The 115,343-nt window shown below is 50.8% G+C and carries 97 protein-coding genes, 2 tRNA genes and 1 other RNA gene (2 of these 100 cut by a window edge); 54 read left to right on the top strand and 46 right to left on the bottom strand.

Features of this window, described 5'->3' with window-relative positions; genetic code table 11:
* A protein-coding gene (locus tag WG68_RS09375; RefSeq protein WP_046557432.1) for an SDR family NAD(P)-dependent oxidoreductase crosses the window boundary here: on the top strand, window positions 1-419 show its 3' portion. It extends 319 nt beyond the left edge of the window; only the last 419 of its 738 coding nucleotides appear in the window; its start codon lies off the left edge, out of view; its stop codon occupies window positions 417-419.
* Between the two features lie 49 nt (window positions 420-468).
* Here WG68_RS09375 and WG68_RS09380 read toward each other — a convergent pair whose 3' ends face one another.
* Together WG68_RS09380 and WG68_RS09385 are read right to left on the bottom strand one after the other, a co-directional pair.
* On the bottom strand, window positions 469-3,594 hold the full coding sequence (locus WG68_RS09380; RefSeq protein WP_046557433.1) for an efflux RND transporter permease subunit: 3,126 nt from the start codon (window positions 3,592-3,594) through the stop codon (window positions 469-471).
* A 2-nt stretch (window positions 3,595-3,596) separates the two neighbouring features.
* Window positions 3,597-4,652: an efflux RND transporter periplasmic adaptor subunit gene (locus tag WG68_RS09385; protein ID WP_046557434.1), complete on the bottom strand. Its 1,056-nt coding sequence runs from the start codon at window positions 4,650-4,652 to the stop codon at window positions 3,597-3,599.
* 198 nt (window positions 4,653-4,850) lie between these two features.
* On the opposite strand from WG68_RS09385, the gene WG68_RS09390 reads away from it, so the two are divergent.
* The 4 genes from WG68_RS09390 (at window position 4,851) to WG68_RS09405 (ending at window position 8,536) form a co-directional block, all read left to right on the top strand.
* Window positions 4,851-5,516, top strand: a complete 666-nt coding sequence (locus WG68_RS09390; RefSeq protein WP_046557435.1) for a DUF2982 domain-containing protein — start codon at window positions 4,851-4,853, stop codon at window positions 5,514-5,516.
* 57 nt (window positions 5,517-5,573) lie between these two features.
* Window positions 5,574-5,909, top strand: coding sequence for a hypothetical protein (locus tag WG68_RS09395; RefSeq protein ID WP_046557436.1), 336 nt, complete (start codon window positions 5,574-5,576; stop codon window positions 5,907-5,909).
* 107 nt (window positions 5,910-6,016) lie between these two features.
* Window positions 6,017-7,675: a DUF342 domain-containing protein gene (locus WG68_RS09400; protein ID WP_046557437.1), complete on the top strand. Its 1,659-nt coding sequence runs from the start codon at window positions 6,017-6,019 to the stop codon at window positions 7,673-7,675.
* 165 nt (window positions 7,676-7,840) lie between these two features.
* Window positions 7,841-8,536 (top strand): DUF2884 family protein, encoded by a 696-nt coding sequence (locus tag WG68_RS09405; RefSeq protein ID WP_235357710.1) that lies wholly within the window; start codon window positions 7,841-7,843, stop codon window positions 8,534-8,536.
* Between the two features lie 30 nt (window positions 8,537-8,566).
* Here the strand turns inward: WG68_RS09405 and WG68_RS09410 are convergent, their stop codons facing one another.
* The 4 genes from WG68_RS09410 to WG68_RS09425 are packed head-to-tail and all read right to left on the bottom strand — an operon-like array spanning window position 8,567 to window position 12,875.
* Window positions 8,567-9,616, bottom strand: a complete 1,050-nt coding sequence (locus WG68_RS09410) for a succinylglutamate desuccinylase/aspartoacylase family protein (protein WP_046557438.1) — start codon at window positions 9,614-9,616, stop codon at window positions 8,567-8,569.
* A complete protein-coding gene (rimK, locus tag WG68_RS09415) occupies window positions 9,616-10,533 on the bottom strand; it encodes a 30S ribosomal protein S6--L-glutamate ligase (RefSeq protein ID WP_046557439.1) in 918 nt (305 codons plus the stop codon). The genes WG68_RS09410 and rimK overlap by 1 nt, the downstream gene beginning before the upstream one ends.
* 17 nt (window positions 10,534-10,550) lie before the next feature.
* Window positions 10,551-11,900, bottom strand: coding sequence for a magnesium transporter (gene mgtE, locus WG68_RS09420; protein ID WP_046557440.1), 1,350 nt, complete (start codon window positions 11,898-11,900; stop codon window positions 10,551-10,553).
* Window positions 11,901-11,912: 12 nt separating this feature from the next.
* Window positions 11,913-12,875 (bottom strand): magnesium transporter CorA family protein, encoded by a 963-nt coding sequence (locus WG68_RS09425; RefSeq protein ID WP_046557441.1) that lies wholly within the window; start codon window positions 12,873-12,875, stop codon window positions 11,913-11,915.
* A gap of 235 nt (window positions 12,876-13,110) precedes the next feature.
* Here WG68_RS09425 and WG68_RS09430 point away from each other — a divergent pair, with 235 nt between their 5' ends.
* The 3 genes from WG68_RS09430 (at window position 13,111) to WG68_RS09440 (ending at window position 17,546) form a co-directional block, all read left to right on the top strand.
* On the top strand, window positions 13,111-13,416 hold the full coding sequence (locus WG68_RS09430) for a DUF6172 family protein (RefSeq protein WP_046557442.1): 306 nt from the start codon (window positions 13,111-13,113) through the stop codon (window positions 13,414-13,416).
* Between the two features lie 45 nt (window positions 13,417-13,461).
* Entirely contained in the window at window positions 13,462-14,724 is a 1,263-nt protein-coding gene (locus tag WG68_RS09435; RefSeq protein ID WP_046557443.1) for a DEAD/DEAH box helicase, read from the top strand.
* Window positions 14,725-14,813: 89 nt separating this feature from the next.
* On the top strand, window positions 14,814-17,546 hold the full coding sequence (locus WG68_RS09440) for a cation-translocating P-type ATPase (protein WP_046557444.1): 2,733 nt from the start codon (window positions 14,814-14,816) through the stop codon (window positions 17,544-17,546).
* 88 nt (window positions 17,547-17,634) lie between these two features.
* Here WG68_RS09440 and WG68_RS09445 read toward each other — a convergent pair whose 3' ends face one another.
* The 7 genes from WG68_RS09445 to WG68_RS09475 form a co-directional block, all read right to left on the bottom strand.
* A complete protein-coding gene (locus tag WG68_RS09445) occupies window positions 17,635-19,485 on the bottom strand; it encodes a DUF885 domain-containing protein (protein ID WP_046557445.1) in 1,851 nt (616 codons plus the stop codon).
* 64 nt (window positions 19,486-19,549) lie between these two features.
* Window positions 19,550-20,695: a radical SAM family heme chaperone HemW gene (gene hemW, locus WG68_RS09450; protein WP_046557446.1), complete on the bottom strand. Its 1,146-nt coding sequence runs from the start codon at window positions 20,693-20,695 to the stop codon at window positions 19,550-19,552.
* Window positions 20,696-21,295, bottom strand: coding sequence for an RdgB/HAM1 family non-canonical purine NTP pyrophosphatase (gene rdgB / locus WG68_RS09455; protein ID WP_046557540.1), 600 nt, complete (start codon window positions 21,293-21,295; stop codon window positions 20,696-20,698). It abuts the gene before it with no gap.
* Between the two features lie 32 nt (window positions 21,296-21,327).
* Complete coding sequence (locus tag WG68_RS09460; protein ID WP_046557447.1) at window positions 21,328-21,762, bottom strand: DUF4426 domain-containing protein; 435 nt, start codon at window positions 21,760-21,762, stop codon at window positions 21,328-21,330.
* A gap of 48 nt (window positions 21,763-21,810) precedes the next feature.
* On the bottom strand, window positions 21,811-22,350 hold the full coding sequence (locus WG68_RS09465; RefSeq protein WP_046557448.1) for a YggT family protein: 540 nt from the start codon (window positions 22,348-22,350) through the stop codon (window positions 21,811-21,813).
* 17 nt (window positions 22,351-22,367) lie between these two features.
* On the bottom strand, window positions 22,368-23,183 hold the full coding sequence (gene proC / locus WG68_RS09470; RefSeq protein WP_046557449.1) for a pyrroline-5-carboxylate reductase: 816 nt from the start codon (window positions 23,181-23,183) through the stop codon (window positions 22,368-22,370).
* Window positions 23,176-23,865, bottom strand: a complete 690-nt coding sequence (locus WG68_RS09475) for a YggS family pyridoxal phosphate-dependent enzyme (protein WP_046557450.1) — start codon at window positions 23,863-23,865, stop codon at window positions 23,176-23,178. The genes proC and WG68_RS09475 overlap by 8 nt, the downstream gene beginning before the upstream one ends.
* A gap of 30 nt (window positions 23,866-23,895) precedes the next feature.
* On the opposite strand from WG68_RS09475, the gene WG68_RS09480 reads away from it, so the two are divergent.
* Both WG68_RS09480 and WG68_RS09485 read left to right on the top strand, forming a co-directional pair.
* The gene (locus WG68_RS09480; protein WP_046557451.1) at window positions 23,896-24,948 is read left to right on the top strand and encodes a type IV pilus twitching motility protein PilT; all 1,053 of its coding nucleotides are present in this window, start codon (window positions 23,896-23,898) and stop codon (window positions 24,946-24,948) included.
* 23 nt (window positions 24,949-24,971) lie between these two features.
* Window positions 24,972-26,096 carry a PilT/PilU family type 4a pilus ATPase gene (locus WG68_RS09485; RefSeq protein WP_046557452.1) on the top strand — a complete coding sequence of 375 codons (1,125 nt, stop codon included), beginning with the start codon at window positions 24,972-24,974 and terminating at the stop codon, window positions 26,094-26,096.
* 37 nt (window positions 26,097-26,133) lie between these two features.
* Here WG68_RS09485 and WG68_RS09490 read toward each other — a convergent pair whose 3' ends face one another.
* A complete protein-coding gene (locus WG68_RS09490) occupies window positions 26,134-26,847 on the bottom strand; it encodes a lytic transglycosylase domain-containing protein (protein ID WP_235357711.1) in 714 nt (237 codons plus the stop codon).
* Window positions 26,848-26,914: 67 nt separating this feature from the next.
* The gene (locus tag WG68_RS09495; protein WP_046557453.1) at window positions 26,915-28,198 is read right to left on the bottom strand and encodes a DUF3422 family protein; all 1,284 of its coding nucleotides are present in this window, start codon (window positions 28,196-28,198) and stop codon (window positions 26,915-26,917) included.
* Window positions 28,199-28,466: 268 nt separating this feature from the next.
* On the opposite strand from WG68_RS09495, the gene WG68_RS09500 reads away from it, so the two are divergent.
* Window positions 28,467-29,351 carry an EamA family transporter gene (locus WG68_RS09500; protein WP_046557454.1) on the top strand — a complete coding sequence of 295 codons (885 nt, stop codon included), beginning with the start codon at window positions 28,467-28,469 and terminating at the stop codon, window positions 29,349-29,351.
* A gap of 6 nt (window positions 29,352-29,357) precedes the next feature.
* On the opposite strand, the gene WG68_RS09505 is transcribed toward WG68_RS09500, so the two are convergent.
* The 3 genes from WG68_RS09505 to WG68_RS09515 form a co-directional block, all read right to left on the bottom strand.
* On the bottom strand, window positions 29,358-32,453 hold the full coding sequence (locus tag WG68_RS09505) for an efflux RND transporter permease subunit (RefSeq protein WP_046557455.1): 3,096 nt from the start codon (window positions 32,451-32,453) through the stop codon (window positions 29,358-29,360).
* Window positions 32,454-32,464: 11 nt separating this feature from the next.
* Window positions 32,465-33,583, bottom strand: coding sequence for an efflux RND transporter periplasmic adaptor subunit (locus tag WG68_RS09510; RefSeq protein ID WP_046557456.1), 1,119 nt, complete (start codon window positions 33,581-33,583; stop codon window positions 32,465-32,467).
* A gap of 64 nt (window positions 33,584-33,647) precedes the next feature.
* Window positions 33,648-34,358 carry a TetR/AcrR family transcriptional regulator gene (locus WG68_RS09515; protein ID WP_046557457.1) on the bottom strand — a complete coding sequence of 237 codons (711 nt, stop codon included), beginning with the start codon at window positions 34,356-34,358 and terminating at the stop codon, window positions 33,648-33,650.
* A gap of 210 nt (window positions 34,359-34,568) precedes the next feature.
* On the opposite strand from WG68_RS09515, the gene WG68_RS09520 reads away from it, so the two are divergent.
* Entirely contained in the window at window positions 34,569-35,000 is a 432-nt protein-coding gene (locus tag WG68_RS09520; protein ID WP_046557458.1) for a CBS domain-containing protein, read from the top strand.
* Here the strand turns inward: WG68_RS09520 and WG68_RS09525 are convergent.
* Window positions 34,997-36,700: a diguanylate cyclase domain-containing protein gene (locus WG68_RS09525; RefSeq protein ID WP_046557459.1), complete on the bottom strand. Its 1,704-nt coding sequence runs from the start codon at window positions 36,698-36,700 to the stop codon at window positions 34,997-34,999. The genes WG68_RS09520 and WG68_RS09525 overlap by 4 nt on opposite strands.
* 115 nt (window positions 36,701-36,815) lie before the next feature.
* Complete coding sequence (locus WG68_RS09530; RefSeq protein WP_046557460.1) at window positions 36,816-38,972, bottom strand: S46 family peptidase; 2,157 nt, start codon at window positions 38,970-38,972, stop codon at window positions 36,816-36,818.
* A 361-nt stretch (window positions 38,973-39,333) separates the two neighbouring features.
* Here WG68_RS09530 and WG68_RS09535 point away from each other — a divergent pair, with 361 nt between their 5' ends.
* Genes WG68_RS09535 through WG68_RS09550 form a run of 4 tightly spaced genes read left to right on the top strand, consistent with a single transcriptional unit; the run spans window position 39,334 to window position 43,511 of the window.
* On the top strand, window positions 39,334-40,488 hold the full coding sequence (locus WG68_RS09535; protein ID WP_046557461.1) for a porin: 1,155 nt from the start codon (window positions 39,334-39,336) through the stop codon (window positions 40,486-40,488).
* 9 nt (window positions 40,489-40,497) lie between these two features.
* Window positions 40,498-40,905 carry a type 2 periplasmic-binding domain-containing protein gene (locus WG68_RS09540; protein ID WP_052749038.1) on the top strand — a complete coding sequence of 136 codons (408 nt, stop codon included), beginning with the start codon at window positions 40,498-40,500 and terminating at the stop codon, window positions 40,903-40,905.
* A 35-nt stretch (window positions 40,906-40,940) separates the two neighbouring features.
* Complete coding sequence (locus tag WG68_RS09545; protein ID WP_046557462.1) at window positions 40,941-42,551, top strand: methyl-accepting chemotaxis protein; 1,611 nt, start codon at window positions 40,941-40,943, stop codon at window positions 42,549-42,551.
* A 33-nt stretch (window positions 42,552-42,584) separates the two neighbouring features.
* Window positions 42,585-43,511 carry a chemotaxis protein gene (locus WG68_RS09550; protein ID WP_046557463.1) on the top strand — a complete coding sequence of 309 codons (927 nt, stop codon included), beginning with the start codon at window positions 42,585-42,587 and terminating at the stop codon, window positions 43,509-43,511.
* Between the two features lie 61 nt (window positions 43,512-43,572).
* On the opposite strand, the gene hisIE is transcribed toward WG68_RS09550, so the two are convergent.
* Genes hisIE through hisG form a run of 8 tightly spaced genes read right to left on the bottom strand, consistent with a single transcriptional unit; the run spans window position 43,573 to window position 50,724 of the window.
* A complete protein-coding gene (gene hisIE, locus WG68_RS09555; protein WP_046557464.1) occupies window positions 43,573-44,187 on the bottom strand; it encodes a bifunctional phosphoribosyl-AMP cyclohydrolase/phosphoribosyl-ATP diphosphatase HisIE in 615 nt (204 codons plus the stop codon).
* Between the two features lie 9 nt (window positions 44,188-44,196).
* Window positions 44,197-44,970 (bottom strand): imidazole glycerol phosphate synthase subunit HisF, encoded by a 774-nt coding sequence (hisF, locus tag WG68_RS09560; RefSeq protein ID WP_046557465.1) that lies wholly within the window; start codon window positions 44,968-44,970, stop codon window positions 44,197-44,199.
* Entirely contained in the window at window positions 44,952-45,698 is a 747-nt protein-coding gene (hisA, locus tag WG68_RS09565; RefSeq protein WP_235357712.1) for a 1-(5-phosphoribosyl)-5-[(5-phosphoribosylamino)methylideneamino]imidazole-4-carboxamide isomerase, read from the bottom strand. The genes hisF and hisA overlap by 19 nt, the downstream gene beginning before the upstream one ends.
* Window positions 45,686-46,279 (bottom strand): imidazole glycerol phosphate synthase subunit HisH, encoded by a 594-nt coding sequence (hisH, locus tag WG68_RS09570; protein ID WP_046557467.1) that lies wholly within the window; start codon window positions 46,277-46,279, stop codon window positions 45,686-45,688. The genes hisA and hisH overlap by 13 nt, the downstream gene beginning before the upstream one ends.
* Window positions 46,279-47,349 carry a bifunctional histidinol-phosphatase/imidazoleglycerol-phosphate dehydratase HisB gene (hisB, locus tag WG68_RS09575; RefSeq protein WP_046557468.1) on the bottom strand — a complete coding sequence of 357 codons (1,071 nt, stop codon included), beginning with the start codon at window positions 47,347-47,349 and terminating at the stop codon, window positions 46,279-46,281. The genes hisH and hisB overlap by 1 nt, the downstream gene beginning before the upstream one ends.
* Window positions 47,346-48,446 (bottom strand): histidinol-phosphate transaminase, encoded by a 1,101-nt coding sequence (gene hisC, locus WG68_RS09580; RefSeq protein ID WP_046557469.1) that lies wholly within the window; start codon window positions 48,444-48,446, stop codon window positions 47,346-47,348. Before hisC ends, hisB begins: the two co-directional genes overlap by 4 nt.
* Window positions 48,443-49,813, bottom strand: coding sequence for a histidinol dehydrogenase (gene hisD / locus WG68_RS09585; protein ID WP_046557470.1), 1,371 nt, complete (start codon window positions 49,811-49,813; stop codon window positions 48,443-48,445). Before hisD ends, hisC begins: the two co-directional genes overlap by 4 nt.
* A gap of 2 nt (window positions 49,814-49,815) precedes the next feature.
* Window positions 49,816-50,724 (bottom strand): ATP phosphoribosyltransferase, encoded by a 909-nt coding sequence (gene hisG, locus WG68_RS09590; RefSeq protein ID WP_046557471.1) that lies wholly within the window; start codon window positions 50,722-50,724, stop codon window positions 49,816-49,818.
* A gap of 488 nt (window positions 50,725-51,212) precedes the next feature.
* Between hisG and WG68_RS09595 the strand changes: the two genes are divergently transcribed.
* The gene (locus WG68_RS09595) at window positions 51,213-53,504 is read left to right on the top strand and encodes a S9 family peptidase (RefSeq protein ID WP_046557472.1); all 2,292 of its coding nucleotides are present in this window, start codon (window positions 51,213-51,215) and stop codon (window positions 53,502-53,504) included.
* On the opposite strand, the gene WG68_RS09600 is transcribed toward WG68_RS09595, so the two are convergent.
* The gene (locus WG68_RS09600; protein WP_046557473.1) at window positions 53,461-54,570 is read right to left on the bottom strand and encodes a M24 family metallopeptidase; all 1,110 of its coding nucleotides are present in this window, start codon (window positions 54,568-54,570) and stop codon (window positions 53,461-53,463) included. The two genes, WG68_RS09595 and WG68_RS09600, sit on opposite strands and share 44 nt — an antisense overlap.
* Window positions 54,571-54,714: 144 nt before the next feature.
* On the opposite strand from WG68_RS09600, the gene WG68_RS09605 reads away from it, so the two are divergent.
* Window positions 54,715-55,377 carry a GntR family transcriptional regulator gene (locus WG68_RS09605; RefSeq protein ID WP_046557474.1) on the top strand — a complete coding sequence of 221 codons (663 nt, stop codon included), beginning with the start codon at window positions 54,715-54,717 and terminating at the stop codon, window positions 55,375-55,377.
* A 66-nt stretch (window positions 55,378-55,443) separates the two neighbouring features.
* Here WG68_RS09605 and WG68_RS09610 read toward each other — a convergent pair whose 3' ends face one another.
* The 5 genes from WG68_RS09610 to WG68_RS09630 all read right to left on the bottom strand — a co-directional run bounded on the left by WG68_RS09610 (window position 55,444) and on the right by WG68_RS09630 (window position 65,869).
* Window positions 55,444-58,236, bottom strand: coding sequence for a M9 family metallopeptidase (locus WG68_RS09610; RefSeq protein ID WP_046557475.1), 2,793 nt, complete (start codon window positions 58,234-58,236; stop codon window positions 55,444-55,446).
* Window positions 58,237-58,464: 228 nt separating this feature from the next.
* On the bottom strand, window positions 58,465-59,964 hold the full coding sequence (locus WG68_RS09615; RefSeq protein WP_046557476.1) for a peptide MFS transporter: 1,500 nt from the start codon (window positions 59,962-59,964) through the stop codon (window positions 58,465-58,467).
* Window positions 59,961-61,712, bottom strand: coding sequence for a collagenase (locus WG68_RS19095; RefSeq protein WP_052749039.1), 1,752 nt, complete (start codon window positions 61,710-61,712; stop codon window positions 59,961-59,963). Before WG68_RS19095 ends, WG68_RS09615 begins: the two co-directional genes overlap by 4 nt.
* Before the next feature lie 87 nt (window positions 61,713-61,799).
* Window positions 61,800-64,511 (bottom strand): TonB-dependent receptor domain-containing protein, encoded by a 2,712-nt coding sequence (locus WG68_RS09625; protein ID WP_046557477.1) that lies wholly within the window; start codon window positions 64,509-64,511, stop codon window positions 61,800-61,802.
* 128 nt (window positions 64,512-64,639) lie between these two features.
* Complete coding sequence (locus WG68_RS09630; RefSeq protein ID WP_046557478.1) at window positions 64,640-65,869, bottom strand: NAD(P)/FAD-dependent oxidoreductase; 1,230 nt, start codon at window positions 65,867-65,869, stop codon at window positions 64,640-64,642.
* A gap of 95 nt (window positions 65,870-65,964) precedes the next feature.
* On the opposite strand from WG68_RS09630, the gene dapA reads away from it, so the two are divergent.
* The 11 genes from dapA (at window position 65,965) to WG68_RS09685 (ending at window position 75,908) form a co-directional block, all read left to right on the top strand.
* Complete coding sequence (gene dapA, locus WG68_RS09635; protein ID WP_235357713.1) at window positions 65,965-66,891, top strand: 4-hydroxy-tetrahydrodipicolinate synthase; 927 nt, start codon at window positions 65,965-65,967, stop codon at window positions 66,889-66,891.
* A 17-nt stretch (window positions 66,892-66,908) separates the two neighbouring features.
* Window positions 66,909-67,910 (top strand): 4-hydroxyproline epimerase, encoded by a 1,002-nt coding sequence (locus tag WG68_RS09640; RefSeq protein WP_046557545.1) that lies wholly within the window; start codon window positions 66,909-66,911, stop codon window positions 67,908-67,910.
* 2 nt (window positions 67,911-67,912) lie between these two features.
* Window positions 67,913-69,430 (top strand): aldehyde dehydrogenase (NADP(+)), encoded by a 1,518-nt coding sequence (locus tag WG68_RS09645; RefSeq protein ID WP_046557479.1) that lies wholly within the window; start codon window positions 67,913-67,915, stop codon window positions 69,428-69,430.
* Window positions 69,415-70,611, top strand: a complete 1,197-nt coding sequence (locus tag WG68_RS09650; protein WP_046557480.1) for a M24 family metallopeptidase — start codon at window positions 69,415-69,417, stop codon at window positions 70,609-70,611. The genes WG68_RS09645 and WG68_RS09650 overlap by 16 nt, the downstream gene beginning before the upstream one ends.
* A 111-nt stretch (window positions 70,612-70,722) precedes the next feature.
* Window positions 70,723-70,974: a hypothetical protein gene (locus WG68_RS09655; RefSeq protein ID WP_046557481.1), complete on the top strand. Its 252-nt coding sequence runs from the start codon at window positions 70,723-70,725 to the stop codon at window positions 70,972-70,974.
* A 92-nt stretch (window positions 70,975-71,066) separates the two neighbouring features.
* Window positions 71,067-73,004 (top strand): ATP-dependent DNA helicase, encoded by a 1,938-nt coding sequence (locus WG68_RS09660; RefSeq protein WP_046557482.1) that lies wholly within the window; start codon window positions 71,067-71,069, stop codon window positions 73,002-73,004.
* A 1-nt stretch (window position 73,005) separates the two neighbouring features.
* Window positions 73,006-73,692, top strand: a complete 687-nt coding sequence (gene tsaB / locus WG68_RS09665) for a tRNA (adenosine(37)-N6)-threonylcarbamoyltransferase complex dimerization subunit type 1 TsaB (RefSeq protein WP_083981851.1) — start codon at window positions 73,006-73,008, stop codon at window positions 73,690-73,692.
* Between the two features lie 63 nt (window positions 73,693-73,755).
* Entirely contained in the window at window positions 73,756-74,061 is a 306-nt protein-coding gene (locus tag WG68_RS09670; protein WP_046557484.1) for a hypothetical protein, read from the top strand.
* Window positions 74,062-74,147: 86 nt separating this feature from the next.
* Entirely contained in the window at window positions 74,148-74,888 is a 741-nt protein-coding gene (locus tag WG68_RS09675) for an SDR family NAD(P)-dependent oxidoreductase (protein WP_046557485.1), read from the top strand.
* Window positions 74,885-75,427, top strand: a complete 543-nt coding sequence (locus tag WG68_RS09680) for a DUF2878 family protein (RefSeq protein ID WP_046557486.1) — start codon at window positions 74,885-74,887, stop codon at window positions 75,425-75,427. Before WG68_RS09675 ends, WG68_RS09680 begins: the two co-directional genes overlap by 4 nt.
* Window positions 75,408-75,908 (top strand): chalcone isomerase family protein, encoded by a 501-nt coding sequence (locus WG68_RS09685; protein WP_046557487.1) that lies wholly within the window; start codon window positions 75,408-75,410, stop codon window positions 75,906-75,908. The genes WG68_RS09680 and WG68_RS09685 overlap by 20 nt, the downstream gene beginning before the upstream one ends.
* Window positions 75,909-76,018: 110 nt before the next feature.
* Here the strand turns inward: WG68_RS09685 and WG68_RS09690 are convergent, their stop codons facing one another.
* Complete coding sequence (locus WG68_RS09690) at window positions 76,019-77,323, bottom strand: alkaline phosphatase (protein WP_046557488.1); 1,305 nt, start codon at window positions 77,321-77,323, stop codon at window positions 76,019-76,021.
* A 207-nt stretch (window positions 77,324-77,530) separates the two neighbouring features.
* On the opposite strand from WG68_RS09690, the gene WG68_RS09695 reads away from it, so the two are divergent.
* The 4 genes from WG68_RS09695 (at window position 77,531) to WG68_RS09710 (ending at window position 82,938) form a co-directional block, all read left to right on the top strand.
* Entirely contained in the window at window positions 77,531-78,373 is an 843-nt protein-coding gene (locus WG68_RS09695) for a class I SAM-dependent methyltransferase (protein WP_046557489.1), read from the top strand.
* A 178-nt stretch (window positions 78,374-78,551) separates the two neighbouring features.
* A complete protein-coding gene (fadD, locus tag WG68_RS09700) occupies window positions 78,552-80,207 on the top strand; it encodes a long-chain-fatty-acid--CoA ligase FadD (RefSeq protein WP_046557490.1) in 1,656 nt (551 codons plus the stop codon).
* Window positions 80,208-80,251: 44 nt separating this feature from the next.
* Window positions 80,252-81,406, top strand: a complete 1,155-nt coding sequence (rnd, locus tag WG68_RS09705; protein WP_046557491.1) for a ribonuclease D — start codon at window positions 80,252-80,254, stop codon at window positions 81,404-81,406.
* 134 nt (window positions 81,407-81,540) lie between these two features.
* Entirely contained in the window at window positions 81,541-82,938 is a 1,398-nt protein-coding gene (locus WG68_RS09710; protein ID WP_046557492.1) for a DUF4397 domain-containing protein, read from the top strand.
* 80 nt (window positions 82,939-83,018) lie between these two features.
* Here the strand turns inward: WG68_RS09710 and acuI are convergent, their stop codons facing one another.
* The 4 genes from acuI to minC all read right to left on the bottom strand — a co-directional run bounded on the left by acuI (window position 83,019) and on the right by minC (window position 86,003).
* Window positions 83,019-84,002, bottom strand: coding sequence for an acrylyl-CoA reductase (NADPH) (gene acuI, locus WG68_RS09715; RefSeq protein ID WP_046557493.1), 984 nt, complete (start codon window positions 84,000-84,002; stop codon window positions 83,019-83,021).
* A gap of 178 nt (window positions 84,003-84,180) precedes the next feature.
* Window positions 84,181-84,441 (bottom strand): cell division topological specificity factor MinE, encoded by a 261-nt coding sequence (gene minE, locus WG68_RS09720; protein WP_019675453.1) that lies wholly within the window; start codon window positions 84,439-84,441, stop codon window positions 84,181-84,183.
* A gap of 3 nt (window positions 84,442-84,444) precedes the next feature.
* Entirely contained in the window at window positions 84,445-85,254 is an 810-nt protein-coding gene (gene minD, locus WG68_RS09725) for a septum site-determining protein MinD (RefSeq protein ID WP_046557494.1), read from the bottom strand.
* An 11-nt stretch (window positions 85,255-85,265) separates the two neighbouring features.
* Entirely contained in the window at window positions 85,266-86,003 is a 738-nt protein-coding gene (gene minC / locus WG68_RS09730) for a septum site-determining protein MinC (protein WP_046557495.1), read from the bottom strand.
* A 143-nt stretch (window positions 86,004-86,146) separates the two neighbouring features.
* On the opposite strand from minC, the gene WG68_RS09735 reads away from it, so the two are divergent.
* From WG68_RS09735 to WG68_RS09775, 9 genes are all read left to right on the top strand, one after another.
* On the top strand, window positions 86,147-86,428 hold the full coding sequence (locus WG68_RS09735) for a YcgL domain-containing protein (RefSeq protein ID WP_046557496.1): 282 nt from the start codon (window positions 86,147-86,149) through the stop codon (window positions 86,426-86,428).
* Between the two features lies 1 nt (window position 86,429).
* The gene (locus WG68_RS09740; protein WP_046557497.1) at window positions 86,430-87,479 is read left to right on the top strand and encodes a lytic murein transglycosylase; all 1,050 of its coding nucleotides are present in this window, start codon (window positions 86,430-86,432) and stop codon (window positions 87,477-87,479) included.
* Between the two features lie 3 nt (window positions 87,480-87,482).
* Complete coding sequence (locus WG68_RS09745) at window positions 87,483-88,145, top strand: fumarylacetoacetate hydrolase family protein (RefSeq protein ID WP_046557498.1); 663 nt, start codon at window positions 87,483-87,485, stop codon at window positions 88,143-88,145.
* Between the two features lie 2 nt (window positions 88,146-88,147).
* On the top strand, window positions 88,148-88,648 hold the full coding sequence (locus WG68_RS09750) for a YcgN family cysteine cluster protein (RefSeq protein WP_046557499.1): 501 nt from the start codon (window positions 88,148-88,150) through the stop codon (window positions 88,646-88,648).
* 50 nt (window positions 88,649-88,698) lie between these two features.
* Window positions 88,699-92,112: an AAA family ATPase gene (locus tag WG68_RS09755; RefSeq protein WP_046557500.1), complete on the top strand. Its 3,414-nt coding sequence runs from the start codon at window positions 88,699-88,701 to the stop codon at window positions 92,110-92,112.
* A 20-nt stretch (window positions 92,113-92,132) separates the two neighbouring features.
* The gene (zipA, locus tag WG68_RS09760) at window positions 92,133-93,047 is read left to right on the top strand and encodes a cell division protein ZipA (RefSeq protein ID WP_046557501.1); all 915 of its coding nucleotides are present in this window, start codon (window positions 92,133-92,135) and stop codon (window positions 93,045-93,047) included.
* A 91-nt stretch (window positions 93,048-93,138) separates the two neighbouring features.
* Window positions 93,139-95,181: an NAD-dependent DNA ligase LigA gene (gene ligA / locus WG68_RS09765; protein WP_046557502.1), complete on the top strand. Its 2,043-nt coding sequence runs from the start codon at window positions 93,139-93,141 to the stop codon at window positions 95,179-95,181.
* A complete protein-coding gene (locus WG68_RS09770; protein ID WP_046557503.1) occupies window positions 95,181-95,516 on the top strand; it encodes a DUF3392 domain-containing protein in 336 nt (111 codons plus the stop codon). Before ligA ends, WG68_RS09770 begins: the two co-directional genes overlap by 1 nt.
* Window positions 95,517-95,537: 21 nt before the next feature.
* The gene (locus WG68_RS09775) at window positions 95,538-96,026 is read left to right on the top strand and encodes a DUF2919 family protein (protein WP_046557504.1); all 489 of its coding nucleotides are present in this window, start codon (window positions 95,538-95,540) and stop codon (window positions 96,024-96,026) included.
* Here WG68_RS09775 and WG68_RS09780 read toward each other — a convergent pair.
* Complete coding sequence (locus WG68_RS09780) at window positions 96,023-97,654, bottom strand: response regulator (RefSeq protein WP_046557505.1); 1,632 nt, start codon at window positions 97,652-97,654, stop codon at window positions 96,023-96,025. The two genes, WG68_RS09775 and WG68_RS09780, sit on opposite strands and share 4 nt — an antisense overlap.
* A 223-nt stretch (window positions 97,655-97,877) precedes the next feature.
* Between WG68_RS09780 and WG68_RS09785 the strand changes: the two genes are divergently transcribed.
* Window positions 97,878-98,549: a type 1 glutamine amidotransferase domain-containing protein gene (locus WG68_RS09785; protein ID WP_046557506.1), complete on the top strand. Its 672-nt coding sequence runs from the start codon at window positions 97,878-97,880 to the stop codon at window positions 98,547-98,549.
* Window positions 98,550-98,702: 153 nt separating this feature from the next.
* Window positions 98,703-99,143 carry a CBS domain-containing protein gene (locus WG68_RS09790; protein ID WP_046557507.1) on the top strand — a complete coding sequence of 147 codons (441 nt, stop codon included), beginning with the start codon at window positions 98,703-98,705 and terminating at the stop codon, window positions 99,141-99,143.
* Between the two features lie 78 nt (window positions 99,144-99,221).
* On the opposite strand, the gene WG68_RS09795 is transcribed toward WG68_RS09790, so the two are convergent.
* Window positions 99,222-99,297, bottom strand: a tRNA-Val gene (locus WG68_RS09795).
* A 118-nt stretch (window positions 99,298-99,415) separates the two neighbouring features.
* Window positions 99,416-99,491, bottom strand: a tRNA-Val gene (locus WG68_RS09800).
* Between the two features lie 204 nt (window positions 99,492-99,695).
* Between WG68_RS09800 and gltX the strand changes: the two genes are divergently transcribed.
* Together gltX and WG68_RS09815 are read left to right on the top strand one after the other, a co-directional pair.
* Window positions 99,696-101,108, top strand: a complete 1,413-nt coding sequence (gene gltX, locus WG68_RS09810) for a glutamate--tRNA ligase (protein WP_046557509.1) — start codon at window positions 99,696-99,698, stop codon at window positions 101,106-101,108.
* 16 nt (window positions 101,109-101,124) lie between these two features.
* A complete protein-coding gene (locus tag WG68_RS09815) occupies window positions 101,125-101,925 on the top strand; it encodes a DUF481 domain-containing protein (protein ID WP_235357714.1) in 801 nt (266 codons plus the stop codon).
* 57 nt (window positions 101,926-101,982) lie between these two features.
* On the opposite strand, the gene serA is transcribed toward WG68_RS09815, so the two are convergent.
* From serA to ssrS, 4 genes are all read right to left on the bottom strand, one after another.
* Window positions 101,983-103,209, bottom strand: coding sequence for a phosphoglycerate dehydrogenase (gene serA, locus WG68_RS09820; protein ID WP_046557510.1), 1,227 nt, complete (start codon window positions 103,207-103,209; stop codon window positions 101,983-101,985).
* A 75-nt stretch (window positions 103,210-103,284) separates the two neighbouring features.
* Window positions 103,285-103,941 (bottom strand): ribose-5-phosphate isomerase RpiA, encoded by a 657-nt coding sequence (rpiA, locus tag WG68_RS09825; RefSeq protein WP_046557511.1) that lies wholly within the window; start codon window positions 103,939-103,941, stop codon window positions 103,285-103,287.
* Window positions 103,942-104,051: 110 nt separating this feature from the next.
* Window positions 104,052-104,669 carry a 5-formyltetrahydrofolate cyclo-ligase gene (locus WG68_RS09830; protein ID WP_046557512.1) on the bottom strand — a complete coding sequence of 206 codons (618 nt, stop codon included), beginning with the start codon at window positions 104,667-104,669 and terminating at the stop codon, window positions 104,052-104,054.
* A 45-nt stretch (window positions 104,670-104,714) separates the two neighbouring features.
* Window positions 104,715-104,898, bottom strand: a non-coding RNA gene (gene ssrS, locus WG68_RS19395) — 6S RNA.
* Between the two features lie 161 nt (window positions 104,899-105,059).
* Between ssrS and WG68_RS09835 the strand changes: the two genes are divergently transcribed.
* The 8 genes from WG68_RS09835 to WG68_RS09870 all read left to right on the top strand — a co-directional run.
* Entirely contained in the window at window positions 105,060-105,641 is a 582-nt protein-coding gene (locus WG68_RS09835; protein WP_046557513.1) for a UPF0149 family protein, read from the top strand.
* Window positions 105,642-105,680: 39 nt separating this feature from the next.
* Complete coding sequence (gene pepP / locus WG68_RS09840; RefSeq protein ID WP_046557514.1) at window positions 105,681-107,012, top strand: Xaa-Pro aminopeptidase; 1,332 nt, start codon at window positions 105,681-105,683, stop codon at window positions 107,010-107,012.
* A gap of 2 nt (window positions 107,013-107,014) precedes the next feature.
* Window positions 107,015-108,259: a 2-octaprenyl-6-methoxyphenyl hydroxylase gene (gene ubiH / locus WG68_RS09845; RefSeq protein ID WP_046557515.1), complete on the top strand. Its 1,245-nt coding sequence runs from the start codon at window positions 107,015-107,017 to the stop codon at window positions 108,257-108,259.
* Window positions 108,246-109,472, top strand: coding sequence for an FAD-dependent oxidoreductase (locus WG68_RS09850; RefSeq protein WP_046557516.1), 1,227 nt, complete (start codon window positions 108,246-108,248; stop codon window positions 109,470-109,472). Before ubiH ends, WG68_RS09850 begins: the two co-directional genes overlap by 14 nt.
* 196 nt (window positions 109,473-109,668) lie before the next feature.
* A complete protein-coding gene (gene gcvT / locus WG68_RS09855; protein WP_046557517.1) occupies window positions 109,669-110,748 on the top strand; it encodes a glycine cleavage system aminomethyltransferase GcvT in 1,080 nt (359 codons plus the stop codon).
* Window positions 110,749-110,826: 78 nt separating this feature from the next.
* Window positions 110,827-111,216: a glycine cleavage system protein GcvH gene (gene gcvH / locus WG68_RS09860; protein WP_046557518.1), complete on the top strand. Its 390-nt coding sequence runs from the start codon at window positions 110,827-110,829 to the stop codon at window positions 111,214-111,216.
* 98 nt (window positions 111,217-111,314) lie between these two features.
* Window positions 111,315-114,206 (top strand): aminomethyl-transferring glycine dehydrogenase, encoded by a 2,892-nt coding sequence (gene gcvP, locus WG68_RS09865; RefSeq protein ID WP_046557519.1) that lies wholly within the window; start codon window positions 111,315-111,317, stop codon window positions 114,204-114,206.
* 354 nt (window positions 114,207-114,560) lie between these two features.
* Window positions 114,561-115,343, top strand: partial view of an AIPR family protein gene (locus WG68_RS09870; protein WP_046557520.1) — the start only. The gene runs 957 nt beyond the window's last position; the window shows 783 of its 1,740 coding nt (coding positions 1-783); the start codon lies at window positions 114,561-114,563; its stop codon lies beyond the right edge, outside the window.

Here is a 115,343-nt window from a genome sequence, read left to right on the forward strand (position 1 = left end):
TGCAAAAAAGCTTTGCCATTAATGTGCTGCAACCGGCGTTATATTTAAAAGCGTTGTTTGGTTATTTAACCAAGCAACCACAGGTGAAAGTGCTGGTGCTAAGCGCCAAAGTTGGCAGTATTACCGACAACCAGTTAGGGGGCTGGTACAGCTACCGGCTCAGTAAAGCCGCAGTGAACATGCTGGTAAAAACCAGCAGTATTGAGTTGCAGCGCTATAATAAAACCGCGGCCCTGGTTAGTTTGCACCCCGGTACCACTGATACCCCGTTATCTGCGCCGTTTCAGGCCAATGTGCCTTCAGGGCAGTTACAAACCGGCGCCGCTACCGCACAGCGGCTGGCGCGGGTAGCTGCGAATTTAAGCCCGGAGCAAAGTGGTAAACTATTAAACTGGGACGGTACCGTACTGCCTTTTTAAATGAATTAAGCGGGCAGTACTTACCTATTACGCACAGATTACTGACACATTATTTAGGCACCACCTCATCGGCGGCATGCTCATCGGGTGCCAGCTGCTGCAGGCGATCCAGTTCACGGCTGAGCGCCTTGGGCGAGCCGGTACCGCGGGCAATCGCAATATAAGTTACCGGCACTACGTACAGGGTCAGTAAGGTGGCTAGCGCCACACCACAGAAAATAACCATACCTATTACCATGCGGCTTTCTGACCCCGGGCCGCTGGCCAGGATTAATGGCAAGCTGCTCATAATGGTGGTAAAACAGGTCATGGTGATGGGCCGTAAGCGCTGAATAGCGGCCCGGCGCACGGCATCTTCAAAGGCCACACCGGCATCTCGTAACTGATTAGCAAATTCGACAATCAGAATACCGTTTTTCGCCACCAATCCTATCAGCATAACTAAGCCAATCTGGCTGTAGATATTTAATGACATATTAAAGAAATACAAGCCCGATAAGGCGCCTACCAACCCTAATGGCACAGTGATCATAATCACCAGGGGGTGAATAAAGCTTTCAAACTGTGCTGCCAACACCAGGTAGGTGATAACCAATGCCAGAATAAATACCAGCAAGGTAGAACGGCCACTTTCCTGAAACAGCTGCGACTCGCCTTTGTAATCAATACCGACAGTGTCCTGAATTTCAGTTCGTACTATGCTTTCCAGGTATTCCAGCGCTTCGCCCAGGCTGTAGCCGGGTACCAGGCTGGCTGAGATGGTTATGGCCCGCATCCGGTTGTAGCGGTTCAGTGCTGCCGAGGTGGCCTCTTCGCGCAGCGTCACCAGGTTATCTAATGGGATAAGCTGGCCGGTGCTGTCAGAGCGGATAAACACATCTTTGATGGTGCCCGGCGCCTGGAAATCATCATCCCAGCCTTCCAGAATCACGTCATACTCGCGGCCACGGTCTAAAAAGGTGGTTACGCGTCTACCGCCGAGCATCGCTTCTAAGGAACGACCAATGGCGCCAACGGAGATGCCAAGATCGCCAGCGCGTTCCGTGTCAATTTCTACCAATACTTGCGGCACCGTTTCTTTATAGTCATGGTCCAGCATCAGCAGGTTAGGGTTTTCACTGGCTTTGGCAATCACCGTATCGCGCCAGCGAGCCAGTTCTTCGTAGGTATTACCCTGCAATACGAATTGTACCGGCCGGCTACCACCACCACCGCCACCTAAACCGCTGCGCATAAAGGTAAAGGCTCGGACATCGGGTAAGGCATTAATTTTAGCGGCAACTTCGGGCATTAGTTCAGCTGTGCGTCTTTTGCCATTACTCCAGTTTTCAGCGCCGACAATAGCGATACCGCCACTGCCGCCCCAACCGGGTACCCGAATCAGTAAACGGTTAAACTCGCCGTCTTCATAGTAGGGCATCAGAATATCTTCAACCAGCCGCATATTGCGACTGTTGCTCTGATAACTGGCACCTTCAGCCGGGCTCATTGAAATAAAGAAGGTACCCCGATCTTCAGTTGGCGCCAGTTCGGATGGCAGCATTTTTACCAGTTGATAACTGGCAGCAAAACATAACACCACCACCACTAACACCGGCCAGCGGGTTTGCGTGACCACATTAAGTTGTTTGCGATAGCCATTTTCCAACTTGGCAAAACCACTATGCAGCGCCTGGCCAAATTTTGACTCACGTTTACGATGTGTTAGCAGCTTGCTGCATAACATTGGTGACAGTGTAAGGGCGGTAACACTGGAGAAGGCCACTGCTGCTGCAATGGCTAAGGCAAACTCAGTAAACAGCTTACCTAATTGACCTTGCATAAAAACCAGCGGTACAAACACCGAAATCAGCACCAGCGTCGTGGCGATAACGGCAAAACCCACTTCACGGGCACCACGGTAGGCGGCCAGCAGCGGCGCTTCACCGGTTTCAATGCGCCGGTAAATGTTTTCCAGTACCACGATAGAGTCATCAACCACTAGGCCGATAGCCAGTACCATCGCCAGCAAGGTGAGTAAGTTGATTGAAAAATCCAGCGCAAACAATACAGTTACTGCGGCAACCAGCGCGACCGGTACGGTAATGGCCGGAATGAAGGTTGCTCTGATATTACCCAGGAATAAAAAGATCACCAGCACCACCATGCACATGGCGATGGCCAGGGTGTTATAGACTTCTTTTATTGATTCAGCGATAAATAGCGAGGAGTCATAGCCCGGTTCAATGGTGGTACCTTGTGGCAACTGCGCTTTAATGCGCTCCATTTCGGCCCTGGCACCTTTTACCACTTCCAGGGTGTTGGCTTTAGATTGCTTAATAATGCCAATACCCAGCAGGTTTTTGCCATCTCCGCGAAACTCACTTTCTTCATTCTCTGAGGTAAGCAGCACATCTGCGATTTCTCCCAGCCGCACCAGGTAGTTGTCAGCACCGCGTTTAATCACCAGCCGCCGAAAGTCCTGCTCGGTTTTATAAGTGCGGATAACCCTGACGGTGAAGTCCCGATCAATAGATTTGATATTACCAGCGGGCAATTCCACGTTTTCACTGCGCAGAACGCTTTCAATATCCTGCACCGTAACACCACGGGCGGCCATGGCATCTTTATCCAGCCAAACGCGCATCGCGTAATCACGGGAGCCACCGAGTTGAATACGAGCCACGCCATCCACCACAGAAAACCGTTCTACAATGTAGCGGTTGGCATAGTCTGTTAGTTCCAGGGTGGTCATGTTTTCGCTGTTTAACACAAACCAGGCGATGGTATCTTCATCGGCATTGGCTTTGGATACCTCAGGTGGATCGGCCTGATCAGGCAGGTTATTTAAGGCGCGGGATACCCGGTCGCGCACATCATTGGCGGCAGAGTCGATATCACGTTCGACATTAAATTCGATAGTAATATTGGAGCGACCGTTGCGGCTGTTAGAGTTAATACTTTTAATACCTTCTACGCCACTTATCCGGTCTTCCAGCAGTTGGGTGATTTTTGTCTCAACAATTTCAGCTGAAGCTCCGGGGTAGTTGGTACTGATACTGACGATTGGCGAGTCGATGTCGGGATATTCGCGCAGCGGTAGCATGCTGAAACAAACGATACCGAATACTACTAATAAAATATTGACGACCGTGGCAAATACCGGGCGTTTCACTGACAAATCAGATAACAGCATTATTACGCTCCAACCTTATTGATCAGCACACCCGGCCGGATCTTTTGGATGCCCTCAACCACGATTTCCTCGCCTTCCTCCAGACCGGACACTACTTCTACCCAGCCCGGAATACGCTGGCCTAACTCTACTTCACGCATGCTGACTCTGTTTTCACTATTAACCACAAACACATATTGTCTGTTTTGCTGCGGGATCAGTGCGCGCTCTGAAATTTGCAATGCCGGCACATTAGCCAATTCCACTTTTACATTCAGTAACATTCCCGGGCGCAAGCGTAAGTCGCTGTTGTCTAAAGTCGCGTGTACCCTGATAGAGCGGGTTACCCGGTCAAGCCGGGTGTCAATGGCACTGACTTCGCCTGCAAAAACCAAATTGCCGTATGCGACATTGGTGACCTGCACGGGCATACCGCGTTTAATTTCAGCCAGGTGATGCTCAGCAACGCTGAATTCCACTTTCAGGGTATTTAAGTCATCCAGGGTAGTTAACACCGTACCAGCATTAACATAAGCGCCCTGGCTTATCAGGCGTAAGCCCAGATAGCCATCGAAGGGCGCCCTTATAGTAAGTTCGTTTAATTGTGCCCTGGCAATATCCAGTTGCGCCAGGGTGGTATTGACCCGGGTTTGCTGTTCATCAATCATCGACTGCGCAGTAGCCTGAGTGGTGGCCAGGTTTTGCAAACGAGCCAACTGCCGGTTCTGATCGGTCAGCACTGCAGACAGTTCGGCGACTCTGGCCTGCTGCTGCACGTTATTTAAGCGCGCTATGATATCGCCGGCAGCAACCGCTTTACCTTCCTGAATATTCAGTTCAGTCAGAAAATCACTGGCTGGCACCACTATTTGCACTGAGTTATTGGCAACACCACTGCCTAACGAAGTGATTTGCCGTACCAGCGGTTTTACGGTGACTTTTGCTGTGCTAACTGCTATTGGGCCGCCCGGGCCACGGCCGCTGTTTGGCGCTTGCTGTTGTTGCCAAAACAAGTAGCCAAGGAATACTGCTAATACAATCAATATTAACCATATAAGACGAGAGTGGGCTTTTGTCACAATAACTCCGGATACCGCGTGAAAATAGATGTAGTGTATTGTATGGTTTAAAATGCAAAACAGATGTTCTGTTATCGCAGTCAAGCAGGCGTTGGTCGTATTCCGCATACAACCACGGTGATCCAGTATAACAGCTGGGTAAGTAATGCAGATGAAACCGGATAATAAAACGGCCTGAAGCAGGCCACTGGAGTACAGATGGAACCCATTTTTGTCAGCCAAACCAGCCATCAGGGAGGCGCGCGCTTGCTGCTTGGCGGCCTGGCTGCCCTGGCAGGCTTGTTACTGTTTACAGTGCTGTTTGCCGAGCAATTCAGCCTGCTGCTGGCACTTTGTTACATTGCCGCCGCTATGGCCGTTTTCCTCGGCATGGCAAAGCTGGCTGAACCCCGCTACTTTTTAAAATGTGATGAGCAAGGCGTACATTATTTTCATCGCTATGGCAGTTGGTTGTTACCCTGGCAAAGCTTTATGTATTGCGCCGTGCCGCAGCTGGAACAGCAGAATTTATCTTTTATTGGCTTTAAAGTGACCGATTATGACGCGGTGCTGCAGCCGCTGCGGCTGCGGCTGGCGGTGCGTTTGATGACAGAGCAGCGACCGTTATTTATGTCGGCGATTAAGCAAAGCTGTGCCAACGGCCAGTGCGCCAGTGAATTACTAATGGAGAAAGACAGTTTTAGCACCGCTACCCAGCGCTACAATGGGATAAAAGCAGTATTTGCCCAGCGGATGCAGCGACTTGCAGGTGCCAGTGGCTTTGATCTATTCGTCACCTGTTCGTTAACGGAAGCGCAAACCAGAGCCCTTTGTCAGCAAATTAATCAGGCACGCTTACAAATGATCCAAAATACAGCGACCTAGACACACCGCCGTCAGTGTATCATAATAAGCCAAACCACTTTTTTGGCAGGATGGTGCATGAACAGTTACGACAAAGCATTTCTGGTCAGCGGGCGTAATACCCTGATCCATAAAAATAAAAAATTAGATTTAATCGTTGTGAATGACGATAATGACCCGCCGCTAATTATAACCCGTCATGGCGTGAAAATGTTTGAAGAGGTCGTGCCAGCCAATAAGGTTGAAGCCAAAGAGCGTTACATGGAAATTGTCGATATTTCCAGTACAGAAGTGTTTGGAGAGACCAAAACTCTGTTGTTTGTGCAGGCACTGAACAACAAAGAGTATAAAGTAGATTACAGTAAGAAAGGGACAGATTTGTTTATTCGCATTCACCAGGACAATTATATTTAGTTTTTTTCGCTTCCAGGGCCCTGAAATGCAGTAAGGGCTTGCCTTTCTGCCTTATATTTGCTTCATTAAGCATAATACTTTCGTCTTAGTTTTAAGTTGAAAACTGTATGCAATTTACTGAGCACAATAACACTATAAAAATAACGGTGCCTGTTTCATCAACAGCAATCAGTGCTGTCGACATTCAGCAGCAACTTGTTGCGCATGGCTTTGAGCGCTGTCTGGTGTTGCAAGATCAGCTGACTAATTTGCTGGTAGAGTATCAGCAGATCCAGCAAAAAATAAAAGAAAACCTGGTTGCTGAAAATGCCAAGGAGTTAAGTTACCGCATCGCCGAAAAGCGCGATGCCGAACTGACGTTTGATATCAGTGAAGACAAAATGACGGCGACGGCAATTATTACCGCGGCCTGGGGCGGGGCTCCGGTATCTGCCAATGATTTGGTTAAAAGCGCGCAGGCCAATGGTATTGTGTTTGGCTTTAGCAAAGAGCAGATAATCAAGCTGGTGTCATACGCAGCAAAAGCCGAGCCAGGCAGCAAAATGAAGTTATTGATTGCCCGTGGTCGGCTGATGAAACCCGGGGTTAACTCCCGTTTTGAACCCTTATTAGCCGAGATGGAAAGCCGGCGCAACCGCCCGGTGGTGACAACCGATGAAAAAGCCGATTTACGTGACTTTGGTGCTATACCTGCGATAAAAGCCGGTGAAGCTATTATGCGTCGCCATCCGCCTACGGCCGGCGTGGTGGGCATGCTGGTCAATGGTGACATGATTCCCGCCACCCCAGGCCTGCACATTGAGTGGCAACTGGGTGAGGGGGTAGAGTTAGCCCCTGACAACCCGGATTTACTACTGGCCGCCCGTGATGGTTTACCCCGGATTATCGAAGCAGGGGCGACCGTTGATGAAGTGTTTACGGTAAAAAATGTCGATTTAGCCACAGGCCATATTATTTTTCGGGGCTCAGTAGTGGTTACCGGCAATGTTGACGAGGGCATGAAAGTGATTGCCGGCGGCAATGTGTTTGTCAAAGGTATGGTTGAGGGCCAGCTAATTGAAGCGGGCGGCGATATTACTATTAGTGGTTCCGTTATTGGCCATCAGCTGGCTCAGGCTGACCAGCAAAGCGAATACAGCACTGAGCTTAAAGCCTTGGGTGACATTCAGTGTAATCTGGCGCAATACAGCCGGATCAACTGTGGTGGCAATCTTTATGTCAGTAAACAGCTGATGCACTGCGCGGTTGAGGCGGCCATTGTCTATGCTGGGCCGGAAGACAACCCCAATGGTAAATTAGTTGGCGGCTTTTTTTATCTGGATAAAGGTATTTATTGCGGTAATCTGGGTGCCCCTTCCAGCAGCGCGGTGCTGGTTAAATTGAACCGGCAGTTGGATCCTATCGTTGAAAAGCAGGAGGTTCTGCGGGCCAGTGTAGCGGCAGAGCGAGCCGAAATGGAAGAGTTGCGCCAGCAGCTGGAGAAGCTGAAAAAAATTGAAGGCAACGCGCAAATGGAAATGCGTCGCTACGAATTGGTCGCCAACTTTGATGAGCGCAAAGAATTAGCAATATCATTAATCAATGATATTAAAATTCTGGAAGCTCAGCGCCAGGAGAAGCTGGCAGAGCTGCTGATTGTGGTAAGGCAGCAGTTATTTTCTGCAGTTGAAGTTCATTTTGGTAAAGAGCAGGTTAAAAGCCGGCGAGAATATGGCCCGTCAAAAATCATCCTGGTCGATGGCAAGCCCTGTATCGAGCCACTGTAGTTTGAAGAACACGACAGGTGGCAGGGCAGTTGCGGCATAAGGTAGTGCTAACCGCTACACTTTCTATTAGGCTATCGTAGTGTGTGTAAAGAGATTACTGCTGTGAAAGCCCTGCTGGTTTTGTTGCTCTGTTGCTTCCCTGTAACTGTATTTGCTGATTGCAATATGGCGTTTCGCTATGGCTTACTGATCGGTCCCGATCATATTCGGTTTATGCAAAATACCCGTACCTATGTCCAGATTAACCACGATACCCAGTTGTTTGTGGTTGGGGAATGGGTGCAGCTCGATGCTGAAGACACAGAATTACTGCAACAATATAGTCAGGGCTTACGTAAGTTTGTGCCAGAAATTGTCAGTCTGGCGGTAGATGGTGTTGAGTTGGGTCTGTCCAGCATTGAATCAATGTTGTCCGGGCTGGGCAGTAAATCTCAACAGGCAGAATGGCAGGCGTTAATTCGGGAAACCACTTTTCAATTTATGTCGAGGTTTGTTCGTACCGGCGAGTATTTTTATCTGGCGCCGCAAAGCCTGAATGAGCTGGACCATTTTTTAAACCGGGAATTAAAGCCAAGGCTCAGCAATCTGGCCCGCCATACGGTAGGTGCTGTTTGGGGGGCGTTGCGTGATGCGTTGCGCCAGTCAGACAGTAATTTTGAGCGCACTGATAACCAGGACTGGCAATCGGTAGAGCAACTGGTTGATAAGATCAGCTTCGGCCTTGACGAAAAAATGGTTGAACTGGAAGCTAAATCTGCGCTGTTCTGCCAGCGCATGCGCGAACTTGATGAGATAGAAACCGCCCTGCAACAGCGGATCCCTTTGTTAAGCCAATATGACGTAGTAACTGAAAAGAATTAAATCCACGCAAAAATACATCCGTTTTACAGCCTAAACTACACCATATTCATCTCTTAGCGCTGCAGGCATAGCGTTGTCCACTTCGTCACTGATCGCATCCAGGGTTTTTTCGGCTTCATCCAGCGAACTGACCTCGGCAACATGAAACAGCGCTTCGCCTTCATTCACCAGTGGTAAGTTGTTGCGGCCGATCACCACGCCATCAAAGGTTGCCGGAATTGCGACTTCAAAATCGGAGTAGGGCGAATAAATATGCGCCATAATATCGCCTGTTTTTACGGTCTGGCCCAGTGTTACATAATAGCGGGCGATACCATCATGTTCTGCCCGCACCCAGCTGCTTTTCTTTGAGAACACCGAGCGGTTTTTAGGTGCTTTGGTTTTGCCACTAAGCATGCCTAAATCCTGCATGACATTAACAATACCGCGCACGCCAATTTTAATCGACTGCTCGTCAAAGCGCAGCGCTTCGCCTGCTTCATACAACAGCAATGGAATACCCAGATTATTGGCGGTGCCACGCATGGTGCCATCGCGGCTGGCCGCTTTAATAATTACCGGCGCATTAAACACCTCGGCCATCCGCAGTGCCGTTTTATCTTTGGCACTGGCTCTTACCTGTGGCAGGTTAGCCCGATGAATAGCACCGGTATGCAAATCGATGGCATGGGTGCAGCATTTGAGAATTTTATCGGTAAACTGATACGCCATGCGGCTGCCGAGCGAGCCTTTCTCACTGCCGGGAAAGCTACGGTTTAAATCGCGTCGATCGGGCAGGTAGCGCGACTGCTGCACAAAACCATAGGTATTAACGATGGGCACCACAATTAGCGTACCTTTGATCCGGTTCAGGCGCGGTAGCTTTAACAAGCGCCGGCAGATTTCCACGCCGTTAATTTCATCACCGTGTAAGGCAGCGGTAATCAGCAATACCGGGCCATCCTGGCGGCCATGAATAACATGGGCGCCAATGTTTAATTCTGTATGGGTGTAGAGCTTGCCAAACGGAATATCGACCACAGCGCGGCTACCGGCCGCAATTTTGTCGGGTCCCAGGGTAAACGCAGTGCGGCTGTTCATTAGCCTGTTCCTTTGGTTTTGGCTTTACGCCGGGTTTTATGGCTGGCCACTTTTTTCTCTAAAAAGCTGATAATCAAACCGGCAACGTCTTTGCTGGTGGCCATTTCAATGCCTTCCAGCCCAGGCGAGCTATTCACTTCCATCACCACCGGGCCGTGGTTAGAGCGCAGTAAATCTACCCCGGCCACATTTAAGCCCATAGTTTTGGCCGCATGCACTGCAGTGCTGCGCTCCTCCGGCGTTAAGCGCACCACTGTCGCTGAACCGCCACGGTGCAAATTAGAGCGAAACTCACCGTCTTTCGCCTGACGTTTCATTGCCGCCACAATTTTATCGCCTACCACAAAACAGCGAATATCGGCGCCATTAGCTTCTTTAATATATTCCTGTACCAGAATATTGGCATTAAGGCCCATAAAAGCCTCAATCACACTCTCAGCGGCAGTGCGGGTTTCAGCCAGCACCACGCCGATGCCCTGGGTGCCTTCCAGCAGTTTAATTACCAGCGGCGCACCACCGACCATCTCGATAAGATCTGGAATATCGCCGGGTTTATCGGCAAAGCCGGTAATGGGTAAGCCAATACCCTGGCGGGCCAGTAATTGCATTGAGCGCAGCTTGTCGCGGGCGCGGCCGATGGCGACCGATTCATTTAACGAGTAAACGCCCATCATTTCAAACTGGCGCAGCACCGCTGTACCATAAAAAGTGATTGAAGCACCAATGCGCGGGATCACGGCATCAAAGCCATCCAGCACCTCACCTTTATAATGAATAGAGGAGTTGGTGCGGTTAATATTCATATAGCAGGTTAGCGGGTCGATGACCTGAACCTGATGGCCGGCAGCTTCTGCTGCAGCAACCAACCGTTTGGTCGAATACAGCTCGGCATTTCGCGACAATATCGCAATTTTCATTAAGTCTCCGCGGCGCTTTACGCCAGTAAAAATAAGGTGCCCAGGCCAAGAAAGGCAAAAAAGCCAATAACATCAGTGACCGTGGTCAGGATAACTGAACCTGACAAGGCGGGATCAATGTTGAGCTTCTCCAGCCAGATTGGAATAAACACGCCTGATATCGCTGCCACCACGATGTTAATGACAATAGCCAGACCGATAATGCCACCGATAATCCAGTCACCAAACCATAAGTAAGTAATGGCGGCGATGACCAGTGCCCATAACACGCCGTTAATTGCACCGACGCCCAACTCTTTTCGAAACAGCATTAGGTAGGTTTTCGGGGTTATCTGTTCTAGCGCCAGGCCACGGATCATCAGCGTCAGGGTTTGACTACCGGCAATGCCGCCCATGCTGGCTACTATCGGCATTAATACCGCCAGTGCCACCACTTGTTGCAGGGTAGCTTCAAACAAACCAATGGTATAGGCTGCTAAAAAAGCGGTTAACAGGTTAATGCCCAGCCATAGTGCGCGGCGTTTGGCGCTATCAAACACCGGGGCAAATAAGTCTTCTTCTTCATCTAAACCAGCCGTGTGCATAAACTGGCTTTCTAAGCTGCGCCGAACGTTCTCCAATGCTTCGCCTATTGATAACCGGCCTAACAGCTTGCCTTCAGCATCTGTTACGGCCAACGCCGTATAACCCGAACGCGACACAATATCTGAGCCTTGGTCTAGCTCCAGAGTGCCGTCTACTATGGGCGCATCAGTATCGATAAAGTTTTCTAGCGGTAAGTGGCTGGCTAACCCCAGTATTTGTGTGGCGTGCACCAGACCGGCATAGCGGCCGGTGCGGTCAATCACAAACAGTGCATCCTGATACTCAGCATCGTCGGCTAACTTTCGAAACAGTCTTACCGCATCCCGCACTTTGGCATTTTTATTAATGATCAATAAATCGTGGTCAGCATAACGACCACATTGGTCATCGTCATAGGTTAACGCCGTTTCCAGCCAGCTGCGTTGGCTGGCATCGAGCCGCGAGCAGGCATAGTTGTAGATACGCTGCGGCAGTTCGTCCAGTAACTCGATTAAATCATCCACTTCCATACCCTCAACCAGGGTACGCAGTTGTTGCTCGTCAAGTTGCTTAAATATGTTGTCCCGGGCGTCAACCCGCATATGGGTCAGTGCGCCAATCTGGTCATCCGGATGTAAGCCCAGCCAGGCACTAACCCGCTGCTCTACCGGCATTGCCTCCAGTGCAATAGCAATTTCTTCAGGTTCCAGCTGGCTGAGTTTGTCTGTCAGCTGCTCAGCTTCATTTTCATCAAAGCTGTCGCGGACAATATCTTCAATATCCAGTGGTTGGTTATCAGCCATTAAAACTCCTTATTACCACCAACCTTTATGCTTAAACCAGAACAGTGCCGCAACGCCACCGCCCGCCATTAACGCCAGCACACTAAAGTAAGCTGCCGGCCATGTCAGCTCTGGCATATACTCAAAGTTCATGCCGTAGATCCCGGCAACGAATGTCAACGGAATAAAAATACTGCTAATCATGGTCAGTACTTTCATCCGGTCATTAATCTGATGCGAGCTGGTAGACATGTAACCGCTAACCAGATCACTAAGCTGATCATAATACATATCGGTCATACTGTGCAGACGCTCAAACTTTTCGTAAAAATCACGAACGACGGGTCTGCCAAATTGCTGCAGTAATGGGCTATTCTCTTCGTATAACGCATCTGCAAAAATGTCTTTCTGGTACGCCAGATTGCGGTTGATTTTTCGAAGCACTGAGCGGTAACGCATCATCAATGCCATTTGCTCATCGTTACCGCGGTGCAGCATATTGTCTTCCAGCTCACTTAACTCATCTTCAAAAGCAATCAGCTTCTCCAGGTAACTAGCAGCCACATTTAAAGTTAGCTGTTTTACCCAATCGGCAACCGTATTGCGGTGGCCAGCAATTAACTGTGGGGTAAGCTGCTGTAGCAGATGTGGATTATGGCATTTTATCATGCTGATAAGCACGTTGTGAGAGTATAACAAGTTAACCTGAGCGCTGCTGGCGTATTCGCTAAAATCTGCGTCGGCATAGCCACGTAAAATTAGTAGACTGTAATCAGCTTGAGTTTCCAGTTTTGGGGGGTGGCGCTGACGGCTGAAATCTTCGGCCATCGTGGGCGTGATCGCAAAATGCTGCAATACCTGTTGCAGTTCGTCTGCATTGGCGTCATTCAGGTTAATCCAGACTCTGGCATCGGCGCTGAGCTGCTGTGGCAATGTGCTAAAATCAATTTGCTGCCAGTTTTGCGTTTCTGGTTCGAAATACTGAAGTAAAATCATATTGTTTTTAACCGTGTCGCTGTTCTAATCTGGCTTACAGCATACTCATAAAAGCCGCTGCTGGGCAACTTGCCGCTACGCAGCCACGCTTAGCGCCAAAGCAACAGGGATTTCGCGACTCAATTATCCAGCAAAAAACGCAAAATTGGCGGTTATCTTCCGCTTATCCATGTAGAATACGCTTTTAACAGCGTGTTTCGCTGCTACGCTTAAATGTACACCTGTAAGGATCTTGATGAAAAAAACCATCGCGTTAACTCACCCAAAGCTGCAACCTGCTCGTTGGGTCGATGCCGTTAAGTATGATATTAAAAAGTACCTGAACAGAGAGCGCCGCAAGCCGCTGCCGGAAGGTAAGGACTACTGGTCGTTCGATTGTCGCTTTGGTGCTGCGCCAGAGGTTGCTGAAACAATTTTTACCTCTGACATTAATAAGCATATTGATGCAGCTGTGACGCAGGAACTGCCGGCGTTTTATATCGAGATCCTGGCCAGAGCTTGCAACCATCAGCCGCGCCCCAGTGCAGAAATTAGTGACTAATTTCCCTTTTATTTTAGACTGTAGCTATTCTACAGAGGAACTCTTATGCAATTTTCATCTTTAGATTTAGCTGCAGATTTACAACGCGCGCTGCTTGAATGTGGCTACAGTACTATGACACCGGTCCAGGTTCAGGCCATCGTGCCGGCGCGTCGTGGCAAGGATTTACAAGTGACCGCGCAAACCGGTACCGGTAAAACTGCCGCCTTTGCGCTGCCGATATTGCAACGCATGCTGGATAAACCCAAAGCCACGGTAGAGCGCCGGCCGCGGGCGTTGATTCTGACCCCGACCCGCGAATTAGCCGAGCAATTGGCTAATGCGATCAGCAGCTATGCGCAGTTTTTGTCAATCAGCGTTACCGCCTTATACGGCGGCGTTAAAATGGGCGGCCAGGCCAATAAATTAACCGCAGGCGTTGATATTGTGATCAGTACCCCCGGCCGCTTGCTCGAGCATATGGCGCTGGGTAACGTTATTTTAAGTGACGTTGAGTTTGTGGTGCTGGATGAAGCTGACCGGATGTTAGATATGGGGTTTAGTGCTGATGTGCTGAAGTTATTGCAAATGACCGCAAGTTCGCGCCAAACCATGTTGTTTTCGGCGACAACGTCACCGGCGGTAAATGAGTTATCTCATAAAATTCTGCGTAATCATCAGCAAATCCGGGTGGCGAAAGTCAATAGTACCGCTGATACCGTCAATCACGTGGTGTACCCGGTAGAGGAAAGCCGTAAAATCGAATTGTTTGAGCAGCTATTGGCGGAAAATAACTGGTTCCAGGTGTTGGTGTTTACCAGCACCAAAGAGCAGGCAGATCGGCTGTTAGCCGATTTACAAAAGACTAAGGTGAATGCTGCAGTTTGTCACGGTGATAAAAGCCAGGGTTCACGCCGCCGCGCTATTGCTGATTTTAAATCGGCTAAGTTGCAGGTGCTGATTGCCACTGAGGTGGCTGCCCGGGGCCTGGATATTCAGGGCCTGGATTATGTGGTGAACTTTAATTTACCGTATTTACCTGAAGATTACGTGCACCGGATTGGCCGAACCGGCCGGGCTGGCGCGGCAGGTAATGCTATTTCATTTGTCAGTCGTGAAGAAGAGCAAACCTTAGAGCGCATTCAAAAGCTGATTGGCGACGATATCAAACGTATCGTCAAGCCTGGCTTTGAAGTGAGTAACCGTGGCTCACTGTTAAAAAACATTTCCCGCAAAGTATTGTCAGGACGTTCTAACAAAGTCAGCGAAACGGTTATCGATCTGGAAAAAGCAACTAAACCTAAAGCTAAACCACGTAGCGCCGGGTAAATGATTCAAAACAGATAAATTGATCTGCCACAGCACATTACGTCGCTGCAGTTGCTAAGCTAACCCTAGCTGGCAATTCTGGAGCGACTATGTCAAAGCTCAACGCGCCTGTTTCTGCGCAAACAACACCCCCATCGAATACTACTGTGTGGCATCAACAGACAGCTTCGCAGTTGTATCAGCAATATAGTGTGCAGCCTGAACAGGGCTTAAACCTATTGCAAGTAGCTCAAGCGCGCGAGCGTTATGGCGCTAACCTGTTGCCGGCGAAGCAGCCGGTGCCTGCCTGGCGGCGTTTGTTGCGCCAGTTTAATAATTTGCTGATTTATGTACTGCTGGTAGCTGCCTTGCTGGCGGCGGTATTGGCTGAATACCTGGATATGGCTGTGATCCTGGCGGTGGTGCTGGTTAATGGCATTATCGGCTTTATTCAGGAAGGGCAGGCCGAAAAAGCGTTGCAGTCGATAGGCGCTTTATTATCAAGCCGGGCGCGGGTGCTGCGTGAGGGACAGACAGAGCAATTGAATGCTGCTGAGCTGGTGCCGGGCGATATTGTCATACTGGAAGCCGGCGATAAAGTGCCGGCCGATATGCGTCTGCTGAAGGTGTATAACCTGCAGGTGCAGGAGGCATCGCTGACCGGCGAGTCGGTGGCGGTAGAAAAACACAGTGAGCCCCTGGCGGCAGAGGTCGTGCTGGCTGACAGGCGCAATATGGCATATAGCGGTACCCTGGTAACCCAGGGCCGGGCCGTGGCGCTGGTGGTGGCTACCGGCAGCGCCACTGAGCTTGGCAGAATTAACCGCATGCTCAGTGAAGTGGTGATGCTCAGTACGCCCTTGCTACAGCAAATGGCGCAGTTTGCCCGTTACCTGACCATGGCGGTGCTCGGTTTTGCGCTGCTGGTATTTGTGCTGGGTTATCTGCGCGATTACTCGCTTAATTACCTGTTTATGGCGGTAGTAAGTTTAGTGGTTGCCGCCATCCCGGAAGGGCTGCCGACCATTTTAACCGTAGCACTGGCGATTGGCGTAACAAGGATGGCCAAACGCAAGGCCATTATCCGCCGTTTGCCGGCAGTGGAAACCCTGGGCGCGGTTTCGGTGATTTGCTCTGATAAAACTGGCACCCTGACTTTAAATGAAATGATGGTAAGCCAGCTTGCCTTGCCCGGGCAGCAGCTGACGGTAAGCGGCAGCGGTTACAGTCCGGTCGGGGCGATCACCGCTGCCGCTGGCAACGACGTGGCAGATGCTGAGCTGCTGAGCTGGCTATGCCGCGCGGCGCTGCTGTGTAATGATGCCCAACTAATTGATGCTGAAGCAGGCCGGCAAATTCAGGGCGATCCGATGGAGGCGGCCTTGCTGGTATTAGCCGAAAAGGCTGAGCTTAACCGTCAGCAGCAAGTGGCAGAGTATCCGCGACATGATGAAATTCCGTTTGATTCCGCCCACAAATATATGGCGACTCTGCACAGCGACCATCAGGGCCGCGGCTATATTTTTATTAAAGGCGCACCGGAAGCCATACTGGCACAGTGTCACAGTGTTTTTCTACCTGCAGGCAGCGAGCCGGCAAGTACTGCATTGGACACGGCCTACTGGCAGCAGCAGATAGAGCAAATTGCTGCGGGCGGCCAGCGGGTACTGGCACTGGCGGTGAAATGGCTCGACAGCCAGCAGACGGTGCTGAATCAGCAGGACTTAAGCGGTGATATTCAATTACTGGGGCTGGTTGGGCTGATTGACCCGCCACGGCCGGAGGCAATAGCAGCGATTGCCGCCTGTCAGCAGGCTGGGATCAAAGTCAAGATGATTACCGGCGATCATGCCGCGACAGCGTCAGCGATAGCGGTGCAACTGGGCCTTGCTGATGCGCAGCGGGTACTGACCGGCCGTGAGCTGGACGAGCTGAGTGAGGCGCAACTGGCCGACAGCATAGTGCATACTGCTGTGTTTGCCCGCACGACACCGGCGCATAAGCTGCGCCTGGTGACCGCCTTGCAAGCGCAGGGCGACGTGGTGGCGATGACCGGCGATGGCGTTAATGATGCGCCGGCGTTAAAGCGGGCTGATGTCGGCATTGCCATGGGCCGCGGCGGCACAGAGGCGGCGCGCGAAGCCAGTGAAATGGTGCTGCTGGACGATAACTTTGCCACCATAGCGCAGGCGGTGGCGGCTGGGCGCAATGTGTACGACAATCTGAAGAAGGCTATTGCCTTTTTATTACCGGTAAACGGCGGTGAGTCGCTGGCGATAGTGCTGGCGCTATTATTTGCATTAACCCTGCCGATAATGCCATTGCAAATTTTGTGGGTGAATATGGTCAGCTCTATTGGCCTGGCGTTGGCGTTGGCATTTGAACCGCCAGAGCCCAAACTGATGCAACGCCGGCCGCGCAAAGTCACTGAGCCGTTGATTTCCGGCTTTGTGCTGTGGCGCATCTTACTGGTATCGGGCTTATTTACCTTAGGTATCTTTGCGGTATTTAACTGGGCTATCGCCCAGCAATTAAGCATTGATTATGCACGGACCATGGCAGTCAATACGCTGGTAGCGATGGAAGTCTGGTATTTGTTCAGTGTGCGCTATATGCAGGGGCCGTCATTGTCATGGCAGGGCATTAGAGGTACCCAGCCGGTGCTGATAGCGGTGGCCATAGTGTTTGGCCTGCAACTGCTGTTTACCTATCTGCCGCTGTTACAGCAGCTGTTTAGTACCGAAGCACTGCGTTTTAGCCATGGCCTGATTTGCGTAGGTATAGGTGTAGTGGTGTTTATTGTACTGGAGCTGGAAAAGTGGTTAAGCCGGCGGCGCAGCTAAGGTGCTAAATCGCCTAATTGTAGCCTTAGTAAAAAACAGCCGGGCAGCTAACCCGGCTGTTGCTTTTACAGATTACTGTCGTGCGGGTTTATTCGCTTTTGGCAGCTGCGATATAGTCGTTTACCAGTTGCTCCAGCACGTTCAGTGGTACCGCGCCGTTGCGTAACACCACATCATGAAAGTCACGAATATCGTAGTGTTCACCCAGCTCGGCCTGGGCCTTGTCGCGCAGTTCCAGTATTTTCAGCATGCCAATAGTGTAAGCCGTGGCCTGGCCAGGCATCACGATGTAACGCTCGATAGCTTTGGTGGCATCGGTGGTTGAATTTGGCGTATTATCTACCAGATACTGAATGGCTTGCTCGCGGGTCCACTGTTTGGCGTGAATACCGGTATCCACCACCAGACGACAAGCACGCCAAAGCTCCATTGCTAAGCGTCCAAAGTCAGAGTAGGGGTCCTGATACAAGCCAATGTCCTTGGGCAGGACCTCACTGTACAGGCCCCAGCCTTCAATATAGGCAGTGTAACCACCAAAGCGACGGAACTTCGGCATATCGTCCAGCTCCTGGGCAATAGCCAGCTGCATATGGTGGCCCGGAATGCCCTCGTGGTAGGCCAGCGCCTCTAGCTGATAGGTTGGCATATCCTGCATTTGATACAGGTTAGCGTAGTACACGCCAGGCCGGCTGCCGTCCATTGACGGCCGCTGATAAAACGCCTTACCGGCACTTCTTTCCCGAAAAGGCTCCACCGCCTGTACTATCATATCGGCCTGTGGCTTCACCCGGAACAGCTGGTCCAGCCGGCCTTTCATATCGTCAATCACCCTGGTGGCTTCGGCCAGGTAGGCGGCCCGGCCCTCGTCGGTATCGGGGTAGTAAAACTGCGGATCTTCACGCATAAAGACGAAAAACTCGGCTAAGCTGCCGTCAAATTTAACCTGTTGCATAATAGCGCGCATTTCATCATGAATACGGGCAACTTGGTCCAAGCCAAGCTGATGAATTTGGCTGGCGGTTAAGTCGGTGGTGGTAATGCGCGCCAGCCGGTTCTGGTAAAAGGCCGCGCCATCTTCAAAACGCCAGACGCCATCATCGGTAGTGGCTTGCTGCTGCAGGTTCTGCAGGAAGCTGATAAGGCTTTGATAGGCGATACCTACACTGGTAAGCAAGGCAACATTGGCTTCGTCTAACAGCAACTTTTCTTCAACCTCATCCAGCCCTAACGCTTGTACTTTCTTTTTGAAGTCGGCCAGTAAGGTGCTGTCCTCTCCCTGGCTGAATGGCGCGCCGGTAATGACATTCTGGCTGCCGCTAATCACATGTTCAAATACAAACTCTGGGATAATAATGTTTTGTCCGGCACGCTTGGTCAACTGTTGCTGTAACTGGTTAAATAACAGCGGCACATTATTTAAGCGGCCAATGTAGGCTTTGGCGTCGCTGACATCTTCAATTTTATGTTGGTTAATTAACAGCGATGGCACCAGTGAATGAATACCAGACATCTGGTTTACCGGGTAGCTGTAAAAGCGCCATTTGCTGTCTTCCAGGCTGTTTTGTAAGTCTTGCTGCAACAGCTGATAACTTAACGCAGTATTGGGCTCCAGTTGGCTGGGATCGATGGCATTGAGCAGTTCCAGGTGGGTGCGAATCATCGCTTGCTCAATGTCATAGGCGGCGTCACTTAAATCCTGCCACTGATCATAATCATCTTTAATGCCTAGCCGGGTTTGTAACACCGGGTTACGGCGCACTTGTTCCATGAAGATTTGCTCAAACAGTTGATTGGCCCGCTCGTTCACGTCAAACTGGGCTGCTGCCGTTTGCTCGCCGGTTAAACCCGGTTGGGTTGTTTTCGGGCCGCAACCGCCGAGTAATGCCAGACTAACTGCCAGCGGAATTAAAGCGAAGGTGCGAAAAGCTGTCTTTTTCATAATAGTACCTGTGTTGTGGTCATTTTATTGCGCCGTTAGCCGTGTGCCTTCGCACAACAGGGGTTTAATCAATAAATAATGTCAGTAAATCATTCAGATAACGGGCACCCTTGTCGGTAACTTGCCAGTGTTGCGGCTTATTGTGCAGCAAACCTTGCTGTACCGCGCTGGCAATAGCCAGCTCAATGCTGGCGAGTGGCAGACCGGTGTAGGCGCTGAAATCACTGTGCGGGCAGGGCTCCAGCAAGCGAAAGCGGTTCATAAAGAATTCAAATGGCCTGTCCTCTGCCAGTACTTGTTCCTGACTATCCAGATAACCGCGGCTGATCTCCATATAGCCCTTCGGGTGTTTAATTTTCACGGTGCGTAAAATAGTATTGCGACCGGGCAAGGTTATTTTGCCATGGGCGCCACAGCCAATACCCAGATAGTCGCCGTAACGCCAGTAATTCAGGTTATGCTGGCATTGATGGCCGGCCTGAGCATAAGCCGAAATTTCATATTGCTGGTAGCCATGCTGTTGTAACAGTGCCAGACCTTGTTGCTGAATTTCCCACAAGGTATCGTCGGCCGGCAGCACTGGCGGGCGCGAGGCAAAGGCTGTATTAGGCTCTATGGTCAGCTGATACCAGGATAAATGTGGTGGTGCTAAGTCAATGGCTTGCTGTAAATCGGCCAGGGCGCCTTGCACATTTTGCTGTGGCAGGCCATGCATTAAATCCAGGTTAAAGCTGTTAAGGGGCAGGCTACTGGCCAGCTGCGCGGCCCGGATTGCTTCGTCACAATCGTGTATTCGCCCCAGCGCTTTTAACTGTGCGGTTTGAAAGCTTTGTACGCCAATAGAGAAGCGGGTTACGCCGGCTGCAACATAGCCGGCAAAGCGCTCTGCTTCTACAGTGCCAGGGTTTGCTTCCATGGTCACTTCCATGTCGCTGCTGCAGGACAGACGTTGCTGAACCCCATGCAGGATCTGGCTAATCCCTTCTGCTGAAAACACACTGGGCGTGCCGCCGCCGATAAAAATACTGGAGACCGTGCGCCCGCTGACTAACTTCAGGTCCTGGTCCAAATCAGCCAGCAAATGGGCAATGTATTCCTGTTCGGGAATACCTTGTTTAACCGCATGCGAGTTAAAGTCGCAGTAGGGGCACTTCTGAATACACCAGGGAATATGGATATATAACGACAGCGGTGGCAGTTGCAGGCTCACTTAGCCTTCCTGTGCTTGCAATAGGTTAACTAATTGACGCAGTGCCTGACCGCGATGGCTCAGCGCTGCTTTTTGTGTTTTGCTCAGTTCTGCGGCGCTAATCGTGTGGCCGTCGGGAATAAACAGCGGATCATAACCAAAACCACCGTCGCCCTGTGTTGCTGTGCTGATACTGCCAGGCCAGACACCATGACATACCAGCGGAGTGGGGTCACTGGCGTGGCGCAGGTATACCAGCACACAATGAAACTGGGCCGTACGCTCTGCTGCCGGCACCTGTTGTAATGCCTGTAACAGCTTAGCGATGTTTTCGCTATCGGTGGCGGCTGCACCACTGTAGCGCGCTGAGTAGATACCGGGTTGGCCACCGAGCGCATCCACCGCCAGGCCCGAGTCATCGGCAATGGCTGGTAAACCTGTTGTCAACGCGGCATGCCGGGCTTTTAAGATGGCGTTTTCGATAAAGGTCAGGCCGGTTTCATCGGCGTCACTTACCCCAAGTTGTTGCTGCGGGATGATTTGATACCGATAAGGCGCTAACAGCGCACTGAGTTCAGCCACTTTGCCTTGGTTGGAACTTGCGAGCACGAGTTTCTGCATTTTAGGCCAATTTGGAATAAAGGTTAAGGTCATTAATCGACAAAAAAAGTATGGCTGAATTTCAGCTTCTGTTGCTGGTTGCCATGGCGAATGTCAATAGTAAAGTTATACAGCTGCTCGTTCTGATAGGGTATAGTCACCAGATAATATACCGCATCGCCTTCTGTTACCTGCTTAAAGTCCAGTTTGCGCTGACGGCCAACCAGATCTTTAGCTACGCCACTAAGGGCGACTTGCTGAGCTTGCTGGCTGGTCGTGTCGAGCACGGAGATATTGACAACACCGTTAAACTTACTGCGTTGAATGCCATTTTTTAAGGCCACTTCCGGCGTTAAAAATGTGGCAGGAAAGGCAATGTAATGCACATCCCAGCTACCCAGCTTTTTCATTTGTTCGGCGCTTATTTGCCAGCTGCATAACATGGCAAAAAGACTGATAGTCAATGCGAAATAACCTGATGCTTTCATAAGTTGGCTCCTGTTGTTAACGCAAAGTGACGATGCGCTTTCGCGGGCTTATAAACCGCGAAAGGTGCTGCTAAGTAAAATGGTAATAAACTGAATCGCGATAATCAGTACTAATACCGACAAATCCAGGCCGCCTAATGGCGGTAATACCCGGCGGATTGGCCGCAGCAGTGGCTCGGTTAACTGATGCATCACCAGCTCTATCGGGTTACGGCCCTGGCTGAACCAACTTAACAAGGCCCGGATGATTAAAATCCAGAATAACAGATTAAGGGTTTCTTTTAGCAGTACCAACAGGCCACTGAACAAGGTCGCCGGTATCTGAATGGCGCCAATCAGTAACAGTTGCAATACCACCAGTTTGGCTACGGCCACCAGATAGGCTAGCACCACTGTGGCGGTGTCCAGCTTGCCAATGCTCGGTATCAGCCGGCGCAGCGGCAGTACCGCAGGGTTGGTTACTTTTACAATAAACTGACTGAACGGATTGTAAAAGTCGGCGCGGGCTAGTTGCAGCCATACCCTTAGGATCACCACCATCAACAGCAAATTAAAGGCGGTATTAATTAAAAACAACATGGCCTGCATTTTGACTCTCCGGCAAACTAGATTTGTTGCGCCATTTCTTCGGCACGTTTAATAGCGGCATACATGGCGTCGGCAACCATTTTTTCCAAGCCCTGGTCAGCAAAGGTGGTAACGGCTTCATGGGTAGTGCCGCCTTTAGACGTTACATTAGCGCGTAACAGGGCAAAGCTTTCATCGCTTTGCAGTGCCATGGTTGCGGCGCCTAACGCTGTTTTAGCCACCATAGCTTTGGCTTGCTCCGGGGCAAAACCCAACTTTTCAGCTACCTGTTGCATCGACTGCATAAAATAGAAAAAGTAAGCTGGTGAGCTGCCGGTAACCGCAATAATGTGGTTAATTTGCGCTTCTTGCTCCAGCCAGACATTCATACCGGTGCCGCTGAACATATGATCAACAAAGGCCCGTTCATAATTAGAGCAACGGCTTGGGAATAAGCCGGTGACCCCCTGGCCAACGAGTGACGGCGTATTGGGCATTGCCCGCACCAGCCTTACCTGGCCCAGCCACTGTTCATAGCGTTTCACTTCAATACCGGCCGCCAGGGTAACAAACAGCTTTTCCTGAATTTCAGGAGCACTTTGCAACAGTTTTTCACATAAGCCCTGCATCATTTGCGGCTTTACCGCCAGCACGATGATATCTGCTTTGCTAACAGCTTCGATATTGTCAAGGGTGGTACTGATACCATAATCAGCAGCCAGTGCGGTTAGCTTGGGCTGGCTGCGGTTGGCAGCGATAATGTTAGCCGGCGGGTAACCGGCATTCACCATGGCGGCAATCACGCAACGTGCCATATTGCCTGCGCCAATAAAGGCAACGGTGTTGTCATTCATTTCTTGCATAAGTCCTTGCGCCAAAAATTGCGGTGCCTAATCTTATCATAGTTGCACCATATTTCAGAGCTAAGGGCCAGTCATCTGACATGCCCATCGACAGTTCTATTGCGCCAGGGTATTTTTGCTGCAGGTTTGCTGATAGCTGCTGCATTGCGGCAAACGCCCGTTCACTGTCACCCGGGGCGGGTATCGCCATCAAACCCTTCAGCTCTAACTGTGGCAGTGTACTTACCGCCAATGCCAGCTCGTCCAGCTCAGCAGCACTAATACCAGCTTTACTGGCTTCATTACTGATATTAACTTGTAATAATATTTTTAGTTTGCCCAGTTCTGGCGGGCGCTGTGCCGCCAAACGCTCGGCAATTTTCAGCCGATCAATGCTGTGCACCCAGCTGGCATGCCCGGCAACCAGCCGGGTTTTATTGGACTGCAGTGGCCCGATAAAATGCCACTGCAAATCTTGCAGTGTGGCCAATTCATCGGCTTTACTTTGCAGTTCTTGCGGGTAATTTTCGCCAAACTGGCGCTGCCCGGCCTGATAGGCTTCTGCAATGGCTGCTGCCGGTTTAGTCTTGCTAACCGCAATTAAGCAAATGCTGGTCAGATCCCTGCCTAACTCCAGGCAATTTTCTGTCAGGTTCTGATAGGCGGCGTTCAGTTGATCTGCTATGTTATTCATATTTGTTGGCAAGCCGGAGTAGAAATTGTCATGGATATTACCGAATTATTAGCCTTTAGTGTTGAACATAAAGCGTCAGATTTACACCTTTCTGCTGGCGTACCGCCGCTTATCCGGGTTGATGGTGATGTGCGTAAACTGAATATACCACCATTAACACATAAAGAGGTGCATGCGCTGGTATACGAAATTATGACTGACAAGCAGCGTAAAGAATACGAAGAACATCTTGAATCAGACTTCTCGTTTGAAGTACCAAATTTAGCCCGGTTCCGGGTTAATGCTTTTGTGCAGAACCGCGGTGCCTCAGCGGTATTTCGAACCATCCCCAGCGAAGTGCTTACCTTAGATGATTTGGGCGCACCGGATATTTTCAAGACTATTTCAGAAAACCCGCGTGGTCTGGTACTGGTAACCGGGCCAACCGGCTCTGGTAAAAGTACCACCCTGGCGGCCATGGTCGATTACATTAACACCATGCGGCACGATCATATTCTCACCATTGAAGATCCGATAGAATTTGTGCATAACAACAAATCTTGTCTGATCAATCAGCGTGAAGTGCATCGTGATACACACAGTTTCAGCAATGCGTTACGCTCAGCATTGCGGGAAGATCCTGACGTTATTTTGGTTGGTGAATTACGGGATTTAGAAACTATCCGGTTGGCAATGACGGCTGCTGAAACCGGTCACCTGGTGTTTGGTACCCTGCACACCACCTCAGCACCTAAAACCATTGACCGGATCATCGACGTTTTCCCCGGGGAAGAAAAAGATATGGTGCGTTCAATGCTGTCTGAGTCTTTACGGGCGGTTATCTCGCAAACACTACTGAAAAAAATAGGCGGGGGCCGGATCGCCGCACACGAGATCATGGTCGGTGTGCCTGCCATTCGTAACCTTATACGCGAAGATAAAATTGCCCAAATGTATTCGGTGATTCAAACCGGCGCTTCGCATGGTATGCAAACCATGGATCAGTGCCTGGTTAATCTGGTAAATCGCGGTTTAATTTCGCAAAAAGACGCGCAAAGTAAAGCGCAGGATAAAAACACTTTTGGCGCTATGGGCCGGATTTAAAGCCGCATTTAGGAATTGACTGAATGGAACTGACAGATTTTCTAAGCAAAATGGTCAAAATGGGTGCATCAGATATGTTTGTTACTGCCGGCTTGCCGGTGGCAGCAAAAATAAATGGTGAGTTGACCATGATCGACGATACACCATTAACTGATGCTGCGTCGCTGGAGCTGGTGCTCGAAGCGATGAATGAAAAACAGCAGCACGAGTTTAATCATAGCAAGGAATGTAACTTTGCTATTTCTAATGATGCCGGTCGCTTCCGGGTATCGGCATTCTGGCAGCGTGATCAGGCGGGTATGGTGGTGCGGCGCATTGTTACCACTATCCCCAGTGCCGACGAACTTGGCCTGCCGCCTATTATGAAAGACATTATTATGTCGAAACGCGGCCTGGTACTGTTTGTCGGTGGCACCGGTACCGGTAAGTCGACCTCACTGGCGGCGCTACTGGGCTATCGCAATAAAAACTCGAAAGGCCATATTCTGACTATCGAAGACCCGATAGAATTTGTACACGAACACCAGAAAAGCCTGGTAACGCAGCGTGAAGTAGGGATTGATACCGAATCATTTGAAGCTGCGCTGAAAAGCTCATTACGCCAGGCGCCAGATGTTATTCTGATAGGTGAAATCCGTAGTCAGGATACCATGGAGTATGCACTGTCGTTCGCTGAAACCGGCCACCTGTGTATTGCCACCTTACACGCCAATAATGCTAACCAGGCCATTGATCGGATCATGCATTTAGTCCCCAAAGAAATGCATGACAAATTGCGCTTTGACTTATCATTAAACCTGCGGGCGATAGTAGCCCAGCAATTAATTCCCACCGCCGATGGCCAGGGCCGGGTGGCGGCTATTGAAGTGTTGCTAAACTCGCCGCTGGTAGCAGATTTAATTGCCCGGGGTGAAGTAGGTGAAATTAAAGCAGTAATGAGTAAATCGCGTGAGCTGGGGATGCAAACCTTTGATCAGGCATTGTATGACATGTATCAACGTGGAGACATAAGCTATGCGGATGCCATTCACCATGCGGATTCACCGAATGATTTACGCCTGATGATTAAATTACGCAATAATGAAACCAAGGGCGCCGGTTTCTTATCAGGGGTAACGCTGGAAGGCTTTGAGAAAGACGAAAAGTAAGCCGTTAATTCCGAATTAATTCAGCAGGTTGTCTGGTTCAGGCAGCCTGCTGATAGCGTTTATGCAGAATAAGTACCCGCTTAATATAGGCCTGTGTTTCGGCAAAAGGTGGTACGCCCTGATGGCGCCTGACATTACCCGGCCCGGCGTTATAGGCTGCCAGGGTTAAGTTTAAATCACCGTTATACTGCTTTAACAACCTTGCCAGATAAACACTACCACCCTGAATATTCTGCTCTGCTGATAACGGGTCGCTAACCCCCAGCATGGTTGCGGTATCGGGCATCAGCTGCATTAAGCCAATAGCACCGCGTTTGGATAAGGCCGCCACCTGAAAAGCCGATTCAGCATGAATGACAGCTCTGATCAACGCCGGATCCAATTGTTGCTCCTGGGCTATCCGGTCAATAATCCGGTTATAGGGCCGGACAAATAATGGCGTGTTGTGCCAATTGATACTGGAGTTTGGGTCGCAGGCAAAACAATCAAAATGCAGTTGCTGATAGGGCCGGTTAACCGGTCGTCTGTCTGAAAATAATACCGTGCCATCCGCCTGGTTTGACTTAAACACCGCAATACTATTGGCAGGCGCAGGCTTAGCCACTGGTTGCGCCTGGGGTTGCTGGCCTGGTTGCAGTTTCAGCTGACGTTTCGGTTCGCTATTAACCTCTACCGAAGCTGGCGTAGCGCCAGTCAACGGCGAGCTAAGCATTAGCAGACAGCTGCAAATAATCGTAACAGGACGTTGCACTTCAATGATCCATCAGATGTAAGATCGCCAGTAAAGCACTAAGTTGGCTAAATCTCAAGTTACCGCTTCAGCTGACTTTGTCCTTTTGCAATTGCCGGCTTAAGTAAAGCAATAACAAGCCGACGGCCAGCAATACCAACGGCAAGCTCAGGCTGCGCCATAAATTGACATTCAGTTTTGGTAACCAGAAGGCAGCTGCCAGCACTGCTTTATCGGCTAATTGCGCGGCGTAGTAGCTAATAGCCACGAACGACAAGCCTTCTACCACTTGCTGGAGTTTGAGCTGCAGGCGGGCTTTCTTGTCCATGGATACCAGCAACTGCTGGTTCTGTTGCTCCAGCTTCAGATTGATCCGGGTGCGCAGTAACTCGGTAGAACGCCCCAGCCTGGCACTTAATGATGTCTGGCGGGCCTGAACCGATTCACTGGTCCGAAAAGCGGGGGTTAACCTGCGCTCGGTAAAATCCTGCAACGACATTAAATCACTGATTGGCGTCTCATTCAGTGCTTTTAAGCGGTCCTGGGTTAACTGGTAATAGGCTGCGGTGGCGGCTAACCGCGAACTGGTTTCTGCAATCAGATGCTCAGTTTGTGCTGCCAGCTGACTTATTTGATTCAGCAGCCGCTCGTCGTTATCCCGCTCTTGCTCAAGCCGCTGGGTCAGCATTGACAACTGCTGCTCCAGATTATTCAGTTTATGCAATGCCTGGCGGGCGACCGGCCACCCCAGCAATGCCAGCTTACGGTAGTTGCCTAAATCAAACAATTGTTGTACCAGCCGGCCCAGCCGGGCAGGGCTTAACCCATAGTCGACCAGCAGCAAGCGGCCCGCGCCTTCAGCATGCTTTTGAAAATCAGTCCAAATCCGGGCTTTTTCATCGGCCAGCATGCTGCTGATACAGGTTTCATCATTAAAATAGCGACTGATTTCACCTTTGGCGGGTAAGGCTTTGGCCGGAATAACCGTTAGCTGAACTACCCGAAACACCTGACCGGGTATTTCATCAAACCAATCGCGGCTGGGTAAAAAGCTCAGGGGATCGTCAAACAACGCCGGTGCGGATCCGGGCAAAATAAAGGTATAACTGGAAAACTCGCCATGGCGCTCCCAGCGCAAGCTACCGGCAAATAGCGAGATATTCAGATCCTGATCGGTTTCGGTTAAATGGGTGCCTTGTTGCTCGGCCTGACGTTGCATCAGGCTGAACTCCAGCTGGCGTGAGGCACTGGCCACGGTAAAGGTAAAATGACACAGTCGGCAGGGCGCGCAGAGGGTAGGGAAGGTGCGCTGGCGTAGTTCCTTATCTAATACATCGCGTAGCGGGTGATTACGTAAGGTGAGCTTGCTCATATTCAACTCCTCAATCACAGAAAACCGGAAAGACAACAAGTCGGTTAGGCTATAACAAGCAGATCCTGTGCCAGTTGCAGTAAGGCGCTGCATTGCGGTTTAGTCTGCAGCTAAGCCATTACAATAGTTTGAATTATCCGTGACGGTTTCTTTGTAACGGTAACAATTGCCGCCATTAGTCTGTACTAAAACAAAGCAAGCTGCTGCAAGATGGGGCAGCTTGGGTTAAAATAATGACCTCGCCCGCTACTAATTCCGGAAGCTCAACATGGCCCGCAGCGCTAATCACACTCTGTTCCTGGCTATCTGCTGCGTGTTGTTGGCAATGGTAACCATTCAGACGGGGGCCTCCATTGCCAAACAATTATTTCCGCTGATCGGACCGGATGGCACCACCGCGCTGCGCCTGGGATTTTCAGCCATTGTACTGTGGCTGGTGTTTCGACCCTGGCGGGCGTTGCCAAGGGGGCGCGACTGGCAGGCCATTATTGTTTATGGCTTGTGTTTAGGCGGCATGAACATTTTGTTTTATCTGGCGATTGCCCGTATTCCGCTGGGGATTGGCGTGGCGCTGGAATTTACCGGGCCCTTAACAGTTGCGCTACTGGCATCGCGCCGGAAACGGGATTTATTCTGGGTAGGTTGCGCTATTGCCGGTATTTTGATGCTGTTGCCGGACATGCGCGGTGCTGATGCATTGGATCCCATCGGCGTGCTGCAGGCGCTGGCAGCGGGGGCCTGTTGGGCTGGTTATATCTTATTTGGCAAAAAGACCGGGTCGCAGGCTTCTGGCGGTATTACTGTGGCACTGGGCATGACAGTAGCCGCCATGGTGTTGGTGCCGCTTGGCGCTGTGAGCCAGGGAATGGCACTGTTAAGCTGGCAGGTATTACCGCTGGGTTTATTGGTGGGTATTTTATCCAGTGCTATTCCGTATTCGCTGGAAATGGTGGCACTGCGCCATATGACCTCACAAAATTTTAGTGTGTTTATGAGTATGGAGCCGGCTATTGCGGCGCTGGCGGGTTTTATTATTCTGGCTGAGTTGCTGACATTGTGGCAGTGGTTGGCGATTGCGCTGGTGATTATCGCGTCGCTTGGCAGCTCGTTAACGGCCGGCAAGGCTAAGGCTGCCTCGCCGGCGTTAAATTAACTTCAGTTACATTGTTGTGCTGTTGATGCTCTCCGCTGCATGAGCAGACTCTGGCTGTAACTGATAGTCACGCGCCAGTAGCAGATACATGGCCGGTACCACATACAGCGTAAATAGGGTGCCTATCGTCATGCCGCTGGCAATCACCAGCCCCATCGCATAGCGTGAACCCGCGCCCGCACCGGTGGCAATCAGCAACGGGATCATGGCCAGCACGGTGGCGGCTGTGGTCATCAGAATAGGTCGCAGCCGTAAACTGGTGGCTTCTTCAATTGCATCGCGCTTGCTTTTGCCTTCAAGTTGTAACTGGTTAGCAAATTCTACGATCAGAATACCGTGCTTGGCGATTAAGCCGACCAGGGTCAGCAAGCCCACCTGCGTATAAATATTAATGCTGGTAAAGCCTAAGCTGGTGAAAATCAGCGCGCCGCAGACGCTCATCGGCACGGTAACCATGATGATGATAGCGTTTTTAAATGACTCAAACTGCGCCGCCAAAATCAGGAAGATCACTATCAATGCAAAGAAAAAGGTCACTACCAGTTGCTGGCCTTCGGCTTTAAATTGCCGTGACTGCCCGGCATAGTCGACGCTAAAACCGGCAGGAAGCAGCTCGGCTGCGATATCATCCAGTACCGCCAGCGCTTCACCTAAGGGTACACCTGGACGCGGCACACCTGATATTTTTACCGCATTAAGCTGCTGAAAACCACGCAGTGCCTGCGGTTGCACCGATTCGGTCAGGGTGACTAATGCCGACAAGGGCACTAACTCCCCGGCGCTGTTGCGGGTGTAATATTGTTTCAACTGATCCGGGTTTAAGCGCTCAGCCCGTTCTACTTGCGGGATCACCCGGTAAGAGCGGTTATCCAGCGCAAAACGTCCGGCATCGGCGCCGGATAACAAGCTACCTAAATCAGCGGCAATTTGCTGCATAGACACCCCCATTAACGCCGCTTTGTCACGATCTACCTGGACGGTTTGCCGCGGTCGGTTAATTTTTAAATCACTATCGACAAAGATAAAGCGGCCTGATGCCATTGCCCTGCCTAGTATTTGCTGCACCACCTCTTGTAAGGCATCAAATGACTGTGTTGAGCCGACGATAAACTCTACCGGCGTACCACCTCCTGGCGAAGGCAAAGAGGGCGGCACTAATGCAAAGCTGTTAAGGCCAGGTAAGTCTGCCATAAAGGGTTGAATATTTTGCTCCAGTACCTGGGCGGTAGTGCGGCTGCGCTGATCCCAGGGTGCTAGTACAAAGCCGGCAATAGCGTTGTTAGTGCTACCGGTACCATTGATGATAAAGATATTTTTAATCTCAGGCGCTTCAGCACTTAAGCGGTTTAGCTCTTTGGTATTGCGTTCCAGATAATCGAGGGTAGCGTAGCTGTCGGCTTCCAGTATAGAGAACACAAAGCCCTGATCTTCTGCCGGTTCCAGCTCCGAGGGGCTGGTGATGAACAGGAAATAACAGGATAGCAGTACTATGGCACCAAAAGTCAGTACCACCGGCATGGCATTCAAGGCACCATGTAACTGGCGCTGATAACCATGGCGCAAGCGTTCAAACTGTTTATCCAGCCAGGCTTCTAACGATTTTTCGTGCTGATCGCCTGCCTGATGCGGCTTTAAAATATAGGCACACATCATCGGCGATAATGTCAGCGCCACTACCCCGGATAACACCACCGAGGCGGCCAGGGTAAAGGCAAATTCAACAAAGAGTACGCCGGTTAAGCCGCCGACAAAACCTATCGGTAAAAACACTGCCACCAAAGTAGTCGACATGGTAATAATAGGCCAAGCCAGCTGCCGGGCACCTAAAATAGCCGCTTCGGTACGCGACTTACCTTCCTCAATAAAGCGGTGAATGTTCTCCAGCATAATGATGGCATCATCCACCACGATACCGATGGCCAGCACCATGGCGAGTAAGGTCAGCAGGTTGATGGAAAAACCCATTAACCACATTAAAAAGAAGGTGCCAATTAACGATACCGGTATGGCTACTGCCGGGATAATCACACTGCGCAGCGAGCCTAAAAAGGCATAGATTACCAGCACGACAATCACCAGTGCCAGTACGATAGAGATCACCACCTCATCGATAGCGTTTTCAATGTATTCGGTGGAGTCGTAAGGGATATCAGCATCCAGCCCTTCAGGCAACTGCGGGATAATATCGCGTTCCCAAATCTTTCTGACTTCTGCTATCACATCCAGCGCATTGGCATCAGGCGAGATTTCAATGCCTATAAAGGTCGCAGCCAGGCCGTTAAAACTGACTGAGCTTTCGTAGCTTTCGGCGCCCAGTTCCACAGTGGCGATGTCGCTTAAGCGCACCACACTCTGGCTGTCGCTGCTTATTACTAACTGCTGAAATTGCTCGACACTGTGTAAATCGGTAGCCGCATTCAGATCGACCGCGACCATTTGTCCCTTGGTGCGCCCCAGCGCTGCTAACACGTTGTTGCTGCGAAGGGCGCCGCTAACGTCAGAGCCGGTAATACCAAAAGCCGCCATTTTTACCGGGTCCAGCCAAATACGCATGGCAAAGGTACGTGCGCCAAGAATTTCAGCCCGCTGCACGCCGGGTATGGTAGCCAATTGCGGCTCTATTACCCGTACCAGATAATCGGTGATCTGGTTGTTGCCCAGCACCTCAGAGTAAAACGACAGATACATCGCCGCCACATCCTGGCCGACCTTTAGCGAAATCACCGGATCGCGGGCATTTTGCGGTAACTCAGAGCGAATTTTGTTTACCTGCGCCGCGATCTGGGTTAGCGCCTGGTTAGGTTCGTAATCCAGCCGCAAATAAGCTTCGATGGTACTGACCCCTGCCACTGAGGTCGATACCAGGTAATCAATGCCTTCAGCAGCGGCAATTTCCCGCTCCAGCGGCGTGGTTATAAAGCCCTGAATCAAATCGGCATCGGCACCGACATAGACAGTGCTGACCGTGACCACCGCATTCTGAATTTCTGGAAACTGCCGCACATTCATATCCATAATGGCGCGCAGGCCCATTAGCAGGATAAACAGGCTGACCACAACCGACAGAATCGGCTTTTTGATAAAGACATCAGTAAAGCGCATACAGGAGTTCCTTACTGGTTATCAGGAGTTGGGTTAAGCTCAGCGCTGGGCTGTGCCCGGCCATTTTCGCTGATTTTCACCGCGGCGCCATTGCGTAACTTTAACAAACCTGAGGTGGCAACTTGCTCACCCAGCTCGAGGCCTTGTTCAATAGCAATTAAATCGCCGCGGGTCTGGCCGGTGCGCACAAAGCGTTGATGGGCAGTTAAGCTGCCATCCTGCTCACGGATCACAAACACCGAATTACCATAAGGGTTAAACTGAATGGCCGTTTGTGGTACCAGCAACACATTTTGCTGCTCGCCGGTGTCCATTTGTACCCGGGCAAACATGCCGGGGCGCAGTTGCTGGTGCGGATTAGCAAAGGTGGCTTGTACTTCAATGCTGCGACTGGATTCCCTGACACCTGGCGCAATGGCGGTAATTTCGCCGCTAAAGGCTTTGTCGGCATAAGCATCGACGGACACAGTCAGGCGTTGGCCCTGGGTGATATTGGCCAGTTGCTGCTCGGGCAGGGTGAAATTCAAATAGATAGGATCTAAAGATTGCAGCGAGACCACTGGGGTGCCGCCGGATAGTAACTGCCCCAAGCTGACCTGACGCAAGCCGGCTACACCATCAAAGGGGGCAATAATGGTTTTTTGGGCAATGCGGGCACGTTGTGAGGCCACAGCGGCACTGGCCTGAGCGGCTTCGCTCTGGCGGCGCAACAACTCCAGCTCAGAGATACTTTTATCGCGGAACAGCACTTCAAAGCGCTGCTGTTCCAGCTTTGCCTGTTGCTCAGCGGCAAGCAGCCGTTGTAAATCGGCTTGATCAACACTGTCATCCAGCTTCAACATCAGCTGGCCGCGCTTGATAATGGCACCATTGTCAAACAGAATGCTGCTGATAATGCCGCTGGCTTCAGTGGTCAGCTCAGTGCTGTTAACCGCGGCAAAACTGCCGATGGCGCTGACAAAAGGCTGCCACTCGTCGGCGCTGACCTTAGCGGCGGTAATACTGGCGGCTGGCATCGGCATAGTGTCAAAAAACTGATTCATAAAATGGTTGCCTACCGCCTTGTAGCCAAAAATGGCGCCAAAAAACAGGGTGGCGGCAATAAGCATTACCAGCATGCGTTTGTACATGGTGTCTCCTTGATGGGGCTGTTGTCCCGCTTAAAAATTAAAAAATTAGTGCCGACATTTAATGTCAAATATTCAACAGAACGCTCAGTGCCGCGACCCTGGTTTTAATCTGTGCCATATCGCTGACATCGACCAGCGGTTGCCAGCCCATACCATTGAGTAACATATGCATATGACGGTACTGCTGCATGTCGTGCCGCGGCACGGCGAAGGCTTCGAGCAAGCCACTGGTTTGCTCCAGCGTATGGCTGCCCTGACACAAAGCCCAGGGCGCAATCGCCAGCTCCATCGCACTGCAGCCGTTGGCGACTAAGCTGCCGTCATCTATTGCTTGCTGCACTATGCCACAGACCAACGCCGCTATCGGCTGGCCGCATTGCAATACCTGCTCACGCCGACAGGCGGAAGCATTTTCCCAAACTGCTTCGGTAAAAATATATTGGCTAAGCTTAGCGTGAGTAGGATTGTGTTTACGAAAGTCGCGCTCGGCCACGCTAATGGCAAACATTTTGTCACGGCTTGATACCGGTAAGGCGATGATTTGCTGAAACATCTGCAAATGTTGCGCACTATGCCGGGCCGCCAGCGCCACTAACAAATCTTCACGAGACGTAAAATGCTGGTACAGGGTGCCGGTGGCATAATCACAAGCCTTGGCCAGCTTGGCCATTTGCAGCTGAATAATGCCGTCCGATGCAATCATTTGCTCAGCAGTATCTAAAAACAGCTGTTCACGCTCGTCGCGTTCACGCTGTTTGCGCTCTGAGGTTCCCATACGTTATGCTCAATTTTTGACAGGTTTGCGAATTATGAATCAGATTCAAAAAATGAGCAAGCGTCAATGCTTGGCAAATTGTGGCAAAATGTTATTGGCGCGGCTAACAGCAGGCAATTTGATCCAGCGCTAAGCAGGGCAGGCAATTTTTAACTAAGATTAATACTTAATAGTGACAGTAATGTTGGACACTAATATTAAGGAGTCAGTATGACGATAACCTGTGTTGCCCAGTTAATGACCGCGGACCCCTTGTGTGTAACCCGGCAATCAACACTGAAAGACGCGCATGATTTAATGCGCGAGAAAAATATCCGGCACATTCCGGTGATTGACGAAAACGGTGAGCTGGTTGGCATGCTGACGCAAAAAATCATGATTGCCAAGGTGATGGGATTGATGGCGCAGTTTGGCGCTACGGCACTGGAACGCAAAGAGAAGCAGCTATTGGTCAGTGAGTTAATGGCAACCGATTTTGCTGCAGTTAACGCTGAACAATCGTTAGCGGAGGTTGCCGATTTTTTTGTATCTAACCGCCATGGTTGTTTACCGGTGGTAAATGCCGACAATAAAATAGTGGGTATTTTAACCTCGTCCGATTTTGTCAGGCTGGCTGCGCGTTTATTAAAAACTAAAGCCTAATGCTGATACCAGCGAAGTTGGTTTTTACCCTGACTTTTCGCCTGGTACATAGCGGCATCAGCCTGGCGTAGCAAAATGTCGGAACTGAGCTGTTGGCCACTAAACAGCACTAAACCAATACTGCTGCTGCAGCGGTGAAGTAGCTGATGCTCGGGATCAATTAGCAAGGGCTCGTTAATAGTGGCGGCAATTTTAATGGCTATCTGTTCAGCGCGCTTTTTACAATGAGCTTTACTTTTAGCAATGTCATGCAGCAATACAATAAATTCGTCGCCACCAAAGCGGGCAACGGTATCTGCCTCTCTGACCATGCTACAAATACGCTTACCTACTTCATGTAACACGCCATCGCCGGTTTTGTGGCCATACAGGTCATTAACCGGCTTAAAATTATCTAAATCAACAAACATTATCGCACAGTAACTTTTGCTGCGTTTGCTGCTTAGCATGGCATGTGCCAGCCGTTCTTCCAGCAGACGTCGGTTTGGTAAGCCGGTTAAATCATCATAAAATGCCAGGCGGTGAATTTTATCTAAGGATAAACTGCGGCTGATGGCCAGCTCTGCCAGATGACTGTAATTAGCAATTTTTTCTTGCTGTGCCGTGCTGGGCTTGCAGGGTGTGCGGTGATAAATGCCAAAGGTTCCTAATACCTTGCCTTTGGCATTTTTGATCGGATGTGACCAGCAAGCCGCTAGATTAGCTGGCTTGGTTAACCTTAAAAATGGCTGCCAATAGGGGTGGCTATTAATATCCGCTACAATTACCGCTTCGCCGGTAAAAGCAGCAGTGCCGCATGAACCTTGGCCTAGCCCAATGGGCAATCCATTGATAGCCTGATTATAAAAGTCAGGTAAAGAAGGCGCAGCGCCGTGGCGTAAGTGCTGCCCGGACTCATCTAACAACAGTACTGAACAGTACATTTCAGGGTGAAGTAACTCTATCTGTCTGACCATGCTGGTGAGAATGTCAGATAAATTAGCCCCCTGGCTTATCTGGCTTAAGATTAAATTTTGCAGCTCTAATTCCTGAGTACGCTCAGCAATTTGCTGCTCAACCGTGCTGATAGTTCGCGCATAACGTTGATTAGCCATACTGAGTTCAGCAATTTGCTGCGCCAAAGACGTGAGCAGATTCAGTAGGGCTGGCAGTTTTGCTTCATCGATTATTGGCACTTCGGCAATAGCGGCTAGATATTCTTGATTGCTAAAGCCCAATTGTTGGCCTTGTTCGGCAAAAAAGTGGTTATCGGGCTCAGTTAAAAAAAACTGACCAATAAATAGATTAGCGATATGAATGTCGTCAATAACCAGCGGCGTGGCACAGTCGGTTAAGCCATTGCGGCATTTGTATATAGCGTAATTTTTGCCTTGCTGCATGTTGCTGGATAAATCAACATCACTTTCATGGCAGCGCTGCAGGGTGGTTTTATTAACCCGGTGAAATTGCATGCATGCCCGTTGCCATTTGGACGAGGCAAGTACTTTGCCATCAAGGCCAATTAAGGCAATAACAACCCCAATCGCTTGCAGGAAGTTGTCAAATAAGCCATTTAAACGGGAAAAGTCTATTTCAGCCGCGAGATTACTGGCAGCAATATTGATGGGGGGGCGCTGGTTTTTATTCCAGTCAGCGACCAGAGGATCAAGCATTTGAATTAAGCTGGATTCTTTTTGCAAATACTTACTGTGTTTAGTCATATCTGAATTAGCGTAGCTGCAACTCGTGCTTGATACCAGCTTTTAGCGCGGTTTACTATAAAAAAACCTCTGGCTTAGCAGAGGTTTCCAAGGTCATAAAATAGGCTGCTCAGGGTTAATTAATACCCATTTCCTGTAGCAGGGCCGTGGCGTTATCAACCTGTTGCATTTGCCACAGCATAAAGCGCAAATCTACCTGAATAGAACGGGTATTTGCTGGATTATAATCCCAGTCAGAGATAATGGAATCCAGGGTGCCGTCAAAAGCCAGCCCGACAAACTCGCCTTTGCTGTTTAAAATGGCTGAACCCGAATTACCGCCGGTGATATCCAGCGTCGCCAGATAATTGACCGGTACTGAGTTGACTGCCGGCTCAAAGTAACGACCGTAATTTTTTGCCTTAATGGCCGCTAACTGGTTTTGCGGAGCATTAAATTCGCCTTCACCGGTCGCTTTAGCACTGAGACCGCGCAACGTAGTAAAGGGGGCCCAGGCATTGCCATCCTCATTACCATGCGCACGGCCGGTAACATTGCCATAAGTTACCCGCAAGGTGCTGTTGGCATCAGGATAAACCGCCAGCCCCTGGCTTTGCATAAAGGCCATTTTAGCCCGCATATAACTGGCATACGCTTGCTGAATTTTGCCGCCCAGCTCTTCGGCTTGGGCTTCACGTTTTAAATCGGCCTGATATAGTGCCACCGCTGCTTTAACAAAAGGATCGTTGCTTTGGCTAAATTGGTCTGGTGTGCTGTCTATTAACGCAGTGCGATTGCTTAGCTCGGTTAAACCGGTAGCGTTATACCAGGTATCAATCAGGGCACTAAGCTGGCTGTTGGTCATGCCATCCTGTAAACCCATTACTTTATCAAAGTCGCTATTGCGCTGTTTTTTTGGTAACTCCATGTAATTACTTAGGTTATGTAAATCCAATGCTTTTTCAATACTGACATCAAAGTTGCGTTCCATACCGGCGACAAAAGCCTGATAGCGCGGTATGTCACGTTGCTGGTAACCTGCTTTGCGTTCACTATCGGGTTTCGTACTTTCCTGAGCTAAGCGGTACAACGAACGGGCAACCCCCAGTAAACGGGGGCTGGCATTATTCAGCGCGTAGTCAGCCCGGGCTTTACTGTGCTGTTCGGCTAATAATTTTTCAATGTTAATTAAATCTTTGGCGTAGGCTTTTTTATTGTCGCCGCTGCTATTTACCCATTGTTTCAGCGCGTTATGTTCGGCCGTTTTTCGCTGCAGAAAATCACTGTTGGCAAAGCTGTCTAACATGCCCTGGCGGTTTTTCAGGTAATTATTTAAACCCGCTACCCGGCTGGCATACTTTAGCTCTGCATCTTTATTACTGGCTGTTACCCGGTTAATAATTGCCAGGTTGTCGGTAAACTGTTGCACCGTAGTGGGGTAGCTCCACTGAAAGGTTTCACTAACTTCTGAGGGGAGCCGATGCCGGTTGGTGCGCCCCGGGTAACCGAGCGCCATCACAAAATCACCGTCTTGCAGGCCTTTGGTAGCCAGTGTTAAATGGTGATCGGGTTGGTAGGGGATATTATCGCTATGATAATCGGCGGACTTACCCTGCGGGCTGACGTAAGCACGCAGAAAGCCGTAGTCGCCGGTATGGCGGGGCCACATCCAGTTGTCGGTATCGCCGCCAAATTTACCCACGCCTTCAGCAGGGGCATGCACCAGCCGCACGTCTTTAATTTCCAGTTGTTTGATCAGGTAGTACTCCAGACTGCCGTAATAAGCAGCAACCCGGCAACGATGCCCCTGATCCTGTTCGCAATCGGCGATCAGTTGTTTCTGATTGGTCTCTATCGCATCAACCCGCTTTTTACCGCTGAGTTTGGCAGTGGCAGCATCAATAACTTGTGCAGTGACGTTATCAACGGCCTTAGTCACATAAATCCGGCTACCGGGTGCTGCGGGCACTTCATCAGCCAGACTGGCAGCCAGAAAACCATTGGTCAGCAGATCATTTTCCGGCGTAGAGTTGTGGGCAATGCTGTTGTAAATACAATGATGATTTGTGGCAACCAGACCTTTAGGTGACACAAAAGACGCGGAGCAGCCGCCCAGGCTAACAATAGCGGCCATAGGGAACTCGGTTAGTTTAGTCAGATTGGCCGGGTCCAGCTCTAAGCCAGCAGCTTTTAATTCATTGGCAATATCGGGTAGTTGTTGCGGCATCCACATGCCTTCATCGGCCATAGCGAAACCGCTGGCCAGCGCCAGCACTAATAAGGTTTTTTTCATAATTGCTCTGTTGTTTTAGTTATAGCGTAATATACGCAGGACCGCGCTATACTCGGTGGCAGGTTGCAGCTTGTCAATATGCAGACAAACCCTGTTACACTTTTATCAGTGTAACCACCTGATTTAGGAGGCAGGGCGTTGTTAGCGTGCGTACCTATTACATCTATCGATATTTCAATAATGTTAAATACTGAAATAATTGATTTTAATCAACGCTTATTCAGTATGCTTTGTGCCATTTTATGTGTTTATAGCCTAAGCTGTAGTTGAGCCTGATTAGAATATACTAATGGCTGCATTCCGGTAATTATGATAACGGCATCATCAGGTGTGGTGTCAGAGATCGTTCAGCGAGGTAATAATGAAAAAAAGTCTGTTAGCCCTGTCATTGGCAGTTGCTCTGGTTCCCTGTACTGTATATTCCAACACCACTATTAATGGCTTCGCTTCAATCAAAGCCGGTATCACTACCGGCAGTGACGACCAACTCTATGGCTATGATGATAAACTGAATTTTAAAAATGAAAGCCTGATTGCACTACAAATTAAATCTGATTTAGGTGACAAGCTGTCAGTAACAGCTCAATTGCTGGGGCGGGGCAGTGATGACTTCGACGTTGGCTTTGAGTGGGCTTTTGTCAGCTACCAGCTTAGCGATAATATGACCATAAACGCCGGTCGGTTACGCACGCCGTTTTATAAATACTCTGATTTTAAAGATGTCGGCTATGCCTACGACTGGTTGCGGGTACCGCAAGGTGTTTATGGCCTGGGTTTTGATACTATTGAAGGGGTGACCCTTTACAGAACCGCTCAATTGGGCGACGTTGATTCTACCTTGCAGTTGGTTTTTGGTGGTTATGACGGCGATGCCAGTTTAAGTGGCGCCAGAGTAAATGCCAGAATTGATAATGTGGCAGGCGTAACCTGGGAGTTGGCAAAAGATGCGCTAAGTGCCCGTTTTGCTTATTTAACCGGTAAAACCACAATAGACACCAGCCCTGTCACGCTTGCGCCGGGCTTTACTGTGGGCAATTTATACCAGGCCCTTACCGCCAATGGCCTGGCCCCCCTGGTTGCAGCCATTGATATTGACGATGAAAGTTCTAACTTTATCGGTGTTGGCCTGACGTATGATGATAGTGACTGGATAGCGGTGGCCGAGTACACCAGGGTTAAGGTCGATAATAGTTTTATCGCCACCCAGAAAAACTGGTATGCCTCGTTGGGTAAGCGTTTTAACAGCTATACGCCTTACATTTCATTTGAACGGGAGAATAATGCCGCCTTGGTGGGTATTTATCAGCCGTATGCTGCTGTGTTGCCAGCGCAGTTGTTAGTGCCGGTGCAGGGGCTGATAGCGAGCCAGGAACGGGATGCTAACACCTGGAACATTGGGTTGCGTTATGATTTTCACCCATCTGCTGCTTTTAAAACGCAGTTTAGCTCAGAGAAAAATAAAACAATGGATCAGCGCAATGGCGTGCTGGCTGTTGGCATTGATTTGGTATTTTAAGGAGCTGTTATGTTAAGCAGAAAGTTAGCCCTGATAGTTATGCTTGGCACTGCTGGATTTATGTCGTCGGTAGCGGCTGAGATAGCTGTTATCGTCAACCCCGCCAATAGCGCCGCCGTTACTAACGATGAACTTACCCGACTATACACTGGCCGCTCATCAGCGCTTACGGCAGTCAATCTGGTGGAAAGCTCGCCGCTGCGTAGCCAGTTTGATGAAAAAGGTGTCGGTCGTTCCTCTGCGCAGTTAAAGGCGCATTGGTCGAAGCTGGTTTTCACCGGTAAAGGTACTCCACCTCTTGAGCTGGCAACGGAGGCTGCGGTAATTGAACATGTTGCCCAAAACCCGAATGCTATTGGCTATGTTGCTGCAGCCAGCGTAACAGATGCCGTAAAAGTAGTTCTGACCCTGAACTGACAGCAGTTTGCCGGTTGGCATAGAAGAGTATTGTTATGAAGAACATGTCGATAGTGTTAAAGATTTGGTTGGTTATTGGCCTGGCTGTGATTGCATTCTCTACTGTAGTGGCAGTGAGTGTGTTTTTTACCGCCAAAAATAACGCTACAACCCAGAGCATGCGTGATTACATGTACGAAACGTCGAAGCTGGCCTCGCAGGTCAGATCTGGTTTTACCTCGCTGGATGAATTTTTCACTCAGGCGGTCACCTTATCTGACTCCGATTTGCTGGCAACGGCGCAGCAACACAGTGTGAAGTTACAGCAAAATTTAAACCGGTTAAAAACCCTTAACCCTGAACAACTGTCATTACTGAATGCGTTACAGCAAGACGCTGCGCGCTATGCAGATTTAGCCGGCGGCATTGCCCAGCAATTTATTGATGGCGATGTTGACTTTGGTAAGATCCAAGCCAGCGTTGCGACAAAAACTGAGCAGTTTGAAAGTTTAAACAGGCGCTTTACCCAGTTTGAGCAACAGGCCGATGAGCGTTTCTCTCAGGCCATTGAAGATATGTCCAGTAATATGGATTTAGCGCTAACCGTTATTTTAGCGCTGGGTAGTATCCTGATATTGCTAACAGCCGGCCTGGGCCATTTTATTGCCAGCCGGATCAGCAATACGGCCAGAACGCTGGGGGTGTCTTTGGCCGAACTGGCCAGCGGTAAAGGCAATTTAGCCAGCCGGCTACCTGTTACTGGCAATGATGAGCTGGGGGTGGTGGCGAAACAATTTAATTTGTTCATCCAGATGCTGCAAACCTCATTTAACGATTTAGCTAAAACCATAGAGCCACTGAACCGCAGCGCCAAAGACCTGGCATCCGGTATGAACAATATGGAAAAAATGACGCTGGAGCAATCGGATAACTCGGAAACAGTCAGTCACAGCATGGCAGAAATGCAGCTATCGGTGCAGGACATCAGCCAGTCGGCGAACGATGCGGCTACCGGTGCGGGCAAAGCCAATGAGCTGGCTAAGCTCGGCCTGGATAAAACCAGCCACGCCGTTAAGTATTCACAAGGCTTGTCTGATGAAATAAAACACGCACAGGATGTGATAACCGAGCTGGCTGAGAAAACTAAAAACGTAACCGAGATTTTAAAAAGCATTAATGATATTGCTGATCAAACCAACTTATTGGCGTTAAACGCGGCTATCGAAGCTGCCCGAGCAGGTGAGCATGGCAGGGGCTTTTCAGTGGTGGCTGATGAAGTGCGTAACTTATCCTCGAAAACGGCAAAGTCGGTCACCATGGTGCAGGAAGTGCTGCGTCAGCTAAATGATAATGTCAGCGGAGCCGTCAGCATTATGAGCCAGGCGGTAAGTAACGCTGAGCACTCGGCCAGCCTGGCTGCTGATGCGGGCAGTTCCATTGAGCAAATAAATAAGGAAGTGCAGCAAATTAGCATGTTAAATGCGCAAATAGCTGCCGCTACCGAAGAGCAAACCATGGTAGCTGAGCAAATTGCCAGCAATACCGCTAAAATGATAGGGTCTTTTGCCCAAACTAAAAGTCTGCAGTTAAGCGTGCATGGCATATCAGACGATTTACGGATATTGTCGGAGTCGCTGGTAACGGTTAGCTCAAAATTTGAGACCTGATAAACGCAACTGCGGTTGCAGTGAGGAAGCACCATGAGTTCATTAATGAGTTCGGTTGACCAGAGAACCAATATTGTTGGCCAGAACCGACTGGAGTTGCTGATATTCCGGCTAACGGGCCAGCAACCTTACGGCATCAATGTGTTTAAGGTACGGGAAGTGATTCAATGCCCGCAGCTGACTGATATGCCCGGCTCAAATGCCCATGTGCGTGGTATAGCCCACTTGCGTGGCACACCGGTTACGGTTATCGATTTGAGTAAAGCCACGGGAGGCAAGGCGATAGACGATTTGAGCAAAGCGTATATTCTGGTAACAGAGTATAACCGCACCACTCAGGGCTTTTTAGTCGGTGGAATAGATCGCATCGTCAACATAAACTGGGAGCAGATTTTGCCGCCGCCGAAGGGGGCGGGCCGCAATCATTATCTGACAGCGGTTACCCAGCTAGATGATAAGCTGGTACAAATTCTCGATGTGGAAAAAGTGTTTGCTGAAATTTCGCCACCAGACGAGGAAGTCAGCGAAACAATAAAACAGCGCAAGTCAGAGCGTGACTTGTCGCAACTTACTGTGCTGGTGGCCGATGACTCTGCCGTTGCCCGTAATCAGGTAAAACGTGCGCTCAGTTCGATTGGTATTAATGTCGAGCTGGTAAATGATGGCCGCTTAGCGCTGGACTGGTTGATTGCAAAAGCCGATGAGCTGGGCGGTGATATCTCAGATCAGGTACCGTTGTTAATTTCAGACATTGAAATGCCGGAAATGGATGGTTATACCTTGACCGCTGCGGTAAAAGCGCACGAACATCTGAAAAATGTGCACATTGTGCTGCACTCATCGTTAAGTGGCGTGTTTAACGAGGCGATGGTGAAAAAGGTGGGGGCTGATCAATTTATCGCTAAATTCCACCCGGATGAACTGGCTTCAGCGGTACAACATTGGATGGCCATAGAATAAACCTTGCCAGAAATAGCGCCTGCCGGCGCTATTTCTTTGCGGTTGCCTCGCCAGGGTGCTGTTAGTTATGCCGCTTCTGTAATACTTTAATCACATCATTCAGCTCAAGCTGCTGGCTGCGTAGTAATACCAGCAGGTGAAAAATTAAATCGGCTGCTTCGTTGGCCAGCTCTTCCTTATCGCCTGCCATCGCCGCAAGAGCCGACTCTACGCCTTCTTCACCCACTTTCTGTGCTATTCGTTTTACGCCTTTGGCAAACAGACTGGCGGTATAGCTGCTGGCCGGATCGGCGCCTTCGCGGCTTTGAATTACCTGCTCTAAATCATATAAAAAACTGAGCTGCGGGCTGTTGGCGCTATTGTCATGCCAGCAGGTTTCGGTGCCAACATGGCAGGTAGGGCCTTTGGGTAGGGCCAGCACTAACAGGCTGTCGGCATCACAGTCGCTGGCCATGCTGACCAGTTGCAGAGTATTACCCGAGCTTTCACCCTTGGTCCACAGCCGCTGCTTACTGCGGCTGTAAAAAGTGACCTGGCCGCTTTGCAGGCTGTGCTCAAGCGCTTGCGGGTTCATATAGCCCTGCATCAACACCTTGCCGGAAATGGCATGCTGCACTATTGCTGGTAGTAACTGGTTTTCGGGCCAGCTGAGCGCTTTGATTTTATCGTTGTTCATATGCTTTCTCTAAGGCCTTATGCTTATACCATCGGTAATCAGCTTGGCTTTTAATGCTGCTATTTCAATAATGCCTTTGTGAAACACACTGGCCGCCAGGGCACCATCGACATCGGCTTTAGTAAACACTTCAGTAAAGTGCGCCATAGTTCCGGCGCCGCCACTGGCAATTAATGGCACCTTACAAATATCGCGAATGCTTGTTAACTGGGCAATATCATAACCCTGGCGCACGCCATCCTGATTCATGCAATTAAGCACAATTTCACCGGCGCCACGGGCTTGCACTTCGGCCACCCAATCGCGGGTAAGCCAACGGGTTTTCTGGGTGCGGTTTTCATCACCGGTAAACTGGTACACCTGATACTGGCCCGAGGCGACATCAAAAAAGCTGTCGATGCCTACCACTACGCACTGCTGGCCAAAAATATGATTCAACTCGCTAATCAGTTCCGGCCGGGCCAGGGCAGGGCTGTTGACTGAGACTTTGTCGGCGCCCATTTCCAGAATTTTACCGGCATCGGCCACACTTTTAATACCACCTGCCACGCAAAACGGAATATCAATAACCTCGGCTATCCGCCGTACCCAGCTTTTATCAACCACCCGGCCATCGCTGGAGGCGGTAATATCATAAAACACCAGTTCATCAGCTCCTGCCTCGGCATAGCGCTGGGCTAGCGGTACAATATCACCAATAATTTCGTGGTTACGAAATTGTACGCCTTTAACGACCTTGCCATCGCGAACATCTAAACAGGGAATTAACCGTTTTGCCAGCATGCAATGGCCTCCTTCAGAGTGAATTTACCTTCCAGCAGCGATCGACCCAGGATCACGCCCGCCACGCCACTACCAATGAGGGCTTTAATATCATCCAGCGAGCCAATACCGCCCGAGGCCTGCCACTGAATTTGTGGGTAATGTGCGGTTAACTCCCGGTATAACAAAACATTAGAGCCAGTTAAGGTGCCATCGCGGCTGATATCGGTGCAAAGCACATGCTTCGCGCCCGCGGCGATATAGTTATCCAGTACTTGTTCCAGTGTGATATTCGATTGCTCAATCCAGCCGTGCGAGGGCAGGGTTTTCTCGCCCTGCTCATTAATTGCCACGTCCAAAGCCAATACGATGTGTTCGCCACCGTATTTGCTGATCCAGCTTTGAACCAATTCTGGCTGGCGAATAGCCAGGCTGCCAATGACTACCCGGCCGGCACCGGCGTTAAGTAAATCAATCACATCCTGTTCGCTGCGCACGCCGCCGCCAACCTGAATATGCAATGGTGCTGCGGTCATCAGCTCAGTTAGCAGCGCCAGCTGGCGTTTGCTGGCATCTTTGGCGCCAGACAGGTCAACAATATGCAGCCAGTCGCTGCCGTCCTGCGCATACTGGTTACGCAGGCTCAGTGGGCTGAACTGATATTGGGTGGTGCTGTCGTAGCGGCCCTGATACAGTCGCACTACAGTACCGTCGATTAAATCTATTGCCGGGATAATCACAATTGCCACTCCAGAAAATTCTGTAATAAACGGGCGCCGGTTTTACCGGAACGTTCCGGGTGAAACTGGGCGCCCACCACATTATCTTTGCCAATTACTGCTGCAAAATCGTTGCCATAGTGGCAGATCGCAAGTGAATGCAGGCTGGGCGCGACCGCAAAACTATGCACAAAATACAGATAATCGCTGTCGCTAAAGCCTTTCAGCAGCGGATGACTGCCGATACTGTGCAGGGTATTCCAGCCCATATGCGGCAAACGCAGGCCCGCACTTTGCATTGGTAGTACTTCACCGGGAATAAGGTTTAAACAAGGGACATCACCTTCCATGCTGTGACTGGTCAGCATTTGCATACCCAGGCAAATGCCGAGCAGCGGCTGCTGCAGGCCTTGCAGCGTAGCGATAAGGTCGGCCTGTTGCAGCTGAGCCATGGCATTATGGGCGGTGCCGACGCCGGGCAAAATGACTTTATCGGCGGCCTTAATGAAGCGGGCATCACGGCTGATAGTGGCCTCAACGCCTAAGCGTCTGACGGCAAAATATACCGAGCTGATATTGGCGCAGCCGGTATCAACAATAACCAACTGCATTACAGCACTCCCTTTGAGCTTGGTAGGGCTTCGCCTGATACCGTAATAGCCTGGCGCAGGGCCCGGCCAAAGGCTTTAAACAGCCCTTCTACCATATGGTGTTTGTTGCCCTCGGTAATGGATAAGTGCAGACTAATCAGCATGGCATCGCTTATGGAGCGGAAAAAGTGCGGCACCATTTCCAGATTCAGACCACCGACGCTGCCTTCGCCTAAATTCGCATCGAATTTAAACAGCGGCCGGCCGGATAAATCCAGTATACACTCGGCACGGCATTCATCCATGGGCAATACAAAACCAAAACGGTTAATCCCCCGCTTATTGCCCAGCGCCTGTTTTAGTGCCTGGCCGAGTGCCAGCGCGGTATCTTCCACGCTGTGGTGATCATCAATATGTAAATCGCCCTCTACCCGTACCTGCAGTGAAAAACCGCCGTGAGTGGCAATTTGCTCCAGCATATGGTCAAAAAAGCCGACGCCGGTGCTAAAGCTGTTATTACCACTGCTATCCAGATCAACACTGATTTCAATATCGGTTTCTCTGGTGGTCCGGCGCACAGTAGCCTGACGGCCGCGACTTAGCAGCCGTTTAGTTATCTCACGCCAGCCCAGCGTATCGCGATTATACAAAAATGACGGCAGCCCCATATTATCGGCCAGTTGCACGTCGGTTAGCCGGTCGCCAATCACGTACGAGTTAGTAAAGTCTATTTTGCCTTGCTGCAGGTAATCTTTTACCAGCCCCAGTTTTGGCTTACGGCAACTGCAGTTATCCCGTTCAAAGTGTGGGCAAATAAGCACATCATCAAACACTATGCCTTGTGAGGTTAACAGCTGCATCATCTTGTCGTGCGGTGCGTCAAAGGTCTCACGCGGAAAGCTGGCAGTGCCCAGACCATCCTGATTGGTAACCATTACTAAGCGATAACCGGCAGCCTGCAACTTTAACAGGGCGGGCACCAGGCCAGGCTCATAAGCCAGCTTTTCCAGGCTATCAAGCTGCTTATCAATTGGCGGCTCTTCCACCATGGTGCCGTCGCGGTCAATAAATAAAATAGGCTGGGCACTCATGCGCTTTCTCTCTTGTTGTCATTTTTAGTATCCGGTTTTTGTTCAGAAAAATACTGCTGCATTGCTTTCGTCAGGCGCTGCATTTCCTGCGGGCTGCCAATGGACACCCTGACCACCTGTGATAACCCCAGCTGGCTGGATTGGTTGCGAATTAAAATATCAGCATTAATCAGAGCACTGACACAATCTGCCGCATCGCTTACCTGCAGCAGTACATAATTGGCATTACTTGGCCACACTCTTTTTACGCCCGGTAGCTGCTGTGCAATTGCGATAAAGTCGTTGCGTAGCTGATTAATAGTAGCGACACTTTGCTGCATTTGCGTTATGCCCGATGCAGACAGGGCCTGGGCGGCAATTTGCGCTACCGGCTCAGCAATCGGGTAGGGGGCAATCATTTTCTTCAGGGCATTGATGACATCTGGTGATGCCAGGGTAAAGCCACAGCGCAGCCCGGCCAAACCAAAAGCTTTAGACAGGGTGCGCAGTACCACAAGGTGCGGGTAGCGGCTAAGCAATGGTACCACCGAAGCTTCAGGCGCAAACTCAATATAGGCTTCATCTACCACCACCAACGCTTTGCCGCTGAAATGCTCCAGTACAGCAGTAATTTGCTCGCGCGGGATCAAATCGCCAGTCGGGTTATTCGGGCTGCAAATAAACACTAACTTAGGGTGGGTGGCAAAAATACCGGCCAGATCCAGTTGTTCACTGTTTAATAGCAATACTTTACTGACCGCGGTCTGGTTGCTTTCTGCACTGATCGCATACATGCCATAAGTCGGCGGGCAGATGGTAATGCTGTCTGTTTTTGGCTCGCAAAAGCTGCGAATTAACAGCTCAATACCTTCATCAGCACCGCGGCTGACCAGTACCTGCTCAGCCGTTATGCCAGCGTAAGTGGCATAGGCGTTGATCAGTGCTTTGGGCTGGCACGACGGGTAGCGGTTAAAGGTGCCGGCCAGTTGGTAGGCTGGCGCCAGCGCATTTTCGTTGGCATTTAGCCATACTGCGCCGCCACTCATTGTGCTGCGGGCAGAGGCGTAAGGCACCAGATCTTGTACAATTTGCCGTGCCAGGCTGTTTACCTTGCTCATGCTTTATCTCCGCCAGGGTTGTTGTCATACGCTGCTGAATTGTCGAGTACTGCCAAGCGCAGTCGCACCGCATTGGCGTGTGCTTGCAGGCTTTCCGCTTCGGCCAGGGTAACAATGGCCGGGCCAATATTACGCATGCCAGTGGCCGATAATTTTTGCACCGTGTAGCGCCGGTAGAAGTCGGTCAGTGATAAGCTGGATACCGTTTTGCTGTAGCCGTACGTGGGTAAAACATGGTTGGTGCCACTGGCATAGTCACCGGCTGATTCCGGTGTCCAGGGCCCGACAAAGATACTGGCGGCGCTGTCAAATTGCCCGATAAGCTCGTCATCACAACGAGTTTGCACAATTAAATGCTCGGGGGCGTAGGCGTTGGTTACCGCAACCGCTTCGGCTAAACCGGCTGTTAAAATATAGCGGCTGTGGCTAAGGGCGGCTTTTGCAATAGCTTTACGCGGCAACGTGACCAGTTGTTGCGCCACTTCAGCTTGTACGGCGGTTATAAAATCCGCACTGTCGCTTACCAGTATCACCTGAGAATCCGGGCCGTGCTCTGCCTGGGACAATAAGTCGGCGGCAACAAAGGCAGGGTTGGCACTGTCATCTGCCAGCACTAATACTTCAGACGGGCCTGCTGGCATATCAATCATCGCACCTTTGACATCCTGGCTAACCTGTTGCTTAGCTTCGGTAACATAGCGATTACCTGGGCCAAAAATCTTATCGACTTTGCCAATGGTTTCGGTGCCATAGGCCAGTGCAGCAATAGCCTGGGCGCCACCTATAGTATAAATTTCGGTAATACCGCAAAGCTCAGCAGCGTACAGAATTTCCGCTGCGATATCATCGGCGGCAGGCTTACCGGGCGGGGTCACCAATACCGGCCTCGGGCAGCCGGCCAGTTGCGCTGGCACCCCCAGCATTAACACGGTGGATGGCAAGGGAGCACTGCCTCCGGGAATATACAAACCTACCGCACCAATAGCCCGGTTTTTCAGCTGGCACATGACACCGACACTGGTTTCCACCGCGATATCGCGTGGCAACTGGGCAGCGTGAAACTTACGAATATTATCGTAGGCCAGCTCGATGGCGGCTTTCCGCTCGGGGAGCAAACTGGCCAGCACCGCGCGCTTTTTTGCATCGCTCAGGCGCAGCGGGTTATCAGTTAAACCGTCAAACTGCTGGCTGTAGGCACGCAGCGCGCTATCACCTTGTTGTCTAACGGTACTGATAATAGTGCGAACCTGTTCGCTTAACTGTGCCGAATCGGCCAGATCAGGCCTCGCCAGGGCAACTTGCTGCTGTGCGGCCGATAATTGTGCCCAGTTAAAAACGCTGACCGCCAGCTCAGGTATACGGGTCATAGCTACTCCATCATTTTTTCGATTGGTAGTACTAGAATAGAGCTGGCGCCCAGCGCCTTTAATTGCTCCATGGTTTCCCAGAACAAGGTTTCACTGCTGACGACGTGAATGGCTACCATGCTGTCATTGCCGGCCAGTGGCAGCATCGTCGGGTTCTCCGCGCCAGGCAGTAAGGCTATTACCTGATCCAGCTTTGCCCGCGGTGCATGCAGCATAATGTATTTGCTTTCATTGGCTTGCATTACACCATTGATCCGTGGCATCAGCTTGTTTATCAGTTTTAACTGCTTGCTGTCGGTTAAATCTTTACGCTGAATAAGCACCGCTTTGCTGCGGTAAATAACATCGACTTCTTTTAAGCCATTGGCTTCCAGCGTTGCGCCGGTTGACACTAAATCACATATCGCATCGGCTAAACCAGCCCGTGGCGCCACTTCAACTGAGCCTTTTAAGGTGACAATTCTGGCATTTACGCCTTGCTGCTTTAAATAGCGGCCCAGTAAACGCGGGTAGGTGGTGGCAATGGTTTTACCCTCTAATGCGGCTGGGCCTTGATAGGCCTCTTCCTGGGGTACGGCGATGGATAAGCGGCAGCCACCGAAATCCAGCCGTTTTAATACGGTGTAATCGAAGCTGTCGTTATCCAGTTGCCGCTGCAGTGATTCTTCTTCCAGCACGTTCTCGCCAACAATGCCTAAATCACAAACGCCGTCCATCACCAGGCCGGGTATATCGTCGTCACGCACCCGCAGAATATCAATATCCATATTTTCGACATGGGCGATCAGCCGCTGTTCGCGCAGGTTGATTTTTAAACCGCAGCTGGTGAATAAGGCCTGAGAATCTACCGACAAGCGGCCGGATTTCTGCATGGCGATTCGTAAGCGTTTACTTTCTGTTGCCGGACTCATAATGGTCTCCATGACGATAACTAAAAATGGCTGAAACAATAAACAAAAACCCCGGGCCTGAGCTCGGGGTTTTTGTTACGTTACCACCGGAGCGCCAGACCATAGCCCTCCGAAATTCCGGACGGCTAGTGCCTATGATGGTGTAGGGTAGTAACGTTTAGCATTGTCGGGTTCTTGCTGATTAAGATGCTATACAAGTTACCTGTTTAATCTTGGGAAGGCAAGTTGCCGATAAATATTTTTTGGCATTAATGATTTTTTAAATAATTAATAAAAACAGCTTATTGCATTTGTTTGGCCTGCTATTGACTGATTTCAAGGCTAGTCAGTATTTTTCAACCTCCGAATTATCGCTTAAATAATAACCAACTTGTATAGTCATGGTGTTGCTGCAGCCAGTTTTAACGTCAGGCTTGCTTGTTGATTTTTGTATACAGTATGCATTAATCTGGGCGTCTGACTTTTCAGCCTGCAGGGCGAACGTTACGATGAGACTCATTCCTATTCTTTATGTCACTTTACTGCTAAGTATTGGCAGCCAGGCTGCGGTTGATAGCACAACGATAGAACGCTCGCTGGCTTTACGCGAGCAGTGGTTGCCGCTGACCCGCGACCTGATGTTGCAACCGACCTGGTCTGAACAGCATGACAGCTTTCACTATAAGCTCAGTGTGGAAGGGGGCTTTATGTTCTTCCGGGCCAGCGTGGCGGATGAAAAACCGACAGCCGCTTTTGACCATCATACCCTTGCCACAGCGCTGAGTACGGCCAGTGGTGCTGAAATTAACGCCTTAGCCTTGCCGTTCGAACAGTTCCGCTACCATAACGCAGGTCAGCAAATCCAATTTTATTATGCTGAGCAGCGCTGGCAGTGCCAATTGCGACCAGCTGAATGCCGTGTTATCGCTGATAACCGTCGCCCGCAAGCCTTTGGCGTGGTGCGGGATATGCGCGTAGCGGCAGATAATACCCCCAAACCCTCACCGGATGGGCGCTATCAGGCGCGGGTTACAGAGTACAACCTGCTAATTCAGGATCAGCAAGGTCAGCAGTTATTTCTCAGTACCGATGGCCAATCCGGTGATTTTTATGATCCGGAATCAATCCAGTGGGCGCCCGATAGTTCGGCCCTGGTGGTAATGCGGGTGCTTCCCGGCAAACAGCGGCTGATTACGCGGCTGCTGGCCGCGCCAGCTGATCAGCTGGAGCCTGAAGTTATTAGTCAGTTGTACCCTAAACCAGGCGATGCGGTGGATATTGAACAGCCGGTACTAGTGCGGCTGGCGGATAATACCGCAGTGGATATTGCCAATGCTCTATTTGCCACGCCTTACCGGCTTGACCGCCTGGCCTGGCAGGACGATAGCAGCGCTTTTAGCTTCCGTTATACCGAACGCGGCCATCAGCGGATGCGGATTATCCGGGTTGATGCCGATACAGCCACAGCAACCGCCGTTGTAACGGATGACAGCCCGACATTCGTTAATATGTGGGCGGCTTTTTATCAACCCTTGCAGCAAGGCGGGCAGGGGGTTGTCTGGCTGTCGGAGCGCGATGGCTGGGCGCATTTATATCACACCGATAACAGTGGCCAAACAACCCGACAATTAACCAAAGGCAACTGGCGGGTGCGCCAGGTGCTGGCAGTGGATGAAGCTGCCGGTCAGATCTGGTTTACCGCCAGTGGGTATTATCCAGAGCAGGACCCATACTTTGAGCAGTTGTTCCGGGTAGGGCTGGATGGCAGCGATTTTACTGCCTTAACCAAGCGCAATGCCCAGCATGAGGTAGCTTTGTCGCCTGACCGTCAGCATTACATAGTGCGCTACTCGCGGGTCGATTTACCTTATGTGGCCGAGCTGCGCCGCAGTAGCGATAATGCCCTGCTGCGCGAGCTGGCCCGGGCTGACATTAGCAAGCTGACCGCTGCCGGCTTTACTGCTCCTGAGCCTTTTGTCGCTAAGGGCCGTGATGGCAACACTGATATCTGGGGCTTAATCGTGAAACCTCAACAGTTTGACCCAGCCAGACGTTACCCGGTAATTGAGAATATTTATGCCGGGCCGCATGACAGCTTTGTGCCCAAGAGCTTTTGGCCTTTTGGTTTTCACTCCGGCGGCGATAAAGTGATTGGCATGCAGGCGCTGGCTGATCTGGGTTTTATTGTGGTGCAAATTGATGGCATGGGCACGGCTAATCGCTCAAAAGCCTTTCATGATGTAGCCTGGCAAGACTTAGTGGATTCCGGCTTTGCTGATCGCATTTTGTGGCATCAGGCGGCGGCTAAGCAATTTCCCTGGTACAACATTGCAGAAGGGGTAGGCATCTATGGCGCCTCGGCCGGCGGTCAGAGCACGGTTGCGGCGCTGTTGTTTCATCCAGATTTTTACCGGGTTGGGGTAGCCTATGCCGGTTGTTATGACAACCGGATGGATAAAATCAGCTGGAATGAGCAGTGGCTGGGTTATCCGGTTGGGCCACAGTATGCGGCATCTTCGGTGGTGGAGCATGCCGCTTTATTACAAGGCCGGCTGCTGCTTATTAATGGTGAGCAGGACAGCAATGTCGACCCGGCATCCACTATGCAACTGGTGGATGCGCTGATCCGCGCTGACAAAGATTTTGATTTGCTGCTGGTGCCTGGCGGTGAGCATAGCGTTGGCCGCTCCAGCGGGCCCATTCGCTATATACAGCGCCGCCAGTTTGACTTTTTTCTGCGTCATCTGCAGCAAGTAGCTACGCCTGACTGGAATCGGCCTGATGTAAAGCGGCCAGACTGAAACCTTTCAAAACAGTAAGTTGCTTTGGGCTGGTGGTCAGGAGTTCATAACCGCGTTCGGTGATAAGAATATTATCTTCAATGCGAACTCCGCCAAAGCCGGGCTTATACAGGCCCGGCTCTACTGTCACTACCATGCCAGGTTGCAATACAGCGTCACAGCCCTTGCGCATCAGCGGATATTCGTGCAACACCAGGCCAGTTCCATGGCCAATGCCTTCACCAGCAAAGTCCGCATAAGGTGATGCAGCAAGCACGGCAGCCGCAGCGGCGTTCACCGCATCACCTGTTACTCCAGGGCCAATTATGGCCAGTGCTGCTTGCTGGGCACAGAGTACCGTTTGATAAAAATCACGCTGCAGCGGCGTTGCGGCCCCGATAACATAGGTACGGCTAATATCAGAACGATAGCCGCCTACTTCAGCGCCAAAGTCGATCAGCAGCCAGTCGCCATGTTGCAGCTGGCCGCCACCGGGTTTGCCATGCGGCAGAGCCGAGCGTGCCCCGGACAGCAAAATGGTTGGAAACGCCAACGCCTCTGCGCCCAGCGCAAATAGCTGCTGCTCCAGTAAGGCAGCCGCGGCTGCTTCGGTCATGCCCGGTTTCAGCTGGGGTAGCAACCAAGCCAGCGCTTGCTCGGCAATAGCCACTGCCTGGCGCACTGAGGCAAGCTCAGTGTGGTCTTTACAGGCGCGTAGCTGTTCAGTCAGGTTAAGACCAGGGGCCAGTTGACAGGGTAATTCTTGCTGCAATTGCAAAAACTGGCTAACCGGCAGATGCTGGTACTCTAGGTGCAGCGTATCAATACCTCTGAGAAGCGGGGCAAGACACTGGCCTAAACTCTGGCGCGAACGATCGCGGCAGATAATCTGCATTGCCGGGCATTGCTCAGCCGCCTGTTCGGTATAGCGATAGTCCGTAATCAGAAACTGTTGCTGTGGGGTAATCAGCAAACTGGCCGCACTGCCACTAAAACCGGCCAGATAACGAATATTGATTGGTTCGGTCAGCAGCAATGCCTGATATTGCAGGTCGGCCATCAGTTGGCGTAATTGACTTAAACGCATTAATCGATCCTCCTATTTTGCATACAATATACAAAATAAATTAAGGCAGCAAGCTCTGTTTTAGCGATGCGGCTAAGTTATTGCTGCAGCATTAAATGTATTTGATATACTGCATACCATGTTAATAACAATACAGGCACTGTTATGGTTGTTGAATATAAAACCCGAACCCAGGTAGTAGTTGAGGCAATCCGGGAAAAAATTCTTACCGGTGCTATCAAAGCCGGTGAGCCGTTGCGTCAGGCGGCATTGGCAGAGGAGCTGAATGTCAGCCGGATTCCGGTGCGCGAAGCATTGCTGCAGTTGGAAGCGGAGGGCCTGGTAGAGTTTGAAGCACATAAAGGTGCCACAGCAACCAAATTGTCGGCCGAGCAGGTAACAGAGTTATTCGAATTACGGGCCTTGTTGGAATGCGAATTACTCCGCCTGGCCATTCCTAAGCTGACCGACGCTGAGCTGGCCATCAGTGAAAGCTTGTTGCAGCAAATGAGTCAGGCCTATCAGGCATCTGACACCTCAGGGGGCTGGAGCGAGCTTAACAGTCGCTTTCATATGAGTTTATACCGTGCGGCTAACCGGCCTTTGACTTTGGAAATAGTCCAAAACCTGAACAGTAATTCCGACCGCTATATCCGAGTGCATCTGATGCTGGCTGGTGGGGTTAAAAAAGCCGGGCCTGAACATAGTCAGCTGTTAACGTTGGTTCGGCAACAGCAAACGGAACAAGCCTGTAAACTATTACAACAACATATACTAGGTGCAGCAGCCGAAATTAAGGCGTTAGTCACCAAGCTTGACGCTGAATAATGGCAACCTCCAATAAAAAACAGCGGCCAGTGAAAGCTGGCCGCTGTTTCGTCACTCTGGTCTAACTTATTCCACCATTAATACCTTAAGATCAACCCCGCTGAACCCTTCCAGCGTATTGACCATAATGTGGTAATAGCTACCGGGCACAATATTGGGCATATAGATTTTCTGGCTGGTGCCACGGGTAATGCTTGACGCTGCATCGTAATTATTCGGGGCAGGCCAACCCTGACGTTTCACGTACAGCTGGGCATCACCACTGCCGTTACTCAGAGTGAAATACAGCGCTTTTGCCTGCGCTGGCACATACACCCAATGGTACTGCTTAGTACTGCCGGTTAACCCCTGCCACTGTTGCAATTGGCTAAGAGTTCCTTCTTGCCAGCTGGCGGTAAGGCTGGCATCGGCAAACGCACGGTAGCCATGCAGCATTACATGCCATTGGCTATGTTGGGGTTGCAGTATCTCTACCCGCTCTCTGTTACCTATTACATAAGGGCGGAAGTCCCATTCGGTCAGTGTGGGGGCCAGCCCTTGTCTGACATAGAGATCAAGATCGCCACTACCACCACCGCTGATAATTTTCAAATCATAAGCATTTGCCGGCAAACTAATACTGAAATGTTGCTCGGAGTCTCTGGTACCGTTTACTGCAACGGCCTGACCATTTTGCAGCGCCGTTACCGGATCAGTGTTGTTACGGCAGTCTTCGCCACTGACAATGCAATCCAGCCAGTCGTGAAACTCAGCATCAAAACGGCTGTTCCAGCCGGCCATAATGTCAGCGTAGGGTACATAGTCAGGTAACTCCGGTGCCGAGTGATCCACCGGCTGGCCGCAGGTCCATACCCAGTTACCTTCACTCCATTCGCTGTCGTCATACAGCCAGCTCCAGTTGTTCTGAATAGCCACGGCTTTACTTTGCCAGCCCCATTCAAAACTGCAGGGTAAATCTGAAATAAAGTATTTTACAGCCCGCAAGGTGGGCAATAATTCCTGATCAACCAGCGGCCGGTAGCGCTCAAACATAAAGCGGGTGGCTAAGTAACCCCAGTGGTAGGTACGGGCGGTGTTACTGTTGGCATAAGTTGTCTGGAATAGCTCACTCAGCTGATAAGTTTTATTTGGAGCTACAGCCAAAGCCGTAGGGTTTATATCTCCTTTTGACAGGTACTCTGCTAATCCTTCGCCCCACCAGACTAAGTCGGCAGGTTGATCACTAAAGCTACCCCACTGGTTGTAACGGCCATCCAGATAATGGACATACTCGTGTTCTAAATTCCACACCACAAACTCAGGCTGCAGCCAGGACGCCTGATAGGCAATAAAGCGCGCCTGGTTATCCGGATCAGAAGGCGTGCCTTCCAGATACATGCCGCCATTGTTGGTATCAATACCAAAGAAAGTACCGGCGTAGTTTTGATAATCTGCAGATGAACTGAAAATCACCACTTCAAGATCGGTATTGTTGTCGTTGGCTACAGGCTTGCCCGCGCTGCCAAACAGCTGATGAAACCCTTGCTCCTGCGCGGACAGGTCCAGACATATCTGCTGCAGATTAGCCGTGACAATCGGCTGCTGGTAGCGCACTTTAAGGGTGTCGCCACAGGTATGTTGACCCGCCAGCACGGTGCCTTCGAGATCAAAGTCACAGGCATTGCCATACAAATGGCAGTTTTGGCTATCGTAAAATTTAACCATGCCCTGGGCATTAACCCAGCCGTTTGAACCAACGCCACCAAATTGATAGTTTGCCAGAATGTGCTGCACTGCAGGGCGGACACTGTCAGCGATACTGCCGCCAAACTTAAGTAAGCGGGCCAGTTCAGTTACCGCATCAGACCATTGGTATTCGCGGGTATGGCCTACCAGCCAGATGCCTTCGTTCAGCACAAAATCGCGCAGATTACTGATGATTTGCGGCTCGCTAAGCAATAATGCCGGTAAGGTATCACTGTTGGCGGTACTGGCGTTAAAGTAATGGGTTAGCAGTTGGGTGACACCGTTTTCTTCGTAGCCCACGCCCCAGTTATTAGTCCGGGACACTGAGCGGGCATAGCCTGTTAGCGCCTGGCTGAATCGTTTCATGTAACGTAGGCGATCCGTGCCCGAACTGCTGACCAACACCAGCATTTCATAGCGCAACATAAAATTACGCGAGATATCACCGTCAAACCGGAGAAAGTGCTCGCCGCCAAAATAGTTATCAAAAGCCTGCAACAACAGCGCCTGGTACTGGGCGCTGAATTGACTACCGCTATTGCCTTCAACCCAGTGCATCGCCCGCAGGTAACTAACCAGTTTTTCCAGTTCAACAGCGCCGCTGGCGTTGCTGCCATCAAAAGCCGCCAGCCGGCTGACAATCGCCTGGGCAATAGTTAATATTTTTTCAGCAGAAAAATGGCCACTGCCGGCCAGGTTAGTGTTGTACAGCTTATAAAGGCAAGCTGCCAGGTTGGCATTTTCAACCGCCTCAATCAGCGCCTGGCCATATAAAGGTAACAACGTATCGGGGCTGCTACAGCTACTTTGGCTTAGCGTGTGCTGCCGCAGCGATTCTGAGCCGGCATCGATAATATTGGCCTGATGAGCCGTGGCATAGGCTTTGTCAGCATCCGGGATTAAATGGGCTGGCAACACCGTGCGGGTTTTTTGGGCATGCAATTTCGCCTGCACTTTTTCAAATTCATGCGGTGAAACCAGTCGCGGTGGCCGTGGTATCGGGTGCGCACTGTGCTCATGCCCGTGTTCTAAATCCTGCATCAACAGGCCGGGGTGAGACGGCGTTATCTGCTCGTCAGCAAGCAAGGCGCTGCTGCTAAAGAGCAAACTAAGCAGCAAAATTTTTGTTTTCATTAGCTTTTGTTCCTTCTGGTGTTGTCTTTATAGTTACTTGCCGTTAACGGCTGGATCAACTTAGCATAAAAGATATTGTATACAATATAAAGTTTAGGTTGATTTGCGTCTAAAACCGGACAGGAAATAGCCTTTTGGCATAAGAGAAATAAGGAACAGTGCAATTAACTGGCATCCTTTCCAGTTAATTCTGAGCGATTGAGCGACCAGCCTGCATCGCAATATGGCTCATATTTGTTGCGGTGGGGTGGCGACTTTTATGGGGGCACCTTGCAAGGGCGCAGCTTGGATAGGCGCTGCGCTGCCATGCATCCAGTACACCAGCTTGTCTGCCCACAGATACAGTAACAAGGCGGCCAGTAAGGCTGCCAGGGTAAAGCCGCCGAAAATAGCGCCGGCATTGGCGACCATTTGCTGATCAGTGGCGGCGTCATTGGTGCCGATTAAGGCGCCAATCAGTCCGGCCAGTTTATTGGCACCGGCCATAAAGAAGTACCAGGCCCCCATCATCAGCGACGCCATCCGAAGTGGGGATAGCCGGGTAACCATCGCCAAACCAATAGGCGATAAGCACAGCTCGCCCAGGGTAAAAAACAGATAGGCCAATACCAGCCACCACAGGCTTGATTGATGCTCCGTACTGTATTGTAAGGTAGCGGCGACCATCATCAGAAAGCCAATGGCCATTAATGCCAGACCCAGCGCGAATTTCAGTGGTGAGTTAGGATCGTGTTTACCCAGTTTTAGCCAGAGCATGGCAAATAGCGGCGCAAAAATCATAATAAACAGCGGGTTTAATGCCTGAAAATACGCAGGGTTCAGCTCGACTGCGCCTTCACCAATATTAAGAGTACGGTCGACAAACCGATCGGCATAAATATTCATTAAGCCACCAGCCTGTTCAAACCCGGCCCAGAATATAATGGTAAACAACCCCATGATCAGGATCACTTTTAGCCGATCTACTTCTTGTTTAGTGAGCGGGGTTTTACGCGGCCCCTGCTGCAAGCGGCGCTCACGTTTGGCTGCCGGCTCAATGCCAATGCTACCCAGCAAGGGTTTAGCCAGCGTCATCTGCAGCACCAGCGCAATCAGCATGCCAAAACCGGCCAGCAAAAAGCCGGCCTGGTAATTGCGAATCTGCACCGTTTCGCCATCCAGCGCCAGCTGGTAACCAAACTGATCAATCATCAACCCAACACAGATCCCGGCCAAAAACATGCCCAGATTCACGCCGAGATAAAACACGGTAAAAGCCCCGTCGCGCCGATTATCCCCTGGCTGGTACAAATCGCCTACCATGGTAGAAATATTAGGTTTAAACAAGCCATTACCTAGTACCAAAAAGCCCAGGCCAGTATAAAAAGCATGCATTTCATAGCCTGGCAACCAGGCATGGGGCAGCGCCAGGCTAAACTGGCCGATAGCCATTAAGATACTGCCTATAATAATCGCCAGCCGCTGGCCGGTAATGTGATCCGCCAGCCAGCCGCCGAGCAAGGGGGTAACATATACCAGCATGGTAAAGGTCCCGTAAAGTTGCAGCGCGCTGGCATATTCCCAGCCCAGGCCGCCACCCTCAGCACGTACCTTATCAACCAGATACAACACCAGTAAGGCGCGCATAGCGTAGTAGGAAAAACGCTCCCACATTTCGGTGCCAAACAGTAAAAATAAGCCTTTAGGATGGCCGAGCAATTCGCCGGACGGCAGTTTAGGCAGGCTCATGGTAAGCGCTCCTCATTAGTTTGCACCGGGCTTAAGCGGTGATAGTGTTGTGGGGTAATGGGCAAATGTGCCGGCTGCAGATAGCTGCGGTACAGGTAACGGCCAAGGTAGGGCAGCTCTTCTGACTGTGGAGCTATTGCTTTGGTTTGACGCAACTGCTGCAAATAGGCGCTGAAGTTGGTTTGCTGCTGCGCGGCAATGTCGGCTAACTGCGTAAAATAGCCAGCAAAAAAGTCGGTACGCAGTGCCTGCGCCAGGGCCGGAATGCTGTCGGGCAGCTCGCTTTGTAAAAAGCGCCAGGCTAGATAGGACCAGCGATAGGTCAGGTCCAGTCCGTCCTGATAGCGGGCGGCAAAAATACTGGTCAGTGCAGGCTCTTCGCCTGCCGGCGTTTCATTTAGCAAAGCGAGGGCTTTAGGGTTATGCGCGCCCACCGCAATCAGCTCAGCCAGACCTTCTGACCACCACACTTTATGGCTGGGGAAATGGCCAAAAGCGCCGTAACTGTTATAGCGGCCGTCCAGATAATGCACATATTCATGTTGCAGATTCCACACCGCAAAGGGCTCTGCTTGCCAGAATTGCTGAAAGGCGAAAAAGCGGGCCTGATTGTGCGGATCAGACGGCTTGCCTTCAATGTACATGCCGCCATTATTGGTATGAATATTAAAGTAAAGAGCGCCATACAGGTTGTAGTCGCTGTAATCGTCAAACACAATCACTTCCAGCACGTTATTAAAATCATTTGCCACCGGCTGGCGGGCGCTTTGCAGCAGCTGATGAAAGGCATCGTTCTGAGCCATCATTTGCTGACAAAGCTGTTGTAGCTGCATATTGTCTATATTGTTGTAACGGATGAGCAAACCAGCATGGCAACTATGTTGATGTGGCAATGCTTCCTCAATGTTCGGTAAGACACACCAATCGGCAAACTCCTGCTCGCAGTTGTCCCGCACCCGGAAGGAATTTGCCAGATAACGCCAGCTAAATAGCTGTTTTTGCTCCTTTTTGTTAAGCAGCGGATGAGTCAATAATGACTGCTGCACTGCACTATCCAGCGCCTGTTGGGCTTCGGCTGGCAGTAAGATATGCTGGTAAGCCAATAACCAGAGCAGGTGCTCCAGCTGCCAGCTGCTTGCGGTGGGGATAAGCGCCAGCAGCGAGGTTTGCCAGTCCTGTTGATTCAGCGCTTTTTTTAATTCATCTTGTTGGCGGGCGGTTACCAGCAAAAAGGCTTTCGCTCTGATGGCCTCCCACCAGGCATATTCGGCCGCTTGCTGCGCTGAAGGTAAGCGCTGACTTAGCTGGCTAAGAAATTGTAGTTGTTGGTTTTTTTGCGTAGTTTCGGCAATGGGGTAGCGATAAGTTAAGACGCTAAATTGTTCCTGCCAGCGCCAGGCTTGCACATTTTCTGTAAAAAAGCCCGGATGCTGCGCCAGGGTAATGAGCATACTCTGCATTTGTGCCAATGCCTGGGCATTCAGTTGCTCCGCAGGATGCTGATAAGAAAAGGTCCGCAGAAAAGTTAATTCCTGTTCAATATTTGGCCATTCTGTGCTTTGGCTGGCTAATTTACTGGTTATCTTCTCGATTTTATGGATTACCGTCTGCGATAAAGCATGTTTTAGGCTATCCACTTGCTGTTGAACTTCGTTTTGGTTGATAGCTTCGTTTTGGTTGAGAGCTAACACTGCCAAAGAGCAAAGTAGCGTTATGCTCAGCAAGGCTGCCGGTAAATAATATTTCATAGGGGTAGTCTCAAAAAAAGCTCCTGATTGTTAAGTCAGGAGCAAACGGCAAAAGATGAAAAAATAGCCACCTCTTGCTACCAGGACCTAGAAGCTCTGGGTGTAACCCAGATACAGGGTGCGGCCATAGATGCTGTATAGGCTGCGCGAGTAACCGCCCCATTTATCAAAGCGTGGATCTTCATCAGTCAGGTTATTTACCCCGAAACTGACTTTCCCTTGCCATGGCAGCTCGAGTTGATAGGAAATATTATGGGTAACTAATGAACCGACCCTGTTGTCTATTACCCAGTTATCGTCAGTATTTAACTCTTTATTCTTCTGCGCGCTGATATAGTTGCTGTAGTAAGTCAGGCTGTGATCACCCAGATTGTAATTGAGCGTCAGGTTGACTCGATCGGAAGGGTAACTAATACGGCCAATCTCATTTATCCCCATCTCCAACTCACCTATATTAGTGGCAACAGATTGCGAGCGTTTGAAGCGGGTGATGTGCGACAAGCCCAGATCGGCTTTAAATTCACCGATGTCAGTATTCAGGCGGCCACTTAATTTGACATCAATACCTCGTTTTTCCTCAAAACCACGGTTAGTGGTGGTGATCTTCATATTCTCCAAACGGCCGTTTGGCAGAAAACTAATAGCTGTATTGGGAAATAACTCGGAAATGGCAGGCCTTGGCTGGCCTGCCGCATCTGCTGCTTCCCATAGCTTAGCTTGACTGTAGGCGATAAGGCCTGGGCTTAGTTGACTGATAATATTATCAATTTTTAACTCCCAGAAGTCTGCGGTTAAACTGATGTTATCGTGAATGTCCCAAACTACACCGAGGTTACTGGTTTTTGAGGTTTCAGCTTTAAGTTTGTCGTTGCCACCAATATCGACATAAATACTGTCGCGCCGGGTACAGCCGGTAATTTGTTCAGCCGCAGTATCATGGCAAAGCGGGTAGTTGGTAATGGTGTACCAGCCCTGGGTTGGCCCGCGGTACAAATCGGCAAGGGTAGGTGCACGGAAACCTTCACCGTAAGAGGCACGTACCAGCAGGTTAGGCAGCGGGGTGTAGCGCAGCCCCAATTGTGGATTGAAAGTACCACCAAAATCACTGTAATGATCATAACGACCGGCAATGTTAACGTCCAGTTGCTCGGTAACCGGCACGGCAAGTTCACTGTACACAGCTTTTGCAGTCCGCTCACCAGTACCACCTGCACCACCACTACCACCGAAAATTTTTCCTGCTTTAGTCAGAGAGTCAATATCAGACATAAAGTGTTCTTTTCGTATAGCGGCGCCAACGTAAGCACTTACGCTACCTGCTGGCAATTCAAACAACTCGGTACCTGCGCCCGCGCTAAAATCAATTGCTCTTGCCTTAGAGAATTTGTCAATATTGGCAGCGGCACCGCCTGGTACTTCGGAGTCCGGATCGCGCGGGTCCCAGCCGCTGAAGCTTGCCGTGTTTTCATTATACTGTCCAATCAATCCCCGCACCGCATCGGTATACAGATAGCCGGTGCCCCAGGTAAAATTGTTATAGCGGTTTACTGTTAATGCCGACTCCCAGAAGCCCCAGGACGTATTGCCTTCGACGCTGACTAAAAAATCCAGAATATTGTCATTATGTTTAGCAACCCGATCGCCGGCGGAATCAAAGCGATAGTATATGCGATCGCCTTCATCTACCGCCCGCAGGGTATGGCCAGCAGCGGTGGTGTATGACGGCAGTGCGTGCGGAAAAATAATGGTGCCTGGCACAGGCGCCGACACATCCTTACTGCGGTTAGTCGCCCAGTAGGTTCTGGCGTGCAGTTTGATATCTGGCGTTAATTCGCGGTTGTAAATGGCTAGAATATTGTCCTGATTGCTGCTTGATGTCATGTTAGCGGCAACGGAGTGATCATACAGACAGGCACGATCATCCGGGTAATCTAATGAGGATACCGGACCAATAAAGGCATTTTTGCCGTCTTTATTGTAAACAGAACAATCGTCGTTCATTAAGGGTGTTTGGTAAGCCCAGGAGCCATCAGAAGATTTAACGATGGTCCGGCCCCATTCCCAGATTTTTCGCCAGTCGTCCATCAGGCCTGGATCGCCGCCCGCAACCACATAGGGCGCTTCGTACGCGCGGGATCGCATATTGATAGCGTCACGCTGTTTGTGCTCCCAGGTCATAATAAAATTGCTGTTATTGTCGCTAAAACCGGTGGTCATCGAAAAATCGTAGCTATCGCCACCGCCGCTGCGACTGGTGGTTTCACGCCGGACGTTTAGCTGGCTGCCGTTATAATCTTTTTTCAGAATAATATTAATCACCCCGGCCATAGCATCGGTGCCATAAATAGCAGATGCACCATCACTTAACACTTCAATGCGCTCAACCGCTGCCATTGGCAGGGTATTTAGGTTGGCTGAGCCACCGTCCATCACCGGCGATTTTGCCATACGCTGGCCATCCAGCAGCACCAGGGTGCGCTCAGAGCCGGAACCTTTCATTGATACGGTTGATTGCGATGCCCAGGAGTTATTGGCGCCGCCACCCCAAGAGCCGAAAGAGTTAAAGTTAGATGCCCGCAGCGCATCACCGACATTGTTAAAGCCTGCAGCAATAATGCTTTGGGCGTCAATAACGGTGACAGGGCTGGCCCCTTCCATATCTACCTGTTTTAAGCGCGAGCCGGTTATCGCGATGCGCTCAACGGTTGTTGCTGATCCCTGCTGTGTTTCCTCCAGTGCCACAGCGCCGGAGGCAGAGCACAGCAGCGCTATTGCCAGAGATAATTTTGCTTGTTGCATAGTGTCATCCTTCTTCCTGTTATGTTTTTGTCTGAAAAAGCAGCTCTTTTATACCGCAATTGATATATTGTATACAATATATTTTTATGGTGACTTGCCATAAAGCTGCGAATGACTGCTGCACAAACTCAGAACCTGTTGATCCGAAATGGCGTTATGTCTATGGCAGTGGCTTGCTGTTGCAAACACTGGCTGATTAACTCGGCGCTGAACGCTGCCTGTGTCAGCCCCAGATGCTGATGGCCAAAGTTGTAGTAAATACCCTGATGGCGTGGACAGGCACCCAGTACCGGTAAGGAGTCTGGCAAGGAAGGCCGGTTACCACACCAGCGGCTATTGCTATCAAGCGGCGCAAGCGGCGCTGTTAGCAAGGCGCTGGCATGGTGCTGCAGCATATCGGCCCGGCGATAATTTGCCGTCGCATTCAGCCCGGCAAATTCTGCAGTGCCGGCCAGCCTCAGGCCGCTGTGCATCGGGGTCATAATAAATTTCCGCTCGGCACTGCTAACGGGCCTGCTTAATGGCACGGCATTGACCATCAGGTGATAGCCGCGCTCAGCTTCCAGTGGCACCTTCCAGCCGAGCTGGTGGCATAACCGATGCGATGCGGCGCCAGCGGCGATCAGTAACGTGTCACAACACAGCTCACCCTGATCGGTTTGCAGCCTTTGCTGCTGGCCTTGCGGGATAATCCGCAACAGCTTATAGGGCAGATATTGTCCGCCTTGCTGGCGAAAGGTGTTAAACAACTGCTGACACAGTGCAAAAGGGTTGGCGGTATGGCCAACCTCAGTAAACTCTAGGCCACAGGCAATATTGGCGCTCAGCGCAGGTTCCAGCTGCAGTAGCTCTGCCTGGGGTAATAAGCGCACGGCAATACCGGCTTGCTGGTAGGCGGTATATTGCGCCTGCAGCTGCCTGGCGGCAGGTTGCTCTGATACCAGTAGCGCGCCTTGTTGCTGCAACAACGGCTGGGCCTGGCAATGTTGCAACAACAGTTGCCAGCTTGGCAGGCTTTGCCGGTTTAACGCCGTTAGCGCCTGCTGAATGGCCGCCCGCCGGTGGGGCGCCATATTGGCCAGGAAGCGGATAAACCACGGCATTGCCTGCAGTAAATAGCCAGCGCGAATTGACAGCGGACTGTCAGCCTTTAACAACATAGCGGGTAACTGGCGCAGCAGCGCTGGCTGGGCCAGTCCAAATACCTGCTCTGTAGCAAAGTGGCCGGCGTTGCCGAACGAGCAGCCGGTTCCAGGTTGCGCTGGGTCTAACAGGGTTACCGTAAAGCCGGCTTGTTGCAGAAATACTGCACTGCTCAGGCCAATAATACCGGCACCGACAACGATTAACTGTGACATCAGATCTCCAAAATAACTTGATATTGTAGATTGTATACAATATCCTGAATCGGCAGGCAATAACTTTCACTGAAACCCTAACAAGGAACAGACAGATGATTCAGGTAAACTGGGCGGGGGTATATCCTGCTATTTCGACTCAATTCAATGCAAATGGCGGCATTAACTTTGCTGCGAATGCCGCTATGGTAGAGCAGCTTATCGCAGATGGCATCGACGGCATTATTGCGCTGGGTACTGTGGGTGAAAATGCCTCGCTGACCACCACAGAAAAGCGGGAGTTTTTGCAGCAAACGGTAAAAACGGTGGCCGGACGTATTCCGGTGATCGCAGGCTGCACTGAGCACAGCGCCGGGCAGGCGATAGACTACGTTAAAGCCGCTGAGCAAATTGGCGTCGATGGCATCATGTTATTGCCGGCAGTGGTTTACCGCGGTACAGACAGAGAAGTGCTGGTGCACTACCAGACGGTGGCCCGCGCTACCCGGCTTCCGATTATGCTGTACAACAACCCGGTCAGCTACGGCGTGGATATTAACCTGGAGATGACGGCCATTCTGGCTGAAGAGCCGAATATCGTTGCGATTAAAGAATCTACCACTGACACCCGCCGCATTACCGAACTGCAAAGCCGCTTTGGGCAGCGCTTTCAGATTTTTTGCGGCGTTGATGATATTGCGCTGGAGTCGGTATTGCTGGGGGCCACCGGCTGGATCTCCGGTTTAACTAACGTGTTTCCGCGCGAGTCAGTAATGTTGTTTCAGCTGGCCCGGGCTGGGCGCATTAGCGAGGCGCGCGAAATTTACCGCTGGTTTATGCCGCTGCTGCGGCTCGATACCATTCCAACGCTGGTGCAATGCATCAAGTTGGCCGAGCAACTGCTTGGCCGCGGCAGTGAAAACGTGCGCTTACCGCGGCTAACCTTGCAAGGCGCCGAGCGCAGTTATGTGGAGCAGGTGGTGACGCAGGCGCTGCATAGCCGGCCGGATTTGGCAAAATATCAGGCCTTGCTGGCTGAATAACGACAGTGGGGCAGGCTGTGTTAAAAGGAACCTATTTTTGTATTGATGCCCACACCTGTGGTAACCCGGTGCGGCTGGTAACCAGTGGCCACCCTGTGCTGCGGGGCAACAACATGAGTGAGAAACGGCTGGATTTTCTCGCCCATCACGATTGGATCCGCAAAGGTCTGATGTTTGAGCCACGCGGCCACGCCATGATGTCGGGCGCTTTTTTGTATCCGCCCTGTTCAGACAATGCGGATGCCTCGGTACTGTTTATTGAAACCAGTGGCTGCCTGCCGATGTGTGGCCATGGCACTATTGGCACCGTTACCGCCGCCATAGAAAGCGGTTTATTAACGCCGAAAACACCGGGTGAGCTTATTCTGGATGTGCCGGCCGGGCAAATTCGCGTCAGCTACCACCAGCAGGGCGACAAAGTGCTGACGGTGAAAATTGTCAATGTGCCGTCCTATCTGGCTATCGCCGATGCGCGCATTACGGTGCCCGGGCTGGGTGAACTGAGTATAGATGTGGCTTATGGCGGGAATTTTTATGCCATTGTCGAGCCGCAGGAAAACTTTCCCGGTTTAGAGCACTGGAGTGCTGACAAGGTACTGCATTTCAGCCCGCTGCTGCGCGACGCCATTAACGCCGCTTATCAGTGTCAGCATCCGCTGGATAGCAGTATCAGTGGCATTAGCCATGTGCTGTGGACCGGTGCACCGAAAACTGCGGGCTCTGATGCCGCCAACGCGGTGTTTTATGGCGATGGCGCTATTGACCGCTCGCCCTGTGGCACGGGCACCAGTGCCCGCATGGCGCAGCGTTTTGCCCGCGGTTTATTAAAGCAGGGACAGCCCTTTGTGCACGAGAGCATCATCGGTAGCCAATTTACCGGCATGGTCGAGGCGATAACCGAAGTAGCCGGTTGCACGGCGATAATACCGTCCATTGAAGGTTGGGCCCACGTTTATGGTTATAACCAGATCCGCATCGACGATGCCGATCCCTACGCCGCAGGCTTTTTAGTGAGGTAATTATGATTTCAGGTCAACATTATATTGGCGGTCACTGGTGTGGTGAGCCCGATGCAGCGAACACGTCGTTTAATCCGGCACAAAATACCGCCTTGCCCTGGTGCTTTGCCGAAGCAGGGGAGGCCGAACTGCACAGCCTCACCGAGCAAGCCACAGCAGCCTTTGCGCTATATCGTTATGTGACAGCTGCAGCCAGAGCGGATTTTCTCGACAGTATTGCTGCAGAGCTGCAGCAGCGCCAGGCAGAGATTGTCAGCGCTATGGTGCAGGAAACGGCGTTAGCGCCAGCCCGGGCAGAAAGTGAGCTCGGCCGCACCTGCAACCAGTTGCGGCTGTTTGCCACTGAGCTGCGCACGCCAGCCAGCGATTGCAGACTGCCGGCCTTACCCGAGCGCCAACCACTGCCACGGCCGGCGCTGCGGCTTGGAAAAGTACCGCTTGGCCCGGTGGTGGTTTTTGCGGCTAGTAATTTTCCGCTGGCTTTCTCGGTTGCCGGTGGCGACACCGCTTCGGCATTGGCAGCCGGCTGCCCGGTGATTGTTAAAGCGCATAATGCCCATCCGGCCACGTCTGAGCTGGCCGCAAAAGCGATAGCCGCAGCGGCCGATAAAACCGCCATGCCCGCTGGGATATTTAGCCTGGTACATGCCCGCCAGCATGCGTTTTCTGAAGCCTTGATCCGCCACCCGGCAGTCAAAGCCGTCGCCTTTACCGGTTCAGAGCAGCTGGGCATGCATTTTCAGCGGCTGATTTGGCAGCGGCCCAAGCCTATTCCGTTTTTTGCCGAGATGGGATCGCAAAACCCGCTGTTTGTGCTGCCGCAATATCTGGCGCAGCATGGCGAAAGTTTCGCCAGCCAACTGGCGCAGTCGGTGCTAAACGGCTGCGGCCAGTTTTGTACCCGGCCCGGCTTAGTGTTTGTACCCAAAGGGGCTGAGGCGTTGGTTGCGGCACTTAAACAGCATTTTAGCCAGGCACAGACTGGCGCTATGCTAACGGTGAAAATCGCCAGCCATTACCGTGCAGGTTGTCAGGCGCTGCAGCAAACGGATGGCGTAAGCTTACTGGCAGAAGGCCAGGGCGAGGAAACGGCGTGTTATACCAAGCCGCGGTTGTTTGCCACCTCTGCCAATGCGTTTATGCAACAGGGGGTTTTGCAGCAGGAAGTTTTTGGCCCGGCAACGGTGCTGATTGAATGCGCTGACCTAACCCAGATGCAGATGCTGGCCACCACCTTACAAGGCCAGTTAACGGCCACGCTGTATGCCACTGAGGCGGAACTGGTTAGTGCTCAGGGGTTACTGAACGAGCTGGAATTACATTGCGGCCGGCTTATTTATGCGCAAATGCCAACCGGGGTTGAAGTCTGTGCTGCTATGCAACATGGCGGGCCCTTTCCTGCCAGTACCGATAGCCGCTATACTGCGGTAGGCAGCCAGGCGGTGCAGCGTTTTTTGCGGCCGCTGTGTTATCAGAATTTTCCATCGCAAAACGGAGATACAGCATGGACAGGCAAATAGGTGGCGTAAGCGCCGCAGAGGCATTGGCACAATTAGATGATATGACCGCCGGTGTGGTGCCGATTAACGCTGACGAGTTTCGCCAGCGTTTAACCAAAGCCTGTCAGTTGATGCAACAGCAGCAACTGGATGCGATGCTGCTAACGGCCGGGACTAATTTGTATTACTTTACCGGTTTGCGCTGGTACGCCAGTGAGCGTTTAGTAGCAGTATTGCTGCTGGCCGATGGCAGCCTGCAGTATATTATTCCCGAGTTTGAGCGCGGCACCATAGCGCCGCAACTGCTGCTAGCGGGCGAGCTACATGGCTGGCAGGAGCATGAAAACCCTTATCAGCTGTGCGTGCAATTGCTGCAGGGTAAAACTGCGCTGGCACTGGATGAAAGTGCGGCCTTTTTTATTGCCGACGGTTTGAAAACAGCCAGTGCGGCATTGCGGTTAAGCAATGCGGTGACGGTGAGCGCAGTATGCCGGCGGGTTAAAACCGCGGCAGAGCTTGCGATTATGCAGCGCGCTATGGATATGACGCTGGCGGTACATCAAGCGGTAGCCAGCATCTTATATGCCGGCATCACAGTGGCTGAAGTTGCAGATTTTATTGACGCCGCCCATCGCAAAGTGGGGGCGGTTGATGGCAGTTATTTCTGCATAGTACTGTTTGGCGGCGATACCGCCTACCCGCATGGCGTGGCTAAACCCAAAGTATTAGACGATGGCGACATGGTGTTAATTGATACCGGTTGCCGCCTGCATGGCTATGTGTCCGACATTACCCGCAGCTATGTGTTTGGCACGCCAAACGCACGCCAACGTGAGGTATGGCAACATGAGAAAGCCGCCCAGGCTGCCGCTTTTGCTGCTGCCGCAGTAGGTGTACCCTGCCAGCAGGTCGATCGGGCCGCCCGCAGTTATTTGCAACAACAAGGCTATGGCCCGGATTATCAGTTACCGGGCTTACCGCACCGCACCGGCCATGGTATCGGCCTGGATATCCATGAATGGCCTTATCTGGTTGAGGGCAACGAGCTGCCTTTAGCGCCCGGCATGTGTTTTAGTAATGAGCCCATGCTGGTGTTGCCGGGTGAGTTTGGGGTGCGGCTGGAAGACCATTTTTATATGACTGAGCAGGGGCCGCGCTGGTTTACCGAACCGGCGCTGGCCATTGATCTGCCATTTCGCTAAGCAAGGTAAATGAACTTTAGCGTCTGTTATCGTCTCTTAAATTAAAGTTAATGCTGTGTTGGCCGATATAGCGTTAACCAAGCCCGGCAATAACCGTAACAGGAGACGGTAATGGACGCTTTTATGCCTTTTATCCAGCGCGTACCCGGCACGCCGGTAGACCCTGATCCGAAGCAGGTGGTGCCGGTATTTAAAGAGGCCAGGTTAAGCCCGTTAAAACCAAACGAGCAAAAATTTCTTATTTTGCGTCGGCCAGGTATCAACAGAGGCCGGCGGGCCGACGACTATCCCGAGCCGCCGTACACCACACCTGAAGAGGATCAACACGTCGATAAAGATGGCCATGTCGATATTTTTGTCTGAATTTTTCTGCTGATAAAGGCATAATAGCGCTCTTTTTCCAGCAGCAGGCAACGTCGTGAATCGCGTTTACTCCCGTATCGGCCAACATCAGCATGACTAACGCCCTGGCGAAACAGGTACTGGCAGCCTTTGCAGAAAAAGGCAAACTGGCCAGCCATATCAGTGGCTTTAAGCCACGGGCCGCCCAGTTGCATATGGCCGAGGCGGTGGCCGACGCTATCAGCAACAATGCGGCATTAGTGGTAGAAGCCGGCACCGGAACCGGTAAAACGTACGCTTATCTGGTGCCGGCCTTGCTAGCCGGGAAAAAGGTTATTCTGTCGACCGGTACCAAAAATCTGCAAGAGCAACTTTTTTTACGCGATTTGCCCAAGGTGCAGCAAGCGCTGGCCAGCCCCATTCACACTGCTTTGCTCAAAGGCCGTGCTAATTACTTATGCTTGTTTCGCTTAGAGCAGCATTACAACCATGTACCGGTGCAGGATGAGCAGCTTATACAGGATTTAAGCCTGATCAAAAAATGGTCGTCAGAAACCCAGTCGGGCGATATTGGTGAGCTAAGTTATATCGCTGAAGACTCTAAAGCCTTACCTTATGTTACCAGCACCACTGATAACTGCCTGGGCAAAGATTGCCCGGTATACGAAGATTGTCACTTATTAAAAGCCCGTAAAAACGCTCAGGCAGCTGATTTAGTGGTAGTGAACCACCATTTGTTTTTTGCTGATCTGGCATTAAAAGACACCGGCTTTGGTGAGCTGCTGCCCCAGATGGACGTGATTATTTTTGATGAAGCACATCAGCTGCCCGATATTGCCAGCGACTATTTCGGTGAGCAGGTATCCAGCCGCTTGTTACTGGATTTATGCCGTGATCTGGAGCTGGCCTGCAAAACCGAACTGCGCGATCATCCGCAACTGGTGAAAGTGGCAGACAAACTGGCCAGCTTAGTGCGCGACTGGCGCCTGCAGTTTGCCGCCGAGCCCAGCCGTGGCAACTGGCGTGATTTAGCCCGCCAGGCGCCGATGCAAACAGCTTTAACCCGGGTGAATGATGCCATTGACATGCTGTACCAGGTACTAAAAGGCAGCCTGGGCCGCAGCGACACCGTTGACAGTGTGTTTGAACGGCTGGCCCAGCTGAAAAACCGCTTGCTGAAAATGCAGGACTTACAGCAAACCGGAGTAAGTCTATGGTACGAAACCAGCCGGTTGCATGTCAGTTTACATTTAACCCCCTTAAGTATAAGCGATCGCTTTAAAGCGATAGTGGCGGCAGAGCAGCGCAGCTGGATTTTTACCTCAGCTACCTTGTCTGTTAACGAAGGCTTTAGCCATTACACCGCCCAGATGGGGCTGGATGATGCACAAACGCTGCTGCTGGAGAGCCCCTTCGATTATGCCAGCCAGGCCATGTTATGCCTGCCGCGCTATTTACCCGAGCCGCATCAACAGCAAATGGGCCCGGCATTACTCGAGCTGGCAGTAAAGCTTATCAAAGCCAACAATGGTCGTTGCTTTTTCTTATTCACCAGCCACCGCATGCTGCAGTGGATGGCCAATGCACTACCTGAGCAGATCAGTCAGCCGGTGCTGGTGCAGGGCAGTACCGGTAAGCGCCTGTTGCTGGAACAGTTTGTTACGCTGGACAATGCTGTACTGCTGGGTACCGGCAGTTTCTGGGAGGGGGTAGATGTGCGCGGTGATACCTTAAGCTGCGTGATTATTGATAAACTGCCGTTTGCCTCGCCAGACGATCCGCTGTTGCAGGCGCGCAGTGAAGATTGCCAGCGCCGCGGCCTGGACCCGTTTAGTACAGTGCAGTTGCCGCAGGCCGTTATTACCTTAAAACAAGGGGTTGGCCGGTTAATTCGCGATGTTACCGACCGCGGGGTGCTGGTGATTTGCGATAACCGGCTGGTAACCAGGCCCTACGGCAGTGTATTTTTAAAAAGTTTACCGCCGATGCGCCGCACCCGCTCATTAGATGACGCCGTGGCGTTTTTACAACAAACAAGGCAGGACAATTAAGGTGAAATTACTGGCATTAGATACCTCAACCGAAGCGTGCTCGGTGGCGCTGCTGTATCAGGGCGGCGTTATTGCTCTGGACGAAGTGTGTCCGCAGCAACACAGTAAACGTATATTGCCGATGATTGATGGCTTACTGGCCGAAACCGGCCTGAGCTTAACTGGTCTGGATGGCATAGTATTTGGTCGCGGCCCGGGTAGCTTTACCGGAGTACGGATTGGTGTGTCGGTGGCACAAGGCCTGGCCTTTGGTGCTGACTTGCCGGTATTTGGTGTATCCACGCTGGCAGCGATGGCGCAGGCGGCGGTACGTTTGCATCAGGCAACCCAAATTGTGGCCGCTATTGATGCGCGCATGGCGGAAGTGTATCTCGCCAGCTTCGCTTGTGATGCTAACGGCATAGTACAACCCTTGACTGCCGAGCAGGCAGTTAGGCCGCAGCTGCTGGCACCGTTAGGTCTGAGTGGCAAGGTAATGGCGGTGGGCACCGGCTGGCAAACCTATGCCGCTGAATTACAGCGGGCGCAACCGGCCAGGATCGCCAGCGATATTCTGTACCCATCGGCACAAGATATGCTAAGCCTGGCGCAGCAAGCCTTTAGGGATAGTTTATTTGTCAGTGCCGAGCAGGCCGAGCCGGTGTATGTGCGCGACGAAGTAAGCTGGAAAAAACTACCCGGCCGATAATAACCCTTGGTTAAATGGGCAAACTGGTTATAATTAAACCAGTTTGCTGAATATGAAGATGTTATGAGCCTGACTGTTAATCAAAGTCTGAATGCCCCCGCTAATATTGCCAGTGTTTTTGCTGGTACTGAGCCGCGTCGTGCGCCAATTCAGGATGACAAACGCGCCAGTGCGCCGCAGGGAGAGGGGATCAGGGCCAGTCAGCAGGTGATTAACCAGCTTGATAGCGAACAACGCAATAAGCAAAACAATTTTCAGAACGTCAATTCCAGAGTCGGCCAACAAGCCGTCGCTGCCTATCAAAGCCAGCAAAACGAGCAACGTCGTGCTGAAGTGCAATCATTGCTGGGTGTTGATCTTTACGCCTGAACCAATCCAGCTCCCTGGTTGCTCCGTAGTTATCCGGTAACTATACCCGCGTACGCTGCCGGGCAGCGTTGATATCAGGATGTAATATGGCCAAAATTTGTTTAATAACCGGTGCTAGCTCTGGCATGGGTAGAGCGACGGCTTTGCATTATGCAGCGAAAGGCTGGCAGGTGTATGCTGTTGCCCGTTCAGCCGATAAGCTGGCTGAACTGGCAGCGCAACATGCCAATATTAAGCCCGTTAGTCTGGACGTAACCAACAGTGTCGCGTTGGCTGGTTGGTTTGCTGCGTTACCGGCCAAGCAGAAAATTGATGTGGCGATACTAAACGCCGGCAATTGTGAGTATGTTGAGGCAACCGATCTTGACCTTGCGGCCTTCGAGCGTACTTTTGCCCTGAATGTGCATGCGGTAGTGGCTTGCACCCGCTATTTGCTGCCGGCGTTGAATCTGGGTAATCAACCGACGCTGGCGATTGTCAGTTCGATGGCGCATTTTTTTCCTTTTACCCGTTCAGAAGCCTATGGTGCCAGTAAGGCCGCTGTAAGCTATTTTGCCGACAGCCTGCGCGTCGATTTAGCTGCAACCGATATTAATGTCTGTTTAATTGAACCTGGCTTTATTGATACGCCACTTACCCGTAAAAACGACTTTGAGATGCCGTTTATAATGGCCGCTGACGATGCAGCTAAACGAATTTTTGATGGTATAGCGGCGGCAAAGAGCCGCTTACGTTTTCCGCGGCGCTTAAGTGTCAGTTTAAAACTGCTGGGGTTATTACCCTATAACCTGCGTAACGCGCTTGCCAGGAAGATGAAACAGCAATGAGTGATCTACACACCGCCGCGACAACCAGCGGCTACTTAGTGCCACCAAAAGGCATCTTCTGGCGTGCTATTATTGGTTTTGAACTGGGCTGGCTGGCACTGGTTATTTTTCAAAGCTTAGCTATTGTGCCAGCACTGGCTTATTGGTTGTATGCTATGTATCGCCTGCCCACCAAAGCACGCCTTGCGGTACTGTTAATCGCCGCAGCTGGCATCGTTACAGACGCTTTGCTGAGCTATTACGAGGTTATTGCGTTTAGCCAAAGCTTGCTGTTGCCAGCGTGGTTTTTAGTGCTGTGGGCTTTGTTTGCCCTGGCTGCGGTAGAAACAATGGCTGGCTTTTTGCAGCCCTGGTGGCTGGGGCTATTTTTAGGCGCGATTGGTGGACCCTTGTCTTATCTGGGGGGAGCTGCACTCAGTGGTGGCGTATTGCAATTTCCGTTAGCAAGTGGGTCTTTTGTCGTATTAGTAGCGGTATGGGGCGTGCTTGGTGTGATATTAGGTTATAGCAGGAGGTTTTATGCACAAACTGGTAGTTAGTTTATTAGCGCTTGGCTTCAGCGGTATGGTTGCGTCTATGCCTGGCCTGACCACGGTAGGCGAGGGTAGCTACCGTTATCTGCTGTGGCAGCTATACGATGCAAGGTTAGCCAGCCCAGACGGCGTCTTCAGTGGTTATCAGCAAAGTAACCCGTTACTGCTGGAGCTCACGTACAAGCGTGATATCAGCAAAAAGCAGTTTATTGATGCCACCGTTGAGCAGTGGCAGAAGCTTGGTAACAGCAGCGAGCAGCAACAAATGGCCTGGGCTGCCACGTTGTCAGAGCTGTGGCGAGATGTGAAAAAAGGGGACCGGCTGGCAGCGCTGTTAACTGAACAAGGCCAGGTACAGTTTTATTTTAATGACACCGATATTGGCACCGTAGATGATAAAGACTTTGCTCCGGCTTTTTTTGATATCTGGCTGCACCCGGACACGACAGCTCCCAAGTTACGCCGCCAGTTGATAACGGCTGAGTAAGGTTAAGTTATCGAATCGATTTGATCACGCTAACACGCCGTAAACCCGTGACGGGCTTCAACGGTTAGCTTAAAGCAAAACGATTCTCGCTGCCGAATTATCACGAAGACTTACTTAGTCTGTTGAATAAACTGAATCAGTTTTTTCGCTATAGCAGTATTATCCATAAAGCCTCTGAACTGCTCAGCCTGCATGCCATAAGCCATTACCGGTACATCGGCCGCAGTATGACCACCAGTAGTCCAGCCGGTATAAGATTTTTCATTAATAAACTGCAAAATTTGGTTACGGCCAATTTTTTCATCTTCGTCTTGCAGCGCAGTGAACAGTAAATTTAACTGTGCTTTATCCAGGCTGATGCCAGTCAGCTCAGTAAACCTTTTATGAATATCTTGCTGGTTTTCAAGCTGCTGCAGTTGTCTGGCGATTTCCCGGCCGGTTGCTTTCACTTTTTTAATCACATCAGTGCGCCACTCATAAACTCCAGCAGAGCCTAACGACAAGCCGCCGGTTTCATGATCGGCGGTAATAATCAGCAGGGTATCGGGGTTCGCATCGACATAGGCTTTTGCTACCTTAATGGCTTGGGCAAAATCATGCATTTCGGCCATGGCGCAGGCAATGTCGTTATCGTGGCCGCACCAGTCAATCTGGCTGCCCTCGACCATTAAGACAAAACCTTTGTCAGCCGTGGATAGTAATTGCAGCGCTTTTGCAGTTAACGGCCCCAACATGCTGTCGTAGTCAGAGTTTAACACTGCAGGCAGTGCGCTTTCCGTTAGCAAGGCCATGGCGGGTAAACGGGTTAAGTTATCAAGCTGATTATAGTCATCAACATACTGATAGCCCAGTTCGGTAAAGCCTGTTATCAGGTTGCGGTCTTCCCGCACAAAATATTGAGTGCCACCACCCATAATTAAATCGGCTACCGGCTTGCCATCAATCCGGTAATCCAGATACATATCAGCAATATCATTCATATTGCGCCGGCTGCTGCTGTGCGCTAAAAATGCCGCCGGCGTAGCGTGGTTTACCTGAGAGCTGGCAACAATACCATTAGCTTTGCCGAGGCGTTTGGCTAGCTGCATCATGGTACCAATAGGAATATGCTGCCTGTCGACTGAAATGGCACCGTTAAAGCTTTTAATGCCGGTTGCCAGGGCAGTGGCGCTGGCTGCAGAGTCGGTTACTACAGTATCGTCGTCAGGATATGTACCGGCCATACCGGTCAGTAAATCATCATATAGGGTAGTCGTTACCGTTACTGAGGCAGGATCATGCTGATAATAGCGATAGGCGGAAACATAAGAAGGCCCCATACCATCCCCAATCATATAAATGATATTTTTGGGTGCTGCATAAATAGTGGCCGGTAATAAGCCTGTTATGGCAAGCAGTAAAACGGCTGAGCGCATCGATTTTCTCTCATCTGTTTAATATTAAAGCCAGTGTACGTTATCTCCGGACTGCAACCAAGGGGCATTGCGACCAGCCAACATAATTATCATTTAAGTGTTTTGCTGGACAATTTTCAATAGGGCAGGCTATCTTAGAACGATTGCGTAGTGCTGTGGTCGTACTAGTATGATGTACAGTATGCTGAGTGGTAGTAAGAGGACGCTATGAAAATAACAATAACAATAATCGTTCTAACCCTGGTGTTAAGCTTTGTAAGCACGGCCAGGGCGGCAGATAGCAACATCGAACAGCGTCTAACTGAGCTGGCGAGCAGTAGTGAACGCAGTGCTGAGCATATTGCCCGCAACCGTTATCGAAACCCTGCTGAAACCCTTAGTTTTTTTGGCATTAAGCCCGACATGGCAGTGCTGGAAATTTGGCCCGGGCGGGGCTGGTATACCGAAATTCTGGCGCCCTTTTTAAAAGAGCAGGGCCAGTTAACCATCGCGCAGTTCCGGCAGAACGATGGTAACTTAAAAGATGATCGTGCTATTTTCTGGGCTCGTTTAAGTGCCACCCTGGCTGCCAGGCTGAATGAACAGGGCGCCTATTTCGGCACTGTTCATCAGATAGAACTCGAACCGCCATTCTTACAGCCGGCCTTAGCCAAAGAGCAGTTTGATCTGGTGTTATCGTTTCGAAATGCCCATATCTGGGATGAAAGTGGCCATTTACTGGCTACTCTGCAAACCCTGTACGATGTGGTAAAGCCAGGTGGTGTGCTGGGGTTGGTAGAACATCGGGCCGCAACCTTGTCTGATACCACCAGTGTGGCGGTAGAAGGTTATCTGGACGAGTCCTATGTAATAGCCGCCGCTGAACAAGCTGGCTTTAAACTGGTCGAGCGCAGTGAAATCAATGCCAACCTGCTTGATAGCAAAGACCATCCGAAAGGTGTATACACCTTGCCACCAACCCTGGCTTTAGGTAACTATAACCGGGCGCTTTATCTGGCCATCGGGGAGAGCGACCGGATGACCTTAAAATTTATTAAATCAGCGGAATAATCCCGGTAACTATGGCAACTGCAGCAAGCTAATTGTACACAAGCAGCAATTGTGGGATGATTGGGCTAGAGTAAATGCTCGAATCAGGCTTATTATCCGGTAATAAAGCGACAATGCTTATTGCCGGCAGCCATTTTTAAAACTATAAAATAATAACCTTAATAGAAAGGAGAGGACGGTGGATAAAGTTTGGTTAAAGCGTTACCCGTCAGGCGTGCCCGCAGAAATTGATGCTGATCATTACCCTTCCCTGCTCGATATCTTTTCCCAAAGTATCAGCCAGTTTGCCGATAAAACGGCTTTTATCAACATGGGTAAAAGTATCAGTTATCGTGAACTGGATACCTTAAGCAAGGCATTTGCAGCTTATTTGCAAAAAGATCTGGGGCTGCAAAAAGGCGATGCAGTTGCCATTATGATGCCTAATTTATTGCAATATCCAGTGGTGTTAATGGGCGTGCTGCGTGCCGGTTGCACTGTGGTGAATGTTAATCCGCTTTATACGCCGCGCGAGCTGCAACATCAGTTATCAGACTCAAAGGCTAAGGCCATTGTTATTGTTGAAAACTTTGCCCATACCCTGGCAGCCGTGGAAAAACAGCTAAAACTGGATCATATTATTCTGACTAAAATGGGTGATATGCTGGGTTTAGTTAAAGGCAGTATAGTTAACCTGGTGGTTAAGCACGTCAAAAAGCTGGTGCCGGCCTATTCGCTGAGTAAATTTGTTACCTTTAATGCCGTGTTGGAAAAAGGTCAGCATTTAAAATACCAAAAGCCTGACGTCAATGGCGAAGATATTGCCTTTTTGCAGTATACCGGTGGTACTACTGGTGTATCGAAAGGGGCGATGTTATCGCATCGCAATATGGTGGCAAATTTAGAGCAATGCAGTGGCTTCCTTGACAGTTTCCTGGATCATGGTGAAGAGCACGTGGTAACAGCACTGCCGCTTTATCATATCTTTGCTTTAACCGCGAATTTTTTCACTTTCTTTAAATTTGGTGGCACCAATTTACTGATCACCAACCCGCGTGATATGCCGGCTTTTGTTAAAGAGCTGGCGAAGTTTCCGTTTACGGCTATTACCGGGGTAAATACCTTGTTTAATGGTTTACTGAATACTCCTGGTTTTGCTGAGCTGGACTTCAGCCGGTTAAAACTGGCTTTAGGTGGTGGTATGGCGGTGCAGCGGCCGGTAGCAGAACGCTGGAAGAAAGTTACCCACACCCGTTTGCTGGAAGGCTATGGTTTAACTGAGTGTTGTCCGCTGGTGACATTAAGCCCATTTGACCTTGACGATTTTAACGGCAGTATTGGTTTACCAGCGCCATCGACCTTAATTCGGATTGTTGACGAGGATGGTAATGATGTCGCAATGGGCGAAGCAGGCGAGATGTTGGTGCAAGGCCCACAAGTGATGGTGGGATATCTGAACCGGCCAGAAGAAACAGCCCAAACAATTAAAGATGGCTGGTTGTACACCGGTGACATCGCTACCATGGATGAAGAAGGTTTCTTCTATATTGTTGACCGCAAAAAAGACATGATCCTGGTATCTGGCTTCAATGTGTTCCCTAATGAAATTGAAGAAGTGGTTGCCATGAGCGAAAAAGTGCTGGAAGTGGCGGCAGTCGGTGTGGCGAACGAAGCTACCGGTGAAATTGTCAAAGTAGTGATTGTTAAGAAAGATGCTTCGTTAACCGAAGAAGAAGTGATTGCGCATTGCAAACAACATTTAACGGGCTACAAGGTACCAAAACTGGTAGAATTCCGGGACGAATTACCGAAAACTAATGTTGGTAAGATTTTGCGGCGCGAGCTGCGGGATTAATCCAAAGCCGGCGTTTGCCGGTTTTGTTTTTTAGAGATGTAAGTATGAGCCATTTAATTACCGATAACCTCAGCCTGGCAACGTATTGTCAAAACGCTGCCGGTCAGCGTGCGCTGGCAGTCGATTCTGAATTTATTCGCCAGAGTACGCTGTACCCAAAACTTGGTTTGATTCAGTTATTTGATGGCAAGCAGTTGGCATTGGTTGACCCCCTTACCATTACTGATTGGCAGCCACTGATCCAGTTGTTTGCTGATCAAAGCATTGTTAAAACTCTGCATTCTTGTACTGAAGATCTGGAAGCACTGGCGACTATTGGTATTCATCATATTCAGCCGTTATTTGATACCCAGCTAGCGGCCGAATTACTGGGCTGGGGCAGCAGTATTGGTTATGCCAAACTGGTTGAGCGGGCCACTGGCGAGCTGCTGGATAAAAGTGAGTCACGTACGGACTGGCTGGCCAGGCCGTTGGCAGAAAAGCAGCTACAGTATGCCGCTAATGATGTAACTTATTTGCTGCCGTTGTATCAGCATTTAATGGCCCAGTTTACTGAGCCCAGCTTACTACCCTTATTGCTGGCGGAAGGTCAGCAGCTGCAACAGCGTCGGGCCAACCCGCTATCACCTCGTTTAAAGTATCTGGAAGTTAAAAACGGTTCATTATTACGCAGTCGCGAGTTAGCGGTATTGCGGGAACTGGTGGCATGGCGACTGGAATATGCAGCCAAGCGCGATCTGGCGCTGGGGTTGGTAATTAAAGATTTCCAGATGTTAGAGCTGGCTAAGCGCAAACCCGGATCAGTAGAAAGTTTACTGAATATTCCGGGGATGACCGGCCGAGATTTGCGCCGGCATGCCAAACCTGTTATTGAGCTGATTGAGCTTGCTAAACAGCTGCCGCAGGAGGCCTGCCCGCAACCTTTTTATCATACCGACCATTTCGCAGGTGAAAAAGTGGTGCTGGCAGAGCTTGGCCATTGCCTGAAAGAAGCGGCAGCTCAAACCGGCATTCCAGTAGCGTTTCTCTCGGTAAGGCGCCAGTTACATGAGTATTTTAACTGGTGTTGGCGGGTAACTGAGCAAGAACGCGTGCTGCTGCCTGTGCCGGAGTATTTAACGGGTTGGCGTCAGCAGCTATTGTTACCTTTGTTACCGGTGCCGGCTCATGTACAAAATTTAGTCAAAAACTTCTTATAAACGTACTAACAGCCAGGTTAGATCAGTAGAAAATGTTGGTTGTTTTGTCCAAAAAACTGCAATCATAAAAAATGATCCCGTGCCATTAATAGTTGCGTAAAGATTACGCAACTATTAACTGAAGGGTAATAATAATGAAAGGCATACTACGATTCGCCGTCCCGGCTTTATTAACCGTATCACTAGCAGGTTGTTTTAATAGCAGTTCAGATTTACCAACACCTACTCCACCACCGCCACCACCACCGCCTCCGGTAGTTGACGCTACCTTGCGTGTAGTGCATGCCTCGTTCGATGCGCCAGCAGTTAACATTAGTGTTAACGGCGATGTGGTTATCGAGAATCTGGCTTATGGCAGCAGCTCAGTAAATTTCAGCTTACCACCAGCCGATTACGCCGTGGCCGTTGACGCCATTTTGCCCGGTGAAGGCAATACCGTAACCGTGATTGACGTACCGGCACTGGCGCTTGATGAAGCAACAAATTATAAAGTGTTTGCGGTAGGCTTAGTGGCTGACGACACCCTGGCACCGTTAGTGGTAACCTCAGACGTTGCTGATTTAGCCGCTGGTAATGTTCGGGTGCAGGTAGTTCATGCGGCCTCAGCTGCGCCAACGGTTGACGTACACGTCACTGCACCAGATGCCGATTTGGGCGCTCCACTTGCTACCTTAGCCTTTACTGAGTTTACCGGTGCTTTAGATGTTCCTGCCGGTGAATACCGGGTCCGGATCACCTTGCCAGGTACCGACACTGTGGTGTTTGACAGCAACACCCTGGAATTAGCAGGTGGTATGGATTTAGTGGTTGCGGCCATTAATAGTGAATATTCTGGTGCATCACCGGTGTCATTGATCGCAGTAACCCCGGAAGGCGATGTATTACCTATCCTGGATGATGGCACAACTTCATCACTGCGTGTAGTGCACAACGTATCTGATGCGCCAGCGGTAGATATCGTGGTTAACGATAACTTTGCACAGCCACTGGTATCTGCGCTGGCTTTCCCTGATTTCACCGGTTATGTGACCCCGGCGCCGGGTGATTACAATGTGAAAGTTGCTGTAGCTGGTACTGAAACTGCGGTAATTGACGCTGATGTCACACTGGAAGATGGCAAGTTCTACACTGTATTGGCAGTGGGCTCGCTAAGTGATGCCGATGATTTTGCCATAGAGCCACTAATTCTGGTCGATAACCCCCGCACTGTGGCTACCGAAGCACGCGTGCGTCTTGTGCACGGTTCAACCCTGGCCGGTAATGTTGATATTTATGTCACCGCCGATGGCGACATCAGCGAAGCCATGCCAGCGTTCAGTGATGTGCCCTATAAAGCTGAAACCGGTTATGTGCCGCTGGCTGCAGGTGAGTATTTTGTCACCGTAACGCCAACCGGTACTAAAACCGCAGCCATTGAAACCGGCGCCTTAATGCTGGATGCCAATAAAATTTATACCGCTATTGCCCGCGATGGTGCAGGCTTAATGGGGGTAGGTTTAACGGTAATGGACGGCTTTGTAGCCGGTGAATAAGCCACTTTAACGGTTCTGTTAAGTAGTTATAAAAACGCCCGCATTTGCGGGCGTTTTTGCTGGCTAAGAGGAAGTCTTCGTTATTCTGCAATTTTTACGATGACCCGCCCTTGCACCTTACCTGCCAGTAACGCTGAAGCGGTATCAATGACCTCGCCTAATGAAATAACGTGGCTGATAGTGTCAAAGTCTTCCGGGCTGAGTATTTCACTCAGGCGCTGCCAGGCTTGGATGCGATCCGCGAGCGGGCGCATCACGCTGTCAATACCGTATAAAGTTATTCCCCGCAGAATAAAGGGCGCTACTGATGATGGAAAATCCATGCCCTGCGCTAAACCACAGGCGGCTATGGCACCACCGTAGCGGGTGCTGGCGCAGGCATTGGCGAGTGTATGACTGCCAACGCAGTCAACGACACCGGCCCAGCGTTCTTTTTGTAGCGGTTTACCCGGCGCGTTTAGCTGCTCACGGCTGATAATCTCTGTTGCGCCTAATTGTTTAAGATAGTCACTTTCGTCTGGTCGTCCTGTTGCCGCCACTACCTGGTAACCCAATTTACTTAATAAACGCACCGCATAACTGCCTACACCGCCATTAGCGCCGGTCACTAATATTTCGCCATGCTCAGGTGTAATACCATGCTTTTGCAGCGCTAACACACACAGCATAGCGGTGTAGCCTGCCGTACCTGCAGCCATGGCCTGTTCGGGGGTTAGGCCTGCTGGCAGCGGGATCAGCCAGTCACTTTTCAGGCGGGCTTTTTCTGCCAGGCCGCCCCAATGCCCTTCACCTACGCCAAAGCCATTTAGCAGTACCTTATCGCCGACATTAAAGCGCGCAGAGTCAGATTGCAGCACCTCACCAACCAGATCAATGCCCGGCACCATAGGGAAAATGCGTACCACCGGGGCTTTACCGGTAATGGCCAGGGCGTCTTTATAATTGATGGTACTGGCGACTACTTTGACGGTAACATCAGCCACAGGCAGCTGTTGTTCGTCAACTTCGCTTAATACTGCGTGATACCCATGGTCGTCTTTGTTAATTAAGATGGCTTTAAACATGCATTGCTCCATTAAGACTTATTCATTTAGTGTCTCAGTTAAAATTGCTTATCCAGACTAAAATGGGCGATGTTCAGTTACTTTGCAAGTGATAGGTCACTGATGCTGATATGTTGCAGGACGAAATAAAAAGCCCGCAATTAAGCGGGCTGATAATTGATGTAACCTTCAAAAAAACTTAACGCTTATCATCCGGGAAGGTAACGTTTAGTTCCAGCACCGAGATCTGGTCGCCGCGTTGCTCCAGTGATACAGCAATTTGATCGGCCGGAATATCCACATATTTGCGGATAACTTCCAGAATATCGCGCTCTAGCTGCGGCAGATAATCCGGGCCATTGCGCCGCTTGCGCTCGTGCGCCACAATAATTTGCAGGCGCTCTTTGGCGGTGCTGGCGGTGTTTTTCTTGGTTGAGCGAAAATAATCCAGTAATGACATCAGTTATCCTCCAAAAATCCTTTTAATAAAGCCCTTTTTCTCTACCGTCAGAAAACGGAACGGCACTTGTTCGCCTAATAAGCGCTTTATGGTATCCAGATAGGCCTGGCCGGCGTCGCTGTCTTTATCCAGAATAACCGGCTGGCCTGAGTTAGAGGCATTTAACACAGCTTGCGACTCGGGAATAACCCCAATTAATTCAATCGCCAGAATTTCCTTTACATCTTCCACGCTGAGCATTTCGCCTTTTTCTACCCGCTCCGGGTTATAGCGGGTCAACAGCAAATGCTCTTTAATACCTTCCAGGCCTTGTTCGGCGCGGCGTGATTTGCTGGATAACATGCCTAAAATGCGATCGGAGTCACGTACTGAAGACACTTCCGGGTTGGTGACCACTACCGCTTCATCGGCAAAATACAGCGCCATCATGGCACCAGATTCAATACCGGCCGGTGAGTCGCAAATAATAAAATCGAAGTCTTTCGCCAGTTCGTTTAATACTTTTTCCACGCCCTCGCGGGTGAGCGCGTCTTTATCGCGGGTCTGTGACGCCGGCAAAATAAACAGGTTGTCGGTGCGTTTATCTTTAATCAGGGTTTGCTTTAAATTGGCTTCGCCGTTGATCACGTTAACAAAGTCGTACACTACCCGGCGCTCACACCCCATAATTAAATCGAGGTTACGCAGACCGATATCAAAATCGACAATAACGGTTTTATGGCCGGCTAATGCCAGGCCGGTGCCAATAGCGGCACTGGACGTGGTTTTACCGACACCGCCCTTGCCAGAGGTAACCACAATAATTTTTGCCATAGTGACGATCCTTACACTAATTCAGAGATGACTAAGCTATCGTCCTGCATCTTAATGCAGGCTGATTTGCCCCAAAATTTGCCCTGCAAACTGTCACTTAGCCAGTAATTACCAGCGATAGAAACCAATTCAGCTTGCAGGTTATAACAATAAATTCGTTTACTGGTATCGCCACTGGCGCCGGCTATAGCCTTACCCCTGAGCGAGCCATAAATATGGATGTTGCCATCGGCAATCACTTCAGCACCAGCGCCCACTGCACCTTTAACAATTAAATCGGTGCCTTTGGCATAAATTTGCTGGCCGGAGCGCACGGTTTGTTCAATTACTTTGCTATCCATCGTGGCAGCTACACTGCTGCTTGCAGCAGCGCTAGCTACTGCTTTGTTGTCGCTTACTTCAGCTACCGGGGGGCTGGTGTTCGGCTCTTTGGTTTTCAGCGCTGCTTTACCTGCCTGCAATACGGCCAGGCCAGCCGCATGGGCGCTGGCTTTTTGCTCCGGGTTGGCAGCGGTAACGCCCACCAGTACCAGTTTCAGTTCAGCAAACAGGTTTTTTAAACGGTTAAAGTCAGGCGTTTCGGTGGCATCGCTCAGGTTGAGGACGATAGGAGCCTGCAGAAAAAATGCAGGTGCTTGCGCCAACTTGGCGCTTAATAAGGTGTGCAGGGTTGCCGGGCTTAAATCAGCACAGTGCAACACTGACATAGGGAATAAACTCCCTTTCAGTTCCAGCGAATTATCAGACATAAAACTTTTGGCGCACGCGTTATTTTAGTCACTGCGATAAGCAGTATTATTTATGCACCTGACCTTGCGGCCAGTGCGCATTACCTGTGCTTCATGTTATAGTTTCACCCTCTGTTAGGCAAGGTAGCGAAGACGTTTTATTGATGTTATGTGTTGTTTATAAAAGCCCGCGCAAAGAGGGCACTTACTTATATGTTGAACGCCGTGACGATTTCAGCCCGGTACCTGCTGCATTAATGACCACGTTTGGCAAGCCACAGCTGGTTACCGTGCTTAATTTGGCAAAGCGGGAACATTTAGCCCAGATTGATATTCATAAGTTACGCGCGGCACTGAAAAATCAGGGGTTTTATTTGCAGTTGCCACCGCCTCCTGAAAACCTGCTGGCACAGCACAAAGCCAGCATCCAGACAGACAAAGGTTAATATGAACATAAAATTAGCGCTAAAAAAAGTAGCTTTACCAGCACTGCTGGCAACCTGCCTGGCCGGTACCGCTGCTGCCAGCGAAACGGCCACGGTGCCACCCGCTAAACCCAGCTTTGAGGAATACACTGCCAGTTTGCGGCTGGAAGCCGATCAGAAAGGCTATGATAAAGCGCTGCTGGATGAAGTGTTCAGCTCGCTGACGTTTCACGAGCGGGTCGTGAAAGCCGACCAGACCCAGCCGGAGTCGGTGGAAACACTCAGTACCTATTTGCCAAAACGGGTGAGTGAAACCCGGATCAGAATGGCTCGCGGGTTTTATAACCAGTATTTACCTGAGCTGGAAAAGATTGGTGAGAAATATGGCGTGCAACCGCGCTTTATTGTTGCGCTCTGGGGCCTGGAAAGCAGCTTCGGCCGTTTTATGGGCAACTATTCTATCCCTTCAGCCTTAGCTACCCTGGCTTATGATGGCCGGCGCGAAACGTTTTTCCGCCAGGAATTTTTTAATGCACTGGATATTCTGGCAGAAGGCCATATCAGTTTTGCCGATATGAAAGGCTCATGGGCGGGGGCTATGGGCCAGAGCCAGTTTATGCCAAGCTCATTCCTGGCGTATGCCCAGGATGGCGACGGCGATGGTAAAAAAGATATCTGGACCAATCAGCTTGATGTCTTCGCGTCCATTGCAAATTACCTGAAACACCAGAACTGGGATAACAGCATCACCTGGGGCCGGGAAGTGGTGTTGCCTGAGAAGTTTGACGCCGGTTTGGCCATTCAGCGTGGCAGTCTGGCCCGGGCGGAATGGCTGAAACGCTGGAATGATTCTGCCCGCAGCCTGGCGCAGTGGAACGAACTGGGGGTACGCCGGCTCAATGGCAGTGGCTTACCTGCACGGGATATGCAGGCTGCATTAATTCTGCCAGACGGTGCCGGTGGCCGGGCCTTTTTAGGTTATGACAACTATAAAAGCCTGATGCACTGGAACCGCTCTTACTACTTTGTTACCAGCGTTGGCTATTTAGCTGACCTGATTATTGCCGAGTAACTTATGGCTTATCTGCATCAGCAAGTTGATGGCAGCCCGATAGCGCTGCCGGTGGGTAAAGTGGTGTGTATTGGTCAGAACTACCAGGACCACATTGCCGAAATGCAAAGCAAAACCGCTGCCGAGGCATTGTTCTTTATTAAACCCAGTACGGCACTTTGCCCACTGGCACCGGCTTTCGCCATTCCGGGCGGGCGTGGTGCCGTGCATAACGAGTTAGAAATTGCGGTGCTGATCAGCCAGCCGCTGTCGCAGGCGACACCACAACAGGTAACTGCGGCTATCTGGGGTTACAGCCTGGCATTGGATTTAACCTTGCGTGAGCTGCAGGCTAACCTGAAACAGCTGGGGCGGCCGTGGGAAATAGCTAAAGGCTTTGACGGTGCCTGTCCGGTTGCCGGTTTTGTGCCGGCAGGTGATATTGCTCATCCGCAGCAGCTGGATTTCAGTTTAACAGTTAACGGCATTGAGCGGCAGCATGGCAACAGTGCCAATATGATCCGGGGCATCAGCCAGCTTATCAGCGAAATGTCGCAGCACTTTACCCTGTTAGCCGGCGATATGGTGCTTACCGGCACGCCGGCAGGAGTGGGGCCGCTGCAGGCTGGCGATCAGTTGCAACTGCAACTGGCCGATTTTTTCACCGTCAATACAAAGGTAAGCTAGGCATGGCATTAGCAGAACGTTACTGGGAAACAAAAAGCCTCGATGAAATGAACACCGAGGAATGGGAAGCCTTGTGCGATGGTTGCGCCAAATGCTGCCTGAATAAATTTATCGATGACGATGATGAGCAAGAGCAAGGCCCGACCAGCGTGCTGAAAGCTGATGAACAGGTGCACTTTACCAATATTGCCTGTCGTTACCTGAACAGCCATAAATGCGAATGCACAGAATACAGCCAGCGCACAGTGCTGGTGCCAGATTGCATTCAACTGACCAAAGCTAATCTGAAAAACATTTTTTTTATGCCAACCAGTTGTGCCTACCGCCGGTTGCACGAAGGGCGAGGCCTACCCAGCTGGCATCCGTTACTTAATGGCGGTAAAAAAAGCCTGATGCATAAAAAGCAAATGTCGGTGCGCAACAAAGCCATTTGCGAAACCCAGGTTAACCTGGATAACTTTGAAGATTTTATTGTCAGCTGGCCATTAAACGATTTAGATTAACCACTACAGTTAGCTAAAACGCATACTAACAATAATAATGCTGAGTACAGATGCGCTTAAAACAGATAAAACTGGCAGGTTTTAAGTCTTTTGTTGACCCAACCCTGGTACCTTTTCCAGAGCAAATGACCGCAGTGGTGGGCCCGAACGGTTGCGGTAAATCAAACGTGATTGACGCCGTGCGCTGGGTGCTGGGTGAAAGCTCGGCCAAAAACCTGCGTGGCGATGCCATGACTGACGTTATTTTTAACGGCTCTGGCCAGCGTAAGCCGGTATCGCAAGCCTCGGTAGAGCTGGTATTTGAAAATACCCAGGGCCGGCTGAGTGGCAGCATGGCCGATCGCAGTGAAATTTCCATAAAACGGCTGGTGACCCGTGAGGCGCAGTCCAGTTATTTTCTCAATGGCAGCAAATGCCGCCGCCGTGATATCACCGATATTTTCCTCGGTACTGGCCTGGGGCCACGTAGCTACGCCATTATCGAGCAGGGCATGATCTCGCGGCTGATTGAGTCTAAGCCACAGGAATTAAGAGTATTTATTGAAGAAGCTGCCGGCATCTCCAAATATAAAGAACGCCGGCGCGAAACCGAAAACCGCATTAAACATACCCGCGATAACCTTGAGCGGCTGGCCGACGTGCGGGAAGAGCTGGCAAAGAATATCGACAAGTTAAAGCGCCAGGCCAGCACGGCCCAGCGTTATAAAGAGCTTAAAGCACAGGAGCGAAAGCTTAAAGCGGAATTAACCACCTTAAAATGGCTGCGCTTTAACAACCAGTTAGTGGAGCTGGAGCAGCAGTTAGCAGCGCAGGAGACCGAACTGGAAAAATATCAGGCCGGCATTCAGGGCGAGCAGCGGATCTTGCTTGAGCTAAAAGAGCAAACCAGCGATGCCCGCCAGCAGGCCGAGCAGCAGCAAAGCCGCTTTTATCAGCTGGGCAATACCATCAGCCGGCTGGAACAGCAAATTTTACACCAGCGCCAGCAACAGCAAATCCTCAGCAGCCAGTTGCAGCAGAAACAGCAGGCACTCAGCGACAGCGAACGGTTTGTCAGTAGCGAGCAAGCGCAACTGGACGAGCTGGAAAGTTTACAACAGCAGCACAGCCCGGAGCTTGAACTCAGCGAACAGCAATTGGCTGAGCTGCAGCTGCAATTACAGCAGGCGCAAGACAGGCTGACCGAGCAGCAACGGCTGTGGCAGCAATGGCAACAGCAGCATTTTAATTTGCGCCAGCAACAGCAGCAGGCGCAGTTGCAGTGGCAAAGTGCCAGCAGTCAGGCCGGGCAGTATCAGCAGCAACTGGCGCAGCGCCAGCAGCAGCTAAGCCAGTTGCAACTGCAGCAGCCAGCCAGTAGCAATACTGAAATGGCCGCCCGCCAGCAACAGCTTGCAGCTGACAGCGAGCAGGCGGCCTTGCAGCTTGCCCAGGCTCAAACACTCAGCGACAGTGCCGGCAGTGATACGGCCAGGGTACAGCAGCAGCTGGCGGCACTGGCTACCCGGCAGCAGATATTAACCCAGGAACAGCAACGCTTAACGGCGCTGGATGCCCGCCAGCAGCACCAAGCGCAGGCGTTACTGGCGCAGCTTACTGTGCAGAGCGGCTGGTCTGGCGCGGTGGCTGCAGCGCTGGGGCCCTTGCAGCATGCCAGCCTGAGCCAGGAAGACGCTGAGCCAGATAATTTTTGTTATGTCAGGCCGTTAAGCCTGCAGGCCAAGCCTGGCACCCTGGCCAGCGTGATTAATACCGGCTGTTACCCGGCTTACTTTCAACATATTTTGCTAGCAGAGTCGCTCAGCGGCGCGCAAGCTATGGCTACCACACTTGAACTTGGCCAGTCGGTGATCACCGCTGCTGGCCACTGGCTGGGTCATAACTGGGGCCATAGCAGCACTGGCGACATTACCGACTCCAGCTTGCTGCGACGCGAACGTTTAACGGCTATAGCCGCTGAACTTGCAGAGCTGGCAACCGGGCACAGTGCGCTGGCACAGCAGTTAACTCAGGCACAGCAGGCAGAAAGTGCAGCGCGCCAGGCATTAGCACAGCAGCAACAGCACCTTGCCGCTTTGCGCCAGCAATTACAACAGTTGGATACCGAGCGCCAGTTACAGGCTCAGGCCGAGCAGCTGGCCCGCCAGCAACAAGTGCAGCTTGAGGTTGAGTGTCAGCAACTCAGTGAGCAATACGCCGCGCTGACAACAGAGCTGGCAATACTGGATGAACGGCAGCAGCAAGCCGAGTTTGCCTTAGCGGAACATGCCGAGGCAGAGTTAACCCTGCAACAGGCGCAGCAGCAAGCCCAGCAGCAGCTGCAACAGCAGCGGGATCGGCTTGAGCAGCAAAAGGATCACTGCCGGCAGCTGCAAACGCAGCTAACCCTGGCCGAACGGCAACAACAGAGCCTGGCGCAGAATGTCAGCCGGGCCAGGTTGCAGTTGGAACAGCTGCGCGAACAAATTTATACGTTGCAACAGCAGCTTACTGACAATGATCAGCCGGAAATTTTACTGCAGGAGCAATTGCAGGAAGCGCTGTTAAATCGCGAAGATGCCGAGCTGGCCATGATAGCAGCTAATGAGTTACTGGCCACACTGGAGCAGCAAATGCGGCAACTGGAGCAAGGCCAGCAAGGCATTATGCAACAACTGAACCGGCAGCGGCAGCAAATGGAGTCGTTACGGCTTGATGCTGAGGGCTGTCGCATTCGCGCCAACAATATGCTGGAACTGCTGCGCGAACAGCAGGTCAATATAAAGGATGTGATACCACAGCTTGCTGCCGACGCTGATGAAGCGCAGTGGCAGCAGCAGCTGGATAAAACCGTAGACGCGGTCAGCCGTTTAGGGGCCATAAACCTGGCCGCTATTGATGAGTACGAGCAGCAGGCCGAGCGTAAGCGTTATCTGGACAGTCAACACGATGATTTAACGTCGGCGTTGGATACCCTGGAAAATGCCATGCGCAAAATTGATAAAGAAACCCGGCAAAAATTTAAAGAAACTTTCGAACAGGTAAACGAAGGGCTAAAAGGGTTGTTCCCAAAAGTATTTGGTGGTGGCAGCGCCTACCTTGATTTAACCGAAGAGGATTTACTGGAAACCGGTGTTACTATTATGGCCAGACCACCTGGCAAAAAAAACAGTACAATTCATTTATTATCGGGTGGTGAAAAAGCGCTAACGGCCTTATCATTGGTGTTTTCAATATTCAGACTCAATCCAGCCCCGTTCTGTATGCTGGATGAGGTAGACGCACCGTTAGACGATGCCAACGTAGGCCGGTTTTGTAACCTGGTACGGGAAATGTCGGAAACCGTGCAATTTATTTATATTAGCCACAACAAGATTGCCATGGAGATGGCGGCACAGCTGATGGGGGTAACCATGCAAGAGCCTGGTGTATCGCGGGTCGTGGCTGTGGATGTGGACGATGCTGTCAAGCTGGCAGTAGCCTGAGAACATAATAAGGTATAACTATGGCTAGTGAGTTGAGATTAGTATTAATTATTTTAGGGGCGCTGGTGCTCGGTGGCCTGTTTATTCATGGCTTATGGACGGTACGAAAAAACAACCGCCAGGCCGGCCATCGTTATCATCCCGACAACGCTGGGCCAACTGAGCCAGAGCACAGTGAAGGGTTCGACGATTTAGGCGTCGGCCCGGTGCGGGTGATTAAATCGCGTGCGGCTGATGCGGGTGGCAGTGCCGGGCGCACTGAACCTAAAGTCAGAACTGCGGCGCAGCCTGCCAGCGCGTTTAAAGCCAGCGGCCATGCTCAGCAGTCGGCCCGGCAGCAGCCAGAGCTGGATTTTGCTGGTACAACTGATAAAACCGAACCTGGCTTGAATTTTAATGCGCTGCCTGATGATGAAGGCCCGGGCAGCCCGCAGCTTGAAAGTGACTACCAGTCTGAGCAACTTACAACCAGCGCTGCAGCGCCCGAGCAAAAATCGGCACACCAGCCGTCAGAAGTGCTGATTTTATATGTATTGCTGCCAGAGAGCAGTGAAATCAAAGGCCCTGATTTACTGGCCGCGTTATTACCACTGGGCTTTAAATATGGCGATATGGATATTTTCCACCGCCATCTGGATAGTGCCGGTGGCGGTGAAGTGTTGTTCAGCCTGGCCAATATGTTTAACCCCGGCACCTTTGATTTAGAGCAGATTGATAAAATCAGTACCCGTGGTTTAAGTTTATTTATGACCCTGCCAGGGCCGGGCGAGCCACTACAAAACTTTAATTTAATGCATAATGCGGCAAAAAAACTGGCCGAGGAATTTGGTGGCCAGGTGCTGGATGGTCAGCGCAGCGTATTAACAGTGCAAACCGTGCGGCATTATGTTGACAAAATTCGTGAATTTCAGCGCCAGCAGCTTATTCATGGCTAGTAAGCATTAACTATGGCATACGGCAGGGCTTTCCCTGCCGTTTTTGTTATCGATAACTTGTTACCTATACCATCATGACAGATCAGCATTTATGACCACAGCAGACCAAAATAGCATCAATCAGCAGTTACAGCAGTTACGCCTGCAATTACAACAGTATAACTATCAGTATTATGTGCTGGATGAGCCAAGTGTGCCTGATGCCGAGTATGACCGGCTGTTTTTACAACTGGTGGCACTGGAGCAGGCGCATCCACAGCTGATTACTGCCGATTCGCCCAGCCAGCGGGTGGGGGGCATGCCCCTGGCTAAATTCAGCCAGGTGAGCCATAGCGTACCTATGTTATCCCTGGATAATGCCTTTGCTGATGCCGACTTTGTAGCTTTCAGTAAACGGATCGCTGAGCGGATAGACAGTGACAGCGAGTTTGAATTTTGCTGTGAACCAAAACTGGACGGCCTGGCCGTGGCGATTCGTTATAAAAACGGCTTGTTGGTTCAGGCCGCCACCCGCGGTGATGGTTTTACCGGTGAAGATATTACCAGCAATGTGAAAACGATCCGCGCAGTACCCTTGCAGTTAAATGGCGAGGTACCCGAGGTGCTGGAAGTACGCGGCGAAGTGTTTATGCCCTTGGCGGGTTTTCAGGCCATGAATGACAAGGCCCGCCAGGCGGGCGATAAAATATTTGCTAATCCGCGTAATGCCGCTGCCGGCAGCTTACGCCAGCTGGATCCGAAAATCAGCGCCGCCAGGCCGCTGATGTTTTATGCTTATGGCATAGGGGCCGTGACTGACAGCCAACAGCGGTTGGATAACCAAAGCCATTATCAGCGGTTAATGCAGCTGAGAAACTGGGGCTTTCCGGTGTGTCCGGAAGTGCAACTGGTAAAAGGTAGCGAGGCAGTGCTGGAATACTACCAGCGAATTGGCGACAAGCGCAGTCAGTTACCTTATGAAATTGACGGGGTGGTAATTAAAGTTGATAGCTTAGCGCAGCAACAGGCGCTGGGCTTTGTGGCCCGGGCGCCGCGCTGGGCTATAGCCTTTAAATTCCCGGCGCAGGAGCAGTTAACCACCTTACTGGATGTAGAGTTTCAGGTGGGCCGTACCGGCGCTATTACCCCGGTTGCACGCTTAGCACCGGTAGTGGTGGGTGGGGTAACGGTTAGTAACGCTACTTTACATAATCAGGATGAAATTAACCGGCTGGGTATTAAAGTGGGCGATACGGTAACGGTGCGCCGGGCTGGCGATGTTATTCCACAAATAGTGGCAGTGCTTACCGAGCGCCGGCCGCCGGATGCGCGCGATATCGTGTTCCCGGCACAGTGCCCGGTTTGCGGTTCAGCGGTAGAGCGGGTTAGCGGCGAGGCAGTAGCGCGCTGCAGCGGAGGTTTGTTTTGTGCGGCCCAGTTGAAAGAGTCGATTAAACATTTTGTCAGCCGCAAAGCCATCGATATTGATGGCCTGGGCGACAAGCTGGTAGAGCAGTTGGTCGATCAGCAGCTGATTAGCACCCCGGCCGATATTTATAAGCTGGATATGCCGGCATTAATTGGCCTGGAACGCATGGCAGAAAAATCGGCGTTGAAGCTGCTTAATGCCATTAAGGCGTCCTGCCAGACCAGCTTGCCACGCTTTATTTATGCACTGGGTATTCGCGAAGTAGGCGAGGCGACGGCGCTTAATCTGGCGCAGCACTTTGGCAACCTGCCCGCGATACTGACCGCCAGCCTGGAACAGTTACTGGCAGTCAGTGATGTGGGTAAAGTGGTGGCCGAGCACCTGCAAAGTTTTTTTGCTGAACCGCATAATCAGCAAGTTATCGCCGAGTTGCAGCAGGTTGGTATTCACTGGCCGGATATCAGCGTGCAGCAGGCCTCGGCGCAGCCGCTGGCCGGCCAGACGGTAGTGTTAACCGGCACCCTTAGCAGCATGGGGCGGGATGATGCCAAATCTCGCTTGCAGCAACTGGGTGCTAAGGTATCAGGCTCCGTGTCGGCGAAAACCTATGCGGTTATTGCCGGCGATAATGCCGGCTCTAAGCTGGCTAAAGCCAATGAACTTAAGGTGCAGGTTTGGACTGAGCAGCAGATGTTAGATTTATTCAGCAGTAACGGAGTCGCCTGATGAGTGAGTTGTTCTGGCAGTTATTAACCGACTGGGGGTTATTGTTCCGGCCTTATCTGCGCGATATAGCGCTGGCAATGGTGGCAACCTGTCTGGTGGTATTTGGCGATGATATTAACCGCTTTATCCGCCGCCAGATCATTAGCCTGCATTTTATCTGGCGCACCGTTATTTTTATCCTGGTGTGTGCCTTTGGCTATGGTGCGCTCACAATATTTCTTACCCCTGTGGTAGCTGGCTGGCTGGCACGGTTAAGTACCATAGCGCTGCCCTGGGTATGTCTGGCGATTTTCAGTGGCCTTGGTATCTTAGCCCAGCGTAAGCGACAGGCATAACATGCAAGGGGCCGGCCTGCGATGAAATCACCTCAGTATTTACCGTTACTGGATAACCATGGCTTGCTGCAAATTCCATTGCGATTTTATGGCTTGCTACTGCTATTGCTGCGGCCTTATATCAGCTGGCTGGCGGAGCTGAGTATGATGCGATCGCAGCATAGTTTGCTAAGTCAGTTCTACCCACGGCAACATGATTTTTTAGTGGCCTGCCTGATTGCATTACCCCTATTGCTGTTAGTGGCAGCACTTAGCCAGCGTCGGCCGAAAGGACGGCGTTTCTGGTGTTATTTGTGGCGGCCGGGCTTGTGGCTGCTGTGGCTGGTCACCCTGGCAGATTTTGGCCACAGCGTCAGTGGCCTGGATGGCGATGTAATTCTGGATGCGCCCTGGCGGTTGTGGGCCCCGGTGTTGTTGCTGCTGGCAATGATCTGGCTGGCGTTCAGCAAAACCCTGCCACTTATTTTTAAGGAATGGCCAGAGCAACTGCCTGCTGGCTCCAAAAGCTAAGCGTGCTGGCTTAAATATTTTTGCTTAAGCTGGCTGTAACGTTCTTGCTGCTCGGGTTTCAGAGTACTGTGCTCTATCAGTTGCTGGCACAGTTGCAATAAACTTTGTTTGGTAGAAGGTGCACACAGTGGCCTTGGGCTGGTCAGCAGAGTTTGCCATAAGTTCAGGGCAATACCGGCGTTTTTCGGCATAACGGTAAACGCCAGTTTAAAGGCTTCAAAAGCTTCCTGCCAGTTGCCGTGTTTGTAAAGGGTTACGGCGTTGTTGTTCAGCTCGCGCGGGCCAAGCCGCATGGCCAGTCGCTCTTGTTGTTCCTGCTGCAAATAGGCATTGAACAAGGGATCGGCCAGCTGCTGCTGACAATGGCGGCTGATTTGCGCAAACAGCTCGGCAGAGGCCTGGCTTAAGCCTACCTCATGCAGCGCTTTGGCTCTGTCCAGCGCTCCCTCAACCGACTCAATTTTTTGTAAAGGCTCCAGCGCGCTTAGCAATGCCTGAGCTTTTTCTTTGTGATCCTGCAAATACAACAGCCTGGCTTGCAACACCTGCTGCTGGCTTGCCAGCGCCTGGTTTGCGCCATTGGTATACTGGCGCTGCACTGTGGTCAGCGATACGGTGGCCTGGCGGTTTAAGCGGCTGCTTTGTTCTTCATCTTCCACGCTCAGCGCATAATCAATACTGGCTCTGGCCAGCGTTAAGTATAAATCGGGCTGCTCGTACATGGAGTAGCGGGCATACTTCACCATATCGCGCGCGGCGCGGTACTGGTTTTCGTAATCGTGGTTCAGGCGGGAAAGTTGTAATAGCTTTTGCTGGCGAAACATATTCCGTGGCGCCAGCTCGGCGGCTTCCAGTATATGTTGCTGTGCCTGTTGATAATGCTGTTGTTTGAATTCCAGCTCAGCTAGCAAATCCAGGGCAAATAAGCGGCTCTCTGAACGCCCCAGCAATACTTCCAGCTCACTAAAGGCCTGTTGCTCTTTACCGGCTGCCAGATGGCAGCGTACCAGCCCCATCCGGGCCCAGCTAAAAGGCTGGATATTCAACATAGCGCTGAAAAAGGTTTCGGCGGTGCGGTAATCAGCCTGGTGTAGTAATACATCGCCTTTTAAGCGCAATAATAACGGAAATAATTTATGCTGCTGGGCATCGGCCAGCTGCTGATCAATGGCTGCCAGTGCTTTCTGATCGTCTTTGGCGTCCAGTGCCTGATATACCTCGCGCAATTGCTGTTTGCGACGCAGCACCCGCTCAATCCGCTGCTGTAAATCTTTAATCACAAAGGGTTTGGCCAGAAACTCGTCGGGTTGCAGCTCAATAACGCTATGTACTAAGGATGGATCGGTCTCGGCGCTGATAAAAATAATGCCACAACTTAGCTGCTGCAAGCCTTTGGCTTTAATTTCTTCGTACAACTGAAAGCCGTCTTTCCCCTGCTGCTGGTTATGGGCGCAGATAATTAAATCAAACTGATTATCCCGGCACAGGTTTAACGCCACATTGGCCCGCTCGGCCAGAAATATATTCTGATAGCCCAGTTGTTCTAACGCAAAGCGCAAAAAGCCCTGAGCTAAACTTTGGTCATCTATCACCAGGATACGTTCATCGCGGCGCGGCGCTGTGTTCATGCAGTAAAGGGTTCCAATGGGTGTTAAGTCACTTTGCTTACTATAGCAAGTTTTGGCTTTGGCAACAGCAGAACAATGGGATAACGCCAGGGCGAATAGCGGCAAGTACCCTTGAACTTAGATAGCGGTGATCCAATATATACTAGAGTGGCTATTACTAAGCCTTAGTAACAGCGGGCATAACACTCAATAACGGGTGTTATGGCCGATTAGCGGAGGATTAATGAAAAAAGTACTGATATTTGTAACCAATCACGCCACACTCGGTAACACTGATGAAGCCAATGGCACCTATGCGCCTGAGCTTACCCATGCGTTAGATGTATTTTTAAATGCCAGTGTTCATTATGATCTGGCGTCGATTAATGGCGGTAAGGCTCCTTTGTACGGTACTGATATTAAAGATGATGCGGTGAATAGCAGAATTTTGGCCGATGCTGAGTTTCAGCAGCGGATCAGCAATACCCTGTTAGCGTCAAAAGTTAATATTGATGATTATGATGCAGTTTTTTATCCGGGTGGTTTTGGCTTGCTGTCGGACTTGGCCACCAATGAAACCGTTGCAAAATTAAGTGCCCAACATTATGAAAATGGTGGGTTACTGGCCGCAGTTTGTCATGGCCCGGCGGGTTTGCTGCCGGTAACCCTGAGTAATGGTGAAAAGCTATTGAGCAATACTGTTGTTACTGGTTTTACTCGTGAAGAAGAAGTCGACTACGGCACCATCGACAAGATCCCGTTTTTATTGGAGGAATCGTTAGCACGCGCCGCTAAGCAGTATCGTAAAGGGCAGCCCTGGGGCGAGTTGGTTATTGAAGACAACCGAGTCATTACCGGTCAAAACCCCGCTAGTGCTCATGCCGTGGCAGCGGCGTTGGTAAAGCATCTGGCATAGGCTTACGTTCTGGCCGTGTATTTAGCTGAAACCGGGCAAACTATATTATTAAAAACGTCCATAAAGGGCGTTTTTTAGTAATAATGCAGGCTCTGGGTTTTTTGGCAATTTGCGCTACAGTATAAACGCATCAAATTCAAACAGGTACAGACTATGTCGTTAGCGGCCATTATGAGCAAAAAAGTACGGGTTACCACTGAAGACGCGTCTTTAGCGAGCTTACGCAGCTTATTTGTTGATGCAAAATTTCAGCATGTGCCTGTGGTGAATAGCCTGCAGCAGCCGGTTGGCATTGTGTCGGTAAAAGATTATTTTAAAACGTTGAATGCGGTTATGGATAACGCATCGGAAAACACCATTGAATTGTATATGAAAAGCCGCAAGGTTAAACATGTCATGTCATCGCCGGTATTTAGCGTATCGCAAGATATGGGCATTTTGCAGGCAGCCAGCATGCTGGTAGAGCGTAATATCAGTTGTCTACTGGTGGTTGATGCGCAGAAACATTTAATTGGTATTGTGTCTTGGAAAGACATCATGCGCAGGATTTTGCAGTCACAGGAAAAGAAACAACAAGATCAAAGGAAAATGTAAATAATTGCTGGGTTGGAATTAGTCATAACCGCGTCTTGGCGAAGAGGGGCGTAACTTTTCATGATAATACGTCAAGATTGGTGGATTGTACTGGGTTCGAACCAGTGACCCCCGCCTTGTAAGGGCGGTGCTCTCCCAGCTGAGCTAACAATCCACGGGAGATAAACTTAACTATTTGTAGAATCAAATTGGTGGATTGTACTGGGTTCTAACCAGTGACCACCGTCTCGTCGTAAAGAGCTGGCGGTGCTCTCCATGATAAGACATCAAATTGGTGGATTGTACTGGGTTCGAACCAGTGACCCCCGCCTTGTAAGGGCGGTGCTCTCCCAGCTGAGCTAACAATCCACGCTGTTTGATGGCGCTCATTATAGGGAGCATGAATTTACTGTCAACTTTATTTTTAAAAAAACGGTTTGATTGCTGCAAAAGTAAACATCGAGTGATTTTTGCGGCAAATACACCGTTTTATGCTGCTGCACAGGTGGTGCAACCTTGGCCTAGCATTGTTACAATAGCGCTAACTCTGTTTTTGGCTATTTTGGATCTGCTATGTCGTTAGTTACCCGTTTTGCTCCCAGTCCCACCGGCTACTTGCATGTTGGCGGTGCCCGCACTGCATTGTATAGCTGGCTTTATGCCAAAAAGCAGGGCGGTAAATTTATTCTGCGGATTGAAGATACCGATATAGAGCGCTCTAACCAGGCCTCAGTTGATGCCATTTTAGAGGGTATGCACTGGTTAGGTTTAGAACACGATGAAGGCCCGTACTATCAAACCCAGCGCTTTGATTTATACAAAGAGGTAGTGGCTCAGCTGCTTTGTGAAGGTAAAGCCTATAAGTGCTTTTGCACTGTGGCTGAAGTAGATGCCATGCGCGAAGCGCAAATGGCTGCCGGCGAAAAACCGAAATATAACGGTATGTGGCGCGATCGCACTGATCACCCTACCGACAAACCCTATGTGATCCGCTTTAAAAACCCGCAGCAGGGCGTGGTGGTGATTGACGACATGATTAAAGGCCGGATTGAAATTGCCAACAGCGAACTGGACGATTTAATCATAGCCCGCAGTGACGGTACGCCAACTTACAATCTGACGGTAGTAGTTGATGACTGGAAAATGGGGATTACCCACGTTATCCGCGGCGATGACCATGTTAACAACACACCGCGACAAATGAATATTCTGGCAGCGCTCGGTGCTGACATTCCTAAATATGCTCATGTGCCAATGATCTTAGGTGACGATGGTAAGCGCTTATCAAAACGCCATGGCGCGGTAGGTGTAATGCAGTATCGCGATAACGGCTTTTTACCGGAGGCGTTAATTAACTATCTGGTACGGCTGGGTTGGTCGCATGGCGATCAGGAAATCTTCAGCAAAGCTGAACTAATTGAATTATTTGATTTGGCCGATTGCAACCGGGCGCCGTCTGCTTTTAACACTGACAAACTGCTGTGGTTAAACCAGCACTATATGAAAACCCTGCCGCCAGCGCGGGTAGCGGCCGAACTGCAATGGCATTTAACCGAGCAGCAATTGGATATCAGCAAAGGGCCAGCGCTTGAAGACGTTATTAGCGTGCAGGCCGAGCGGGTAAAAACCTTAAAAGAGTTGGTGGAAGTTAGCCGCTATTTTTATGAAGATTTTCCTGATTTCGAAGAAAACGCCGCTAAAAAGCACTTACGGCCGGTGGCGGCTGAGCCGTTGGCGTTAGTTAAACAAAAGTTAGCCGAGCTGACACAGTGGCAGTTAGCGCCTATTCACGACGCCATAAATGCTGCGGCTGAGCAACTGGGCCTGGGCATGGGCAAAGTGGGCATGCCGATGCGGGTGGCGGTGACGGGGGGCGGTAATTCGCCAGCGCTTGATCAAACGCTGCTGCTGATAGGCCGTGAACGTACCCTGGCCCGGCTTGATCTGGCACTGGCATTTATCAGTAATCGGGCTGAGGCAAGCTAACAAGGTGGCTATTTGCTTGCGGGTTTTATTGCTGGCACTAGTAATAATGGCGTTGCCGGCATTAGCTGCTCCCGACTCTGATGCAGATGGGGTAGCAGATGGCAACTCGCCAACTTTTCAGTTACCGCTGGATTTTCTCGGCACTATTGGCGGCGACATTGAATTGGGTTTGCTGTTTAACAGCGGCAATACTGATGCCTATGCTGTGCGCATTAACAGTGAGCTGGTGCACGAGCTAGAGTATTTTCGTAATCGTTATCAGCTGTACGGCCGGGTGCAGCGCAGCAAGATATTTAATGCCCAAACCCAGGAGCATGACAGCGTGACTACGGCTAAACGCTACGGTATGACCGGCCAGAGTAACTACAAGTTTCTGATTGGTCGTCAGTCGTTATTTGGTCGAGGCGCTTATTTGTACGATATGTTTGGTGCGTTCAGGGTGCAAAGCTCGTTGGCTGCGGGTTATGCCAACCGGGTGTATGAAATGCAAACCAACTATATTGATCTGGAAACCGGCCCGGGTTTTGCGCATCAACGCAGTAACAGCGGTTTAGCCAATACGGGTTTGATCTGGTTTTTGGCGTTTAATCTGGAACAAAAAGTGTACGAGGGCAGTACCTTTCGGCAAACCTTTGAAGGCTCGGTATCGCTGGATGGTGCTAACTCAACTTTTGTCAGCCGCAGTAGTATTACCGCTCAGTTGTTTGATAAATTATCAATGCGTTTTAGCTTTGTAGCCCGGCATAACTCGCGGCCAGAGGGCAAATTAAAAACCATGGATACCGAAACTGCAGCGTCTGTGGTGTATACCTTTTAATTCACTGTGCTGCCTGCTAAAGCAGGCTGCCTGTAGCTGGGCAGCCTGCTTTAGCCGTTAGTGCAGTACCCGGGCTTTTAAAGTGCCCGGAATGGCTTTTAACTCATTTAATGCCAGTTCGTGGTCTGCGGAGTCAACATCAATTACCACATAACCAATGTCTTGCACCGTCTGTAAGTACTGGCCGGAAATATTGATATTGTGTTTGGCAAAAGTTTCGTTGATTTTGGTCATCATGCCCGGCTGATTTCTATGAATATGCAGCAAGCGTGAGCGGCCTTTGTGCTCGGGCAAGGATACTTCCGGGAAGTTAACGGCCGACAAGGTTGAACCATTGTCACTGTATTTCACCATTTTACCGGCAACTTCATAGCCGATGTTTTCCTGCGCTTCCTGGGTTGAACCGCCAATGTGCGGTGTTAGCAACACATTGTCAAAGGCGCGCAGTGGCGAGACAAACTCTTCATCATTGCCTTTGGGCTCTAGCGGAAACACATCAATGGCCGCGCCGGCCAGTTTCTTGCTCTGCAAGCTGGCGGTTAACGCATCAATATCCACTACAGTGCCGCGTGAGGCATTAATTAAAATGGCGCCCTGCTTCATGCTGGCCAGTTCTGTCTCGGCAATCATATTTTTTGTTTGCGCTGTTTCAGGTACATGCAGGCTTATCACATCTGAGGTTTTCAGTAAGGTAAGCAAGTCCACCTGATTGGCATTACCCAGCACCAGTTTGCTTTCAATATCGTAAAACTGCACGCGCATACCAATATGCTCCGCCATAATGCTCAACTGGGTACCGATATGGCCATAACCAATAATGCCAAGGGTTTTGCCGCGGGCTTCATAAGAGTTGTCGGCGGTTTTTAACCATTCACCCCGGTGCGCTGCGGCGTTGCGTTGTGGAATACCACGTAGCAGCATAATCATCTGGCCCAGTACCAGCTCCGCCACCGAACGGGTGTTAGAGAAAGGAGCATTGAATACCGGAATAGCCCGTTTTAAGGCAGCTTCTAAATCAACCTGGTTGGTTCCGATACAAAAGCAGCCAATCGCGATCAGCTTATTGGCGGCTTCCAGCACCCGCTCAGTTAACTGGGTGCGTGAGCGAATACCAATAAAGTGAGCATCGCTAATGCGCGCAATCAGTTGATCTTCCGGCAACGATGTTTTCAGGTACTCAATATTGGTGTAACCTTGCTGTTTAAAGGTTTGCACTGCACTCTGGTGTAAACCTTCCAGCAGCAATATTTTTATTTTGTCTTTGGCCAGCGAAAATTTTTCCATGGTTCTCTCGTTGCATTAATTTGATAAAGGGTTCTGAGCTAAAAAGCGCAGCCAGCGGCAAAGCTTATTAATGGTTTATTTAATTATCTGGGTGCCATTACCACTGCCTACCAGCACAATATCGGCCGGCCTGCGGGCAAATAAGCCATTGGTTACCACGCCAACGATATTATTCAGTTGCTGCTCCAGCGCCAGCGCATCGGTAATGTGTAAGCCGTGCGCATCAATGATCTGGTTGCCATTGTCGGTAATTACGCCCTGGCGCAACACCGGCCTTGCCCCCAGCTTAACCAGCTGCCGGCTGACATAGCTGCTGGCCATCGGGATCACTTCAATCGGCAGTGGAAAGCGGCCGAGAACCGCAACCTGTTTGCTGCTGTCAACAATACAGACAAAGGTTTTTGCCACTGCGGCAACTATTTTTTCGCGGGTCAGGGCGGCACCGCCACCTTTGATCATTTGCTTCTGACCATTAATTTCATCAGCACCGTCTACATAAATGCTCAGCTCGCTGATGTCATTCAGTTCAAGCACGGCTATGCCAAGTTGTTTGAGTTTAGCGGTCGATTGCTCTGAGCTTGATACCGCACCGCGAATGCTGTCTTTAATACTGGCCAGGGCATCGATAAAATGATTCACCGTAGAGCCGGTGCCAACGCCAACAATGCTGTCTTTGCTGATAAATTGCAGAGCTGCCCAGGCAGCGTGACGTTTCATTTCATCTTGGGTCATGGCAGGTCTCTTTTTTGCTTAGCGGCTTTTAGCGTTTAGCCGTACAGATGGATATTATATCGAAAGCGGGCGCAGACAAAAGGGTAAAAGCCGAAAAAGTACAAAACAGTTTAACGAAAATCAAAATACTTAGCAGGGGTTATAACCTGCTGCAGCGGAATATCCCAGGGCTCAACGGGCACAGCCGCTACCTGCTGGCAGTTGTGTGCCAGGCCAATAACCTGGCAGGGGCTGTGCCGCGGCAGTTGCGCCAAAGTACGATCATAAAAGCCGCCGCCCATTCCCAGACGGTTGCCTGCAGCGTCAAAGGCTACCAGTGGCGCAAAAATAACATCCAGCTGCGCTACTGGTATAACATTAGCGCAATTAAGCCGGGGTTCCGGAATGCCAAAATGGTTTGCTCGCAGCTCGGTGGTGCTGTCGTAATGTAAAAATAGCAGGTAGCCAGGGCAAAAAGGGTGTAGCACCGGCAGGTAGACATCTTTACCGGCTTGCCACAGGGCCTTAATTAATGGCTCAGTGTTCAGCTCGGCGTCGTTGGCCAGATACAGCGCAAAGTGTTGTTTTGAGGTTAATTCAGCTTGATCAAAAACCTGTTGTACCAGTTCGGTTGCGGCACTGGCACGTGTTGCTGCTGGTAATTGCTGGCGCAGCTGCCGTGCATGCTGGCGAATCGCTTGGCGGGAGAGACGCAGAGCTGGTTGAACCGGTTGTTGCAGTAGTGACATCAAAAACCTTTGGCTGTCAAAAAGTGCTGAACAGAACTTAAAGCAGGGTTCTCCGAATTGCCGTTAGTTATTTAAGCCCTTGAACCCAGGGTTCAAGGCGGAAGACTCATGGTTGCCGTAGGCTTCCCGGTACAAGCCGGGCCTGCACAAAAGCCACACAGAAGAATTCCTGGATAAAACAATTATCGGCTCAGGGACGTCAACAACATCACAAACAACCCAGAGAACACCTGTAGTATAGCAGCAGTGCCAGCACGTTATAAGGGGGCAGGCAATAAATGCTGGCGGGTTGCGCAGATATTCAGCAGCAGAGCCGGCAAGTGCAGCTTACTGGCAGTTGGCTGGCGGCAGTGGTAGGATATTAGGGTGTAAATTTGTGAAGACAAGCCTATGAGCAACCCTCTAATTCAAAGTTATGACCGCTGGAGTAGTGACCTGGAGCTGGCGCATGTGATGGCCTCAGCGGCAGAGCTGCATGGTTTAATTGCCGGCATGTTAAGTGCCGGGGTTAAGGCCGATGCCAAAAGCCTGTTACCGGTGCTGTATGATTTTCTGAACGATGGACAGGCATTGCCGGCGGCGTTACAGAGTCAGGTGCAGCAATTAGTGGCGGCCACCGCCAGCAGCCTGCAGCAAAGCGATTTCTCCTTTAGCGTGCTGTTGCCAAGTGACGATGATGCGTTGTTTGAGCGGCTGGAAGCACTGGTTGAATGGTCGCAGGCCTTTTTAGTGGGCTTTGCGGTGCAACAAACGGATTTGTCTCTGGTATCAGAAGATGTACGCGAGGCGCTCGATCAGCTAACTGAAGTGACCCGGGTTGATATTCATACCGTAACGGACGGCAGCAGCGATGAAAATGAAGAAGCCTATTTTCTGGTGCTGGAACATGTGCGCATGATGGTGTTGTGCTGCTTTAACGAAGTTGGCCTGAAGTACAGCCCGCAGCCACCGCATGGTAAAACGCTGCATTAAAGCAACCAGGTCTGGCCACTTTTGCTTGGAAGGATTGACATGGAAAATTCTGTATTCGTTAGGCGCCGGGCGCAGCTAATCGCGGCCCTCGTGCCCAACTCGATTGCCATTATCAGTGCTGCCACAGAGCAAAGCCGTAGCCGTGATACTGAGTATCCATTTCGCCAGCACAGCGATTTTTGGTATTACAGCGGCTTTAACGAACCCGATGCTTTACTTATTTTAACTAATCGTGCCGATTTACCCGCTGTGCAGCTGCTATGCCGCGAAAAAGACCCGGCGCTGGAAGTATGGCATGGCCGCCGGCTGGGCCCGGCTGTGGCCAGTGACAGCTTGCAACTGCAGGCGGCGGCACTTAGTGAGCAAAGCGCCCTGTTGTCGCAGGCTATCAATGGCAGTGTTGCGGTATACCTGAATATCACAGAACAGACTTCGTTGCTGCAGCAGGTCACGAAGCAGATGCAGCTCTTAAAGCAGCGCGAAAAACGCGGCGATATTGCACCAGGCCAGCTGGTTGATTTAGCGCCACTGAGTGCCGCGCAGCGGCTGCTTAAAGATGACACTGAAATTACCCTGATGCGCCGCGCTGGCCAGATCAGCGCGCAGGCACATATCCGGGCCATGCAGCTATGCCGGCCGGGGCGCTTTGAGTATCAGCTGGAAGCAGAAATTCTGCACCACTTTGCCTTAAATGGTGCGCGTTACCCGGCGTACAACAGTATTGTCGGTAGTGGTGGAAATGGCTGCATTTTACATTACACCGACAATAGCAGCGAGCTGAAGGCCGGTGAGTTGGTATTAATAGATGCCGGCTGCGAGTTACAGGGTTACGCGGCTGACATTAGCCGGACTTTTCCGGTATCGGGCAAATTCAGTGACGAGCAGGCAGCGCTGTATCAGCTGGTGTTGGATGCGCAGTATGCCGCCTGCAATGCAGTCGCGCCGGGCAGCGATTTTGCTAAAGTAACAGCCGCAGCGGAGCAGGTACTAACCGAAGGTTTGCTGGGCTTAGGTATTTTGCAGGGCGAGCTGGCACAGCTTATTGCCGATAAAGCCTGCAAAGCCTATTTTATTCATGGCATTGGCCACTGGCTGGGGCTGGATGTGCATGATGTCGGCGCCTATAAAGCGGCCGGCCTAAATGACGAAGTGCAGGAGCAGCCTTTCCTGCCCGGTATGGTATTAACCATTGAACCTGGCCTGTATATTCCGGCGGGCAGCCCAACCGAGCCACGCTGGTGGGACATCGCTATCCGGATTGAAGATAACCTGCTGGTGACGCCTGAGGGCCATGACAACCTGACCACGGCGGTACCAAAAGAGATTGATGCTATCGAGCAGCTGATGGCTGCAGCTCAGGGCCGCAACTGATAATGGCAACTAACCCCAGCAAGGCGCAGTTTGATATCGTTATTGCCGGTGGCGGCATGGCCGGTAGTTTACTGGCCTGGTGCCTGCTACTTGCCCGGCCAGAGCTGCGTATTGCAATGATTGAAAGGCAAGGTGCTTTGCAGGCGCAGAGTCTGCAAAGCGCCAGTTTTGATAGCCGCAGTATTGCGCTGGCGGCGGGGAGCGTCAGCTTATTACAGCGCTGGGGGCTGTGGCAGGATTTGGCCGCTAAGGCTTGCCCGCTTGAGCAGATATGGGTATCCGATCGCGGCCACTTTGGCAAAACCCGCTTAACGGCCAGCGAATATCAGCAAGCTGCGCTTGGCCAGGTAGTAGAAGTAGAACACCTGGGCAACTTGCTTAGCACTAAGCTCTCAGCGCAGCCCAACCTGAGTTATTTTCAGCCCGATTTTATTACCGCTATCAAACCGGCAATCGACAGCCAGCAGATCACGCTGCACAGTGGCACTGAGCTTAGTGCTAACTTATTAGTGATTGCCGAGGGCGGTTTATCCCAAAGCCGCCAGTTGGCTGGCTTTAGTGTCAGCAGCGATGATTATCAGCAAAGCGCCATTATTGCTAACCTGGCGCTGGCGCAGGATCACCATAATACCGCCTTTGAGCGCTTTACCGAGCATGGCCCTATTGCGTTATTGCCGCTGACTGGCCAGCGTTATTCGTTGGTGTGGACGGTAGCACGCGATGCAGCCGCAGGCTTGTTAGCGCTGGACGAGCAGCAATTTACGGCAGCTATTCAACAGGCTTTTGGTTATCGGGCCGGGCTGTTTAGCGGCGCCGGCTCCCGGGTACAGTATCCGTTAACGCTGCGCCGGCCGCAGCACATCGTGCGCCATCGTACGGCCTTACTGGGCAACAGCTTACACAATTTACACCCGATAGCCGGCCAGGGCTTTAACCTGGCCATCCGTGATATACAGGCACTACTGCTGGCGCTGGGTGATGCTCGTGCTGGAGCCAGCATGGCTCGTGGCGCAGCCGGGGATGCGGGCAGCTACCCGGTGCTGCGCGCGTATCAGCAGCTGCGCGAGCAGGACATTAAACGAGTGGTCTGGTTTACCGATGCGCTGGTGCGGGGTTTTTCCAATAATTCACGCTTAGTGGCGCTGGCCCGTAATACCGGCCTGGCGGCGATGCTACTGTGCGACCCACTAAAACGGCCGCTTGCCATGCAGGCGATGGGCCAGGGACATTCTTATGCAAAATACTGATATTACCATTGTCGGTGGCGGTAGCGCAGGCCTGACCCTGGCTTTACTGCTGGCCCGGCAACAGCTGCGGGTGGTGCTGGTAGAGCAAGGCCCGGCGCCCTCTGCCGCCGCGCCAGCATATAACCGGGTAAGTGCGCTTAATATGGCCTCGCGCAGTTTATTTCAGCAGTTGGGCATTTGGCCGCAGCTACTGGCTGGCGCTGCCGCATACACCACTATGCAGGTGTGGGAAGCGGACAGCTTTGCCAAAATAGGCTTTTCGGCAGAGCAGCAGCAACTTGAAGCGCTGGGCTACATTTGCGATAACGAACATATCCGCCAATTGCTGTACAGCCAATTACAGCAATACAGCAATGTGCAATGCTACTTTAACGTCGCTATCAGCCAGTTAAAGCAGGGCGAGCGCGAAGTAATGCTGCAACTGGATAATAACGAGCTTGTTTTAAGCCAGCTATTAGTCGGTGCTGATGGCGTGAACTCCTTTGTGCGCCAGCATATGCAATTACCACTCACCCATTGGGACTATCAGCACACCGCCATAGTGGCGAAAATTCGCTGCACTGAACCCCATCAGTTGAGCGCCCGCCAGGTATTTCTACCCAGTGGCCCGCTGGCATTGTTACCACTGCCGGAGCCTGATGTTTGTTCCATTGTCTGGAGCGCCGAAACGGCTGAGGCCAAACGCCTAATGGCGCTGGATAACACGGCCTTTGAACAGGCACTGTGTGCCGCCAGCCAGGCAGTACTGGGCCCGGTTAAGTTACAAAGCGAGCGCCAGGCATTTGGCTTAACCATGCGTTATGCCAGTAGCTGGCAGCGGGGCCGGGTAGTGCTGGTGGCCGATGCGGCGCACAGTATTCACCCGTTGGCCGGCCAGGGCATGAATTTAGGCCTGATGGATGTCACGGCACTGGCGCAGCTGATTGGCGAGCAGCAAGCGTTGGCTGAAGATATTGCGGCCACCGCTATGCTACGGCGCTATGAGCGTTGGCGTAAAGCCGAAGCGCAAAGCATGATAGTGGCAATGGAGGCTTTTAAACGCGGCTTTAGCGCTAAACCTGCGCTGGCCAAATTGCTGCGCGGCTTAGGTTTAGCGGCGGTAGATCAGTTGCCGCTGATTAAACAGCAATTAATGGCGTATGCGCTGGGGCTCAAAGGTGACTTGCCTGAGCTTGTGAAAAACCAGGGCGCCGTGGTGGACAGTTTGCCTTAGTTTTATTTGTAACCCGGCTTGTCGCATTACAAAAAGTAATCCAAATTGGGCTGTTTGCCGCGGGGGCTATGCGGTATAATCGGTCGGTATTTTTTAGTCTCAAGCTTAGCATTTTTACGTAATAGCCTGAAAAATAAGGCTTATTGCTATTGTTGGTTTTACCGCTTGTGGCCCTCACAATAAGTAGGAAAAAATAATGGCTCAAAAAACTGCGTTACATGCCAGCCACCTTGCTGCTGGTGCCAAAATGGTCGATTTTTTTGGCTGGGATATGCCAATTAACTACGGCTCACAAATTGAAGAGCACCACGCTGTACGCCGCGATGCCGGTATGTTTGACGTTTCCCATATGACCATTGTTGACTTAACCGGCGAGCGCAGCCGTGAGTTTTTACGCTATTTACTGGCTAACGATGTTGCCAAACTAACGGTACCTGGCAAAGCGCTGTATACCGGCATGCTGAACCAGCAGGGTGGCGTGATTGACGACTTAATCGTCTATTTTATGCAGGACGAATTTTTCCGCTTAGTGGTGAATTCTGCCACCCGCGAAAAAGACTTAGCCCATATTAATGCCGAAGCCAAAGCCTTTAATGTTACCGTAACTGAGCGCCCGGAATTTGCGATGATTGCAGTACAGGGCCCGAATGCCAAAGCCAAGGTCGCCACCTTATTAAGCGCTGAGCAACTAGCCGCCGTTGCTGGTATGAAGCCCTTTTTTGGTGTGCAGGCTGGCGATTTATTTATTGCCACCACCGGTTATACCGGCGAAGACGGTTATGAAATTGCCATGCCTGAAGATCAGGCCGCGGCCTTCTGGCAAAAATTACTGGCAGCCGGCGTAGCGCCAGCGGGCTTAGGGGCGCGTGATACCTTGCGCCTGGAAGCAGGCATGAATTTATACGGCCAGGATATGGATGACACCGTATCGCCGCTGGCGGCCAACATGGGCTGGACTATTGCCTGGGCGCCAAGCGATCGTAACTTTATTGGCCGCACGGCGCTAGAGCAGCAAAAAGCCGCAGGTACCGATAAGCTGGTTGGTCTGGTAATGGAGCAAAAAGGTGTACTGCGCCATGGCCAACGCGTTGTGGTTGAGGGCGGCGAAGGCATTATTACTTCGGGCACCTTTTCGCCTACTTTAGGTTACAGTATTGCCATGGCCCGGGTACCGGCCACCACCGGCGATAGCGCCGAAGTGGATATTCGTGGCAAACTGGTTAACGTTAAAGTGGTGAAACCGGCTTTTGTACGCATGGGTAAAAAAGTCATCTAAAATCAGAATGTATAACATTAGAATTTATAACAGCAGACGTAGCACAACATACGTATAAAAACAGCGAAGGAATTTATAATGAGCTTAATCCCTACAGAATTAAAATATGCTTCTAGCCACGAATGGGTTCGCAACGACGGTGATGGTGTGTTCACTGTTGGCATTACCGAACACGCGCAGGAGCTGCTGGGCGACATGGTATTTGTTGAGCTGCCAGAAGTTGGTGCCAGCGTCAGCCAGGGCGACGATTGCGCTGTGGCAGAATCGGTAAAAGCGGCCTCAGATATTTACTCACCGCTGTCTGGCGAAGTAGTAGCAGTGAACGACGCGCTGGCAGACTCGCCAGAGCAGGTTAATGCCAGCCCGTATACCGACGGCTGGATGTTTAAAGTTAAAGCCAGTGATGCAAGCGAACTGGATGCGTTATTAGACGCTGCCGGTTACAAAAGCAGCATCGACGAAGCGTAATAAACAGATCGCAACAGCATAAAGCCCCGTACCTTACCGGGGCTTTATCTTACTAACAGCTGTTCTGAACGCTGTAACAATATTAGGACATTCAAGGCATGACCCATACCGCTGTGAAAACCCTGTCGCAACTTGCGAACCACGACGAATTTATTCAACGCCATATTGGCCCGGATGCGGCTGAAACTGCCGCTATGCTGGCTGAGCTGGGCGTTGACAACATGGAAACGCTGATTGCCCAAACCGTACCAGCCAGTATTCGCTTACCTAAGCCACTGGCCACCGGTAACAGCCGCACTGAACATGACGCCTTAGCGCATTTAAAGGCGGTGGCAGCGAAAAACAAAATGTATAAGTCATACATTGGTATGGGTTATCACCCGACGTTAACTCCGAATGTTATTTTGCGCAATGTGCTGGAAAACCCGGGTTGGTACACCGCTTACACGCCTTATCAGCCTGAAATTGCGCAGGGCCGTTTAGAAGCGTTGTTAAATTTCCAGCAAATGTCGTTAGATTTAACCGGCATGGAGCTGGCCAGTGCCTCACTGCTGGACGAAGCCACTGCTGCCGCTGAAGCCATGGCGTTAGCCAAGCGGGTAAGTAAAAGCAAAGCCAACCTGTACTTTATTAGCGACGATGTGCACCCGCAAACCATCGACGTGGTAAAAACCCGCGCCGAAATGTTTGGTTTTGATATTGTGATTGGTAAAGCAGAAGATGCCGCCAATCATGAGGTGTTTGGTGCCTTAATTCAGTACCCGACCACTAACGGTGATATCCGTAACGACAGCGCGTTAATTGCGGCGCTACAGGCGAAAAAAGCGGTGGTGGCGGTAGCCACTGATCCGATGGCATTAATGCTGTTAAAATCGCCGGGCGAGCTGGGTGCCGATGTAGTACTGGGCTCAATGCAGCGCTTTGGTGTACCGATGGCCTACGGCGGCCCGCATGCCGCGTTTTTTGCTACCCGCGATGCCTATAAGCGCTCAATGCCGGGCCGGATTATTGGTGTGTCGAAAGACCGTCGTGGCAATCAGGCACTGCGGATGGCTATGCAAACCCGCGAGCAGCATATCCGCCGCGAAAAAGCCAACTCGAACATTTGTACCGCCCAGGTATTGCTGGCCAATATTGCTTCGTTCTATGCGGTATACCATGGCCCAGAAGGCTTAAAAGATATTGCTGAGCGTATTCACCGCAGTGCCGATATTTTTGCTGCCGGCATCAAAGCCAAAGGCGTTGAGTTAGTTAACAGCCACTGGTTCGATACTGTCAGCTTTAAAGTAACTGACCGCGCTGCAGTAGTGAAGCGCGCGCTGGCGGCTGGCGTTAACCTGCGCACCGATGTTACTGACAGCCTGGCCGTTAGCTTTAGCGAAGCCACTCAGGCCGCTGATCTTGCCGAGCTGTTCGATATCGTATTAGGTGCTGATCACGGTTTAAGCGTTGATACGCTGGATAGCGCTATTGTCGCCAACGGCTCTGCGTCTATCCCTGCAGATCTGGTGCGCACCTCAGCAGTATTAAGCCACCCGGTGTTTAACCAGTATCACAGTGAAACGGAGATGCTGCGTTATATCAAAAAGCTGGAAAACAAAGATTTAGCACTGAACCACTCGATGATTAGCTTAGGGTCGTGCACCATGAAGCTGAACGCCACCGCTGAGATGATCCCCATCACCTGGCCGGAGTTTGGTTCATTACACCCCTTTGTGCCGCGCGATCAGGCCGACGGTTACTATGAAATGATCACCGAACTGGGCGATTGGCTGGTGAATATTACCGGTTACGATAATATCTCGATGCAGCCAAACTCAGGCGCCCAGGGCGAATACGCTGGTATGGTAGCCATTCGTAAGTACCATGAAAGCCGTGGTGAAGGCCATCGTAATATCTGTTTAATTCCGGTATCCGCACACGGTACTAACCCGGCCACAGCGGCCATGGCCAGTTACGATGTAGTTCTGGTAGATTGCGATAAGTCGGGCAATATCGATATGGCCGATCTGAAAGCCAAAGCTGCCGAAGTGGGCGAGCGCTTAGCGGCCATTATGGTGACTTATCCGTCTACTCACGGTGTGTTTGAAGAAACCATCGCTGAGTTGTGTGAGGTAGTTCACTCGTATGGTGGCCAGGTGTATATGGATGGCGCCAATATGAATGCTCAGGTGGGCTTAACCTCGCCAGGCTTTATTGGTTCAGACGTATCGCACTTAAACCTGCATAAAACCTTTTGTATTCCGCACGGCGGCGGCGGCCCGGGCATGGGCCCCATTGGCGTAAAAAGCCATTTAGCGCCATTTTTACCGAACCATGCGGTAGTAAAAATTGATGGTACCGCAGCAACAAACGGCGCGGTAGCGGCTGCGCAGTTTGGTAGCGCCGGTATTTTGCCTATCAGCTGGATGTATATCGCGATGATGGGCGGCGAAGGCTTAAAGCAAGCCACTGAGTTTGCCATTTTAAATGCCAACTATATGGCGAAAAAGCTCGACCCATTATTCCCGATCCTGTACCGCGGCACTAATGGCCGGGTAGCGCACGAGTGTATTATCGACATTCGGCCGTTAAAAGAAGCCAGCGGTATTACCGAGATGGATATTGCCAAGCGCTTAATGGACTACGGTTACCACTCGCCAACCATGAGCTTCCCGGTTGCCGGCACCCTGATGATTGAGCCTACTGAATCAGAAAGCAAAGCAGAGCTGGATAAGTTTATCGAAGCGATGACCAGTATCCGCGCCGAGATTGCCAAGGTAGAAGCCGGTGAGTGGACAGTAGACAACAACCCACTGGCCTACGCGCCGCACACCATGGCCGATATTCTGGATCCAGCCTGGGATCGCGCCTACGAGCGCACCTACGGCGCCTTCCCGGTAGCCTATGTAGCCGAGAACAAGTTCTGGCCAACCGTTACCCGGATAGATGACGTGTACGGCGATCGCAACTTAATGTGCGCCTGTCCAAGCCCGGAAGCTTATCGGTAAGCAAATCACTAAGCGTGTAGCGTTTTACCGCAATAACTACAAACCCCGGCCAGCGTGTTGGGGTTTTTTTATGGGTATATTGCCCAGCATGCCGGATACAACGCTCTTCCTCACTCGCCGGGGCAACTCGCCAGCTGCCACGCGGCAGGGCTCAGACACTCCCCGGTTCCTTCAAAAGAGGTTCTATCCTACCAAAACAGCTGTACCTATAAGTTGTTGTAAATTTTAAAGAAGCGGTGTAGTGTTCTGTACATTAAATTTACAAAGGCAGGTTGACTCATATTTAAGTGCGGGTCGACCCACTAATAAGCGCTACACACTTTTTTAAATTCAGCTTTAGCATCAGGAATGTAAATGGATAAAATAACAGGTTCCCTATTGCATTCTTTTGTAGCTCAAAATGAGCTTGAAAGAATGGACGAGTCGACTCAATTTGAACACTTCTCAAACTATTCAATTGCTTCTAAGCACTTCAGGGGAAGTTTTGAATTAGATGATATTCATAGTGGGGCAGGTGGAGACTGCGCAATTGATGGAATATTTATTATTGTCAACGGGAGAATTGTTACAGAAGCTGATGAGCTCAACGACATTGTTGATACTGCAGGTCATTTAGACGCCGACTTATATTTTATTCAATCTAAAACAACCTCATCTTTTAGTGGGGCCGATATTGGTTCATTTATTCATGGTGTGAAAGATTTCCTCAGTGATACTCCGCAACTAGTTCAAAATTTGAAAATCCAGAAAATAAAAAAAATATGGGAGGACATAATATTAAAGTCTTCGTACATGGTGAATCGGCGACCATATTGTAAGTTATTCTACATTTGTACAGGAAAGTGGGTAGAAGATAAAAATTTAAAAGCTGTAATTAGTTCAGGTGTAAATGAAATAGATAGTATCGGTTTATTTGACTCTGTTAACCTGGAGGCTCTCGGTGCTTCTGAAGTTCAGAGGCTTTACCATGAAACAAAAAATAAATTATCAGCGACAATTACCTTTCAAAATAAAGTAACCTTGCCTGATATCAATGGTGTATCAGAGGCATATTTAGGAGTTATTCCTTTTGGTGAGTATTTGAAGTTAATACAAGATGAAAATCAGACTATACATAGTATATTTGATGATAACGTT

Source organism: Arsukibacterium ikkense, from assembly GCF_000987775.1.
GTDB classification, from domain to species: Bacteria; Pseudomonadota; Gammaproteobacteria; order Enterobacterales; family Alteromonadaceae; genus Alishewanella; species Alishewanella ikkense.

Excerpts from the sequence above, each read along its gene's own strand:
- WG68_RS09495 (WP_046557453.1), bottom strand. The coding sequence starts at position 28,198 with ATGAGCAAGCTCACCTTACGTAATCACCCGCTACGCGATGTATTAGAT.
- WG68_RS09380 (WP_046557433.1), bottom strand. The coding sequence starts at position 3,594 with ATGCTGTTATCTGATTTGTCAGTGAAACGCCCGGTATTTGCCACGGTC.
- minC (WP_046557495.1), bottom strand. The coding sequence starts at position 86,003 with ATGTCTGATAATTCGCTGGAACTGAAAGGGAGTTTATTCCCTATGTCA.
- minE (WP_019675453.1), bottom strand. The coding sequence starts at position 84,441 with ATGTCATTACTGGATTATTTTCGCTCAACCAAGAAAAACACCGCCAGC.
- WG68_RS09535 (WP_046557461.1), top strand. The coding sequence starts at position 39,334 with ATGAAAAAAAGTCTGTTAGCCCTGTCATTGGCAGTTGCTCTGGTTCCC.
- WG68_RS09670 (WP_046557484.1), top strand. The coding sequence starts at position 73,756 with ATGAGCCTGACTGTTAATCAAAGTCTGAATGCCCCCGCTAATATTGCC.
- mgtE (WP_046557440.1), bottom strand. The coding sequence starts at position 11,900 with ATGGCTGATAACCAACCACTGGATATTGAAGATATTGTCCGCGACAGC.
- WG68_RS09630 (WP_046557478.1), bottom strand. The coding sequence starts at position 65,869 with ATGTCACAGTTAATCGTTGTCGGTGCCGGTATTATTGGCCTGAGCAGT.
- gcvP (WP_046557519.1), top strand. The coding sequence starts at position 111,315 with ATGACCCATACCGCTGTGAAAACCCTGTCGCAACTTGCGAACCACGAC.
- WG68_RS09545 (WP_046557462.1), top strand. The coding sequence starts at position 40,941 with ATGAAGAACATGTCGATAGTGTTAAAGATTTGGTTGGTTATTGGCCTG.
- WG68_RS09770 (WP_046557503.1), top strand. The coding sequence starts at position 95,181 with ATGAGTGAGTTGTTCTGGCAGTTATTAACCGACTGGGGGTTATTGTTC.
- WG68_RS09475 (WP_046557450.1), bottom strand. The coding sequence starts at position 23,865 with ATGAATAACATAGCAGATCAACTGAACGCCGCCTATCAGAACCTGACA.
- WG68_RS09435 (WP_046557443.1), top strand. The coding sequence starts at position 13,462 with ATGCAATTTTCATCTTTAGATTTAGCTGCAGATTTACAACGCGCGCTG.
- ubiH (WP_046557515.1), top strand. The coding sequence starts at position 107,015 with ATGGCAACTAACCCCAGCAAGGCGCAGTTTGATATCGTTATTGCCGGT.
- WG68_RS09465 (WP_046557448.1), bottom strand. The coding sequence starts at position 22,350 with ATGCAGGCCATGTTGTTTTTAATTAATACCGCCTTTAATTTGCTGTTG.
- WG68_RS09395 (WP_046557436.1), top strand. The coding sequence starts at position 5,574 with ATGAACAGTTACGACAAAGCATTTCTGGTCAGCGGGCGTAATACCCTG.
- WG68_RS09780 (WP_046557505.1), bottom strand. The coding sequence starts at position 97,654 with ATGAACACAGCGCCGCGCCGCGATGAACGTATCCTGGTGATAGATGAC.
- WG68_RS09550 (WP_046557463.1), top strand. The coding sequence starts at position 42,585 with ATGAGTTCATTAATGAGTTCGGTTGACCAGAGAACCAATATTGTTGGC.
- acuI (WP_046557493.1), bottom strand. The coding sequence starts at position 84,002 with ATGTTTAAAGCCATCTTAATTAACAAAGACGACCATGGGTATCACGCA.
- WG68_RS09515 (WP_046557457.1), bottom strand. The coding sequence starts at position 34,358 with ATGGGAACCTCAGAGCGCAAACAGCGTGAACGCGACGAGCGTGAACAG.
- pepP (WP_046557514.1), top strand. The coding sequence starts at position 105,681 with ATGGAAAATTCTGTATTCGTTAGGCGCCGGGCGCAGCTAATCGCGGCC.
- WG68_RS09625 (WP_046557477.1), bottom strand. The coding sequence starts at position 64,511 with ATGCAACAAGCAAAATTATCTCTGGCAATAGCGCTGCTGTGCTCTGCC.
- WG68_RS09695 (WP_046557489.1), top strand. The coding sequence starts at position 77,531 with ATGAAAATAACAATAACAATAATCGTTCTAACCCTGGTGTTAAGCTTT.
- WG68_RS09510 (WP_046557456.1), bottom strand. The coding sequence starts at position 33,583 with ATGTACAAACGCATGCTGGTAATGCTTATTGCCGCCACCCTGTTTTTT.
- WG68_RS09530 (WP_046557460.1), bottom strand. The coding sequence starts at position 38,972 with ATGAAAAAAACCTTATTAGTGCTGGCGCTGGCCAGCGGTTTCGCTATG.
- WG68_RS09505 (WP_046557455.1), bottom strand. The coding sequence starts at position 32,453 with ATGCGCTTTACTGATGTCTTTATCAAAAAGCCGATTCTGTCGGTTGTG.
- WG68_RS09675 (WP_046557485.1), top strand. The coding sequence starts at position 74,148 with ATGGCCAAAATTTGTTTAATAACCGGTGCTAGCTCTGGCATGGGTAGA.
- WG68_RS09485 (WP_046557452.1), top strand. The coding sequence starts at position 24,972 with ATGGAACTGACAGATTTTCTAAGCAAAATGGTCAAAATGGGTGCATCA.
- hisH (WP_046557467.1), bottom strand. The coding sequence starts at position 46,279 with ATGCAGTTGGTTATTGTTGATACCGGCTGCGCCAATATCAGCTCGGTA.
- WG68_RS09410 (WP_046557438.1), bottom strand. The coding sequence starts at position 9,616 with ATGAACAGCCGCACTGCGTTTACCCTGGGACCCGACAAAATTGCGGCC.
- WG68_RS09500 (WP_046557454.1), top strand. The coding sequence starts at position 28,467 with ATGGCCCGCAGCGCTAATCACACTCTGTTCCTGGCTATCTGCTGCGTG.
- WG68_RS09480 (WP_046557451.1), top strand. The coding sequence starts at position 23,896 with ATGGATATTACCGAATTATTAGCCTTTAGTGTTGAACATAAAGCGTCA.
- WG68_RS09830 (WP_046557512.1), bottom strand. The coding sequence starts at position 104,669 with ATGTCACTACTGCAACAACCGGTTCAACCAGCTCTGCGTCTCTCCCGC.
- hisB (WP_046557468.1), bottom strand. The coding sequence starts at position 47,349 with ATGAGTGCCCAGCCTATTTTATTTATTGACCGCGACGGCACCATGGTG.
- WG68_RS09405 (WP_235357710.1), top strand. The coding sequence starts at position 7,841 with ATGGCGTTTCGCTATGGCTTACTGATCGGTCCCGATCATATTCGGTTT.
- hisF (WP_046557465.1), bottom strand. The coding sequence starts at position 44,970 with ATGCTGGCAAAACGGTTAATTCCCTGTTTAGATGTTCGCGATGGCAAG.
- WG68_RS09390 (WP_046557435.1), top strand. The coding sequence starts at position 4,851 with ATGGAACCCATTTTTGTCAGCCAAACCAGCCATCAGGGAGGCGCGCGC.
- WG68_RS09540 (WP_052749038.1), top strand. The coding sequence starts at position 40,498 with ATGTTAAGCAGAAAGTTAGCCCTGATAGTTATGCTTGGCACTGCTGGA.
- rnd (WP_046557491.1), top strand. The coding sequence starts at position 80,252 with ATGAGCCATTTAATTACCGATAACCTCAGCCTGGCAACGTATTGTCAA.
- WG68_RS09655 (WP_046557481.1), top strand. The coding sequence starts at position 70,723 with ATGGACGCTTTTATGCCTTTTATCCAGCGCGTACCCGGCACGCCGGTA.
- WG68_RS09520 (WP_046557458.1), top strand. The coding sequence starts at position 34,569 with ATGACGATAACCTGTGTTGCCCAGTTAATGACCGCGGACCCCTTGTGT.
- WG68_RS09690 (WP_046557488.1), bottom strand. The coding sequence starts at position 77,323 with ATGCGCTCAGCCGTTTTACTGCTTGCCATAACAGGCTTATTACCGGCC.
- WG68_RS09440 (WP_046557444.1), top strand. The coding sequence starts at position 14,814 with ATGTCAAAGCTCAACGCGCCTGTTTCTGCGCAAACAACACCCCCATCG.
- WG68_RS09525 (WP_046557459.1), bottom strand. The coding sequence starts at position 36,700 with ATGACTAAACACAGTAAGTATTTGCAAAAAGAATCCAGCTTAATTCAA.
- hisIE (WP_046557464.1), bottom strand. The coding sequence starts at position 44,187 with ATGAACAACGATAAAATCAAAGCGCTCAGCTGGCCCGAAAACCAGTTA.
- WG68_RS09425 (WP_046557441.1), bottom strand. The coding sequence starts at position 12,875 with ATGATTTTACTTCAGTATTTCGAACCAGAAACGCAAAACTGGCAGCAA.
- WG68_RS09850 (WP_046557516.1), top strand. The coding sequence starts at position 108,246 with ATGCAAAATACTGATATTACCATTGTCGGTGGCGGTAGCGCAGGCCTG.
- zipA (WP_046557501.1), top strand. The coding sequence starts at position 92,133 with ATGGCTAGTGAGTTGAGATTAGTATTAATTATTTTAGGGGCGCTGGTG.
- WG68_RS09660 (WP_046557482.1), top strand. The coding sequence starts at position 71,067 with ATGACTAACGCCCTGGCGAAACAGGTACTGGCAGCCTTTGCAGAAAAA.
- WG68_RS09835 (WP_046557513.1), top strand. The coding sequence starts at position 105,060 with ATGAGCAACCCTCTAATTCAAAGTTATGACCGCTGGAGTAGTGACCTG.
- WG68_RS09755 (WP_046557500.1), top strand. The coding sequence starts at position 88,699 with ATGCGCTTAAAACAGATAAAACTGGCAGGTTTTAAGTCTTTTGTTGAC.
- gcvH (WP_046557518.1), top strand. The coding sequence starts at position 110,827 with ATGAGCTTAATCCCTACAGAATTAAAATATGCTTCTAGCCACGAATGG.
- rimK (WP_046557439.1), bottom strand. The coding sequence starts at position 10,533 with ATGAAAATTGCGATATTGTCGCGAAATGCCGAGCTGTATTCGACCAAA.
- WG68_RS19095 (WP_052749039.1), bottom strand. The coding sequence starts at position 61,712 with ATGAAATATTATTTACCGGCAGCCTTGCTGAGCATAACGCTACTTTGC.
- hisC (WP_046557469.1), bottom strand. The coding sequence starts at position 48,446 with ATGAGCAAGGTAAACAGCCTGGCACGGCAAATTGTACAAGATCTGGTG.
- dapA (WP_235357713.1), top strand. The coding sequence starts at position 65,965 with ATGATTCAGGTAAACTGGGCGGGGGTATATCCTGCTATTTCGACTCAA.
- minD (WP_046557494.1), bottom strand. The coding sequence starts at position 85,254 with ATGGCAAAAATTATTGTGGTTACCTCTGGCAAGGGCGGTGTCGGTAAA.
- WG68_RS09445 (WP_046557445.1), bottom strand. The coding sequence starts at position 19,485 with ATGAAAAAGACAGCTTTTCGCACCTTCGCTTTAATTCCGCTGGCAGTT.
- WG68_RS09605 (WP_046557474.1), top strand. The coding sequence starts at position 54,715 with ATGGTTGTTGAATATAAAACCCGAACCCAGGTAGTAGTTGAGGCAATC.
- gltX (WP_046557509.1), top strand. The coding sequence starts at position 99,696 with ATGTCGTTAGTTACCCGTTTTGCTCCCAGTCCCACCGGCTACTTGCAT.
- WG68_RS09645 (WP_046557479.1), top strand. The coding sequence starts at position 67,913 with ATGATTTCAGGTCAACATTATATTGGCGGTCACTGGTGTGGTGAGCCC.
- WG68_RS09735 (WP_046557496.1), top strand. The coding sequence starts at position 86,147 with ATGTTATGTGTTGTTTATAAAAGCCCGCGCAAAGAGGGCACTTACTTA.
- WG68_RS09650 (WP_046557480.1), top strand. The coding sequence starts at position 69,415 with ATGGACAGGCAAATAGGTGGCGTAAGCGCCGCAGAGGCATTGGCACAA.
- gcvT (WP_046557517.1), top strand. The coding sequence starts at position 109,669 with ATGGCTCAAAAAACTGCGTTACATGCCAGCCACCTTGCTGCTGGTGCC.
- WG68_RS09430 (WP_046557442.1), top strand. The coding sequence starts at position 13,111 with ATGAAAAAAACCATCGCGTTAACTCACCCAAAGCTGCAACCTGCTCGT.
- WG68_RS09595 (WP_046557472.1), top strand. The coding sequence starts at position 51,213 with ATGAGACTCATTCCTATTCTTTATGTCACTTTACTGCTAAGTATTGGC.
- hisD (WP_046557470.1), bottom strand. The coding sequence starts at position 49,813 with ATGACCCGTATACCTGAGCTGGCGGTCAGCGTTTTTAACTGGGCACAA.
- ligA (WP_046557502.1), top strand. The coding sequence starts at position 93,139 with ATGACCACAGCAGACCAAAATAGCATCAATCAGCAGTTACAGCAGTTA.
- WG68_RS09750 (WP_046557499.1), top strand. The coding sequence starts at position 88,148 with ATGGCATTAGCAGAACGTTACTGGGAAACAAAAAGCCTCGATGAAATG.
- WG68_RS09680 (WP_046557486.1), top strand. The coding sequence starts at position 74,885 with ATGAGTGATCTACACACCGCCGCGACAACCAGCGGCTACTTAGTGCCA.
- WG68_RS09785 (WP_046557506.1), top strand. The coding sequence starts at position 97,878 with ATGAAAAAAGTACTGATATTTGTAACCAATCACGCCACACTCGGTAAC.
- rdgB (WP_046557540.1), bottom strand. The coding sequence starts at position 21,295 with ATGCAGAAACTCGTGCTCGCAAGTTCCAACCAAGGCAAAGTGGCTGAA.
- WG68_RS09685 (WP_046557487.1), top strand. The coding sequence starts at position 75,408 with ATGCACAAACTGGTAGTTAGTTTATTAGCGCTTGGCTTCAGCGGTATG.
- proC (WP_046557449.1), bottom strand. The coding sequence starts at position 23,183 with ATGAATGACAACACCGTTGCCTTTATTGGCGCAGGCAATATGGCACGT.
- serA (WP_046557510.1), bottom strand. The coding sequence starts at position 103,209 with ATGGAAAAATTTTCGCTGGCCAAAGACAAAATAAAAATATTGCTGCTG.
- hisG (WP_046557471.1), bottom strand. The coding sequence starts at position 50,724 with ATGAGTCCGGCAACAGAAAGTAAACGCTTACGAATCGCCATGCAGAAA.
- WG68_RS09710 (WP_046557492.1), top strand. The coding sequence starts at position 81,541 with ATGAAAGGCATACTACGATTCGCCGTCCCGGCTTTATTAACCGTATCA.
- WG68_RS09460 (WP_046557447.1), bottom strand. The coding sequence starts at position 21,762 with ATGAAAGCATCAGGTTATTTCGCATTGACTATCAGTCTTTTTGCCATG.
- WG68_RS09775 (WP_046557504.1), top strand. The coding sequence starts at position 95,538 with ATGAAATCACCTCAGTATTTACCGTTACTGGATAACCATGGCTTGCTG.
- rpiA (WP_046557511.1), bottom strand. The coding sequence starts at position 103,941 with ATGACCCAAGATGAAATGAAACGTCACGCTGCCTGGGCAGCTCTGCAA.
- WG68_RS09615 (WP_046557476.1), bottom strand. The coding sequence starts at position 59,964 with ATGAGCCTGCCTAAACTGCCGTCCGGCGAATTGCTCGGCCATCCTAAA.
- WG68_RS09400 (WP_046557437.1), top strand. The coding sequence starts at position 6,017 with ATGCAATTTACTGAGCACAATAACACTATAAAAATAACGGTGCCTGTT.
- WG68_RS09610 (WP_046557475.1), bottom strand. The coding sequence starts at position 58,236 with ATGAAAACAAAAATTTTGCTGCTTAGTTTGCTCTTTAGCAGCAGCGCC.
- WG68_RS09745 (WP_046557498.1), top strand. The coding sequence starts at position 87,483 with ATGGCTTATCTGCATCAGCAAGTTGATGGCAGCCCGATAGCGCTGCCG.
- WG68_RS09790 (WP_046557507.1), top strand. The coding sequence starts at position 98,703 with ATGTCGTTAGCGGCCATTATGAGCAAAAAAGTACGGGTTACCACTGAA.
- WG68_RS09740 (WP_046557497.1), top strand. The coding sequence starts at position 86,430 with ATGAACATAAAATTAGCGCTAAAAAAAGTAGCTTTACCAGCACTGCTG.
- WG68_RS09600 (WP_046557473.1), bottom strand. The coding sequence starts at position 54,570 with ATGCGTTTAAGTCAATTACGCCAACTGATGGCCGACCTGCAATATCAG.